We start from the raw sequence: 115,343 nt of genomic DNA, 5'->3' as shown, positions 1-115,343 counted from the left end.
TTTTTAAAATATACTACCACTATATTATAAGTTTGCAAACAGTTTATTTTCGTTATATTATAATTTCATTCGCTTTAAAATGCTTGCATAAAGCTTCTTTCAAGTAAAAGAAAGTGCTTTTTAAACAAAAAGAAAGCAAACAAAAGCAAAAGAAACGGATTGAAACAAAATGAAACTGAAAGCAACGCTATTGCGAGTGAATGAAACTTTGAAAATGGGCGGGAAGTTTTTTTAGAAAAAAACAAAAAGCAAAACCAAAAATTTCTTTCGCCAAAAAATAATTTGATACGGAGAACATTGTGATGACCAAAACCTTATCAGAACGTATCGCGCTATTTACAGACAAGCACAAAAACACTGGCAAACAGTTTTTGCCGGTGTTTATCGCATTGAAGCCAGATATCGAACTGGCATTACAGGATGGTTGGACGGTGTACCAAGTATGGGACACGTTATTTGCCGAGGGAAAGATCACATGCTCGTATCAGTGGTTCAGGACACTGGTTAACCGGCATATTGCTGATGACAAAAAACAGCGAATAAATACCGGGATTAAAAAAACGGCAACAACTGATCAGGAAGGATTTCGTTTTAATTCTGCAACTGAAAAAGAGGAGCTTATCTAATGGCCAAGATACATATGATATTGCAAGGAAAGGGGGGTGTTGGCAAATCCTTCATCTCATCAACATTGGCGCAGCACAGGATCGCCAAAGGTAAAAATCCGTTGTGCATCGATACCGACCCGGTTAATGCCACGTTTCATGGTTTCAAAAAACTCAATGTTAAGCAGATTAATGTGATGAACAACGATGAAATCGATCCCAGGAAGTTTGACGATCTGATTGAACTCATCGCCAATACTGAAACCGATGTCATTATCGATAATGGTGCGAGCACATTCGTACCGATGTCGCATTACCTGATCAGCAATCAAATCCCGGCATTGTTGCTGGATATGGGACATGAACTGGTTGTTCATACCGTGATTACCGGCAGTCAGGCTTTACTTGATACGCTCAATGGTTTTGTGCATCTCGTGAAACAGTTTCCAAAGGAAGCATTGTTTGTGGTCTGGCTTAATCCTTATTGGGGTGAGATCACCATGAACGGCAAACAATTTGAGGAAATGAAAGCGTACATTGATAACAAGGCGCGGGTATCGGCAATCATTAGAATTCCACACTACAAACCGGAAACTTTCGGCAAGGATTTGAGCGAAATCCTGCAATCGAAATTTACGTTTGACGAAGCGCTTAGAAATAGCACGCTGCCGGTGATGGTTCGCCAGCGGCTAACCATTATTCGCAGACAGTTGTTTACCAATCTTGAGAACGTGTCAGCGGTATTGTCATGAACAACGACAAGCTGGATGCATTGATCAAACGGATTGCGTCAGAGCACGGTATTGCTCTGACCAGAGATGACCCGGTATTGATGATGCATACACTCAATGAAGTATTGCTGGAACAGAATGAAAAAGCTCATGCTGAATTGCTAAGCAAATATGAAGCTATCCTACAGGAAAGTTTCAATCAATGGCATTCATACGCCAGCAAAAAATCCAATGCGCTGATCAGCTCACATCAAAACAATTTCAGCAAAACACATGATCAATTAGCAGACCAAAGCATACAGTTAATCAGCGAGAAAATCAGCATCACGATCAATCACGAAATCCGTGAACTGACCAGAATTTCCAGGCAGGCGGCTATTATGAATTTACTGGCTGCCGTTCTGGTGTTGGTTTCGGTTGTATTGGTTTTTGTAGTTTTGAGCTAACAACACGGTCAGCATTTAGCTGGCAATTGAGAAGATAAAAATTTACGTGTATTCGAGAAGTATAGGAGTTAAAGAGATGAGTGAAACAAACTTGACCCTAAGCAAAATAATTAAGTCCGGCGAAAACACGGAAGAGGTTGATCCAACGATGGCCGCGCAAATTATCGGCGTAAAAGTGAATACGCTCGCTTCATGGCGTTGCACAAAGAAGGAGATCATCCCTTTCTACAAAATAGGCAGCAAGGTCAGGTACAAAATATCTGATTTGATCGCCTGGAAAGAAAGCAAAAGAGTGTCCCAGTAAAGGCTATCAAATTGTCGCAATGTAAACCCGGAAATAAAAACGGCTTATAATTCAACATTCATGCCATTGATTTTGAATCGCTTATAGTCTGCATCTAACCAACGACAAGGAGATTATGAAACTCACTTACCATTTCATGAACAGCATTCCGGGTTAGTAGATTTTCGAGAGGATAGAAAAACAGCTGTTTGTGCTAGCCAAAGTGGGATATAGCCATTCATTGATCAATTATCACTGTGTTTGACAACCGAGCTAGCTTTCAGTACATTCGAGACTCGTGAAAAAGGTCTTTTGTTTTTCTTATACTCAAAATGACATTGAAAGAGAAATTATTTTTATTCTTTGGAAACGAGAATCTCGAGTTTCCACGTCTCTTCGGTTTGATTGCATGCGTGGCAGCGGTCAATCTGGCGGGAATAAATATCTCAGTAGCGTCAGAACCCAATCAGCAGACTAGCACCATCCGAAAGATGCTCGCAGATGGATGGACACCGGGGCTAGGAACAGGCAGTTTAGACTCGACTGCGGTGCTTCGGGTTTGTGATGTTCTTAAAGTCGACGAAGATCATCTGGATGAAGCAATCTTACAAGGACTGCGTGAGTATTACATTAACATTAAAGAAGAAAAACACTTTCCTGATAACAAAGAACGGCACTATAAAACCAAACGCTTTCTACTAAAACGTGAGCTTGTCGATTCGCATAATACGACAGATGAGCAAGTTTTTCTGGATCCTGGAATTTTCCATTCAATGGATCTTCAGATCAAAGCAAGAGTAAAAAAAGTGGGTGTGTTTTTAACACTAACAACGACAGTATATAACGGCTCATCAAACAACCTACAAAAACATTCTAAATTTGCCGGTTCTTATAATGGTCATTTCTTCCATGAGTATTTTGGCAATTTTGTACTTGAAAAGCTGGTGAAGAATAATTGCGAGGCCTAATGCATCTATTAATTGCTATACTGTGGCTGTGTTTCTGGGTTTTCGGTGTAGCATTGGCACTGATTTACTCAAACTGCGAGGTATGTGTTGCAAGCCACCGAGTTTTGGCAAGCCCGGATGAGATGAAGCTCTGTATCATGCTTCACACAGTATTATGCATGCCCAATATTGCAACATCGCTGGAGAAAGCTTTAATCCCACGAACGCATCATCACATCCGCCTACGACCACAGATATACGTCATTGCAATCTGCTTGCATTTGGTTGTGTTGGTGCTTACAGCATCATTTCTTGCCGCCCCCTTATACAACACTATAAATCTCGATAAAAATGCACTCGATGTATTTGTGGAAGCAACTGCGTATGGTGGATTTCTTACTGCTACAGTTCTGCTCCTGATTGGAACTCTGATCAATGTGGCGGAGAACTCTACTCTTAAAGTCAAACATGGAGATGAGGCTGCTCATGGCTCTGCAACGGAATAACATTGCAATTATTTTGTCGTTTGTATTCTTACTGGCCGGGCCTTTGATAGCTGCGCAAGAAACTGACCCTAATGCGCTCACCAGAGAGATACTTATTCTGCTAGAGCAGGAAAATATTGATCGAGAGGCTGTTCTCAAGAAGTACAATCAGTTGATGGATCAAGCCAAGTCGACAACCACAAACAATGAAACAGATGCATTGTTTAGAGAATACAAGCCTTTGATCGAAGAGAGGATCGCGATTATAAATGAAGAGTTCATCAGCGGAGAATCAAGGAAATGTGCCAACTTGTTCTTAGAGTACGCTCAAAGGCAGCGTGGTGTAAACGCTCTACAGGATGGTTTAATCGATGAACGAATCAAAGACCGGAAGAATGGCGGAACACGGGATGAATCGGTCTTCTCATGTTTTTTTATTCTTGAACTCCAGAACAGACTGAGCAACTTGTTTAGTAGTTTCGTTAGCAATGATTTGGCGCAATTGACAAAACGTTTTAATTGGCTTCAAAAAAGCCTTGAAGAAGCCCCCCACGACGAATGGATTATCTTCGATGCTGAAAGCTCTGCAGTGGGATTGAACGCAGCAGGCGACCGAATTGTTATCACCCAGCCAATGGCCGAAGCTTTTCTTGATGTTGCCGTTATAGAAACGTTCGGAAGTTACGAAGCTCTGGAGCAGGCACGAACCCGTTTGGGCAAAGAAAATGAAAAAGTGATCTTGGGTGAACAGCTTCTCGAACTATCAATTGATATGCGGCAGCAATCTGAAGATGAGAAATCTGCGTTAAGACAGCAATTCCAAAAAGCCATAATGGGAAACCGCTCCCCGGAGGAATTTGTGGCTGGTTTATTGCGTGGCGAGAAGCAAATGGTCAATGATGACGTAGTTCAAATCTTTGGGGACAAAGAACTTGCCAAGGTAATGCGGCTTGAGCGTGTCTTAGGTGGACTGATTTCGTTCGCACTACTTCACGAAATTGGGCATATTCTTAGCGGTCACACACAAGTAACAAACCCGATATGTGAACAGATCTATGACATGGAGATTGAGGCCGACGCATTTGCCGCTTCAATCCTTGGAAAACGTAATGCTGGCATTGCTGAACTTGAGTCTGCCATTGAACTGGATAAGGCTGGGCTGACAGCTTTTTATAAGCGTTTTTTTGATTTCGGCTTTGCAATAGACTCTACTTGTCCACACCCGCCGATAGAGGAGCGCTTCAAGGCAATGCAAGAGGCCTATGGTGCGTCAAGAAAAGCGAACAGCAGATCAATCCGAAACGATTTTCAGGAGCAATTTTCAGTAGGGATAGAGAAAAGGTGCGCTGAGATTCCAGAAGCACTACGCACAGAATGCAAACAGACGCTTAAGAAAAAGCTAAATAAAGAACTAAAGGGTATTGGCTTAAACGATTAACGTAAGTTAATTCCAGACTCGAGTATATTTTTTTTCATTTTTTCCGTAGAAAGATCTCAAGGAAGCCTTCTTTTCTAAACCTTTAACAAAGCTGCGTGTACTAGTAGTCGCCAGTTGATGTGACTAAGATAATCAGAAAGACGGCTCATCTGATTTGATCACCTGGAAAGAAAGCAAAAAAGTGCCCAGCAAAGGCTATAAAATTGTCGCAATGTAACCCCTGCGTAACCCCACAAACAAAAGCGGCTTGCAGATAAATTGCAAGCCATTGATTTTATGGTGCCGACACCAAGAATCGAACTCGGGACCTTCTGATTACAAATCAGCTGCTCTACCATCTGAGCTATGCCGGCTTTTGATGACATTCACTACAATGCTGTGAATTTATATTTGGTCGTTATTTTACCAAGTGTAAATTAGCTCTGCCTTTTTTATCAGGCTTCGTTTGGTCTGATGATTTAACCAGCTTATTTTTTTTATTGGCATTTAACTTGTCCGTTACTTCCTTTTCTCCCGTCAAATCATTCTCAGGAAATGAAACACCCTGATTAACTTCTCGAGCGAAGATACCATTGACCGCTTCCGTGGGAAATGCAATTTGCTTTGCCACACCCCCAAACCGGGCTGAGAAGCTGATTATATCATTTCCAATAATCAGATTGTGCACCGCACTATCATGAATGTTGAAAATGATCTCACCATTCTGGATTTTATCCGCCGGAAAATCTGCTTGAGGAATTGCTTTGACAGATAACAATGGCGTGTATCCGCATTCATTGCACCACTCATAGATTGCGCGGATTAAATATGGTTTCGTCGATGGCAACTTCATTATTTCCGCATGACCTTTTCGGATGCCGATAATGCATCGATAAAAAGCGGTCTGCTAAATAAGCGCTCAGAGTATTTTAATAATGGAGCCGCCTGCTTGGGTAACTTAATACCGTAATGCTCAAGCCGCCATAGTAAAGGTGCTATCGCCACATCCAGCATGGAAAACTCATCACCTAGCATATATTTTTGTTTCTCAAAAATCGGCGCTATAACCGTCAGGTTTTCTGCAACTGCTGTGCGGGCCTTTTCCGCCGATTTTCCATCGGTATCTTCAATGGCATCTATATAGCAAAACAGCTCCTGTTCAAAACGATACAGCAATAGCCTGGCACGTGCACGCATGACCGGATCTGCAGGCATGAGCTGCGGGTGTGGAAAACGATCATCTATATATTCATTGATGATATTAGATTCATAGAGTACCAGATCGCGTTCAACCAGAATCGGCGCTTTCCCATACGGACTCATGACCGCGAGATCTTCAGGTTTGTTGTTGGGATCAACATCAATTACTTCAAAGTCCATGTCCTTCTCGTGCAGTACAATACGGCAGCGATGGCTATACGGGCATGTAATTGTTGAATACAAAGTCATCATGGCTAAAATTTCACAACATTATCACTAAGAATGAAAATTACTTCATGCTCAATGTATGTCTTTCCAGTACTCCCGATATAATACATAGGTCAATCCCAGCATACCAAACAGAAATATCATTACCAATATACCTAATTGTTTGCGATCATTTGCTGCCGGTTCACTAAGATAAACCATATAGTTTACCAGGTCTGCAACGTATTGATCATACTCGGATACCGTCATCGAGCCTGGCTTGGCTAATTCAAGGCTTTTTACTTCTTTACCCGCCACTGTTTCTACAACCAGTTCTTGTTCCCCCTGCAACTCGTATAAAACATGAGGCATGGCAACACGATCAAAAACAAGATTGTTCCATCCGGATACTGTAGATTCATCTCGGTAAAAAGCGCGTAGATAGGTATACAACCAGTCCGCACCTTTTGCGCGCGCAATGACGGACAAATCCGGAGGAGCAACTCCGAACCAGTCTTCTCCCTCATTTTTACGCATGGCTGACAACATCAAGTCGCCCGCTTTTTGTCCCGTTAATATCAGTTTCTCGGTAACTTCAGCTTCATTATCCAAACCAATATCGCGATGGCGGTTATAACGCATAAAACTTGCGCCATGGCATGTCAGACAATAGTTTACAAAAGTCTCAGCGCCCCGCTGTAACGATTCGTTGTCAGTTTGATAAATTGGAACACTATCCAAGGGCATTCCGGGCTCTGCGGCGAACAAACTCAATGGAGCCAAACACAAGACAGTCAGAAATATTTTTATTTTATTCATTTGGTCACTCTTTTAGGCTCAGGTTTTGTTTTATCTATTTTGCTATACCAAGGCATCAAAATGAAGAATGCAAAATAAATAACCGAAAAAATTTGGGCTAATAGCGTGTATAACGGAGTGGGTTGCTGTGTACCCAACCATCCAAGAACGAAAAAACTGATAACAAAGAGCGTTAATGCGAATTTGAAAATTGGGCCTTTATAGCGAATAGATTTTACGGGGCTTCTGTCCAGCCACGGCAGAAAACAGAAAATGGCGACACCCGCGACCATTAAAAATACACCCCACAATTTCGCGTCGACCCACAGAAAATTCACAGTTACAGCGCGTAACATTGAATAATACGGTGTGAAATACCAGACCGGTGCAATATGATCCGGCGTTTTTAACGTATCTGCTGGTATAAAATTGTTGTGCTCGAGGAAATACCCCCCCATCTCCGGCGCAAAGAAAATGATGCCGCAAAAAACAATCAGAAAAACAACAACACCAAAAATATCTTTTACAGTGTAGTAAGGATGAAATGGTATTCCATCAACCGGGATTTTTGTTTCAGGGTTTTTGTTCTCTTTGATTTCAATACCATCCGGGTTATTTGAACCTACCTCATGTAAAGCAATGATATGGACAAACACCAGAACGACAATCAATACCGGCAGTGTCACAACATGATATGCAAAGAAACGGTTCAAGGCCGCATCTGACAGCATGAAATCGCCCAGAATCCAGTTATGCAGCGTCTCGCCAATAAATGGAATCGCTTCGAACATACTGACAATTACCTGTGCACCCCAGTAAGACATTTGGCCCCATGGCAATATGTATCCGGTAAAGGCAAGGCTCATTAATACAAAAAATATTGCCATACCAATCAGCCATAGAAGCTCGCGGGGCTTACGATATGAGCCATACATCATTCCACGGAACATATGCAGGTACACAACAACGAAGAACATGGAAGCTCCCGTTGAATGCATGTAGCGAATCAGCCAACCAAACTCGACATCACGCATGATGTATTCAACCGAAGCGAATGCCAGACTTGAGTCAGGCTTATAGCTCATTGTAAGAAAAATGCCCGTGACCAGCTGATTTACCAATACCAGTAACGCTAACGATCCAAAAAAATACCAGAAGTTAAAATTCTTGGGCGCATAATACTCTGTAAAATGCTCTTTCCAAGTAGAAACCAATGGAAAACGCTTGTCTATCCATTCAAGAAACGAATTATTTTGCTTGCTCATTTATGCTGATTCCTTGCTTTCTGCCCCAATTAAAAGGACGTTATCACTTAAATAAGTATGCGGCGGCACTACCAAATTCGTTGGTGCAGGAACACTCTTGTATACTCGGCCCGCCAGATCAAACTTCGAGCCATGACAAGGACAGAAAAAACCACCCAACCAATCGGGACCAAGATCCTCTGGTGCTATATCTTTCCTGAAGACCGGAGAGCAACCCAGATGAGTACAAATACCCTCCACTACTAAAATCTCGGGTTTAATAGAACGCGTTCTGTTTGTTGCGTAATCAGGCTGTTGATTTTTTTCTGAATTTGGATCAGCCAGCTTAGGTTCGAGCTTTTCCAGGGTCGCCAACATCGAAGGTGTTCGGTCGAGAATCCAGACTACTCGTCCACGCCACTCCACCATCAGTAACATGCCTGCTTCAAGCTTCGATATGTCGACTTCTACTGGTGCGCCTGCGGCCTTGGCTCGCTCACTTGGCATCATGCTCAAAACAAAAGGCGTTGCAATGCCTACGCCCGCAACGCCTCCCGCCACAGAAGTCGCAGCAACCAGAAACTTCCTTCTCCCACTCATTTTACTATCAATGCTGAAACTATCTGCCATATCTTAAATTCCACCAATTATTTTTTTCATTAAATATCAATTACTTGATAGATTACTATCATAAACAAAATCGTTAAAAAATCTTTCTCTCTCCTGCCCGTATTTTCTTTAATCCATGCAGAATTTCGAGATAAGAAGCATTTCTCTATACAGCATTTACATAGAGCCGCCTCAAGGAATGAATGCAGTCGGAATGAATACAGTCTTATGAATAAAACAGAAATATTAGCAATTTGCTACGCTAAATGCTAATAATCCAATTCATAAGCCAGTGGAATTTAAGCGCGCCAACACGTTCCAGCTCGTTCCAACACGTTCTTTCCAAACCTCATAGGAATACGTGTTTTTTTATTATAAAGACAGCCCCTTGAATAAATGGGTTATTATACCATAATCATGACAGGGAAATACTAAAAAACTTTCCGGCACGTAAAATCTGGTTATTAACGAACGTGAAACAGCACAATGATTAAGATTTCAAAACAATCATCTATTACTAGAAAATAGAGGAAGCGGCAGAATCAATATTCTATCGAATCAAGTTTTTGATACGCTTTACAACGTGACAGCGTATCGAGTGCCTACAAAAAGCACGACCACAGCAACACCCATCTCAAGTAATATGCGCTTTCAGAGCCTGGACAGCGTTGCTTATTCTAGAAATAACCAACACCCCAAGAAGAACGATTAATAATTGACGCGGCTCCACTAAACGACAGTTTGCGACTGCTTGCCACACCCTGCCCACCAGAATCGAATCTGGCTATCAGGATTCACCATTTGTAGTCGAAAATTTTTCCTGCCCCACAGGAGAATAATCCTATTCCAATTCGTGCACAGGAAAATTGCGCAAAAGCTTATTTGTCAGCACTCATCTGATCGAGCACTGCACTACTTTATCTTGCCATGACACTGCTTGTATTTCTTACCCGACCCGCAAGGGCACGGTTGATTACGCCCGATTTTACTTCCCTGACGCACAAAGGGTTGCGCTTTTTCATCTGCACCCTCGCCACCTTCCATTCCACCCGACGCGCTATCGTGGTGAAATTCCATATTCTCGGGCGTTTTGAGTGTTTCTGTTACTGCCTCTACCTGCTGCTCGTTTTTGATCTGAACGGTAAGCAATATTCTGGTCACCTCAGCTTTAATCTCCTCGAGCATGTTGGTAAACAGTTCAAACGCTTCTCGCTTATACTCCTGCTTCGGATTCTTTTGTGCGTAACCGCGCAGATGTATACCATGACGCAAATGATCCAGCGCCGCCAGATGCTCGCGCCAGTGTGTATCAATTACCTGCAACATAAGTGCACGCTCATACTGGTGCATGATATCAGCACCAATCTGATCAACTTTGCTTTGGTAATGCTCTGCAGCAATGTCGATAATTCGTTCACACAGCGATTCTTCATGTAAATCGGGCTCTTCCTCCAACCATTGCTGAATTGGCAAATGCAATTGATACTCAGCGGCCAACGCTTTTTCCAAACCCGGCGCATCCCATTGTTCTTCAACACTTTGAGGAGGAATATATTGGCCAAACAGACCGGTTAATACACTTTCACGTATAGCAGTTATGGTTTCCGCTATATCATGCTCTGTTTCCAGCAGATCATTACGCTGCTGATATATAACACTACGCTGGTCGTTTGCAACATCATCGTAATCCAACAACTGCTTTCGTATATCAAAATTACGTGCTTCTACTTTTCGCTGCGCATTTTCAATAGCCCGTGTAACCCATGGATGTTCGATTGCCTCACCTTCTGGCATCTTAAGGCGCGTCATGATATTAGCGACCCGGTCAGATGCAAAAATGCGTAACAAAGGATCTTCCAGTGACAGATAAAACCGGCTTGAACCGGGATCGCCTTGTCGGCCAGAACGCCCTCGCAACTGATTATCCACCCGACGCGACTCATGCCTCTCTGTACCGATAATATGCAGTCCGCCATTCTGCAATACTTCATCATGCACAACCTGCCATTTTTCGTAGAGTTCCTTGATGCGCTTTTCTTTCTCCGCATCACTTAATTTGTCGTCATGACGAATACTCTCAACTTCCGGTTCAGGATTCCCGCCTAATACAATATCCGTTCCACGACCGGCCATATTGGTTGCAATCGTGATCATTTTTGGGCGACCCGCCTGAACGATGATGTTAGCCTCTTTGTCGTGCTGTTTTGCATTCAGTACCTGATGCGGCAGCTTTGCACGATCCAGCAATTTAGAAAGCAGTAGATTATTTTCGATGGATGTTGTGCCGACAAGGACTGGCTGACCTTTGTCATAACACTCTTTGATTCCTTCGATAACAGCATTGTTTTTTTCATCCATGGTACGAAAGACCAGATCCATGCGGTCATCACGAATCATAGGACGATGCGTTGGTATGATTACGGTCTCGAGACCATAGATTTGCTGGAATTCTGCCGCTTCGGTATCAGCCGTACCGGTCATGCCTGCCAGCTTCTGGTACATGCGAAAATAATTCTGAAAGGTTATAGAGGCCAGAGTCTGGTTTTCTTTCTGAATTGCAACGCCCTCTTTTGCCTCCACTGCCTGATGCAGGCCATCCGACCAGCGCCTTCCAGGCATCAATCGTCCGGTAAACTCATCGACAATGACAACTTCGCCATTCTGAATGACATAATGCTGATCGAGGAAGTAAAGGGCATGCGCGCGCAGACCCGCTGTTAAATGATGTATCAGATTGACATTAGCCGGATCATAAAGACTAGAACCGGACTTGAGCAGACCGGCCTCGGCCAGCAGTTTTTCAGCATGCTCGAAACCCTCCTCACTCAAGATTACCTGATGTGCTTTTTCATCAACACTATAATCACCCGGCGCATCCTCTTTTTCCTGACGCTTTAATTTTGGAATTAATTTGTTGATACGAACATAAATTTCAGTATCACCTTCGGCTTGCCCTGAAATAATTAACGGCGTCCGCGCCTCATCAATCAAAATCGAGTCAACCTCATCCACAATAGCGAAGTTAAGATGACGCTGAACACGCTCCGCTTGATGAGTCACCATATTGTCACGCAGGTAATCGAAGCCATATTCATTATTGGTGCCATAAATAATATCCGCCGCATACGCAGATTTTTTGTCCGCATGCGGCATATGACCGTAAATGACGCCGACACTGACGCCCAGGTATTCATAGATTTTTCCCATCCAGCCCGCATCACGTTTGGCCAGATAATCATTGACAGTCACCACATGCACCCCATGACCGGCCAATGCATTTAAATAAGCCGGCAGCGTTGCCATCAGTGTTTTACCCTCGCCCGTGCGCATTTCTGAGATCTTGCCGTCATGCAACACCATGCCGCCGATCAACTGCACGTCAAAATGACGCATATTCAGTACACGTTTACTCGCTTCGCGAACTACGGCAAATGCTTCGGGCAAAATCGCATCCAAAGTTTCTCCGTTTTCAACGCGCTGCTTAAATTCTGCAGTTTTGGCACGTAAATCAGCATCCGTTAATTGCTCGATATCTGCTTCAAGCGAATTAATTTTATTTACTGTTTTCTCATACTGCTTGATGATACGATCATTACGGCTTCCAAAAACCTTTTTGAGTAGATTACCTAACATAAATAACGAGCTGTTTAAAATTAATATCCGGAAAAACAAAGAGTGAGACAAGGTGTCTCACTCAATTTCACTCTTGTATAAAAGAAAAAAGTAGCGCAAAGACAGCGTTTAGCATGAAGCAGCCAAAATGCAATCAAACGCTTAGCACGTTCTGAAGAATAACACTATTACACAAATGGTGTAATAGCGGCACTAAGCATACTGATTCAGTTGATGCTATTGATCAGTCCGGTTTTTTCAGAAACCGTGATGGATTCTGCGGCACATCCTTATGCCTGATTTCGAAATGCAGATGCGGGCCAGTCGAACGACCGGTACTGCCTACCTCGGCGATCTTCTGCCCTTGCGTAACAACTTGACCCACTTCGACATGCAGCTTTGAGGCATGCGCGTAACGGCTGATCATTTCATCACCATGATCAATTTCGACCATATTACCATACTCGGAATGTCTATCGGAATAAACGACCACACCTCCGGCTGTTGCACGTATAGGTGTACCTGTTCTCGCAGGAAAATCGACGCCCTCATGAAAAGCACGCCTGCCTGTAAATGGATCTCTTCGAAAACCAAACCCCGACGAATACCAGTCAGTTTCAATCGGCATAACCGAAGGCATCACGCGTTTTGACAGCCGTTCGCTGCGTAACAGCGTTTCAAGCGCACTCAGCTTGTCCGACCGGTCGTCCAGCATACCGGATAATGTTTGCAGTTCCCGCTCAAATCTGGCAAAAGAAAGAGCCTCTGTGTGCATACCGGTATACGCGCCGCCCCGACCCGGTAACTGATCAAGCATAAAATCGTCCGACTCCAGGTCGGAAAGCTCCAGTAGTTGTGCGCTCACGGCATCCAATCGCAACAATTGCGCCTGCATTTCACCGAGCTTTGCGGCCATAACACTTAAGTTATCATGCAATTGCGATTGTATTTTCTGGTGTCTTTTTTCTTGCGGGCTGACAAGCAGCGCCTTCAGAACCGGTGCTTCGATGCGGTCTGCATAGCGTAATGAGAAAAAATTCAGACTCAACGCCAGCAACAGCACGGTTGTTAATATTGCACCTGTAAAAATTGCAAGGTGCAGTTTAGTCAATACTATTTTCTTTGCTTGCGCTGATTGACTGGAAATTAAGATAATATTCATAATATTAATTCCGAAGAATGAATCAAAGCAGCCATGGCTTCCAAGAAATTAAACTTATACCTTCACGCCATTGGTAGAAATTCTGAATATACGGCGTTATTAAACCATGCTCTTCAGTTAAACAAAATAAAACATATGTTAGCCGAGTCTGCAGCTATTCCGGAACACCTGATCAAACACTGCGAACTCGGTCCGTTATCCGGAAACCAGCTTACCTTATTGGCCGCAAACGCTTCAGTTGCTGCCAGGCTGAAGCATATGGTGCCTTCTATTCTGCAAAAAATTCAAAAAAAAGGATGGCAAATTTCTTCTATTAAAGTACGGATACAAAAACCCGCGCTCGACAAGTGCGCCGAGTCGATTTCAAAACAAAAAATGCGATCTTTAAAGCCCAAGATCAGTGGTACGGGTCTTAAAAGTCTGAATCGTCTTGCGCTCTCGTTACCCGATTCCGAGCTTAAAACCAGCATCCAGCGACTGTTAAAAAAAACCGGCTTCAATTGACTATTCTAGGACAACTCAAAATCAATGTCATACGTTTCTTTTAAGTTTTCCGGCATTGCTTGCAACGGGTTTGGGAACAAACGCCAAGGTTCACTTTGCTTGCTTGCCTGATCTGCATCGCCGAAGTGTAAATCGCTTCGAAAAACTTTTTCTGTTTTTTTCCAGACATTTTCACGCACCTGCAACTTCTATTCGGCCATGGACAACCTCTTTTCCCACCGCCAGCCTACCCTCTTCGTATATAATCACCATAACAAGCATCAGACAGTTCACAGGTCAAATACATCGAGTGCAAACTTAAACTACAGCAAACAGTTTTGGGCTGAAGTTTAATGTTAGGCAACTTCTAGATCAATTTTCTATCCAATCAATCGAGTTTGTAAAAGCCACCGCATGGTATGAATGTTTTTTATGAAGAATCCGGCAGCTTTAAGGTAGGCACCGTGCTCGCCGACAACACCACTTCCTTACAGGTCGAAGCAATACATGGCAAGCGTTCAAAAATTAAAGCGGCTTCCGTTCTGCTACGCTTTGAAACACCGGCATTAAACGATTTCATGGATCTGGCCCAGAAAATTGCCGACGAACTGGATCCCGATTTTCTGTGGGAATGCTGCGCACAGGACACAGAATTTGAAAGCGAATCTCTCGCGACAGATTATTTCGGTCACAAACCCGATCCGGTAGAAGCTGCGGCAACGCTTATTCTGCTGCACAGCGCTCCGATGTATTTTTACAAAAAGGGAAAAGGCCGCTACAAAGCAGCGCCACCTGATGCGCTCAAAGCTGCAATAGCCAGTCAGGAAAAAAAACGGCTGCTGGCGGAGCTTAAAACACGTTATACAGAACAGCTATGCACTGGCAAATTACCGGAAGAATTCAAAGCCAACATTGCTCAATTATTGTATAAACCGGACAAAAATTCCATCGAATGGAAAGCGCTCGAAGCCGCGAGCACTCAAGCAAAGCAGTCCGTACTCAGCATTCTGGAAAATTGCGGCGCAATACCATCAACACATGACTATCATTATCATCGATTTCTTTGGGAACACTTTCCGAACGGTATCGATTTTAGCGAAACCGACAGGCAATTGATACCGGATAACCTGGATGACCTGCCAACGGCCGATGTTGCCGCTTTCAGTATCGATGATGCTTCGACTACAGAAATAGACGATGCCTTTTCAATCACACCACTGAAACTGGGCAGTTTCAGAATTGGCATCCATATCGCAGCACCCGCCCTCGGCATCCAACCGAACACCCCTTTGGATAAAACCGCTGCCGGACGCCTGTCAACCGTCTACATTCCAGGCAAGAAAATCACCATGCTGCCAGACACTGCCATTGATTACTACACACTTGGCGAGAATCGGTCATGCCCGGCAGTTTCGTTGTACCTGGATGTTGCGGATGACTATACGGTTACACACATCGAGAATCGAATCGAAAAAATAAATATTGTGAAAAACCTGCGGCATGACACACTGGAAACGTACTTCAATGAAAGGACCCTTAACAAAGAACTTACCGACCAGCCTTTCCTCAAGGAACTGCGTATCCTGTGGCACTTTGCCTGTAAAATGGAATCACTGCGTGGCAAATCCAACGATGCCAACAATGATAAAATTGACTACAGCTTTGATGTAGAAAACGACCATGTTACGATCAAGGCGCGGCGTCGTGGTTCACCAATCGACAAGGTTGTCTCCGAGCTTATGATTTTCGCCAATACTGAATGGGGTAGACAGCTTGCTGAAACCAATATTGCCGGCATATACCGCGCGCAAGGTAACAGCAAGGTAAAAATGACCACTTCGCCGGCACCACACCAGGGACTTGGCGTTGCTCAATACGCATGGATCAGTTCGCCCATGCGCCGGTATGTCGACTTAATCAACCAGCGGCAGCTGGTTGCAATGATTCGCGGAGAAACACCGCCATACGCACGCGACAGTGACGATTTACTGATTGCAATGCAGGATTTTGAAACTGCACACAGTATTTACAGCGACTTTCAGCGATCCATGGAATACTACTGGTGCCTGCGCTGGTTATTACAGGAAAACATACAAACCATTAATGCGCAGGTAATCAAAGAAAACCTGGTCAAATTCGAGCCGATACCGCTAGTAATGCGAATCCCGTCATTACCCAACGTCGCGCCGGACACATATGTAAAACTGGAAATCCAGAGTATTGATTTGCTCGAGTGCAACATTCAGGCGAAATTTGTTGAAAAGCTGGATTCGTAAGCGAGGTAAAAGGGACGCAAACATACCGTTATTGTTATGACAAGTTTTCAGATGTTGCCTAAAATGATGTACGTCACTATTATTGTTTAATTTTATTTAAGGTCTAATCGTTGTCGGCAGCAATTAATTATTTCAACGAACAATCGTCGCTTTCCTACGAGAACAGGCAAACACGCCGCTTGTCGGGTATGATGGTGTTTTCCCTGGTTTTGCATCTGATCGTACTGTTCGGTGTGACATTTGAATTTCCGACACCCGATTTTGAAAGAATCGCTTCATCGCTTGAAGTCGTACTGGTGAACAGCAAATCCCGGTTAACTCCCGTCGATACCGAACTGCTTGCACAGTCAAATCTTGACGGCGGCGGCAATGTCGACGCAGATCAACGTGCAAAAACACCTTTTCCGGTATTGCCTCAGAGCAAACCATCACGACCTTCTCTTGCTGCAGAAGAAAAGGTCAAACAACTGGAACAGGAAACACAGAAACTGATGACTGCCCTGCAAAGCGAGAAAAGCATCGAATCTGTCGAAACCAATCCCGCGCAAATCGAGAAGCCACTCCCCACCGAGGACCCCGTTTCTTCGGATTTGCTACAGCGCAGTCTCGATATAGCACGCCTGAAAGCACAGATCGCGGAAGATCATAACGCCTATCAAAAACGTCCTAAAAGAAAATTCGTCGGCGCCCGGGCTACAGAATACCGGTTTGCACGCTATGTCGAGGACTGGCGCCTGAAAGTTGAGCGCATTGGCAACCTGAATTATCCAGAAGACGCCAAACGGGAAAAGATATATGGTAATTTGCAATTGACCGTTGGCATCCGCGCCGATGGCAGTCTTGAATCCATCGGGATTAACCGGTCTTCTGGCTTTAAAATCCTTGACGATGCCGCTATCCGGATTGTCAGGCTGGCTGGAAAAAACGGTTTTGCACCGTTTCCACCCGATATCAGCCGTGACACAGACATTCTTCATATAACCCGCACATGGGTTTTTGCACGATCTGACACCTTAACCAGCCGCTAAACGTTACCGCATTGACGCCACTATGACAGACCGTTACGCCGTTGTCGGCAACCCTATCAGTCACAGCAAATCGCCGCAAATTCATATGGCTTTCGCGAGACAGACCCAGCAGGATATCCACTATGAGGCCATACTCGCGCCGCAAAATGAGTTCCAATCAACCGTGAATACTTTTCGTCAACAAGGCGGCAAAGGCATGAATATCACCGTACCATTCAAACAGGAAGCCTGCCAAATTGCTGCCAGTCTAACAGAGCGCGCCCGTATTGCAGGTGCCGTCAATACGTTCAAGTTCGCTGATGGCCATATTCAGGGCGACAATACAGACGGCGCAGGACTGATCCGCGACATTACGATCAATTTGAAAATTCCGGTTACTGGCAAACGCATCCTGCTCATGGGAGCAGGTGGCGCTGCACGCGGAGTCATACTGCCGTTGTTACAGCAGCACCCGACCAGGCTTGTAATCGCCAACCGCACACCTCAAAAAGCCCAGTTATTGCAACAACAATTTTCAGAATTTGGTCCTGTAATAGCCAGCGGTTATATGGACCTCCCGGGTGAATGCTTTGATATTATTATCAACGCCACCTCCGCGAGCCTTAATAACGCATTACCGGAACTGCCATCCAAAATTTTTACTACCGATACACTGGCCTATGACATGATGTACAGTACTGAACCGACACGATTCCTCAACTATGCGGCGCAACAGGGCGTACGGCATCTCGCCGACGGTATTGGCATGCTGGTCGAACAGGCAGCCGAATCGTTTTACCTGTGGCGCGGCATCAGACCCGATACTCGGAACATTATCACCAATCTTAAAAAAATCTGACTACTGTCCCCACCATCATTCATAAATCTGCAACCTGTTCATTTTATTGACTTCCCGAAAAAGTAAAAAAAGATTGACCCCTTATTTTTATCGGCGTAGAGTGCTCAAAAAGACATTTATAATGTTTTTATAATATTTGATGTTCATACACATCCGTATACCGATTGAGGAGGGTTTTGTAATGACTGAATATCATGCACTTCCAGCACAACGACTGTCTGGTGTTGTCTGTGTTTTTCAGCCTGCGCCTGCCAAACGCGTCACGCTTCAGTCGCCAGCACTCGATATCATGACTGATCTGCGCCATAGTCATGTAGCAACAATTGGACCGAATGAAAGTATCGATCTGGCAAACCTGTACATGAAACAGCGCGGCGTTCGCTCGCTGTTTGTCATCAATGGCAATCACACGCTTCAGGGCGTTATTACAGCGACTGATATTCTCGGAGAAAAACCGATGCGTTTTAACCAGGAACGTCACCTTAAGCACAGTGAAATTCTGGTTTCAGACATTATGACCCCGCTAAACAACCTGGAGGCGATCTCCATGGAGGATGTCCGGCACGCCAAAGTTGGTCATATTATCGCCAGCCTGAGTGATGCCGGACGTCAACACACGCTGGTGATGGATTATGAAAGCAACGGCAGCGTGATCATTTGCGGCATCTTTTCGCTGACACAAATCGAAAAACAACTGGGCAAAACCATTCCACTTGCCGAAGTCGCCAAAACTTTCGCAGAAATTGAAGCAACAGTCATTTCAAATTAACCTGCTCTGCATAATGCGATTAAATCAGCAGTTTATCGCAACCTGCCAAATAAAAAAGCCTTCTTCCAGTGAAGAAGGCTGAAATTACAGAAGCTGTTTACAATTCTACAATACGAGCAAGTATAGCCATTCCAGATACATCATCGCCAGAAAAATCACTGGCGCCAAAAAATACGGCAGCGCATCACTGTTGAACAAGCTGCGCAAATAAGTCTGCAACCCCCGTTTCATTCTTTGTAACAGCCCGGGCATATCTGGTTGTGTTTGTTTATCGTTTTTTTTTGCTATAACAATTTTAAAACGTAAGCTCGGCATCTTCAGATAATTGTTTTCAATGAAAAAAAGGAAATAATGCTTATAAGATACTTATATTATCGACGAAACAAAATTCAAGCTAAGCAGGATAAAAACAACTAAAACATGTCAATTCAATCGATCAATCAATTACTGTCTGGTCATCACAGCAGCTTTTTCCGAGCCAGCAATCCTCGAATATTGACTCAACGACCAGTTCACAGTCGTGACACAGAGTATCTGAACGCCCGATACTAACAGAATGCAAAGCTTTTCTTGGCAAGCTTCCACAAGCATATAATGTATACCGGAAAATAATAATTGCAGGCATTCTGCAGCGCAAAATCAATCTAGATAATTGTTGCTTTGAAAATAGGGTTGAAAAAAGGTAATAATCCGTGATGACAGATTATAGTGGAGTTACGATGAACAGTTTAAGCACACAAAAATATGGGCCAAGGTACTAATCTTGCACATGTTTGCCAAGACTCAGATGGGAAATGGCTCGAACATCCACTAGACGAGCACCTATACGAAGTTGCAAAGCGTGCAAAAGCAAATGCTCAAAAGTTTTGCAGTGCAGAATGGGCTTACCTTGCAGGTTTGTGGCATGACTTGGGCAAATATCGACCCAAATTTCAACAATATATCAAATCAGCAAGCGGCTACGACACCGAAGCCCATATCGAGGGTATGCCTGGCCGGGTAGATCACTCAACAGCAGGCGCTATACATGCCATAGAAAAACTGGGTTTGCAAGGACGCATTCTGGCTTATCTGATTGCCGGGCACCATTCCGGATTACCGGATTGGAACAGTACAGAAAGCGGTCAATCTTCACTTTTTAATCGAATTGAGAACGGAAAAGAGAAAGGCTACCTAGAAGAAGTATTGCGAGCTGTTCCACCAATGGCGATTCTTAACAACATTACACCCTCATCATTGCCGCCCAATGGTTCGCTGGCCTTATGGCTAAGATTATTATTTTCATGTTTGGTTGATGCAGACTTTCTTGATACCGAGGCTTTTATGGATCACGAAAAATATACGCTTCGTTCGGCTTATCCTTCGTTGGCAACACTGAAATATGTATTCGATCTGTACATGAATGAGAAATCCGCGAAAGCTAAAACCAGCAAGGTAAATCTAATACGCGCGAAAGTACTGAATCAGTGCTACGCGAAAGCCGTATTGCCTTCCGGCTTATTTTCACTTACCGTCCCGACTGGTGGTGGAAAAACACTTTCGAGCATGGCTTTCGCGCTCACACACGCAATACACCACGGTAAGCACCGTGTGATATACGTAATACCTTACACCAGCATTCTCGAGCAGACAGTGGAAATCTTTCGAAATATTTTTGGGGCGGAAAGTGTCATTGAACACCACAGCAACCTTAATCCGGATCGTGAAAACCTCCGTTCCCGGTTGGCTTCAGAAAATTGGGATGCGCCGGTTATTGTGACCACAAACGTGCAGTTTTTTGAATCACTGTTCGCTGCAAAAACAAGTCGATGCCGCAAGCTACACAATATCGTCAACAGTGTAGTGGTATTGGATGAAGCGCAATTAATGCCACCTGAATTTCTTACGCCGATTTTGCATGTCATGCAAGATTTGGCAAACGGCTATAAAGTCAGTTTCGTACTATCCACTGCGACGCAACCAGCCTTTTCTCCACGTCCGAAATTTCCGGGTTTAAAAGAAGTGCGTGAATTGATGGATGATCCTGAACAGCTTTACACCGGTCTCAAGCGAGTAGAAGCAGAATTGCCGGATGATTTTACAAGCCAACGCACCTGGGAATCTGTCGCAGAAGAACTTATTCAGTTTGAATCAGTACTCTGTATTGTTAATTCACGTAATGATTGTCGTGAGCTGCACGGTTTGATGCCCAGTGAGACGATTCATTTGTCCGCACTGATGTGCGGACAGCATCGTAGTCAGGCCATTGCCGAGATCAAGCGACGTTTGAAAACTGGCTTACCTACGCGTGTAGTAAGCACACAATTGGTTGAAGCGGGTGTGGATATGGATTTCCCGGTGGTTTATCGTGCACTGGCTGGTTTGGATGCCGTAGCGCAAGCAGCCGGGCGCTGCAATCGTGAGGGCATGAAATCCAGCTTGGGGAAAGTGGTTGTTTTTGTGCCACCCACGCCCGCGCCGCCCGGATTATTACGCAAGGCGCAGCAAAGCGGGGCGGAGGTCATGCGGTTAAGCAAAGGCAATCCATTGTCACGGGAGTGTTTTGAAGCATATTTTCAGCATTATTATGCTAGCTTGAACAGTCTGGATGTGGCAGGCATTATTAGTTTGCTAGATCTGAATAATTCAGCCGAAGCGAGAAAGGCTGAGTTGAATTTTAGAACTGCTGCCAAAAATTTTCAGTTGATCAATGAAGAAGGACAAACGGCTGTCATCGTACGATTTGGCGAGAGTCCTGGATTAATCAATACATTGGAGAACAGCAAAAACATGCATCCCCGTGAACTCCGGGGTATTTTTCAGCGATTGCAGCGGTATACAGTTAATATACGTGAACATGAGTGCCGTAAATTGCTAAAAAATCAAGAAATTGAAGAAATGTTTCCCGGTATTTTTATTCAGAAATCCGATATGCTTTATGACTCACGGCTGGGGCTAATAATGAATCAGGGTATAGTTTTTGATCCGACGCAAAGCGTCGTGTAGGCATAGGAGTGCAAATGAAAACATACTGTCTTGAAGTCAGCAGTGATCTGGCCTGTTTTACACGCCCGGAAATGAAGGTCGAACGCGTCAGTTACGATGTGATGACACCGTCATCTGCGCGTGCGGTGTTTGAATCCATCTTGTGGAAACCGGCGATTCGATGGCATATCGAGAAAATCGAAGTACTCAGGCCGATTCACTGGATTACCGTCCGGCGCAACGAAGTGGGCGCGGTCATTTCGATGCGCAATACACAAGAAGTCATGAACAAAAATGCGGGCTGTCTCGGATTAAATATCGAAGATGAACGCCAGCAGCGAGCGGGATTATTTTTGCGCGATGTCACGTACCGCATTCATGCGCATTTCGAGTTACTGCCGGATGCCGGTGAGAACAATACCGCGGCCAAATTTCTGGATATGTTCGAACGCCGCGCCGGGAAGGGCCAATGCGTTAATCAGCCTTATCTGGGTTGCCGGGAATTTGCCTGTGATTTCCGCCTAGTGGATACAGAGACAACACATCCCGCTTGGGAAACGTTGAGTGCTGCTGAGAAAACAGATTTGGGATTTGAAAGTAAGCGTGATCTAGGCTGGATGCTGTACGACATGGATTTTAGTAATGTTACCAATCCTCAGCCGAAGTTTTTCCGTGCAAAGTTGGAAAATGGCGTGTTGCATGTGCCTTCATGGAATAGCGAGGAGGTACGAGGATGATTTTACAAGCACTCAATGAGTATTATCAACGCAAATCCCAAATGCCTGACAGTAATCTGGCGCCATCAGGATTAGAATACAAAGAAATTCCCTTTCTGATCGTGTTGACAGCGAATGGTAAATTTGTCGGGTTCGATGATACCCGTGAAGGCGAAGGTAAGAAAAAGACCGCAAAATCGTTTCTAGTGCCTCAAACTGTCAAGCGTTCTTCGGGAGTGGCAGCAAATTTGCTGTGGGACAACCCCGGTTATGTTCTAGGCGTGGACAACAAAGGAAAACCTGAGCGTGCCCTTGAACAGCATAAGGCGTTTGTTGAAGCCATTCATTTCCGTTTCCCAGCTTGTGACGATGCAGGTATTCAGGCTGTTATCGCTTTTCTCGATGATCATAATTTCGAGCAAGTTTTTAGCCAATCGTTATGGCCAGAAATTCTGGGTACGGGCGCCAATCTGACATTCAGATTGGAAGGTGATGCTATACCTGTATGTGAACGGCCTGCTGTTGTAGAGATACTTGCAACGTTTGAAGATGTTGATCTTGAGAAAACCGCATGCTGTCTGGTATCCGGTGAAGCGGATGTGATTGAGCGACTTCATCCTTCTATCAAGGGCGTATGGGGTACGCAAAGTTCGGGGGCCAGTATCGTTTCATTTAATCTGGATGCTTTCAGTTCGTATGGTAAAACGCAAGGTGGCAATGCACCAGTAGGAAAGCAGGCGGTATTTTCTTATACAACGGCACTTAATCACCTGCTGGCCAAAAACTCAAAGCAACGTTTGCAGGTTGGCGATGCATCCACGGTTTTCTGGGCTGCGACTCCGAGTCATCCGATGGAAGAACTCTTCCCCGGCCTTTTTGGCGAACCAACGAAGGACAACCCTGATTTAGGAGTGAGTGCAGTTTCTGCTTTGCTGAACGCACCGAAAACGGGTAGCAATAGCTTTGAAGATGACAATACTCGCTTTTATGTATTGGGACTGGCACCCAATGCCGCCCGCATCGCTATACGTTTCTGGCATGTCAAAACGGTGGAGGAATTGGCTGGTAATATTCGCAGATATTTTGAGGATTTGCGTATTGTCCATGCACCACATGAACCGGAGACATTCTCTTTGTTTCGCCTATTGGTGGCAATAGCTTCATTAGGTAAGTCTGAAAATATTCCACCCAATCTTGGGGGCGATGTTATGCGTAATATCATTGAGGGAGCACCGTATCCACAGACTTTATTATCCGGAGCAATTCGCCGGATACGGGCTGAACAGGAAATCACATATCCGCGTGCAGCAATCATCAAGGCGTGCATAAACCGTCAATCCGGAAAGGAGGAACTTAAAGTGTCACTCGACGAAAAAAATATCAATTCTGCTTATCGGCTGGGTCGGTTGTTTGCGGTCCTGGAACGCATTCAGGAGAGGGCCAACCCTGGTCTCAATGCAACGATTCGTGATCGTTATTACGGCGCTGCTTCAGGCGCACCGGTAACCGTTTTTGCAACACTGCTCAAATTGAAGAATCATCATGTCGCCAAGCTAAACAATATGGGCGAGACTATCAATTATGAAAAGTTACTCGGAAAAATTATGGATGGCATTTCCGATTTTCCTGCTCAACTTAATTTACAGGATCAAGGCCGTTTTGCTATCGGTTACTACCATCAGCGCCATGCCTTTTTCACTAAATCAGAGCCTACTAACAAAGGAGAATAATAATCATGGCACTCAAAAATCGCTACGATTTTGTTTTGTTGTTTGATGTGAAAGACGGTAATCCCAATGGCGATCCGGATGCAGGAAACTTACCGCGAGTGGATGCAGAAACAGGACGTGGATTGGTGACGGACGTTAGCTTGAAACGGAAAGTGCGCAACTTCATAGGTTTGGTAAAAGGTGAGCAACCACCCTATGAAATTTATATTAAAGAAAAAGCTGTACTCAATAATCAGAACAAACGTGCTTATATTGGGATCAATAAAGCGGAGCTGCTTGAAGGTGACGATAAAAAACGCAAAGGTGGTAATGCCGTTGAAGAAGCTCGGCTGTGGATGTGCCGGAATTTTTACGATGTACGCACGTTTGGTGCGGTCATGTCTACCGGGATCAACTGCGGTCAGGTGCGTGGGCCGGTACAGATGACATTTGCACGTTCAGTAGATCCCGTTGTTCCACAAGAACATGCCATAACCCGTATGGCGGTGGCCACAGAAGCCGAGGCTGAAAAACAATCGGGGGATAATCGCACGATGGGCCGTAAATTTACTGTACCGTATGGTCTTTATATTGCGCATGGCTTTGTCTCTTCTTTTCTGGCCAAGCAAACCGGGTTTGATGAAAGTGATCTGGAATTGTTATGGCAAGCGCTGATACAAATGTTCGATCATGATCGTTCTGCAGCACGGGGCGAAATGGCAACGCGCGGCCTGTATGTTTTTAAGCATGACAATGAACTTGGCAATGCGCCAGCCTTCAGTCTCTTTGAGCGTATACAGCCAAAACGCAAAGATGGTGTTGTCGTACCGCGTTCGGTTGAAGATTATCAGGTTTCTGTTATTGAAGATGAGTTGCCATCCGGTGTGACGCTTGAGAAGAAGGTGTGACAATGAAAAGCGCTAATGAAATTTATTTTTGGTTGAAGAAGCACTGGAAGGGGGCTATACGCCGTGTGTATCAAGCGAATCGATTCTTTCCGAAACGGGTGATCTTTCCAGTCTGTATCAGCGAATGCGGGATGCCGTTCATCGGCACTTCGATGACGATGCAGCACATCAAATAATCCAGGTGGATTTCGTATGAGGAGAAGTGATTCGCGCATGAAACTGCCAAGAAATATTTCTGGCAATCAAATGATCAAAGCGTTTGAACGGCTCGATTATCGAATAACCCGGCAAACTGGCAGTCACGTCAGGCTTGAATGAACGATTCCAGAAAAACATCATTTGACCATCCCGATGCATAATCCTTTACACATTGGTACGCTTCCTGCCATTTTGAATGATGTGAGCAGGCACCATGTACTATCGAAAGAAGTGTTAGTCGGCCGACTGTTTGGTAACAACCAATGAATACCGAAGAAACGGATGAGCCTATCATGCTTTCAGCCCTGCAGCATTACAGCTATTGTCCGCGACAGTGTGCATTGATTCATATCGAACAGATGTTCGACGAAAATGTTCACACCATGCGCGGCAATGCCGTGCATCAACACGTCGATGAACCGGGATTGGAAACTTTTGAAGGTGTGCGTATAGAGCATGCATTGCCGGTTTGGTCAGAGCAATTGGGATTGATAGGAAAATGCGATGTGGTGGAATTTCATCCTGATGGACGCATTTATCCTGTGGAATACAAACACGGGAAGAAACGTGCAAAAACCCATGACGATATTCAGCTTGCAGCACAGGCACTTTGCCTGGAGGAAATGACTGGCAAACCGGTGACACATGGCGCAATTTATCATCACTCGTCCCGTCGCCGCCGCGAGGTTACGATCAACGATGTTTTGCGTCAACAGGTGAAAGAAACTGCACAAGCTGTGCGAACATTGCTGGTCTCCGAAAAATTACCTGCGCCGCTGAATGATGAGCGCTGCAAGGAGTGCTCGCTGAAAGAAATCTGCCAGCCCCGAATTATGGCTGATAAAGACAGCCAGCAAAAATTGCATATAAATTTATTTGAACCGGACCAATAAATCATTCATGTATCAAATATTCAATACACTGTATGTCATGACACCAAAATCCTATGTGCATCTTGAAAATAATACTTTGCGCATTGATGTGGAACGGGTAAAAAAACTTCAGGTTCCATTGCATCATTTGGGCACGGTTGTCTGCTTTGGTAACATCATGATCTCCCCGGCATTGATGCATCGTTGCGCCGATGATGGTATAGGCTTGGTATTGCTTGATGGCAATGGGCGTTTTAAAGCACGGCTGGAAGGTGGCGTCAGCGGAAATATTCTGCTTAGACAAGCACAACACCGCATGGCTGCAAATGAGGCATTTACCCTAACAATTGCAAGAGCCGCAATTGCTGGAAAATTGCGTAACTGCCGTCAGGTGTTATTGCGCGGTGCACGCGAGGCAACAAATGAAGATGACAAGAAAATGCTCGGTAATGCAGCGCAATCGCTGGCTACTTCAGTCCGTAACCTTCCCCTAGCCGCTAATCTTGATATCATACGCGGCATTGAGGGAGACGCTGCGAAGGTTTATTTTTCAACCCTGATCTATTTGGTACGTAGCGATAAGCGGAAATTTTTCAGTATGGATGGACGAACACGCAGACCGCCGCGCGATCGCTTTAATGCGCTGCTGTCGTTTCTGTATTCGATAGTCATGAACGATTGCCGTTCGGCGATAGAGAGTGTAGGTCTTGACCCACAATTAGGTTTTCTCCACAGTGTACGACCCGGAAGAGCAGCGCTGGCTCTGGATTTGATGGAAGAATTTCGCAGCATTCTGGCCGACAGACTGGCACTCACTTTAATCAATCGCGGACAAATTACGGAAAATGATATTCAGGAACGGGAAGGCGGTGCTGTTCTCCTGCAGGATAAAGCCAGAAAAACAGCTGTCACGGCGTATCAGGAACGCAAACAGGAAGAAATCACACATCCGTTACTAGATACAAAAATTCCGTACGGGCTCTTGCCTTTGTTACAGGCACGCTTCTTATCTCGCACAATAAGCGGCGAAATGGACGGTTACATTCCATTTCTGGTGAAATAATATGCTGATTATTATTACTTATGATGTTTCAACAGAAACCCGCGCAGGACGCCGCAGATTGCGGCGTGTAGCAAAAATCTGCGAAGGCCACGGTCAACGTGTTCAGAAATCCGTTTTTGAATGCAAGGTCAATTTAATGCAATTCGAAGAACTCGAACGACAACTACTGGCTGAGATTGATGAAAAAGAAGACAGTCTGCGTCTATATCGATTGACAGAACCTGTTGATTTGCATGTTAAGGAATACGGCAATGTTAAATCTATTGATTTCGATGGACCACTCATTGCCTGAATTACGCGGACATAAAGCGACACCCAAATACCGGCACGTTCGCGCAGATACTAATATATTGAAATACAACAGCATTTCAAAAACCACTTATTATCCGGTTCCTCCTCCACGAATAAAATGCAGCAGTTCGCGTAATTTGATAAAAATTAACTTTAGTATGATAGAGTTATAGTTGTACCGTAGCGCCCGGCTGAAAAGCCGGGCGAGGATTGAAACTAGGCGGTGGACTGCAATCTGCAGGCAATGCGCTCGTAGCGCCCGGCTGAAAAGCCGGGCGAGGATTGAAACCGCTGTCAACGATACTATTCAGCACGAGAACCGGGTAGCGCCCGGCTGAAAAGCCGGGCGAGGATTGAAACAGCATGAGACAACTCAGCAGTAAGTTCTGCTATTTGTAGCGCCCGGCTGAAAAGCCGGGCGAGGATTGAAACTAATTTCGGGGTTTTTTTCTCATGCCAAAAATGGGTAGCGCCCGGCTGAAAAGCCGGGCGAGGATTGAAACCCTAACATCTTCTCTTGTTTCAATATCGTGAATACGTAGCGCCCGGCTGAAAAGCCGGGCGAGGATTGAAACATTAAATCGGTGAACTCCGCAGTAATAGGATACTGTAGCGCCCGGCTGAAAAGCCGGGCGAGGATTGAAACACGTCGGTGGACAACCGCCTCGGTGGATTGGCGGGGTAGCGCCCGGCTGAAAAGCCGGGCGAGGATTGAAACTCTACCAAGCCAATGACTTTGTTCACTCATAATAGTAGCGCCCGGCTGAAAAGCCGGGCGAGGATTGAAACACCTTTAAAAGTTTCTGAAATAACATCTGGATTTTGTAGCGCCCGGCTGAAAAGCCGGGCGAGGATTGAAACTTATAATCACAAGAATGGGACTCGATTTGCATTGGTAGCGCCCGGCTGAAAAGCCGGGCGAGGATTGAAACAAGCAGAGCAACAACCAGCCCCGCAAGTGACACCAAGTAGCGCCCGGCTGAAAAGCCGGGCGAGGATTGAAACCATGAGTGCCCGCCCAGAATGTCGGCGTGCTGTCGTAGCGCCCGGCTGAAAAGCCGGGCGAGGATTGAAACTTAGAATAGAAGAAAACAGAAATCCAATGATAAAAGTAGCGCCCGGCTGAAAAGCCGGGCGAGGATTGAAACATTAATATTTTGTTTATGATGAAATTCCACCATCGTAGCGCCCGGCTGAAAAGCCGGGCGAGGATTGAAACTTCGCGCCGGAATCGTGGCACCCCACGCCCAAACGTAGCGCCCGGCTGAAAAGCCGGGCGAGGATTGAAACATACAGTGGCTTACCTGCCGCGATTGCTACAAGGGTAGCGCCCGGCTGAAAAGCCGGGCGAGGATTGAAACTGTGCGCCGGTAACACCCATTTGACCGGCCGCTTGTAGCGCCCGGCTGAAAAGCCGGGCGAGGATTGAAACAGCGTAACTCGTGCCGATTGTTGGCTCATACGGCGTAGCGCCCGGCTGAAAAGCCGGGCGAGGATTGAAACAAGTATCAACCGAGAGAATCGACGTACGCCCTTGGTAGCGCCCGGCTGAAAAGCCGGGCGAGGATTGAAACTGTACTACCATCACGAAAGCCTTGATACAGTTGGGTAGCGCCCGGCTGAAAAGCCGGGCGAGGATTGAAACCTTCCAGCTCGTACCGTTCCCGGATCAGGTCTTTGTAGCGCCCGGCTGAAAAGCCGGGCGAGGATTGAAACCCCTCTTTGTCCCGATAAACACACATCACAAAATTAGTAGCGCCCGGCTGAAAAGCCGGGCAAAAGCAAGATCCAAACAATTTACGCATTTTTACGTAAAAAATGTTACTCCACTACTGCGATATAACCAGTTCTATATATTCTTTTAATGCAACGGCGTGATTATGCTCAGGATCTTTTGCTGCATATAAAAGCACCACATCGGATTGATTGATATAGCCCAGCAATTCACCAACGGCTTCTGTCCCGGCATCCAGTTCGGCAAAATATTTATCCTTGAATACCTTCCATTTCCGGGCGTCATGCTGAAACCAGCGGCGAAGCCCGGTTGACGGCGCTACAGATTTCAGCCAGACGTCAAGGGCTGCATTTTCCTTTGAAAGCCCTCTTGGCCAAAGCCGGTCGACCAGTATTCTCATGCCGTCCTTCGGGTCAGGTTCGTCGTAAACTCGCTTGACTGTCAGTGTCATCAAATCGATCGTAGCTTACCGTACAGCATTGAACGACGGCAGGCCTCAATTCAAATACGCTCATCACAGTTAATCCTGATTGACGGTTTTTTTTGCTTTTTTCTTTTTGACATTACCGCCGGAATGTTTGCCGATGCTCTGCGGCTTGCCTTGTTTTCCGCCGTTCAGTTTCTGCAGAAACGCCTGTTTATCAGCGGGCGATACAAGAATCGCTTTATTCGTACCGTATTTTATTTCCAGACGATCCAGCGACAATGCCGGACTTGCACCGGCGTGGCGGGTTTCCTGAACAGAGGTAATCGAATCAATCGGTATAGTCCATGAAAACGGCCCGCTGGTTATTTTAAGATTATCGTCATTAACGATATATCGTGTAGATACCAGTATCCACATTGGAAAACCTGCACCAATTAACAGCGTGACAACGGCCAGAATGGTATTGAACATACCGCCGACTTCCAGCATTACAGATGCGCCCATCAGGCATGCGATCACTGAAAATACCAGCAGGAATACCAGCGATTTGTCGATTTTAGATTTAAATGCATACATAAATTTAAAGCCGTTATTTTTTGTAGTTTACATTCCGCACAACAATTGATAACACATTGCTGCCCAGCTGTCTGACACATTATGTCATACCGGAAATTACAAAAAAATATTAATAAGCAGTATAGGCTGTATCGCAAATTTATTTGCAGTTTGCAACGAATACTGGTTAGATAGCAATTGCGTGCTTCGCACTCCTCCAATTAGAGAGGAAAAAACGTTTCATGTAGATGCATTTATGTTCACTGCCAGCCGTTGAGGAATGATATCAGACGGCCGGATACGTTGACTGGAGGTGGAACTATGCAACCTATAGGCGCTAATGCACAGCTTCTTTCTAATGATGCACTGGCAAAATGGCTGATCGAGGATTTTCCGTTTCGTATACAGCTTTCATCCATTTTTCCGTTCATTCCCGTTTCAGGTCATTCACTCCGTTATGCCGCGACAGGTGCTTTGACCCCGGGCAACGCTATTGGCCAGAACAGTCCAATCCCCGAAGACACCAAACAGCCGAACGATCCGAATCGCGTTTACCGGTTTGCCGAAATTGCCACTCACTTCCGCGTTAGCTATAAAGCGCAGGATATTTTCTCATCCAATGCAAATGACCAGGTTGCCGTCCAGATGGCGCTTGCTGTCAGGGAACTGTTATACAAGTTCTGGATACTGTTTGAAAGGGGCGATGCTTCCGCTAATCCGGAAGAATTTGACGGATTGCTTAGTCTGGTTAATCCGGGCAACACAATAGACCTTCAGGGACGCCCGCTTACACTGGAAGACTTGGACAGAGCCAAAGAACTGGTTCGCGCCAATGACGGACGCTGCGTTGTCATATTTACCAGCAGCATTGGCAAACGCGCCATCAATGCATCCCATTATGTCAGAGGACTCAGGCCGGACAGTGAAGAAATGGAGTTTACCTGTCCTGACGGCACAATAAAATTTGAGCATGTACTCAAATTTGACGGCGCACCGGTGTATATCAATGATTTGAATCAGGTATACGAGTGCGGCCACAATCATGTCGGCGCAGCCATATCACCGGAGAACGTTCTTGAGCTCAATGGCATGGAGCCGCCTTTGGCAACAAATATCTGGTTTTTATCGCTGGGACCGGGCAACCTGCACGGTATTAAGCCGGAAAAAGCGCAAAACATTATTACGCGTTCAACGATTCTTGCCGATGCGTCCACGCTGGTCTACCACTTGTCGATGCCAGCTGGTATTGCATTGGGCAGTTCGGCCGCATTGTCGGTAATCAGGAACGCCACCATTCCGGTTTGCGGCAAATAGTCCTGTCGGTGCCTGATCACAGCGCATCACGGTAAACACGAAGAGTGAATCGTTATGGTTAAAGAAAGAGAAGAATGTCAGTGTTCTGAAGCGGACGTCGACACGCCTCATTCTTTGGAGAACCCCCTGGGCATTTCTCCCGGAGCACGAAAACTGTTACGGTCGGCAAATAATCCGCTCGAATTCAGAAACAGTGTCCAGATAACTGACTGGCCAGCTACAATGCATCCCATTGAAGACGAAGATCTGGCAATTTTTTCCGGCGCAGAAAACGCTTTCAGCGAGCCGACAACAGCTGAAACATTCGCGGAATCGGAGTGGCGGGAGCCTGACGAAATTCTTCATGAAACCTGGCCGCCACCGGAGACTGACACTGACCGCGTGGACGAAACAGAATGGGAACCGCGACCCGAGGATGTCGATGTTGCATCATCGGAAATCAGTTTTCTGTCAGACATAACGCTGAACATGAGCGGTGTTACGCACATGACGCCAGGTTTGCAGAGTCTTGCCGGCACCCCGATCGGCGGCCTGGTCAGCGCCAGCTACTCGGCATTCTGGCTGCCGCCCGCTAATGGCATGCTATATACCGATATCGATGATTACGGAAGAACGGTTGTACGCAACAAATGTGAAATGACCGTTTTCTTTCAGATCGAAATTCTAAAGGAAGGCAAAGTCCACGTACTAAGAACCCGGTTCAGTGATTTCAGGCCGGAACTGAGGCTCTATAAAGGCGCCAGTCTTCGTATGCATATATCGGCAAGAGACATTAAAGGGTTGCCTGGAAAACTGATCATCGAATGGCAACGAAATGGCACACCCGTCAAGTTCGTTAATATCAAGAAGCCCGGTCAGCAGGCTCAAGAACAGGATCAATTGGAAATCAGCGCGAAAGGTAAAGAAGACCTGGAACAAAAGATCAAAAAAATAGAGAAAGAAGGCTGGATATTTCTGGTGCCGCCACCGCAACCGTTACCCAAACATCCCGCAACAGCTCAGGAAATGCTTGTCGGTACTATCAAGCTTATTCCCGACAACGACCCACAGAACCCCTGCGAAGACAGCGACAAGCTAAGCGTAATCTGGAGCGCAGCCGAAAAATCCGGCAGTTCTTCCCACAAAGGCCCTCTTTCCTTTTATGCCGGAAGCAATTTGATACAGATAGCACAGACGCCCAGAGATTACACACGCGAAGGAACGCAGTATAAGATTTTTGATCTGGAGCTTTACTGGGCTGTCAAAAATCCACGCAACTGCTGCAAGACCGCGCATCCCTATGCGGTGATCCAATTTGCCTGGGCCCGGGCGCTGATTAAGCAACAAGGCAAATTCAGAAAACAGGTGCTCGGTCATGACTGGACGCTGGACATTCTGGATTCGGAAAAAAGTCTGGCCCGCAACGGCAATGCATACGACCCCAGGTTCACCAACAATCCCCGGAATACACGGCCACAGACCAAACCCGACATCAGGCCCGGCAAAACACCCAACCGATCCGGCAATAAAAAAAATTCCAAACCAGCCATTGTGCAGCAGGACTCTCCGGGTATTTCCTTCAGTCATTTCTTTGGCGAAAGGGGCGACGACAGTAAATTCATTCCAGGGCTTTCAGGCAGGGGCGGATGCGTGATTATAGATTTCGACGCGTTTCTCGTTTGCGACAATCCGGCATTCCAGCAAGGCAATCCTGCCGAAAACTATAAACGCGCCACGGTCGAGAAAAGGATACAGTACAGAATTATTTTCAAATTCAATGGAAACGCTCAGGCACCGAATGTTATTCCTAAAATCATCAGTGTATATGATAAGAAAGGGTGCAAAAAGCCATTGGAATATTATTTAAAAAAATTTAAATTATTGCAACAAGCTTACAGCAGACCACCGGAAAGCCTGCTGGAAGAAGATGAAAAATATAAAAAAGAAAACGAAAAGATTACGTTCGAAGACTGTTGAATCACAACACCTCTGTTTTGGTTGATGAGGTGCAGTAGCACCTGTTTTTTTGGCGATCCGATATTGACGATCTGATATTGCCCGCTCTATACGGTACGCTAAGGCTTAACCCCGGTAACAATACTATGGTAGCCAAACGCTTTATGAATATGAATATCCTGGAAACCAATTTTATCGAGCATTTCTGTCAATTCTTGGCCAGTATACTGTTTGCCTTCCGTCCATCCCATCATCACCATACTATAGGCGGCAGCAGTAAACGGGCCGGTTTTATCATCATCATAGAGCATTTCATGAATCACAATCCTTCCGCCGGACTCAAGGCCTGTGAAGCTTTTAGCTGTTAAAAAATGGCATTTATCGGGCATCCAGTCATGATACATGTTTGAGAAAAAGTGAAGATCAGCAGCGGGCCAATGATCCTGCCATATGTTGGCTGCATGTGTTTTAACACGATCCTGCACGCCAAACTGGACAATATATTCTTCCGCCACTTCGCAGACCTGTGAGAAATCCAGTATCAACGCCTGTTTCAGATTCGGCAGCTTCAATACCGCGCCGATCGAATGTGCTCCGGAGCCCCCGCCGATATCGAGCATAATACGGTGTTTGGAAAAATCCAGCAGCGTTGGCCAAACCAGCGCTGATGTGATGCTGATGCTGTGCATACCCGCTGTAAACCGGCGCAGCAATTCAATCTGTTCCTCATGTGTTTTAAAAATATCGCCGCCGCCATACGCCTGCGGCGCATCAGTGAGTACAGCTTTTTCAAGACCTGCAATTGAGGCGATCTGATAATTATCTATCATCATGTCCCAGAAAAAACCGAAGTAATTCGGGCTGTCCTCAAGCAAATACGTTTCGGTAACCGCTGTCAGACTGTAACGTCCATTCTCAAGCGTCAAAAAACCCAGTGCGGTTGCTGTTGTCAGCATAGCTTCTGCAGGACGCTGTTTCAGGTTAAGTGCATCACAGATTTCAGGCAACGTACGTGCTTTTTCAGCAAGAATGGAAAAAATCTTGAGACGATGCGCCAGAAGCAGCGCCGGATAACCATATATTCCAAAAATAACATCCCACAGCGGGCGATCATCCACCTGGGGTATTTGAAGATCGGAAATTTTATCTTGTGCCATCACACTTTTCCTTTTGACTGGTTCATCTGATAATTTAGCGGGCTGCCACCGATGAAATGTATTATCTCATTCAAGCGCGATAGCTAATTTACTAATCGTTTTATCCCGCTGATAGAATTATTTAAAATTAGTTTGTTAGTTAGCCGGATTTTAGTTTCTCAGCCTCAGCCAACCGTTTGATATTCTGAACCGTTCTTCCAACGCCATCCTTAATGGTTGCTCGCACCAGTCCTTCCAATGGACGCATAATTGCCAGCAATTCAAGCAACTCAAATGTAAACGTCAACTTCGTTGCAGTTTCAGCATCGATTGTCTGCAGCTCATACGAACAACGATAAGGATCGGACACACCGATAAACGTTAACCGTTCTCCTGCAGAAAAATCGGATATTTTAAAGCGCGATTCTGAACGCCGTCCCTGATCGACACGAACCTGGCGCCCGATCGTTCCCAGTTGTACCGGGCCGGGTGTGATTTGTTCAAGCTCCTTGACCTCGGGGGACCATTTGGGATAATTCTGGAACAGGTCTTCTCCGATGTATCGAAACAGTTCGTTGGACGAGCACCTGACAACGATAGAAGCGCTGCCTATGACAGGTTCCGTAGAACCCAGATTCAACATGGAACCTAAATTGAACATTATATTTATCCTTATTCCGGAATATTAACCGGCTTTGCAAAGAAGCTGTAATGTATATTTTTTCGCTCTGTCGCTGCAAAAAGCATACATCATTCACCTCCTGTTATGTTTGTTCGCCACCAGCATTGGTGCATAAACCATAGCCGAGTCGTCAACACAGTGCAAGCAAGGCGGCATTCAATCTTCATAAAGTTCCATTATAAACAATCCCAAACCGTGACAGACAATCATATAAACTGTAATATCAACCGGTTTCAAATTGATTAAGTTAAATTTTTGGCAAACAGCCGCAGGAAAGCAGACACGCTTCATTCATCATCCCAATATCGTATACATTGAAACAACCCATGCCTAACGAAAATCTTCAGGACCGGGTCAAAGGCGCCATTATGGGCGCTTTTATCGGCGATGCATTGGCCCTTGGTCCACACTGGTACTATAACCTTGATGAACTTCGTCGTGATTACGGAGACTGGATCGACGGTTATACCGACCCCAGACCTGACCGGTATCATGCCGGAATGAAAGCCGGACAGCTGTCACAGGCCGGTTTTATACTGAATCTGATGATCCGTTCACTTATTAAGTGCAATGGCTACGACAAGACCGATTTCTGCCAGCGTATGGATGAAACGCTGTTTCCGATGCTGGACGGAACACCCGTCTGCGGCCCTGGAAAATATACCAGCCAATCCATTCGAGAAGTCTGGCGGCAACGCATACAACAGAAACTGACCTGGGAACAGACCGGCAGCCATGCGGACACCACTGAAGCCATAGAGCGCACGCTTGCCATTGCCGTGCGCTATGCACTGCAGCCGGATCAACTCGCTTCGGCCATCACCGAGAACACCCTGCTCACGCAATCCGATGAAACCGTCGTAGCAATGACCGTTGCATACGGCGCTGTGCTGAGTTTACTGATCCAGGGACATACACTGGATACAGAGCTTTCGAACAAACTGCTGAAACTGGTCAAAAACGGCAAGCTGCCCTTTCATATTGTAACGCGGGATAATCTGCAGAATCCACGACCCGGCGACCCCGATCCGCCCCGCGCAGGCCGCTTTGCCTCACCCGATGCTTTGCTCACTCCGTCCTATATGGCGGCTGCGGCTGCGGACCCTGAAATTCATATTGAACCGGCATGGAAGGTATCGATTGTTTACGGCATGCCCTGCGCTATTTATCATCAACTGCCAGCAGCCTACTACCTTGCTGCCCGCTTCCATAATGACTTCGAATCGGCCGTGCTGCATGCCATCAACGGAGGTGGACAAAACCAGGCGCGTGCGATTCTGACTGGCGCACTGACAGGTGCCCAGACTGGTCTGTCAAATATTCCCTGGCGTTTCATTCATGAACTGGAACAATCAACTATACTGGTGAAACTTGCTACCGATCTGGCCACCGCCATAGAGTAATTGTATAACCGTATGCTGTTTACAATTTGCCGACCGAATATCGTTATTTTGTCTGATACAATGACCCTCAGCTGCTTTCATGCAGATAACCGAAATAAAGGGCAATGCACCTGTAGATGCGGTGCGCTGGACCAGTGATCGATGCAAAAGACATGAAGGAAGTTACAGAAATAAAACAATACCGCCGTATCAGTGAAACGATCATCAACATCGCCCGACGACTGCATCAAAAAAACATGCTTGCAGCCGCCGACGGCAATATATCCTGCCGCGTAAGTGAAAATGAAATACTCATCACACCTTCCGGTATTTCCAAAGCGTTTATGGTCCCTGAAGAAATGGCGTTAATCAGTCTGGATAATCAGACCATACAGGGAGAACCATCTTCAGAAAAGAAAATGCACCTGACGGTATACAGACAAAACCCACTGGCAAAAGCGGTGGTTCATGCACACCCGCCTACTGCAATTGCCTGGTCTGTTGCTCGACCCGATTTAACATGCTTGCCGTCACATGCTGTCAGCGAGGCCATTCTGGCCTGTGGCGACATTCCCTTTGTTCCTTACGCGCGCCCCGGAACTCAGGCCATGGGCGATAACTTAAAACAATTTCTGCCCCATTACAGAGCTCTGATTTTATCGCGACACGGTGCGCTGAGCTGGGGTGAAACACTCGAGGAAGCATGGATGGGAATGGAACGTATCGAACACTCCTCGGAAATATTATGGAAAGCGCATGCACTCGGCGGGCTCACCTTTCTGCCCGACGAAGAGATCGCAGAACTCAGAGCCTTGCGGCAACGTATTGGCAATCGATTACTGTAACATTATTATCCTGTGAAACAGCCAGAACAGCAATGAAAGCAAACGGAAAAATCGCTATACCACACAATAAATACCAAAATTCCCTTTCGCGACCTTTTAACATTACAGCCAGGAGAACTTAAGGCATGACACACCTGGAATCGCTGGCGCTTCGTTTTACGCACACACCGCACCAAACAGAACTCTGGATTCTGGACCAGACCCTGTTGCCCTTGAAAGAAAAATGGGTTCAGCTCACTACTGTCGGTGAGGTCATTGAAGCCATCAAAACGCTTAAAGTCCGTGGGGCGCCTTTGATCGGTGTCGTGGCAGCGCTGGGTCTGGGACAATCGGCAATTAAAGGGACGTGCCTGAAACAACTCGAAAACGAGGCGCAAGCGCTGTATGCAGCCCGTCCGACGGCAGTCAACCTGATGACATGTATGAACCGGATGATTGCCGGCATTCGATCAAATAAATCGCCCGAGGCATTACTGAGTATTGCAATAGAATTGTTTACCGAGGATCTCGCACTTTGCGAAGCTATTGCTCAAAATGGCGCTGAATTGATAGCAAGCGGCGATCATATTCTCACGCATTGCAATACCGGCGGTCTGGCAACGGCAGGTATTGGCACCGCACTCGGCGTTATCAGAAAATGCCATCAGCAGGGAAAGCAAGTTCATGTGTATGTCGACGAAACGCGGCCATTACTGCAGGGTGCACGATTAACGACATGGGAATTGAAAAAACTGGATATCCCCTACACTTTGATCACCGACAACATGGCCGGGCACCTGATGCAGCAGAACAAGGTTCAGAAAATTATTGTCGGTTGCGATCGAATAGCCGCAAATGGCGACTTCGCGAATAAAATAGGCACCTATTCGCTGGCTGTTCTCGCACAATATCATACAATTCCTTTTTATGTGGCCGGTCCTTACACCACCATGGACTGGCATTGCGCAGACGGCAGCCGCATACCGATCGAGCAACGCAAAGCAAGCGAGGTATCCGGAATTTCTGGCGCTTTTGGCCACATTTGCTGGGCCACTCAGGATACACAAATATACAATCCGGCGTTTGACGTTACACCCGCGGAACTGGTTTCCGGCTGGATACTCGACTGTGGCGTCTTTACCAAAACGGATTTTAAACAGAGAAAAGTCATACAATACATGCCACTATTAGCGGAACAGGTTTCATGAACCAGCCGTTTTATTTCCAATGCATTGCATACGCTATCAGTCTGAAGGAGATTGAAGGATTCTGAGACAGCATCGTAACTTTTAATAACGTATAAACAGGAAGATCTCCGTAAAGCGCACTTTATTATTTCTCAAAAACCATCATAATACATGCTAAGCAGCCTCATATGATGAGCCTATGCAATGTTTCCAAAGGCGCAAAATGAAAAACTTACCGCCAGAAAAAATTTCCGCGTTTCTGATTCAATCCGACCCGGATTCAGATGGAAAACTATCAATTCCATCAATGGACCTGATTTCTGGCATGGAAACAATTCTGGATCAGAACAGCACCTATATTTTTATCAAAGATATCGCTGGACGGTATATCTTTGTAAACCGGGCTGTGAAAGAACTGTTCAACAAACCGCTTGAGGAAATTATCGGCTTTGATGACAGTCATTTTTTCGATTTGGGAGTGTCAAACGAATTGATGCTCAACGATCGGCATGTCATCGAGCAGGGCGAAACAATAGAGAGGGAAGAAAAAACTTTCGTCAAATCTACCGGTAAAGAAAAAATTTACTGGACCGTCAAAAAGCCCGTTCGCAATGATCAGAACGAGATTATTGGCATGTGCGGCATCTCCACCGACATCACCGACCGCAAACGGACAGAAATTGCACTTTGCACACTTAACAAAAGACTGGAATTTCTTCTCTCTTCATCACCCGCCGTCATCTACACCTGCAGGGCTGAGCCGCCATACGCTGCCACATTTGTCAGCAACAACCTGACCCAAATGCTGGGTTATACCGTTGAGGAATTTCTCAGCACGCAAGACTTCTGGGCTGAGCACATTCATCCCCAGGACCGGTATCAAGTGATGTCCAGTTTATGTGATTTCTCCACGCAAAACAAACATATCCTCGAATACCGTTTTAAGCATTGTAAAGGCCACTGGTTATGGATGAGAGATGTGGTCTATGCAGTCACAAACCCCGAAGGCAATCATACCGAATTAATTGGTTACTTTATTGAAATTACAGATCGCAAAGAGAAGGAACAGGCACTGGTTGAATCCCGCAATTTACTCAAAACTGTAATCGATACAGCACCAGTACGTATTTTCTGGAAAGATCTGGAGTCCCGGTTTCTGGGTTGCAATCGCGCCTTTGCACAAGATGCCGGAGAAAATTGCCCTGAAAAAATGATCGGCAAAAAAGATTCCCAGTTAAATTGGAGAGAGCAGGCAACGCGCTACTGTAACGATGATCAGCAGGTGATCAGAACAGGCGTTCCCAAGCTTGACTATGAAGAACCGCAAACGACGCCCAATGGCGATACAATCTGGGTGCGGACATCAAAAGTACCATTGCGTAACGCTGATGATGAAATAATCGGTGTACTCGGCGTTTACCAGGATATCACCAAGCAAAAAGAAAACGAAGACTACATGGCGATGGCGGCTACAATTTATAAATTTTGCAATGAAGCCATCATGGTAACGGATGAAAATAATTTTATTAAGGCAATCAATCCGGCATTCACACGCATTACCGGTTATGAACCTGGAGATGTAATAGGGAAAAATCCCAGAATTTTTCAATCCGGACGTCACAATAATTCTTTTTACAAAAAAATGTGGCAAAAACTGCAAACAGAGGGTCACTGGCAGGGTGAAATATGGGACCGCCACAAGAACGGTCACGTACATGCGAAATGGCTGAACATAAGCGTCATCCTCAACACTGATAACAGCGTGTATTGTTATGTCGGTCAGTTTTCAGACATTACCGAAAAGAAAAAACAGGACGAACTGCTATTTAAACAGGCAAATTATGACCTGCTTACCGGACTGCCTAATCGTAATTTTTTTAAAGACCGCCTAACCCGGGAAATCAAAAAATCGCAACGAAATGACCAACAGATGTCATTGCTGTTTCTTGACTTGGACCGCTTTAAGGATATCAATGACACGCTTGGTCATGACAAAGGTGACAAGCTACTCAGGGAAGTCGCCCTGCGTCTCACATCGTGCGTACGTAAAACCGATACCATAGCGCGTCTTGGTGGTGATGAATTCGCCATTATTCTGCCGGAAATTGATGACAAATCACGTATCGAGGCAATCGCCAGAAATATCATTAACAAACTGAGTATTCCATTCAAGCTCGACAAAAAACAAGCCAATTATTATATTTCCACCAGCATTGGCATTGCCATCTATCCGGACGATGGGATTGATATGAAGGCTTTGATGAAGCACGCAGATCAGGCAATGTACGCAGCAAAACTGGCCGGACGCAACCGTTTCAATTACTTTACCCGTTCAATGCAGCAGGAAGCATATGAAAAAATGGTGCTGACTCATGATCTGCGGCAGGCATTATCGCGCAATGAATTACAAGTCTACTACCAGCCTATTCTGGACCTCAAGCATGGGCTGATCTGTAAAGCTGAAGCACTGTTGCGCTGGAAACATCCTGAACGCGGCATGATCAGCCCTCATACCTTCATTCCCCTGGCTGAAGAAAGCGGGTTAATTAAACAAATCGGTGAAATGGTGTTTACTACAACAGTTGCCAACATCAAACAATGGCAAAACCAGTTCGGCTATCTCCTGCAAGTCAGCATCAATATGTCCGCCACACAACTCACCTCTTTAAAGAAGAATCAGTTGACGGATTATCTGATTCAACAGGGAATGCCAGGCAACTGCATTAACGTGGAAATTACCGAAAGCCTGCTGCTGAAAGACACGCCTGTCGTTAAAAAACGATTACTGGAATTTCTGAATGATGGAATAGAAGTATCCATTGATGATTTTGGCACCGGTTTCTCTTCGCTGTCCTATCTAAAAAAATTTGATATCGATTACCTTAAAATAGATAAGTCCTTCATTCAGCAACTAGCCGACAATACCACCGATCGCGCGCTGGTAGACGCCATTGTCGTCATGGCGCACAAACTGGATATAAAGACCATTGCCGAAGGCGTGGAAACCGAATTACAACGGCGTCTGCTGGTAGATATTGGCTGCGATTTCGAACAGGGTTTCCGTTACTCACCTGCCGTCACTGCTGAGGAATTTACTCTATTGCTAAAAAAACAACGGAACCAGGCAGTAAAAATACAGGATTTATTTGGCTAGTATTCTTTTAGTAATAGAACGACTATTTCCTGCAAAACACGCCTTGCCATGAGCGCTGACAAGCGCACTGAACCCGGCAATATCAAGTTGAAAGAGCACTAGCGCCGAACAGTTGAAAACAATTGAGAAATTACGCATTGCATAGTATTTGTTCACTTCTCAATACATCTCTGTACAGCATTAACCGTGTTGCGGTGGCTTCAGTCCAAGCGATATGCCGGCAGCGGCAAAGCAGGCAACGCCCGCCGGAATAAAGGCCCACAGGTAGCTGCCTGTCATGTCGAAAACACTGCCTGCAAGTATCGGTCCGGCGATGCCGGCAACACCATACGCCGTAAACATGAGTCCGTAGTTGATGCCAACATGTCTGGTTCCAAAAAAATCTGCGGTCGTCGCGGGAAACAGCGCGAGATTTCCGCCAAAATTGAAACCCACCCAAGCGGCAGCAATAGACAGCGTCATTTCGTTTGATCCCATTTTTATCAGGGCGAGCATCATGACACCTTGCAGCAGAAACATAAGCATCATTGCATTTTTCCTGCCTATCCTGTCTGAAATCGCGCCCCAGAGGATCCGTCCTGCTCCATTAAACAAGGCCAGAACACCGACAGCATGCGCAGCCGCCGCAGTGCTCAATCCACTGTGGATCCCAAAAGGTTTCAATATCCCGATCACCAGCAACCCGGCGGCCGCACCAAATACAAACATCAGCCAGAGTCTCCAGAACTGCCTGTGTCTGACCATGTCCCGCCACTCAAAATCCATCGCCACTGCAGTTGCGGATTTCGACGCAGGCGGCTGCCAGCCAGCGGGCCTCCAGCCAGCAGGCGGATTGCGGAGCAGCTGCGCACCTGTTACAACCGCCACCATGAATATCATGCCCAGATACATAAAAGCCGACGACAGACCATAGGCGTTGATAAAGCCGGATGCAATTTTTGCAAACAGCCACGCGCCGGCACCGAAACCTGCCACGGCAAAACCGGTTACCATACCACGTTTGTCAGGAAACCACTTGACACAAGCGGCAATGGGACATACGTATGCAAAACCAATACCAGCACCGCCGATGATACCCACTGATAAGGCTAGCAGCAGAAAACTATCGCCACTGAACGCAGCCAGCAGATATCCGGCCCCTAGTACGATACCACCCAGCGTTGCTACTGTACGCGGACCTTTTTTATCCTGCAATTTGCCTGCAAAAATCATTACCAGCGCAAATGCAGCCAGCGCCAGAGAAAAGATCGCCTGAGTCTGCGTGGTCGTAAAAGAAAAAACGTCTTTGAGCGGATTCACAAATACACTCCAGCTGTAAATAGCGCCCAGACAGACCTGAATGATCAGCGCGCCTGCCACTACCAGCCAGCGGTTTTCGTGAAATGCCATTTTAAGAACGGGTGTGGGTGTTTGAGGTAATTGTCACTGCACAAAATTCAATTGAACGGATAGAACAATCCTGTACGCCAAGTTTGAGCGAACTATACGTCAAGCCCGACAACCAGTCAAACGCGTTACCGAACGAACCCGGTGATTATTAATCTTCATCCAGTAACGCTGACAAACGGCGTCACATTGTCTGTTTGAGCAGCTGGCGTAATGCTTTCAGTGAACGTGTATTAAGTACATCGTCTTTTTCCAGCCAGCCGCGTCGCGCCTGCCCGATGCCAAACCGCAGGTTGGCAAAATCGTGGTTACTGTGGGCATCGGAATTGATGCTGACCAGCACACCCTCTTCTCTGGCCATCTGGCAATAAGTATCCAGCAAATCCAGCCGTTCAGGATGCGCATTGAGTTCCAGAAAACAGCCACGGTTTCTGGCTTCACGTATAATACGCGCCATATCCACGTCATACGGTGCGCGTCGCTGAATCAGCCGTCCGGTCGGATGCGCCAGCATGGTAAAATGCGGATGTTCCAATGCACGCAGTATACGCTTTGTCTGCCTGGCGCGGGACAAATCGAATTTACTGTGCACCGCCCCGACGACAAGATCGAGCTTTGCAAGCACGTTATCCGGCAAATCGAGGCTTCCATCCTCAAGAATATCCACCTCGATTCCCTTGAGAAGCGTTATTTCATCCATTTCCGCATTTAGTTTGTCTATTTCTGCACACTGGCGTGAAAGCTGCAGCGGATCGAGACCGTGGGCAACTGTCAGCCGCCGCGAATGTTCTGTGATCGCCAGATATTCGAAACCAAACGATTTTGCAGCAAGCGCCATTTCTCGCAACGAATTATGTCCATCAGTGGCGTTAGTGTGCGCATGCAGGTCGCCGCGCAGATCGCTCTGCTCAACCAGTTGCGGCAAACGTCCGACCTGCGCCAGCGTGACCTCTCCGCGGTTTTCACGCAATTCAGGCGGAATATATGCCAGACCGACCGCGGCATAGACTGACTCTTCGTCTTGCCCCGCAATCTGTTTATCGCTTCGGTAGACGCCATATTCGTTGATCTTGAGCCCTTTTTGCTGAGCAATGCGCCTGACAGCGATATTATGCGATTTGGAACCGGTGAAATAGTGCAGCGCTGCACCAAAACTTTCTGCTTTAACAACACGTAAATCAACCTGCATGCCGCATTCAAGAACAACACTGGCACGAGTAGCGCCAGCCGACAGGATTCTGTTGACTTCGCCGTATTCGATGAAATGCTGTATCACCGGACGCGAAGTCTCGGCCGCTACCAGTATATCCAGATCACCGACCGTTTCACGCATGCGCCGGTAGCTACCGGCTATCGTCACCCGACTGACACCAGACACTGTTGCAAGCGACTGTTCTAACGCCTCGGCGTACTGAACTGCCGTTATCAGCTTGAAACGCTGCGTCTGATTTGCATGCGCTTCCAAGGACTGCAGAATATTCAGTTCAGTCTTTTCACCAAAACCGGGCAATTCGCGAATACGTCCATCGCGCGCGGCGCGGTACAACTGTTCGACGGTCTGCACAGCGAGATCGTGATACAACGCTTTCACACGTTTAGGGCCGATTCCAGGTATTTTCAACAGATCACCAATCGTAGCGGGCATTTTTTTGTGCAGCCGATCAAGCAGGCTGCAATGGCCGCTGGACACGATTTCCTCAATCTTAGCGGCCAGATCTTTCCCTATCCCCGATAAACAGGTTAAATCTTCGCCTTTCCTCAGCATCGTACCGACATCCCGGGAATGATCGTTTAATATACGGGCGGCATTGCGGTAGGCACGTATGCGAAACGGATTGGCGTCCTGAATTTCAAGCAGGTTGGCAATTTCTTCAAAGATGGCGGCGATATCGGCATTATGTCGGGGCATAGATACCTCCTGATTGGTTCGTTATTACGCTATCATTTGCGTTTCTCATTATGCTACAAAATTACGCATGACACGCTATCGTCCACCACAACCCAAAAGCTCGGCCTATATCACCAAATCAGGTCACGAAGCATTATGCCAGGAACTCAAGGGTTTATGGATAACACGCCGCGAAGTCACTGCAGCATTAGCCGCAGCCGCAGCCGAAGGCGACCGTTCAGAGAATGCTGAATATATTTACCGCAAAAAGCAATTGCGTGAAATTGACCGGCGTATTCGCTATCTGCAAAAACGTCTGGATGAATTAATCGTGGTTAACCAGCTGCCCTCGAATCAGGATCAGGTATTTTTCGGCGCGTGGGTCGAGCTCGAGGATGAAACAGGTGAATGCGTCACCTACCGTATCGTCGGCCCGGATGAATTTAATGTCGAGAAAGGCTGGATCAGCATGGATTCGCCCGTGGGCCGTGCCCTGATGAGAAAACATCTCGATGACGAAGTAACCGTGCAGCGCCCTGCCGGCCGGGTACGTTATGCGATTACCGCTATCCGGTATACCGAGAATGATGGCTAAATTGTGGTGCCAAAGAAATGTCACTTGCCATCCCGTTCTCGCAGGCGACTGTAGGCGACACAAACAGTCCGCGACAGAGCACTGCATGCTGGCAACTTCGATCAAGCAGCATTCATTGTTATTTCTCAAGACATCAGTAATTTGCCGTCAAACCAGGCCTTGAATTTAAAGGATTGTCGACAGCAGACAAAGCTGGTTACAGACTAGCCAAAGCAGCCGTAGATTCAAACGCCGGTTTATTCTTAAACGGACAACTGGAAACAGTTGGGATTATAATGCGCCGTTTTTGCTTAGGTTATAGCAAGATACCGGCGCTGTTATAGCGCTTTAATACTGCCCCCCCGAAACAACAATCTAGCAACATGCAGAGGGCATAACCAGCGGGAGGTAATCGGGCCGCTGGTATTGGTGCTGGCGCCGATGGGTGCAAAGAAAACTTATTTGAATATAACTCCAGCTTCCTGAATACCATCAAGGCGATTCATCACTGATCGCAACAGCGTCCCCGTAACCAGACTAATCAGGGTAATCTATAAAATGGTTGTACCCTTCTAGTGCTCTTTCAATATGATATTGTCAGGTACAGCGTTATCGTGGTGTTATGCAGCAAGGCACAGTACACGGGAAAGGGTTATTCCCTTTTCAAGTACTGTAACGCGGCTGCAGGACACCACGGTAACGCCCGGTGGGTGCGCTTGTCAGCGCCCATGGACTGTGTTGTGTCTTTTGGTAATAGAATGACTACTCCTGCAAGACACGCCTTGCCATGAGCGCTGACAAGCGCACTGAACCCGGCAATATCATATTGAAAGAGCGCTAGTCAGGAATTTTTTCAAATTCAAAAGTAATCGCACACACAGCCAAGCAAAGCAATAACTGCGTTTTTTCATGACTATACGCACTTGCCTTATGTTGTCATGCAGAACATGTCATTTATTCCGAAGCGTTTGAATTTAACCAAATCGATCCTTAAATTTACGCGATACTTAACTACCATTTATTTTCCAAAACCGTCAAATTGACTACAATGTGTCGAAGCAGTTTACAACTCGATACTTTTTCTATTGCCCGCACTTATTAATGAACTGATACATATAAACAAATTCTAACTGGAATAAAAATTGCTTGATTAACTGTAACAGACAGTTTCCGATGATCAGTGATGTGATCCACTGATACAAAAAATGGTTTAACTGTAATAAAGACCGGAAAATCAGCACGAAACCTGTGCCAATACGGATTTCCGAATCGGAATTGTATTTTCTGCGAGATAGATATCAGGCGCGCACATGCTCGATTCCTGAATCACGCACAACGCATCGGATACATTGTTTGTGGCGCTTGCTGTAGTAACCGCATTTTTGCAGTTGCGTTACTGGGATTTATATTTTCTGGCCAGCAGTTTAGTCTTTTGATGATTTTACAAGATTTGATTCAACAATCACTGCGTCAGGTAATCATTGCGGAGGATTTTTGTGATGAACAAGGAATATAGTGTTGAAAACAATAATGACGACATAGCTGATGGTTTGGTACCGGATAGCAGAATTGTCGAAATTATTAATAAAATTGAATTGGCAAAGAACGAGCACGACAATTATGAATCGTGTTCTTTAAGCAGGAATTGTAACCTGAGAACAATACGGGCAGAGACTGATCATTTCAAACAGAGACATAAAGGTACATACACACAGGGGTCAAGTCTGTCTATTAATTTATTCTCTACCTTTGTAGTAATTCTTCTAAGTGACACATTGGTATGTTGGGTAAGATTTTGATTAAAAATAGGAGCAAGAACAAGCGAGAATATATCAATCCTTATAATTAATAAACAGATTTGACCCTTTATTATCATAATTCTGAGCAAGTCAAGCCACAAGCGATACGTCAATAGTCACGAATAAAACAAATACAACTTTTAACCACCCGATTTTCTCTTATACGGTCAATTTTCGACATTTACTCAAATTAATATTCATTATCAGCAACTTACACCATTGCTTCTAAAGTTACAACCCCAACTCCCCCCACATTGCATCAACTTTCAGCTTAACCGCCTCGTCCATCACAATCGGCGTACCCCATTCTCGGTTGGTTTCTCCCGGCCATTTGTTGGTCGCATCGAGTCCCATTTTGCCGCCGAGACCGGAGATCGGGCTGGCGAAGTCGAGGTAATCGATAGGGGTGTTTTCGACGATAAGCGTATCTCTGGCCGGATCGACCCGGGTGGTGACAGCCCAGATGACTTCTTTCCAGTCGCGGATGTTAACGTCGTCATCGGTAACGATAATGAATTTGGTGTACATGAACTGGCGCAGGAAACTCCAAATACCGAACATTACGCGCTTGCTGTGTCCGGCATATTGTTTCTTCATGCTGACCACTGCCATACGGTACGAACAGCCTTCGGGCGGCAGATAGAAATCAGTGATTTCAGGAAATTGTTTCTGCAACAGCGGCACGAACACTTCATTCAGCGCCACCCCGAGAATCGCTGGTTCGTCGGGCGGTTTCCCGGTATAGGTGGAATGATAGATTGGGTCTCGGCGCATGGTGATGCGCTCGATGGTGAAAACAGGAAAGGTTTCCTGCTCGTTGTAATAGCCGGTATGGTCGCCATAAGGGCCTTCGAGCGCGGTTTCATCGGGATAAATTACACCCTCGAGTACAATTTCGGCGCTTGCCGGCACCTGCAGGTCGCTACCAATGCATTTGATCACCTCGGTTTTGGAGCCCCGCAGCAATCCGGCAAACTGGTATTCGCTGAGGGTATCAGGTACGGGTGTTACCGCACCAAGTATTGTTGCCGGATCAGCCCCCAGCGCAACGGCAACAGGATAAGGCTGACCGGGGTTTTTCAGGCAGAATTCGCGAAAATCGAGCGCGCCGCCGCGATGTGCGAGCCAGCGCATGATCACTTTATTGGGAGCAATCACTTGCTGGCGATAAATACCAAGATTCTGGCGGGTTTTGCTGGGTCCACGTGTCACGGTCAATCCCCAGGTAATCAGCGGCGCAATATCACCCGGCCAGCAGGTTTGAATCGGTATTTTGCCAAGATCAACCTGATCGCCTTCCCGGACAATTTCCTGACACGGTGCGCTGCTTAACACTCTTGGGGCCATGTTCAATACTTGCTTAAGCACCGGCAACTTGTCCCAGGCGTCTTTCAGTCCTTTCGGAGGATCGGGTTCTTTCAGATAAGCCAGCAGCTTGCCGACTTCACGCAACGCTTCGACCGACGTCTGTCCCATGCCCATCGCAACCCGTTTGGGTGTGCCGAACAGGTTGCCTAGAACCGGCATGTCATGGCCCTTGGGTCTCTCGAACAATACCGCAGGTCCTTCGGTTTTCAGGATACGGTCGCAGATTTCGGTCATTTCGAGCCGCGGATCGACTTCTACCGGAATGCGTTTGAGTTCGCCGAAGGTTTCGAGTTGTGCGATAAAATCACGCAGGTCTTTATATTTCATAGAATCTGTTTACCGAATCAGGAAATCCAGTGCAATACCGATAAACACCACCATGCCGACATAATTGTTATGCAGGAATGCTTTAAAGCACAGTGCCCGGTCGCGATTGCGAATCAGCGTGTATTGATAACCCATCAAAACCACCGCTACCAGCAAACCAGCGTAATACGCCATGCCCATTGCTTGCAGTTGTCCAATATAAATCATGAGAACAATAAACAAGGCATGGCAAATCATCACACCAGCCACATCAAAACGACCGAAGGTAATCGCCGATGTCTGGATGCCGATTTTCAGATCGTCGGGCTTGTCGACAATCGCATACGCGGTGTCATACGCAACCACCCAGAACAGATTGGCCAGCATCAGCATCCAGATAATAGCAGGCAGTGAATTGGTTTGCGCGGCAAACGCCATCGGAATGGCGAAGCTGAACGTAATGCCGAGATACGCCTGTGGCATGGCGAAAAACCGTTTGGTAAACGGATACGATGCTGCCAGAAACAGTGCAGGTACGGATAGCGCTATCGTCAGCAGATTAAGCGGCAGAATCATTATAAAAGCGACCAGGCTTAAGCCTGCTGCCAGCAGCAATGCTTCCTTCGAACTGACTTGTCCGGCCGCCATTGGACGGTTTTTAGTGCGCTCAACATGCGGGTCTATCTTGCGATCGGCGAAATCATTCATCACGCAACCGGCTGAGCGCATGAGAATGGTTCCCATGATAAAAATGAACAGAATATGCCAATCAGGAAAACCCTGCGCCGCAAACCATAACCCCCACAGCATCGGCCACAACAACAACAGAATTCCGATCGGCTTGTCCAGTCGCATCAGTCGTGCATAGAGGGCAAATCGGTTAGGTTGATTCATTAAGTCTGAAACCATCTCTACATCCCTACGTCAAATTCAGAATGTCGGGCAAAAACACTTCTGTCACCAAAATGGACCTGCACTGTAATGTGAACCGCGAGCGCCTGGCCCACAAGTGGGACGGATAGTCTGTCAGGCGTAAAACTGCGCGGTCATACAAGAAATGCCCGGCGCTGATTTTTTTAAATTCGAGCGGTGTACGCTTTACCCTGGGGTTGGTAAACAGCATGCTGGCCAACGGCCGATTGCCCAAATTATTCAGCGTACGCCATGCACCGCGCAAATCCTTGTGAGGCACAATCGAATGCGCAAAAACGACCGGCTTGTCGCAACAATACAGATACACTTCCCGTACCAGCGCCAGTTCGTGCGGACGCAGCTTCATTTTTATCCATTCGTCGCCATACACGCGTGCGAGCTCCTGGAATACCGGCTCCACATAAAACTGAGCGCAGCGCTCCTGTATGCGGCGCGTGAGTGAACCGCGAAACTGCAGCCAGTCACGTATTTCGGGAGAAACAGTACTTAATGCCGGAAGCCATGCCTGAGGATGCGCAGTGCTAATATTTGCCACGATAATCGATCATGTTGCCGCAAGCGGCATAAGAGTTCAAATGAAACAAAACGGGTTAGTTGGTAAATGAATTTTATCAGTCCGGCCAGTCAATCGGATAGCTGTCGACAAGCCACGCATTATACAACAGTCTGTACAGGTGCTGATAAAAGCTGCGCTCACACCGAAGCCACGCCACAATCTGTTAGCCAGTTCAGACACGCAAATATTCCGTTTTATCTCCCAGCCAGCGACGAATATGCCGTTGCGCCAGGTCGGGGTAATCGTTCAGCATTTCATCGGCCACGGATTGCGCGGCCGTCAATAATGCACCGTCCTGTTCAAGGTCGGCAAAACGCAGCATTGGCACCCCGCTCTGACGCGCCCCCAGAAACTCGCCCGGTCCGCGCAGACGCAAATCCTGACGCGCAATTTCAAAGCCATCAGTATGCTCAAAAATAATTTTCAACCGTTTGCGCGCTATTGACGACAGGGGTTGCTGATACAGCAAAATACACACGCTGGCATTCGCCCCGCGGCCCACACGTCCGCGTAGCTGGTGCAGTTGAGACAATCCCATACGCTCGGCATTTTCAATTACCATAAGCGACGCATTTGGCACATCAACACCCACCTCGATCACGGTCGTCGCTACCAGCAATTGAATATTACCCTGCTTAAACAGCGCCATCATGTCCGCCTTTTCCTGCGCCGTCAATCGCCCGTGCACCAGGCCAACATTCAGATCCGTAAATATTCTGCACAAGGTCTCGCAGGTCTCCATCGCTGTTTGCAATTGCAGTGTTTCGGATTCTTCAATTAACGGACATACCCAGTAAACCTGCCTTCCCTGCTGGCAGGCCTGTTGAATTCGCGCAACAACCTCATTGCGCCGGCTGTCGGCCACCAGTTTGGTAATCACGGGAGATCTGCCCGGCGGCAATTCATCAATAATCGACACATCAAGATCGGCGAAATAGCTCATAGACAGCGTACGCGGAATCGGCGTGGCACTCATCATCAACTGATGCGGAACGATACCGGACTGCTGCATGCCTTTCATGCGCAGAGCCAGTCGCTGATGCACTCCAAATCGATGCTGTTCGTCTATTATGGCCAGTCCCAGCTGATAAAAATTGACCTGTTCCTGAAACAGCGCATGCGTACCCACCGCGAGCATCGCCGTACCGGATTCGATGGCGGCCAGAACCGATAGCCTGTCTTTTTTCTTCTGCCCGCCTGACAGCCACCCCACCTGTATTCCCAAAGGCCCAAACCAGGCGGATAATTTCTGGAAATGCTGCTCGGCAAGAATCTCGGTCGGCGCCATGATCGCGGCCTGATAACCGTTTTCAATGGCCTGTAGCGCAGCAATTGCCGCCACAATCGTTTTACCGCTGCCGACATCGCCCTGCAACAGCCGCTGCATTGGGTGTTCAGACGTTAAATCGCGGCTGATCTCAGCTATCACTTTTTCCTGGGCCATTGTCAGACTGAAATCCAGCTGTGCCAGAAAACGGATACGCAGTCCGTGGTCATGCTTCTGGTTCAACTGAGGTGCTATGCGGCTGCGCCGCTGGCGGTAATGCAACCGCATCGAAAGCTGTTGCGCCAGCAATTCGTCGAATTTGATTCGTTGCCATGCCGGATGCATGCGCGACTGGAGCAAATTGACCTGCGTATCAGGCGGCGGGTGATGCAAGGTGAAAACACTGTCTTTAAATCCCGGTAGCCGGTATCGGTGAATGATTACATCGGGAAGTGTCTCATCAAACAATCCCGGCTGCTTCGAATGGCGCAATACCTGATGAATTAGTTTTGCCAGCGTTTTCTGCGGTAACCCCGCAGTCATCGCGTAAACAGGCGTCATGGCTGTTGCCAACGGTTCGTTTTCTTTAACGATGCGGCATTTTGGATGAACCATTTCCGCACCAAAAAAACCGTGACGGATTTCGCCGAGTAAACGCACTCTTTTACCGACGGCATACGCCTTGACCTGGCTGCCGTAAAAATTCAGCAAACGCATGCACAGAGAGCCACTACTATCCTCTATTCGGCAGATCAGCTGACGCCTTGGTTTCACAACGACTTCGTTATGCACGATTATACCCTCTATCTGCACAATCATTCCCTGTGGTGCATGAGCGATAGGAAATACATGCGTTTCGTCTTCGTAACGAATCGGCAAATGCAACGCCAGATCCATTTCGTTGTTAATGCCCAGCCTCGCCAGCTTTTCCTGCACCTTCGGACTGACCACCAGCGCAGCCGCATTCGACACGGAAGCATCGCTATCCATATTCGGGTTTCAGCCAGAAAGCGGCAGCCTGAGCATGATGCGCCTTCATTATGCGCCGATCACCATGACAGCATCCATTTCAACCAGCGCACCTCGCGGCAACGCCTTGACACCAATGGCTGCACGTGCCGGATAAGGCTGATCGAAATAGGTAGCCATGATTTCATTCACCATAGAAAAGTGTTCCAGGTCAGTCAGAAAAATATTCAATTTGACAATATCGTTCAGGCTGCCGCCGCTGGCTGAAGCGACCGCCTTCAGATTGAGAAAGACCTGCTGTATCTGCGCCTCGATACCGTTGACCATTTGCATAGTCGCCGCATCCAGCCCGATCTGTCCCGACAGATAAACCGTCGTGCCGCCACTGATTTTAACCGCCTGAGAATAGGTTCCTATCGCCTCTGGCGCCTGCGGCGTTTGAATCACTTCTTTGCTCATTGCCATCTCCTGTTGCTTAAAAATATGCGAGTATAATTGATTGACGCCAGCTTTCCATCATCAAAACGCACGCGCCTGCACATGCCTCTGTCTCTATCCGGTTGCTGAACGTGATTTCATGCAAAACCACTCTGCATATACGAATCCGGCAGAAAGACATGCATTGACAGGAGCCTGCTCGGCTATAATGACATTTTTTGGTCGACGCGCACTAAACCGTTTTCATGCATGAATCAAAACCCAAACTAATCATTCAGGGCGGCAATCCGCTTCGTGGAGAAATCCGTATTTCAGGCGCCAAGAATGCCGCTTTACCATTGCTGTGCGCTGCGTTGCTGACGGAAGATACCGTTCGAATCAGCAACGTGCCCCGGTTGATGGACATCACAACCATGCTATCGCTACTCAAACAGATCGGAGTTAACGTAGAAGACACCGGATCATCGGAATTTGTTTTGTGCGCAGCAAACCTGACACAGCTGACAGCGCCATATGACATGGTAAAAACAATGCGCGCGGCCATACTGGTATTAGGACCGCTGCTCGCCCGCGCAGGTGAAGCGTATATATCATTGCCCGGTGGTTGCGCTATTGGTCTGAGGCCGGTCGATCAGCATATCAAAGGACTGGAAGCCATGGGAGCCGAAATCTCTATAGAACATGGCTACATTCACGCCGTAGCCAGACAGCTGCACGGTGCCCGGATTGTGATGGACATTGTAACAGTGACAGGTACGGAGAACCTGATGATGGCTGCAACGCTTGCGCATGGCACAACAGTAATTGAAAACGCCGCGCGCGAACCGGAGATAGTTGATCTGGCCAATTGCCTGACTGCCATGGGCGCCAGGATTCACGGTGCGGGCAGCGATATTATTACTGTTGAAGGCGTACCAGCGTTGCGGGGCGCCGAGCATGCTGTCATGCCCGACCGCATCGAAACAGGCACATTTCTGGTGGCGGCCTGCGCAACCGGCGGCAATATCCATTTAACAGAAACAGACCCGCAACTGCTGGATGCCGTACTGGACAAGCTGACCGAATGCGGCGCCAGAATCGATACCGGAAACCGGTGGATTCATTTGGAAATACAGCAAAGACCCCAATCGATCACACTAAGAACTGCTCCGTATCCAGCTTTTCCAACCGACATGCAGGCCCAGTTCATGTCATTGAACTGCATCGCTGACGGCACTGCCATCATCACCGAAACCATCTTTGAAAACCGTCTGATGCATGTACAGGAGTTAAAGCGTATGAATGCAGATATACGGGTTGAGGGCAATACGGCTATCGTTCACGGCATACCCAGACTCGACGGAGCCCATGTAATGGCGACCGATTTACGCGCATCGGCCAGCCTGGTTATCGCAGGGCTTGTCGCACATGGCGAAACAGTTATTGACCGTATTTATCATCTTGACCGGGGCTATGAATCAATCGAGGAAAAACTCTCGCTACTGGGTGCCAGCATTCGGCGTACAAGGGCTCCGTGACGCAACTCATGTGCTCAATATCGGAATTCAGACACAAAAAAACCCCTGCTTTTATGACAGGGGCGAGACATTCTCAGAATTCATCGAGGCAATTTCGCAAAACTGCGTGTATTCACTGACTACACAACCCGCCGTTTGCCCAAGTTGCCTTTATCCAGATTCTTCTGCCAATCAGCTGACTTTACCCTGATTGTAGCTGATTACGAGAACGGCAACACGTTTGTTAAAATCAGAAATCGGTGCTATTAACAGTTTCTTGCCATCGACGTCAGATTTAATAGTTATACTGTGCACGTTAATTACATCTTTGGAATACAGATCGCTGCCTTTTACGTCTTCAAGCCGCTTGTCGGTAGATACCAGCAATTCACCATCTTCACTGATCAGAACGATACGGTCCGCATCAATCTGTTTGACAATATCGTTAAGATAAAGGCCAATCTGATCAATATTGTTACGGATCAGCTCGCTGCGCACCGCCCACGCCAGAACCTGCCCAAACCGCTCTTCTTCTTTTTTATACTGCTTGTCAGCATGTTCACGCGCCTGCTGGGTAATCAGTGTACGCTCCTTTTCAAGCATTTTGTTCATATCCGATTCGATTTTGCTGACAGCAATCAGCTTCCAGGCAAAAACGAAGATAATGATACCTACCAATACAAAAGCATATTTCATGGGCAATTGCTTCTGTGGAAGTTTTTCCAGCACTTCAAACCGTTGACCCAGCATAGAGAAAAATGTCGTTGCTTTAGATTGAAATGATTCATTATTCTGATCCGTCATCAATAGCTCCTTGTTTAGGTGACAGGTAAAAAAACTCTAATTATCCACTAATCCAATCTGAAGTGAAAGCGGATGATTTCAAAATTCAAATTCAGGACAACTTCAATATGAACAAGTGTTACACCGATGTTTTACAAAGGTTCGGTCGCCGTTCAGCGACAAAAATCCTGCAACCGGAGTATAGCAAATAACACCCGGTGCATTTTGATTTATAATCTAAAACTGACGCCAATCATCAAGAATACAACACTTGACATATAACGATTTACACAAAAGGAAACATACGTCTTGGCTGATAACAACGACAGCGACACAAAAAAATGGTCCGGCAGATTCGAAGAGCCCGTCTCGGCGCTGGTAGAGCGCTATACGGCCTCGATAGGCTTTGATTACCGGCTGGCAGCATACGATATACAGGGCTCTCTGGCGCATGCCCGAATGCTGTCCGCCCAGGGTATCATTACGCAAGATGATTTATCGGCCATAGAGCAGGGACTGAGACAAATCGGCGACGAAATTCGTGATGGCCGTCTCGAATGGTCGTTGCAACTGGAAGATGTGCATCTGAATATCGAGAAGCGGCTGACCGAATTAATCGGCGATGCCGGAAAACGTCTTCATACTGGCCGTTCCAGAAACGACCAGGTGGCCACGGATATCAGGCTTTACTTGCGCGCATCCATTGATGAAATCAGTCAACTAACACGTTCTTTGCAATGGTCCATCGTCAATCTCGCCGAGAACCATACAGCTACGGCGATGCCTGGATTTACGCATTTACAGGTTGCCCAACCGGTCACATTCGGCCACCACCTGATGGCCTATTTCGAAATGTTCAAGCGTGATGTCACACGATTATCCGACTGCAGAAAGCGCGCCAATCAGTTGCCGCTGGGTGCTGCCGCGCTGGCAGGAACAAGCTATCCGATTGATCGCAGACACGTAGCGCAGTCGCTTTCGTTTGACGGCATCTGCGAAAACTCGCTGGACGCGGTATCAGACAGAGATTTTGCCATTGAGTTCTGCGCCTGTGCCGCATTGATGATGACGCATCTGTCGCGCTTTTCGGAAGAACTGATTTTGTGGATGAGTCCCGCAATCGGCTTTGTCTCGTTGGCGGACCGGTTTTGTACCGGTTCATCCATCATGCCACAAAAAAAGAATCCTGACGTGCCAGAACTGGTGCGCGGCAAAACCGGCCGTATCAACGGACACCTGATTGCATTGCTGACTCTGATGAAAGCACAGCCACTGGCTTACAACAAGGACAACCAGGAAGACAAAGAACCGCTGTTTGATACTGTCGACACTTTAATCGATACACTACGCATATACGCCGATATGCTTTCAGGTATCCGGGTAAACCCGGAGGCTATGCGCAAAGCCGCAATGCAGGGTTTTTCAACAGCGACCGATCTGGCGGACTATCTGGTAAAAAAAGGCATACCATTTCGCGATGCGCATGAAATTGTCGCCCGCTCCGTTCGTTATGCCGAACACAAAATGTGTGATCTGAGTGATCTGACAATCTCCGAACTGCAGCAGTTTTCTGCAATCATTGAAGACGATGTATTTGCCGTGCTGACCCTGCAGGGATCGCTGAACAGCCGCAACCACCCAGGCGGCACTGCGCCCGAACAGGTACGTGCGGCCATTGTTCGCGCAAAAAACTGGTTATCGGAGGAAAAGCGCGATTAAATTTCGGACCAACATCTTCCAACTGCTTTCCTGATCAAACCATGAATGACTGGCCTGATATTGCAAAACACATCGCCGACACAATACAGCATGCTTTTGCACCACAAAAAATCGCCACAATCGGGGGCGGTTGTATTAATCAGAGTTTTTGCGTTGCCGACGACGAACGGTGCTTTTTTGTCAAAACCAATCATGCTGATGGACTATTCATGTTCGAAGCCGAGGCTGCAGGGCTCGCTGAAATCAGCCAGTCCGACACCCTGCGCGTTCCTCAACCGGTTTGCTGGGGTAAAAACGCGCATACCGCCTGGCTGGTACTTGAATATCTCGAGTTACAGCAGCGCGGCAACGGTGACAATCAAGCATTGGGCGTTAAGCTCGCCGCCATGCACCGTGTTCAACGACGCCAGTATGGCTGGGTTCGTAATAACACCATTGGCAGCACTCCCCAGATCAACACTCAGGATTCGGATTGGCTATCGTTTTGGCGTACTCACCGGCTTGGTTATCAGCTCAATCTCGCCAAAAAAAACGGATATCACGGCAAACTGCAAAAGCTCGGCGAGCGTTTGCTGGCAGATTGCGAGCGTCTTTTCAGCAATTATACACCTGCGCCTTCTCTGCTTCATGGCGACTTGTGGAGTGGCAATTTTTCATATGACGCCACCGGTTGCCCCGTTGTGTTTGATCCCGCCGTATACTACGGTGACCGTGAAACCGATATCGCCATGACTGAATTATTTGGTGGCTTTTCCGATCATTTTTATTCTGCTTATCGGCATGAATATCCGCTGGAAATTGGGTATAATACCCGTAGGGTTTTTTATAACCTTTATCATATCCTGAATCACTTGAACTTGTTTGGCAGTGGCTATCGCCATCAGGCTGAACAAATGATGGATTATTTACTTGCTGAGATTCGCTGACAAATCATGATACCCCAGACTATTGGTCGTGCACATGCCCAATCGAAACAAACACATTTTTTGTATTCACATTCAGATTTCAAATAATATCCGCGCCCGATGACCAAATACGTTTTTGTAACGGGCGGCGTCGTATCATCACTGGGCAAAGGTATTGCCGCAGCATCGCTTGCCGCCCTGCTGGAAACACGGGGAATCAGGGTAACCATGCTCAAACTGGATCCGTATATCAACGTTGATCCCGGTACCATGAGCCCATTTCAACATGGCGAGGTATTTGTTACCGAAGATGGTGCGGAAACCGATCTTGATCTCGGTCATTATGAGCGCTTCATCAGCACCAAAATGACCCGTCACAACAACTTCACAACGGGTCAAATCTACGAAAGCGTTATCCGCAAGGAAAGGCGTGGCGATTATCTGGGGGGGACCGTCCAGGTGATTCCGCACATCACCGACGAAATCAAGCGGTATATTCAGGCAGGTGTTGGCGATGCCGACGTCGCCATCATCGAAATCGGCGGAACAGTCGGCGATATCGAATCACTGCCGTTTCTTGAAGCTATCCGTCAGATGGCCACGCAATTGCGCACTGATGACACCTGTTTTATTCATCTGACTCTGCTGCCCTACATCGGTTCGGCAGGCGAGTTGAAAACCAAACCCACACAACACTCTGTCAAGGAATTACGCGAGATCGGTATACAACCAGATGTATTGCTCTGCCGCTCGGACCGTGAAGTACCCAAGGAAGAACGTCGCAAGATCGCCTTATTCACAAATGTAAAAGAACAGGCGGTCATCTCTGCCGTTGATGTCGACAGTATTTATAAAATTCCGGCTTTATTGCACGAGCAAATGCTCGATGAAATCATTTGCCATAAACTCGACATACTCGCCAGACCTGCCGATCTTAGCGTCTGGAAAAAACTGGTTCATGCGCTCGAACATCCGACTTATACCGTAACAATCGCACTGGTCGGCAAGTATGTTGATCTCACCGAATCGTACAAATCGTTATCAGAAGCGCTGGTTCATGCCGGCATCCATACATGCTGCAGAATCAACATCAGCTATGTTGACTCGGAGCAAATTGAAAAGGAAGGTATCGACTGTCTGAGAAATATGCATGCCATTCTGGTACCGGGAGGATTTGGCAAGCGCGGCGTGGAGGGTAAAATCCAGGCTATCAACTACGCACGTATCAACCGTATACCATATCTGGGTATTTGCCTTGGCATGCAACTGGCGGTCGTGGAATATGCGCGCAACAAAACCGGCATGAAAGGTGCTCACAGCACCGAATTTAATCCGGATACACCTTATCCCGTGATCGCACTGATTACCGAGTGGCGTAATCGCGACGGACGCCTGGAGACACGCGACGAAAATTCGGATATCGGTGGCAGTATGCGCCTGGGCGGACAGGAGTGCATGCTGAAAAAGAGTTCACTTGCCCGGGAAACCTACGAAGCGGATCAAATTATTGAGCGGCACCGACACCGTTATGAAGTCAACAGCGACTATTTAACCGAGCTGGAACAAACCGGATTATGTGTCAGCGGTGTTTCACGCGAAGAGAATTTATGTGAAATTATCGAGTTGTCCAGAACCGAACATCCCTGGTTTCTCGGCTGCCAGTTTCACCCGGAATTTACGTCCACCCCCAAAACGGGGCACCCGCTGTTCAAGTCCTTTATCAAAGCGGCAATTGACTATTCCAGCAATCAACAATCATCCGGAGGAACGCATATCAAACAGGTTGCGTCTACAAAAACATGATACCGGCACCGTCTGTTTGACAACATACAACACAGACCATGGAAACCGCATGAAAAAATGATCGTTTCATCAAACAGTCACTAGAAATTCTTAGCATCACATTAACAATAAAGCCAATCAGATAACACAGGGAAAACGTAAGCATGAGTGCAATAGTAGAAGTCATCGCCCGCGAAATTCTGGATTCTCGCGGTAATCCAACCATTGAAGCAGACGTCCTGCTTGAATCAGGCGTTCTGGGACGCGCCTCGGTTCCGTCCGGAGCATCGGTTGGCACCCGGGAAGCCGTTGAGCTCAGGGACGGCGATGAGCAGCGTTATCTTGGCAAGGGTGTTCTCAAAGCAGTTGAGAATGTCAACACCGAGGTGTCGGAAACACTGATCGGTCTGGATGCGGTAGATCAGACCTTTATTGATCAGGCGCTGATCGACCTGGACGGGTCTGACAATAAGTCACGTATCGGTGCCAACGCTTTGCTGGCTGTTTCGCTGGCGGTAGCCAAAGCCGCTGCAGACGAATCCGGACTTCCCTTGTACCGCTATTTGGGTGGCGCAGGACTGATGTCGATGCCGGTACCGCTGATGAATCTCGTCAACGGCGGAGCGCACGCTAACAACAATATCGATATGCAGGAATTCATGATCGTCCCGTTTGGGATTGATAACTTTCGCGATGCCATGCGCTGCGGCGCTGAAGTTTTTCATGCGCTGAAAAAACTGCTGAATGAAAAACAGATGCCGACCACAGTAGGCGACGAGGGCGGTTTCGCCCCGAATCTGAACACCAACGAAGAGGCACTGCAGCTGATTGTCAACGCTATTGATCTGGCCGGATACCAGCCTGGTACCGATGTCGCAATCGGCGTTGACTGTGCGAGCTCTGAATTTTTTTCCGATGGAAAATACCATCTTGCATCCGATGGACTGAGCCTCACTTCGGTACAGTTCGCAGACTATCTTGCTGCCTGGGTAGATAAATATCCCATCATCAGCATCGAAGACGGCATGAGCGAACATGACTGGGACGGCTGGGAGTTGCTCACCAGCAGACTTGGCAAAGCCGTTCAACTGGTTGGGGATGATATATTTGTAACCAATGCTAAAATCCTACAGGAAGGTATTCTGCGCAATATTGCCAATTCCATTCTGATTAAAGTTAATCAGATCGGCACACTTACTGAAACCCTCGCAGCCATTGAAATGGCCAAATGTGCAGGCTATACTGCTGTAATATCGCACCGCTCCGGTGAAACCGAAGATACAACAATTGCTGATATTGCCGTTGCAACCAATGCACTGCAAATTAAAACCGGCTCGCTGTCGCGTTCAGACCGGCTGGCGAAATACAATCAGTTACTGCGTATAGAGGAAGATTTGGGTGATACCGTTAGATATGCCGGCCGCAGAGCCTTTTACCAACTAAAGTAATTATCAAAAACCATGAAATATCTGGCCGCCGCCATTTTGACTTTGATTCTCATACTGCAATATCCACTGTGGTTTGGCAAGGCCGGCTGGCTCAATGTGCAACAGCTCAAACAAAATGTGGCTGCTGCACATGAAAGAAATATTGAACTGCAAGATCGCAATGCAATACTGTATGCTGAAATCAATGACCTCAAACAGGGAACCGATGCAATTGAAGAACGTGCACGCAGCGATCTCGGCATGGTCAAAAAAAATGAAGTTTTTTTTCAAATCATCGAGAGCAGCCCGTCAACCACAGTACCCCCCACCAATTTTGCACACATTAATCGCGCACAATAAAACACTCCCTTCGGCCAACAGCACTATCAAGCAGCCAGTTCACATAGCCGTTACTTGAAAACTCTCAATAAATCCGCATATTGTTTAGCGCAATATACGTTATGATTTGATTTTAATTCGGAGTAATTGAATGAAAAGAATTTTTCTTTTTCTCGCTACAAACCTGGCAATTATTGTTGTACTGAGCATTACATTACGTCTGCTTGGGTTTGAAAGAATACTGGATGAGCAGGGAGTTGGCCTGGATATGAACTCCTTGTTATTGTTCGCTGCTGTATTTGGTTTTGGCGGCTCATTTATATCACTGGCCATGTCCAAATGGACAGCCAAACGACTTACAGGCGCACAAGTCATTGAAATGCCGCGTAATGCGCAAGAACACTGGCTAATCACTACTGTGCAGCAACAGGCAAAAGCGGCGGGTATAGGCATGCCGGAAGTAGCCATTTATCACGCACCGGACATCAACGCTTTTGCTACCGGGATGTCAAAAAACGATGCGCTGGTTGCTGTCAGTACCGGTCTGCTAAACAGCATGAGTCAGGATGAGGCCGAGGCGGTGCTTGCCCATGAAGTCAGTCATGTCGCCAATGGCGATATGGTAACGCTTGCGCTTATTCAAGGTGTTGTCAACACATTTGTTATTTTCATTTCACGCGTTATCGGACATACAGTTGACCGGGTAATCTTTAAAACCGAGCATGGGCATGGACCGGCATTCTGGATCACTGCCATTATTGCTGAAATAATTCTCGGCATTCTGGCAACCATTATTGTCATGTGGTTCAGCCGTCAGCGTGAATACCGTGCAGATGCAGGTGGCGCCAGTCTTGCCGGCCGGGAAAAAATGATTGCTGCCTTGCAACGTCTGCAGATGACTGCAAAACAGCCGCACCTGCCGGATCAGCTTGCTGCATTTGGAATTGCAGGTGGACTCGGCTCAGGACTCAAGAGTCTGTTCATGTCACATCCACCCCTTGAAGACAGAATTGCTGCATTGCGCGAATCGCGCTATTGAATACACTCTCGACCACAGTCGATAAAAACCCGACAGCCACAGGAAACGCCGTATTGTCTGAATGGTAATACGGCGTTTCCTGCTGTTTGAGATTCGTCACACCACCGAAATCCTGCAGGCGTGAAACTTGTTAGTAAGAAGACTCTACTGAGAAATCCTGCCAAACAAAAGTCGGTTGTATGGAAGGAGGGGTTGGAATAAGAAATGTTGCCACATCAAACACACCGATCACGGTACGAGCAACCGTGTGCATGATCCCGGACACCAGGCCTATAGTCATCCCATGCACAACTGAATCTCTTTGCGTTCTCAAAATAATATTTTTCGGCAGTTCAACGAAACCCGTTGCCGTATTGGCTATACCGGTCACAAATTTTTCACTTGCCGTACCGACATAACCCTGCCCGTAGCCCAGACCATAGCCATAGCTGCTGGATGCAACCGCTTGAGATGACACCAGATAAAGCAACAGCATCCAAAACAGTTTGGTCATTTTTTTCATCAGGAACTCCTTATTTCAAAGTAAATATAAAAAAATTTCAATGAGATGATTATTTCCCGGCAGTGTAACCGTAACAGACACTGAGAGACAATTTTCTTATAACGGCAAATTCTTTTAAATATTCAACTTGCTGATTCCTCTATTGTACCAGTCAAATATGACCCAATTTAAAAGCTCCAATCGTTGAAAAATTCAAACCACGGTTACAATGACTCGCAATATAAAATCCGCAACCGCCCAAAATCCTGAATACCAGAATATCTTCGATTGTCGTTATCGCCAGAAACAAAAGATATTAAAAGATATTTTCTGCGCTTACAGCGTTAATTTTGTTTTTGAATTCATCCCAGTGTCAGGTGAAAACACGGTTTTAGCTGATCGCGAAAATATGACAATTAAATTCAAGTGTGCGCATGCCGTTCTTGCAAGACAGTATCCTAATAATCGAGAGGAAATAATTATGTACCGGCTTGCATTAATCACCATACTTTTTATGCTTACACTGCCCGTCCAGGCCTCACTAAACAAATGTAAGGACGATGAAGGTCGATTTCATTATTACACGCACATTAAACCACCGGAATGTCAGGACAAAGCAACTGTCGAAATGAACAAGCGTGGCGTTGTAATTCGAACGCATACTGTCGAGCGCAAAACAGAGCCAGAAACCGATCCGGTACAGCAGGCGGCTATCGAACAGAAGCGCCTCGAGAAAGAAAGGCGCGATGCGATTTTACTCAATACCTATACCCGCGAAGAAGAAATAGACTGGGCGCTGGACAGGAATATACATCCGATTGAGCTGGCAATTGCAGGTATTGAGAAACGTCTGGAAATCGCCAGTGCACAACTGAAAAATCTTCTGAAACAAGCGAATGAAGCCAAACAATCCGGAAACACGGTACTGTCATCAATCCAGAAGGATATAATCCCTGCCAGACGTTATGTCGTGCAACTACAGGATGAGTTGAAAAAAAACCATAAACGTATCGACGAGCTTAGAGAAAAATTTGACACCGACAGAAAACGGTTCCGTGCACTGAAACAGCAGCAACTCTGAATTAAACCATCTGAACACAGGAACCAGGAACAACGGGCTTTGGGAATTCAAAGCGGCCGGCTTGAAACTATTCGCTGGCTGCGGCTATCCGTTCAGGTAGTGTCAAACGTTCCATCAGATAGCACAGGCAATCCTGATGGATTATCTGAATATTGCGTGTCAACATGGATGGCATGACCGGCCTGCTGATTCTGAGCATATCACCATCCAGATGGAAATATCGATCGGATACCTCCCGGTCCCGTTCGTCCGCGGTTCTTAACACAAGTTCACTCTGATTCTTTTGCCAGCCAATCAGTGTATTAAGTGGTAATTCCCTGAAGTTCAAATGATCAATGTTGTCAATCAAACGCAAATCCGGCTCGTCTTCTTGAAACCCTACAGTTTTGCCTGGCGCGATACGTACCACTGCAACTGTATGGAACAATTCAATATCATTCCTGGAAACTTCGTGTGCGGGTATTTCAGCCAGATTCATACAGGCTGTCAGATACTCTATGGCGTGCGCCTCTCCAAGCGGATTGTCTGGTTGCCCGCATTCCAGCGTGACTGAAGGCGCATGCTTGGAAAATGCCAGGGACAAAACCCCCTGCGGGCGCGTAAAGTATATTACCGTTCGGCTAAACAGAACGGCCAGATGCAAAAAAGGTGTTTCCAACCTGTTTACACAGGCATAGTGCGGATTCAGACCTGTATTATTGTGCACATCGACGCTGGCAAACAAACCTTTCTCAGCCGTCGTTTCATAGACCTGCTGGGCCATGCGATATTCGGGCATACTGTTGATAGTATCCGACAAGTGGTCGGTATCAAACAGCCAGATACGATTGAAATCAGGTTGATGTTCCAGGTGTCTTTGACGAAAACGGGCCGCCTCGATATTTCCTATAAACAGTGACAACGCTCGCGGCAATTCCCTGTTCTGAAAACGGTACAGGATATCGCGAATTGCATTCCAGCCGACAGGTTCGTTGCCGTGCAATAATACCGAAATGAAAATTGGCGGCGTACGCCGCCCCGGCAACCGGAATAAGGTCGGTCCGTCCAGCTGCTTATACAGCTCATGAGCCTGCAGACTCAATAAGCCTTCGGGTATGTCCTGCCGTATCGTTAACATTGTTATTTTTCTGCTGATACGCCATGTGTACCAGCAACTTTTAAATGATAGTTATTATTGACTGTATAGCATTACTGGCATGCCAGGTTCGATTAAAAAGCGTTCTATTCTTCAATCGAGGATCTTGACAGGCCGGCAACATCGTAAAACCGAAAAGTTGTTTAAACAGGCCACTCGTGCACCGGCATACCGCTTTGCTGCAGTTTTGCATATACAGCCGTCATTGCCTGCATATCGTAATGATGGCTGGCGGCATAGCGATGTTGCCAGTTAGTGCCTGTTTGTCTGCTTTTAACGCGCTGTTCAATAATGTCCAGATAATATTGAATATCCTGATTGTTGATATCCAGTCGCTCCAGACCGGAGCGCGCCAATGGTAACAGCTGCTCCAATATGAGCGTTTGCGCGTCGATCTGCTTATCGTCGAACCAGTGCAAATCTGCCAATAATCCGAGACGCGCTGCCCGATAAAAGTTCTGCCGCGCATGATTAAACAACAATTCAAGCTCGGGAGGCTGCTGTTGGTCAATCAGGCTTTTTACAGCGCCAGCGAAAAGCGCCGCATTGGCCACAATGTCGACAACGCTGGGCCCTGCCGAGATGACGCGGTGTTCGATTCGCAAATGCGGCTCTCCCTGCTCATCAAAACCGACCAGCGGTCGATTCCAGCGCCAGATGGTTCCGTTATGCAATCTTAAATGCGACATTTTTTCCGGAGGATCTTCAAACAGAACCGGCAGAATCGCCGGAAAATGTTCAAAATTCTCCTGAAAACACTCCATCAAAGAATTTCTGGCATAACCGGTACCAAAAAAAACACGTTTTAAATCGCCTTCGACATCGACACGCTGCCCATGCCCTCCAACAGACACAGCCTGTTCAAATAAAGGAATCCGTGTCTCTTCCCAAAGGCGTTTTCCAAACAGAAACGGTGCGTTTCCAGTTGCTGCAACCATGGGCCCGGATAAAATAATGGCTGCATTGTAATAGCGCGTCGCATGACTCAATGGCACCTGCAAATGCAACTGAAAGGAAGTTGCGGCAGCCTCCAGCATGACGTCATCATGTTGCAGACGAAGAAGTTCGTCGCCTTTAATATTAATATGCAACGGTCGACCCTGTCGCAACCGTAATACCTGTTCATTCAAGGCACGATAACGCGGTGAATTGGACATATTTTTCAATGACAGATCCGTCTCCCTGACTGTTGGCAGAATACCAATAGCCAGCATGTCCGAACCGAGTATTTGGGCTTGCTTGCGGCACAAATCAAAAATCTGACCCAGGTTGTGCTGCATGTCACTGAACACGTTCCCACTCAAATGCTGCGGCAGACTATTTAATTCAATATTAAAACTGGCCAGTTCCGGTACGACAAGTGGATGATTCAGCATCTTCAGAAACTGTTCGTTGACCGGTGCAGGCATAGTGTTTTCATCGATCAGCCAGGCCTCGAGTTCATACCCGAACATTCTCTGCTCATGAACGAATTTCTGTTGCGAAAACCATTCGCCCATGATGTTCGTCTCACGTTCCAACTGTGCGTCAAACAATTTCAGGTCTTCAAAGTTGAAATGATCTGAAGGTATTTCGTTACCCATAATTACTTGCCACTCACTTCCCAGGAACCAGGAATCAATGCATCATTACAAAGCAGTATTCGTTGCATATCTGCGCCATTCAGAACGTTATACCTACCTTGCTGTAAAGTTGATCAAAACACACAATCGTTTTGACATACTTCATTCATTTTCGACGAATGTCAGGATTAACAAAAGGAAGCTGTCTGTCCGTCATCATACAACTTTCGATACAGCTTTGTCGAAATCAGAAATAAATTTTTTCTGATTGGTTGAAACAACCCGTCACGTGCGTCACGTGCAGTCAGTGTACTGATCACACAAGCTGCTGTGTTCCTGAAACCGGTGTTCGGGAATTATGCGCCTGCCTTTTCTGAAAGATGCCGGGCAATATCAATAAACCTTCTATATCTGAAGCTGTTCTCTGTTTCAACAGGAAAATCCAGAATATACCTAGCATGTCGATAAGCTTCCTGTTTGTTCCCCAGCTCAAACAACAGTTCCGCATAAAAGGCACGGGCGATTATATCGTTTGGAAACAGCCTGAGTGCCCGCTTAAGATGGAACAGCGACTTTTCTTTATTGCCAATACTGATCGGAAATCGTGGCAGTTTATGATACATGCGTCCCAGCGCCTTGTGTGCGCCCGCTTGATCGTACTGTTCGTCCAGTTCTATGACGCGTAAAAACAATTTTTCCATCGGACGCATAAACCTCAGCGCATTCAATATGCCGCTTTCCTCGCTCAGTTTACCCATTGCAACGGCTTTCCAGTATAACGCTACAACCGCATTCGAATGGATAGCGAGAGCGCGATCAGCAATATCCATACAACTTTTGTAAAGCTCAATTCGTTTATTGCGCTCATTTTCGACCTCCGCATTGGCGCATTGCAACCGCGCAAGTTCAGCGATAACCTCAGGAGCCTGTGTCGTCTGGGCCAGTTGTTTTATCCACGCGATCGTTGCCAATAGTGCAGACCGGTCAATAGCGTTTCGCTGAACCGCGCGATCGATTTTCTGTTGATAGGTATCCGGCAAATATTCACTTGCAGCACGCGCAAAACCGGCATGGGTAATGCCGCCCATAACCAACAGCAATGAATAATTAAGAAAAAGAGTTTGCCAGCGACACATATTCATCACCACTAAAAAATTGCAGCATCAACCACGCGATTCAAATCACGGAAAAGGTATTCCGCACACATTTGAATCTTCTAAATTTCAGCGGATTATTCGGCTAAACTCACGGCCCGTCAAGCAGAAAATTAAGGCTATTTAACGTGCAATTCCGGTTTTCGATAATAATTTAACTGAAACAAAAAAATAGCCTATATTTCACATAATTGGATAACATTCACAAATTGGCTTCAGACAGCTTGTTGTAACCAGATAACCACAATATTGTCGCTGAAATTAATTGCGTCTGATAAAATTCATTGCAGAGTTAAAACCGAAGACAGCAAAGCTTACTGATACTATGCTGATACTTTACGTGCTGTTGTCGATATTTTTTACACTTATAACTTCTTTCCAACAGCAGCCAGCAACAATTAACTGACAAATAACAGTTTTTTTATATGGCATAATTCTTGCTTCTTAACTTTATTAAAAGAATAAAACAAAAGCGCTAAGAACATATTAATTTATCTGTGCTTGGTCAGTGCGACGGCGTAATTGTCAGCAGACAATAATCAGAATCAGCGCCCGCATATCGTGCAGTATGCAAATTGCCAGCACTATCTTGAAACGACGACGGCACAGCCGGTTCCTGTCTGATACAGTCAGGAAGATGCGCCAATATGCCGCACAATTTAACTCTGTAAAAGGCAAACAATTAAAAATTATGCATTTACACAAACTGATACTACTTATAATAATTACTGGCGGGCTCGCGTTATGGGGCACTGCAAACGCTAATAATGTTCCACTGATTCTAAAAAAACATTTATCAAAAGAACCGATTAACAAAGCCAAAGTTCTGGTTGCGATGGCAAAACAGCATGAACATGCGGAAGGCGTACCTCGTGATTATAACCGTGCAATGGAACTGTACTGCAAAGCGGCCGAGCAGGGTTATGACGAAGCCTTGTATTCATTGGGATGGATGTATGCCAATGGACGCGGTGTTAGTCGGAATGACGGCATCGCGGTACAGCTGTTCACCCTGGCCGCCGAAAAGGGACATTCGCAAGCCAATACGATGATCCGCTATCTGGAAACAGCGCAGGAACCGGAACTGCCTGACTGTCTGCAATCAATAGCGAATACCAGCACGGTTGATTATTCAGATAAACCTTTTTTTGATCTTGTCCTGAAACTGGCCCCCGAATACAACCTGGATCCCAACCTGGTTATGGCCATCATAGCTGTTGAGTCCGCATTTAACGAACAAGCGGTCTCGCACAAAAATGCACAGGGCCTGATGCAACTTATTCCGGCAACAGCCGAGCGCTTTGCAGTTAAAAACATATTTGACGCCGAAGAAAACATCAGGGGAGGCATGGCCTATCTGCGCTGGTTGCTTGCTTTCTTCAAAGGTGATGTCACCTTAGCCGTTGCCGCCTATAATGCCGGCGAAGGTGCAGTTGAAAAATATCAGGGCATCCCACCTTTTACAGAAACACAAAATTATGTCAAAAAAATACAGGCGCAATATGCACAATTAACACATCCCTATGAACCTGACATTGTTCACAGGCACGCTGTCATCGCTTTGTCCGAATACAAATAAGACCCTGAAAACGTCCGGCCTGTCTTAAGAATCATACAGTTTCGATCAGGTATCGACACACTGACAGAACGGACGTTATTCTGCAAATTATGTTATCAACCCAAACCAGTGGAACTTCTCTCCGCCAAGCGTGATCAACTATGGCATGAGTTGGATACTACATACCTACAAAGCATTCTCGCTTCTTATTTACCCTGACAATAATGAGCCGCTTCCAGTCTGACAATCGCTGGCTCATTGCCGGGGCAATTTCCGTTCTAATGTGTGTATTGGTCGTTTCATACGATGCCTGGGGTAACTGGCGCACAGCTAGTCGCGCTTCTATCGGCATCGCACCTGATCCGGTCTCAATACGCGAAGCAGTGGTACAGGTTTATGGTGCACGCGCTTATAGCTGGCGCGGGTATTTTGGCATTCATACCTGGATTGCCGTCAAGCCTACCAATGCCGAATCGTTTACAATCTACGAAGTACTGGGTTGGCGTCAACGCAGACAATTACCGGTCCTGGCCATTTATGATCAGCAGCCGGACCGACGCTGGTTTGGCAACGCCCCCGAAATTCTTGCCGACAAGCGCGGCGATGGCGTGGATGCGCTGATCGAACGTATTGAGCAGGCAGTCGACAACTATCCTTATGCACGGCAATATACCTTATGGCCGGGGCCGAATTCCAACACATTTACCGCCTGGATTGCGCGCACCGTACCCGAACTGGAATTGAGTTTACCAGCGACAGCTATCGGAAAAGATTATCTGGGCTACCGTCTGTTTGCCACCCCACCGAGCGGCAGTGGCTTTCAATTTTCACTTTTTGGGTTACTGGGCTTTATAATCAGCAATATAGAAGGGGTCGAACTTAATTTTCTGGGATTGACTTTCGGTATCAATATCGATCCGCCTGCCGTCAAGCTGCCTATTGTTGGAAACATCCAGCTGCCATCCCGGCACACCATCGACATGACGGAAATAAGCTGAAGATATCCATGTGCCGTATAAAAACGGCTGCCAGCTCACAGTTCCCAGTACGAAAATAATGCCTTTCATTTTAAGACTGGCACGATCACAACGGTTTTTTCATAATCTGTTGACAGCCACCATCACTTATTATTTGCAGAGCCAATCCGGTACCCGGTTACATTCAGTCTGCTACACTGCAGGTTTACGCTATCATTTTCCGAATACATTTTAAATAATTGACACTATCAGGTTTTTGATTTGAAGAACTTCCAGACAGTACGGGTCACAGACATTCAGGACATTTTCGGCAAGAAAAACTACATTCGCGGCCAGCACTATTTTCTCCAGAACAGAGTCATTGACCTGAATATATCCACAGAAACCACAAATACGCTGATTCTCAATTCATGCGTCATCGGCAGCGGTAACCAGCGCTACAATCAGGTCATTGCCCTCAACAAGGAAGGACTTTTTTTACAGATTAATGGGCAATGCAGCTGCCCCGTTGGCTATAACTGCAAGCATGTCGCTGCTGCATGCCTGGCCTTCAAGCAAACGAAGCTACAACAAAAAAACGAAACGGACAAGGCGTATATCAACTGGTTAAACAGTTTTGATGAAAACATAGATAAAACCGATACATCACAGGAGTTTGTAGTCTGCGTGCTGCGTAAACATGACGCCGACACGGAGTTTTCATTGTCGCTGCAGGCGACGCGCGAAAAAAAACAAGGCGGCCTGACGGTTGGCAGGCACATTCCGCACACCAATATACGCTACGGGTATTTCTCCAGTCGGCAATATACACCGGAAGAACGTGAACTTCTCCGGCTCGTGGCGGGTCTGGACAGCAATTACCAGGACAATGCTCTGATTACCGGCGCCATAGGTCATCTTGTATTAAAAAAAGCCCTGCAAAACGGCCGCCTGTTCTGGAATTCGCATCAGCATGCATCATTGCATGAAGGTGAACCAAGAACGTTGCAAGTAGCATGGCATGCACGCAAGGATGGCACTTATAGACTCGATATCGCTGTAGCCAACCGGGCAATGCTGTTACCGACAGAACCGCCGTTATATCTTGATGCGCAAGATCTGACCATGGGAACAGTGGATTGCGCAAACCTGACGCACCGGCAGTATCAAAGGCTCCTGGCCGCTCCGCCGGTTCCGGCTGAACATATAGATGACTTCAGTCTGCGTTTGCTGACAGAGCACCCGGAACTGCCAGTACCACCTCCAAAACCGGTTGAATTGACCGAGTTGAGTGGATTGTCGCCGCACCCCCGACTGAACCTGTTGGGTCAGCAACTCGATAACGAGCGGTATATCCATCTGCTCAGGCTGCGTTTTGATTATGGTGACCATACAATCTCTGCATTTCACGACAAAACGGTGAGCGTCGTTAAGTCAAACCAGGGTTTCTTCAGAATTAGCCGGGATCAAGCCCAGGAAAATGCTGCCGTCCAGACATTACTTGAATTTGGCTTTCGCCGCTTTGAGCTTCATACAGAGCAGGACTTGTTTTTTTACAGTCCTGCAGAAAATACCGTCATGGACAGCGCCGTTCGCTGGTCGCACTTTATCGATCATCAACTGCCGTTATTGACGGAACAGGGATGGCTAATCGAAACCGATGACAGCTTTCAACTACAGTTTCAGCAACCGCAAAACTGGGATGCTGAAATTGAACAAAGCGGCAATGACTGGTTCAGAATGCATTTCAACATCACTCTAAACAATCAGTCACTGCCACTGCTGCCGCTGATCACGCCGGTACTGGAAAGCTACGATCGCGATCACTTACCAGAATTGCTAAGTATTCCATTAGGAGAGCATCAATATGTCAATATTGCTGCAGAGCAGTTAAAACCCTTCCTGGACATCCTGTACGAATTGTATGACAGCGCACATTTCGATGGCGATGGTGCCCGTATTTCCCGCTACAATGCGGCCATACTGGCGGACCTGGAGCGCCAGAGTTATGGCTTGTTCAGTTTAACAGGCGGCAGGGAGCTGATTGAAACAGGCAAGAAGCTAAGAAATTTTAAAGGAATAGCCGATGTATCACCACCTGCTGCCTTGCACACCCGGTTACGGGAATATCAGCAAAAAGGATTAAACTGGCTGCAGTTTCTGCGCGAATACCGCTTTGGCGGCATTCTGGCTGACGACATGGGCCTCGGAAAAACCGTGCAAGCCCTGGCACACCTGCTGCTGGAAAAAGAGTCCGGTCGCATGGACAAGCCCTGCCTGATCGTAGCACCCACCAGTTTGATGAGCAACTGGCGCCGCGAAGCAGAACGTTTTACGCCCGACCTGACCGTACTGATATTGCAGGGCAGCGACCGCAAGCAGCATTTTGACAAAATCACACAATTCGACCTGATACTGACCACCTACCCACTGTTGTACAGAGACGAGCAGCATCTGCTGGCCAACGCATACTACTATCTGATTCTGGACGAAGCGCAGACCATCAAAAACCCGAAAGCCCGGGCGGCGCACGTAGCCCGCCGTATCGATGCGCAACATCGTTTGTGCCTGACCGGAACACCAATGGAGAATCACCTGGGCGAACTCTGGGCGCAGTACGATTTTTTGATGCCGGATTTTCTGGGCGATCAGGCCTGGTTTAAAAAAACCTATCGCACACCGATTGAAATTCACGGCGACATCGAAATGAAAGAACGGCTTTCCAGACGCCTGGAGCCCTTCATGTTACGCCGCGCCAAACGCGATGTTGCAGATGAACTGCCGGAGAAAACGGAAATTATCCGCTCCGTTGCGCTACAGGAAAAACAGGCTGCTTTATATGAAAGCATTCGGGTCAGCATGGAAAAGCGAGTGCGGGACGCTATTGCCGAGAAAGGTCTGGCGCGCAGTCATATAACTATTCTTGATGCATTGCTGAAACTGCGGCAAACCTGTTGCGATCCCAGAACGCTGCGGCTGAAAGAAGCGCAGAAATTCAAGCACTCCGCCAAGCTCGACCTGTTGATGGAAATATTGCCGGAATTACTGGAGGAAGAACGGCGCATTCTGATCTTTTCGCAATTTACCCGCATGCTGGGACTGATCGAAGCCGAATTAAATCGTCGAGAAATAGGTTACAGCAAACTGACCGGGCAAACACGCCGTCGCGACGAAGCAATTGAACAATTCAAAAGCGGCCAGGTGAATGTATTTCTGATCAGTCTGAAAGCGGGTGGCGTCGGACTCAATCTTACCGAAGCCGACACAGTCATCATTTACGATCCATGGTGGAACCCGGCAGTTGAAAACCAGGCCGCAGATCGTGCCCACCGCATTGGTCAGGACAAAGCGGTATTTGTATACAAACTGATTACGGAAAATACCGTCGAGGAAAAAATTCTGGAAATGCAAAAAAGAAAGCAACTGCTTGCCGAAAGTGTCTACCAAAGCGGCAAAAAAGAGAAAGCCCTACAGCTGTCAGCCGAGGATCTGACAGAATTGTTCAAGCCACTGGCAGATTAATGGAATAACAAGGAAATTCCAGAAACAACACTGTTGTTGCTTAAAAAAATCAAACATGGCAATTTAAACGGATGCAATGTTGCTCAATCAACAAACGACCGTTTGTCCTTGCTTGCCGCCACTCCCATAAAAACCCAAAATTTGTCGAAAAATTTTACACCGCTAAAAATGCTAAATGGGTAGTAAATTACGCCCTCCGGTAGAAGTATTTCATAAATGGACCACTATTACAGCTTTGCGGTGCAAGGTAAATCATTATCAAAAAATCCGTAATTACTCCCTCTCCTCCTTATAGCCGTGTATCTCAGGTTTGCGCCAGATATCACTGAATTATCAGTATTTTTCCTGACTTAATTGCACTAACCAAACTCAGAACCATACACGCAACTACGCTGTATTTCGTTCCTTATTAAGACAATATACGTCTACAAAATTTAAACACATTGCGTACGGCCAACTACAGGAATCATAAAAAAACTCGTTGAATTATTTTACATATTGCAATTATGCAAAACTTTCTAATAATTATTTATTTTCAATGTGTTGAAGTAAATAATAATATCAAAGCACCACGAAAACCGCATATAAATTGCGCGATTCATTCATTCCAAGTGTCGATATTTTTTACAAACGCACAGAATAACCATATTAAAAATAATGATTTATAAATTGATTTACTCTTTCTGTTGTTTTCAAAGCTACTGTTTATGGGCGATGCCGGAATATGTTAAATGTTTTCTGGACGACTGGCATGAAAATTGCACGACAATTGTACATTGGTACAGATTGACTTTGGGGCAGGTTTTCTTGTGGTTTTATTTGATGTGGTTGTTACTAACCGCGTAATCTTATGAAGAGTCATATAATTTACACTGACTCAATAAATGTTATTATTTTCTTACAATAACTTATGAAAAAATATTTGAAGATAATACTATTAGTTATATTTGGGTTAAGTGTTGTATTCATGATAAATCAAAGACTTCAAGGTAGTAACATTATTACTTCTGACTCCCTCAAACAATCTAAAGGAACAGAAGATCACACTGCCGATAGTTTTACTATATCTAAATACCGATTCAATCATTTTGCATTAGCTTATTAATGCTGTTTGAGCAGGTATTCCCATCAAAGCTCCAAAACAATAATCAACATAGATCCAATCGTGCAATTCCGGCTTTAGCAAAAATTGCATTCAGCGCATTTGTCATAGCGAAAGCTTGGCAAATTTTTTTAGTAAAACGCTATTATTAAAGGGGGATGTATTCATGAGCACAATCAACGGTACGGAAAACGCTGACGTTTTAATTGGCACAGCGTCTGGTGATACGATTTATGGTGGCGCCGGAAATGATGAAATCCACGGTGGTGGTGGTTACACCAATAACTTGTACGGTGAAGCAGGTAACGACACTTACGTATTTACGCCTAATGGAGCGCTTCAAAGAGACCATATTTACGAAGACCCTAGTTCTGGTGAAAATACGCTTAAAATTGAAGCCAATGAGGCTGATATAAGGCTGGTCAGGGAGAGGATGTTTTACCAGACAATCTGACTTTTGTGACTGAAAATATTCTACTTGGATAAAAGTTAACTTTCTATGTGGCAGACGAAACTACGCTTTTTACTCGAAAAAGTATAACAGCGCAATTTTGTCTGGATAATACCAAGTAAATCATAGCCCCGTTTATGGGCAAACCTTAAAATCAAACTAAGAAAAAGGAATCGACATGAAAATAATAGTATGTTTTTTAATTGCACTGTTTGCCGGATCGGCCAATGCTGCATTGATTAATGGTTTTACCGGACCCTATGATCTATCAAACTGGACCGTTACCACTGCGGGTGATGTAACCGTAAACAGTACATCTCCGTCTTCTTTGGAGTTTGGCATACACAGTCCGAATGTAGACTATGCCGCAGGTCAACTTGGGGGAGGATCAGCAAGGTATGAAATTATGGCGGCAGCAACAGGATTGGTGTCGTTTGACGCAGCTGTTACTTCTGATCACTTTGCCGGCACAGATCCGTCTATACTGTTTTTTTCTTCGTTTCCGGATGGCTCCCCGTTTTCTCTAGAATCAGATTTATTTCAAATTGGACCCATACACATTGAAATGATGGTTAATAGCGGCGAAACCTTTGGATTCCAGTTTAACGCAGGTCTTAATAATGCACTTGCCGGATATCAGGTTTATGTGTTCAATTTCAGCGCACCGGTACCGGAACCGCATGTTTTGCTGTTATTCGGTCTGGGTTTGATATTACTGGCTAGATTTTCACCCATCCATATCTCCCGATTAAGAAAGCACTGAAGCCAAATCGGCAGTCTGCGCTTTGACCGTAATGGTTAAGCGCGTTTCTTGTATAATGACCCTACAATAAAAACAAGAAAATATCGGAACATGCTGTACGCATGGTTGCGTTTTAACTTCAGGCAAATCACTTCCAGTCCGATTTTCCTGATCAGGTGTCAGGACTGGTGTTTTATTAGCCGGTTGAAACGTAATGCTTTTAATGTAAAACTGCCATTTTTTTATTTCAACGGGCATGTGCCCAAAGGGAGGTAATATGAAGCTTTTTTTTATTCTGGCGCTGATTTTCAGTGCGCAAGCGTATGCAGAGAATGGCTCTCGACAGATCGATGCAGACGATTTAAAACGATTCTTTGAACCGCTGCCGGAATCGATCATTGATGAAGAAAAAAATGCCGCATTGATTAAGCTCGGCAAGACGCTTTACCTGGACCCAAGACTTTCAGTCAACGACAAAATTTCCTGTAATTCGTGTCACAAACTGGACAGCTATGGCGTTGATAACGAACCGACATCACCGGGTCATGATAATAAACGCGGTGACAGAAACTCACCCACCACCATGAATGCCGCACTGCATATTGCGCAGTTCTGGGACGGACGTGCCAGTGACGTGGAAGAACAGGCTTTGGGACCTATACTCAACCCGATTGAAATGGGTATGCCAAACAAAGGCGCCGTGGTGGCCAAGATAAAAGCCATCGACGAATATCAGAAATTATTTTCGGAAGCATTTCCGAATACTGAATTTCCATTTAATTATAATAATATAGGGGTTGCAATCGGCGCTTTTGAACGAACGCTGCTGACGCCCTCCCGCTTTGATGACTATCTAAAAGGCGATGAAGACGCCCTCAGCCAGCAGGAGTTGGACGGTTTGAACAAATTTATCAACGCTGGCTGTACAACCTGCCACAACGGCGTTGTCGTCGGCGGCAACTCCTATAGAAAAATAGGCCTCGTGGAACCTTACGAAACGGATGACCTGGGACGGTACGAAGTGACAGGCATGGAAAGCGATAAAAAAGTGTTTAAAGTGCCAAGTTTGAGGAATATCACCCAAACAGCACCGTATTTTCATGATGGCTCAGTTGAAACCCTTGATGAAGCTATCCGCCTGATGGCCAAACATCAGCTTGGACAAGATGTCGATTCAGAATTTGTTGAAGACGTCAAAGCATTTCTGGGATCATTGACAGGCAAAGACTGACCATCCAACCATTTTGGATGTAACTATTTCCTGGGCTGGACGCACCAGCCCAGGTTTTTCACGATACAACAATGCCGGTTATTGTATGTATGCTTAGCCGGGCCAGATGCTGGCAATTTATCTTTCCATACTCTCATCAAAAAAAATTTCTCATCGAGATGCCAGCGCGATAGACTGATACAACCGTGACGATCAGGTAACTACTTCGCCAGCCGTAGAGGATGGCAGCAAAGGGAATGACAAATGAATTTTAAACGCCTTATCCTGCCTGCAACGATCATGCTGGTCGCCCTGGCCGGCTGTGCAACCGGAAAACAGGACAACGACACATCGCTGCCTGAATCGCACACTACCGACGCTTCGAATCAGCCATTTTTCAAAGCCGTGCGTAAAGTCGGGTTCGAAGATGCCGGCAGATTTATCATGGTGGAAGGCAGTCAATGCACCGAGCAGGCGAATGGGCCCGAACCGGCAACCATGTTGATCACACATGATATGCCCGCTTATGTCAACAACGGCACTGTTATACTCAATGGCTGGGATTTACGTTATCTGCACAGTGACCATGAGGTGCGTACACTGCGCGCCGACATTACACACAGCAAACTGGTGACGGGTGGTGGCGGCCCGCCTGTGCTTGTTTTTGAGGTAGCTGGTGAATTGAGTGATCAGAACTGGGATGATCCCTACGAATTTTGTGTTTATTACACAGGTCTGGGCTTCAACTCGGCATGGATCAATGCGCGTATCGAAGGCGATTACAACGGCATCAGCACCCAGGCTTTACAAATACACTCCGAAGGACCGATTGCCACACTCGAAAGTCTATGGGACAGCGGCACGCTGAAAGGCCATGACTCGATGGTCGTCATTCCCCGCGGGTTCGATTTTCAATACGACAATCAGTTTGAATGCGAATTCCGTTTTCCGCCCTGCCGCTGGAATGATCCCGCCGATCATCATCTGCGTCAGGTTGCTTACAGCCTTTTCCAGACGGACGCTTCTCCCAATCCGGACGGAAATCCGCACTGGGTTACGCAAACCATTTTCAAGGACAGTGGTACCCGCACGCACTGGGTTAGAACGCGTGCTGCGCTCATCGGCGGGGAAAGCGTAAAACTGCGTGCCAGCTTCCTGCCGCTTAATCCGCGTTCGGGAAGAACCAGTATCTGCCGTAACGGCACAGATGGCATCGTGCACACTGAAACGTTTCGCATTTATGACCTGCCCTATGACTATGCTGTTCCCATGCTGACAGGATGGAATCTCGACTATGAATGTGATCACCAGCATGTGCAGCGCGCGGGCATCTGGATACACGATATTCGTTTCGATCCTGATTCCAACGGACTTGAATATAAATTATCGTCCATTCTCAGGGACAAAAACGGCGCACCGGGTTTTAATGCGTCACACAGGATCAGTGTGCTGGGTTTTAACCGGTCGTCAATACCACCGGTAGTCGTCGATGATCGCCCGGCTCCCGATATTCAGATCAGACTGCGGAAGCAACACCTCAATCCCTGATTTTCGATATACACCCTTACTGATACCGTCATTATCGCCGCCGGCATACAGTGGCAAGTATCACGTCCTTCCTGCAACAACAGACCGGCGGTCATTCAAATGTCATACGTCGCGCATAAAATGATGGCAGACTAGAAGATAACTTAGCACTTACATGATAATTGATAATTTGATATTATTAATCAATATCATTTAATTCAATTTTAAAGTAATACATAAAATTGTGCTCACAATCCTGCCAGCAAAATATCTATTGAATCAAAACCCGAAATTGAGCTTGATAAGTCGTCCAGTTACAGGCCACGTTCATAGAAAATATCGAATACACTCCCGTTCCAAACACAGCGCATACTGATGCAGTCACCAACTGATTTTGAAGCATTTTTCTCTGTAACCACACACACGACTGCTTTAATTTATTTTTGCAACCAGACACAATGGAGGTCATGTTATGTCTCAGGCTAACGCCTATGAGCAGTATATCCTGGAAACAATCAATGCCGAGCGCGCCAAAGCTGGCGCCCAACCACTTGCTTTCAATGGCAGCCTGAATATTGCAGCCGAAAACCACAGCGCGTGGATGGATGCAACCGATACTCTATCCCATACAGGCGCAGGCGGCTCCAGCCCTTATGACCGCATGGCGGATGCTGGTTACGTGTTCTCCAGTTCATACTGGGCATATGGCGAGAATATTGCGGGCCTGAGTCTGCGCTCTCCGACCGGTTACACGGACGAAATCGATCTTGTGCATTCTTTTTTCATGGGTTCATCCGCGCACCGTTCCAACATACTGAACGACATATTCAGAGAAATTGGAATTGGCTTCACAGTCGGTCATTACTCGAATTACGACAGTATTTTCGTTACCCAGGATTTTGCCGCCACCGCCACCAATCCTTTCCTGACTGGTGTTGCATTTGAGGATCACGATGGCGATAAACGCTATGATATCAATGAAGGACTGGGCAGCTTCACGGTCAGCGCACAAAACAACGCAACCGGCACGATCTTTACCACTCAGACAGGGCTTGCCGGCGGTTACTCGCTGGAACTTGCTTCGGGAAATTACACAGTCAGCTTCTCAGGCAGCGGTTATAGCACACAGACACAGCAAATCAGCATTGGCAGCAAAAATGTCAAAATTGACCTGATTGATCCGGACACCGAGGCAAACGAACCGGAACCGAAACCTGTTCCTGTGCCACCACAAGAACCTGAGCCGTCACCAGAACCCGAGCCGTCACAAAATATCATCACGGGAAGCGCAAGTTCGGATCATTTATACGGAACACCTGAAAACGATATAATGCTTGGACTTGACGGTCATGACAAACTATTTGGCAATGCCGGCAGCGATCAACTCAACGGTGGGGATGGTCACGACACGCTATCGGGTGGTCCCGGCGCGGATATTTTGACCGGAGACTCGGGCAGAAATACGTTCATATTCGATGCGCCTTTTGTCAATGGCGACATCGATATAATCACGGATTTTTTTCCTAAAAAAGATACGATCTACCTGGACGATGCCATTTTTGCAGGCCTCAATACAGGCCGTGTCAAATCTTCCGCCTTTCACACCGGAACAGCAGCGCATGACGCCACCGACAGGATAATCTATAACGCAGACACAGGCGATCTCTACTATGACGCCGACGGCAGCGGCGGCGCGAACGCTCAGCAGTTTGCCGAGCTGACGGCCGGCCTTGATCTGTCCTACGCGGATTTTTATATCTTCTGACACGGTTCAAAGCAATCTGGATTCAAACCACATCCGTTTGTTCAGGCCAAATACCCGGCCTGAACAATTATGTGTCGAAATATTTTACACTCTTCCCGGGAGCACCCAATAAATTGGCCATTAACTGATGGCCAATTTATTGCATTTGTGTCTGTACTTGCAATTGATACCTCGGACACCCTCAAAAACAACAGAATTCTGGCGCAAATTGTCGATTTTTTTTACACGACAGAACAAGAGGTGCGGGAGGTGGGGGGGGGGAGCAATTCTTATTTTAATAATAAAAATCAAATAATTACATTATTTTAGAAAAACTGGCACAGATTATGCTTATATATGGATAGAAGAATGAGCAAATAACCTGTGTGAGGGACCTTAAAATGAAAAACAATTCAGTTACAAACAAAGCAAAACGTATCAAGGCCGCTTTAGTGGCGGGAGTTTTCGGCCTGTCCGCAACAGCGGGGGGAGTACATGCATACTTCGAACAACAGGATTTCTGGGGTGCCGGAACACAGTCGGGCGGTATTCTGACATTTGAAGATACCGCGGCCAATCAGCTGACGATTACTATCGACAACACATCGAATTTCAGCGGCATTATCACCGGCGCGGTTTTCAATATCTCGCAGGATATTCTTGCAGCATCGCTTGTTTCATTGACCGATGGCAACGGAAATGACATTTCATCATCATGGCAAGTGCTGCTTGATGTCAATAACAACATAACGCCCGGCAATACCCAGTTTGACGTTGGGTTTAACACGACAACCGGTATCAACGGCGGAATCTATAACGACGGCACCGCATCGAACACAAATAATGCATTTCCGGATATCGCGACGATGGTGTTGAGCATTACGTCACCGAATCCCTGGACATTTACGGACGTTTTAAACGACTCGATCCTGCGCACACAGCGTACTGGCGCAAATGGCAACGGCAGTGACAAAATTGTCACAAGCAGCAGCAGCGGCGGCAGCACAACCAGCGGCGGGTCAAGCACCAGCACCAGCGGTGGTCAGGTTTCAGAACCGGGCATTCTGATTTTGCTGGCTATTGGTTTGCTCGGTCAGGCGTTTGTTTTAATGAGAAGACGTCGCCTTGGTCTATAAGCATGAAATGAAAAGCGCCAGCAACGACAACCGGTTATTGTACCTGGAAATCAAAGCTGGCTCTCTAGAATAATAGCGTCAAGCAATCAATAATAATAAAGCCGCTGACGGCTGAACCTGGCGATCCTGGCTAAAAGGTCAGAGACTGGAAAATGCGCGAAAGCGCATTTTCTTTTTTTATGCGATACAATACCGTCGATTAAAGAACCATAGTCGTTCACCGGTATGCCTATTATCAGCACCTATAGCTACAACTTTTCCCAGCGCGTCAAAAACCTGTCTGCAACATTGCTGATAATCGCAGCGACTAGCGGATTTTATGCAATCATCCCGTATTATCAAAGTTATTTTTCAGTACATACACATTACTTTGGTAAAGACTATATGCACTGGCAGGTATTAGTCGTTACCACTCTCTTTTATACGTTTACCTTATTTGTATTTTATTTGACAGAGCCCGCTCCGCGGGTTTCAAAATCCATTTACTGCTTGCGCGCACTGCATAAAATAGCCATTTCTCCGGCGACCGTATGGAAAACGGGACTGCCTTTTGATGAAAGACTCGGTTTGCTCAGTATCCTGTTAAAAGCATTTTTTGCGCCGTTAATGATTGTCTGGCTGTTTTCACATACAGGGCACATGCTGGAACATGGCAGTCAGCTGTTTCAGACAATCGGAGATCCCAATACTGGCTGGCTGGCTTTATTCAACACCAGTGGTTTCTGGTTTATATTCAAGCTGATTCTTTTTCTTGACGTTCTTTTTTTTACTATCGGCTATCTTGTCGAATTGCCGTCACTTAACAATGAAATCCGTTCCGTCGACCCTACCCTGCTTGGCTGGGCTGTCGCATTGGCCAGCTATCCTCCTTTTAATGGCATGACAAGTATGGTATTTGGCGGATATTTCACTGACTTCCCACAATTTTCTGACCCGGTGGTACACGTCATTTTGAATGTAACGCTATTGATGCTGATGGCCGTTTATACCTCTGCCTCGGTTGCGTTGAATTTTAAAGCAAGCAACTTAACACACCGCGGAATTATTATGCATGGCCCCTATCGTTACATCCGCCACCCGGCATATGTCTGTAAAAATCTGGCATGGTGGATCGGCCTGATGCCGGCCGTAGCCGTCGCATGGCAGACGTCATTAACCGCCACGCTGATTACAATCGGTTCCATGGTTGGTTGGTCGGTGATTTACATCATGCGCGCGCTCACTGAAGAAAGACACTTGCGCAGCATTGACGACGAATACGACCAATATTGCGCCAGAGTCAAATACAGATTTATCCCGGGACTTGTATAGCGCAGCGAACAGAAACAGCATGCAATGTTTCAAGATGATGATAACAGCCACATTTACCACTCATACCGCCGGATCTGGTGTGTATCAATTGTATCGACAAGAAGACGCCCCGTTAGTCGCCTGAAGTGATCACCACCTGGTTACGGCCTTTCTTCTTGGCCTGATAAAGCGCTTTGTCTGCTGCTTCGCTGACACTTTTTACATCCGGAAAATGCTTGATGTCAGCTATTCCGCAGCTAAACGTGACTTTGAATTCCTTGTTGTCGCTCATATGCAGCAGGCGCGAAAACACTTTACGGATTTCATCGATCACCTTGGCCGCCTCTGGCGCGTTGGTATCGGTCATAATGACTGCAAACTCCTCACCGCCATAACGCCCGACAATATCGGTACCGCGCAAGCGCTGTTTGAGAAGCCGCGCAAGACTTTTTAGCACACGATCACCCGCCGCATTACCATAGTTGTCGTTAACTTTCTTGAAAAAATCAACATCCACCATCGCAAGCGACAGCGGCGTTTTTAACCGGTTTGAACGCACGATCTCGCGTCCAAGCTGTTCTCTGATTGCGGTGTAATTGAATAAACCGGTCAGACCGTCGCGCACCATTAATCCACGCAGTTGACGCGCGCGCTGAACGCGTCTGGTGACCGCAGAAACCAGCCGTTTTGGATCAATCGGTTTGGCCAGAAAATCGTCACCTGCCAGAAGCATGGCTTCCTGCTGGGTATTGAAATCATTTTCAGAAGATAAATACACAACCGTAACATTGAACAGACCGTCAAGCTGACGAATAACCTTTGCCAGTTCAATACCGCTACACTCGGGCAAATAAACATCAATCAAAATAACATCCGGATTAAATTCCAGCAATGTTCGCATCACCGTATTCATTTTCTCGACCGTTCTCACAATCATGCCGGACTGCTCGAGAACAGCAGCATGAAATGCCAGATCAGTGGCGCAATCGTCAACAATCAACACTCGAAAAGGTTCCTGCGTTTGCGGCACCGAAAACGAATCAAGTTGTTCGATCAACTCTGATGAATTGATCGGTTTTGTCAGATACGCAATCCCGCCTGCACGCACAGCTTCAAGCCGCGCAGCAAAATCATCATTTGAAGAAAGAAATACCACCAGCACAGGCTCTTCCATTTCCTGCTGGATTTCTTTCATGGTACGAATACCGGCCATTGCATCATCGGAAAATTCGACATTCATCAACACAATGGCCCCCGGGGTTCTTTTTATTGCCTCGCGAAAATCCTCCAGACGCCCAAAAACTTCAACTTCATAGCCATAATAGCTCACCTGTAACGCCAGTTCCTGCGCTGCCTCCTGATCATCGTCTACGACAAAAACATGACTCACTTCGTCCATATCCACCAGATAGTCATTGAACTGTTTGGCAAACGTTCTTGGAAAATCCGATGCCTGATTAACCACCAGCCGCCCTACTTCCCGTAACAGCGCGAATATCTCCGCACGCTGCTGCTCATCCAGCTGCGCTTCATTCTGCAGCGCCGCCTTCAATGTCTGTTCCAGAGAATCTGCCAGTCCGCTCAACTCACTCAAACCAAACGTTTTGCTCGTACCGGCCAGCTCATGCGCCTTGCGATGCACAATTTGCAATTTGTCTGCATGCCATTCATTCTGAAGCTGTTGCCACAATGTTTCTAAATCTTCAATTTTTCCCGGCAGTCCCTTGATAAACGTATCCGCCAAATGCTGCATCGTTTCTTGAAAATCTGCTACAGAATTATTCATAGTAGGTTACCTTATCAGTAATTAAAGATTTATTCGCTGTCCCGGCATTAAAGATTAACAACGCTGGTCGAATGTGTACTCATTATTTTCATCAGCTAAACAATGAAAACTCACTCAACCGCCTGCTTCCCTTAATAACTGGACAGGGTTTCTACAGTCTGCGCATCAACTGCAAATCGAAACAGACAGTTTTATATTCTCTGCTTGACTTTTAGATTGTAACATTAAGGCCTTACTAATCAGAACGATTAAAACGAACATGATTAAACGTATTTGGATTTATCTGATCGGAGTAATTGCGATTATTGTCGCACTCAGTTTTTTGGTCGGCGAAGTGGTTACCGGGTCTGCAGCCACTGCCACTGAAACCTTGCTGACAGATCTTCCTGTTGAATCTGTAAACATTCCGTCCACGGACGGAGCAAGTGTTCGCGGCTGGCTCGTCAATGGTAAAAGTGGCAATGGTGCAATTCTGCTGGTGCATTCCATTCGAAGCAACCGCGTTGAAATGCTGAGTCGCGCCCGTTTTCTGACTGCCCGGGGTTATCATGTGCTGATGATTGATTTGCAGGCGCATGGCGAAACACCGGGTTCCCGTATCACATTTGGTGCTCGGGAATCAAAGAATGTTGAATCGGCCATCACGTTCTTACGCCACAGGTTCCCAAATGAACGGATCGGTGCTATCGGCGTATCTCTGGGTGCGGCAGCCATCGTACTTGCCCGGCAAGACATGCGACTGAACGCTGTAATTCTCGAGTCGCTGCACCCGACGTTGGAAGAAGCTGTAGAAAACCGGCTGAGACTTTTTTTCGGAGAACCTGGCACTTTGTTTCTGCCGATACTGCTCGCTCAAATTGCTTTTTTTACCGACACGAAGACTGACCAGCTAAGCCCGATTCAACACATCAACAATCTGAATTCACCTATACTATTTATTTCCGGCACAAACGACAGACATACCACCCCATTTGAAACTGAACGCTTGTTCGCGGCTGCACGTGAGCCCAAGGAACTCTGGATAGTTCCTGGCGCAGGACATTTTAATATGCACGAATATGCAGGCAGAACATACGAGCAGGAGGTGCTGGAGTTTCTGGCCCATTATCTCAAACAGCCGGTATACGATGAATGACATACACCTTTGATCGGTCACGGTATATAATAAAACAATAAAGAAAAACAATCGGGCGCCGGGCAGTCAGTTGAAAAGCCTGACCGCACTATTCGCACCAATATGCTATGCACCATTATAAAAAGATTCTAGTAGCGGTTGATTTTTCCGACTACGGCAACCTGGTTGCCAAACAGGCTAGATATATAGCCGATACCTTCCATGCCGATCTGCATGTCATTCATGTTCTGGATAATATTCCGATGCCGGACACACCCTATGGCACCATTATTTCTCTGGACAATTCCTCTGAGGACTTACTGTTGCAGGCTGAAAAAAACAAGTTTATGCAGATCTGCGATGCATTGCAGGTCGCACCTGCTTGTCGCTGCCTGATATGGGGAACGCCTCAAGAAGAAATCACACGGATCGCACTGCAGGAAAAATTCGACTTGATAGTTGTCGGCTCACACGGCCGTCACGGGCTCGCTACCCTCATAGGATCAACCGCCAAGAATGTTATTTTCCATGCAGAATGTGATGTAATGACCGTACACTTACGCGACGATCAATAAATCGCTAGCACTCTATCAATATGATATTGATAGAGTGCTAGGGCAGTCACCAGATTTTCCACCAGGGCGGATTCTCGGTTTCATGGATATCCTCGAGAAATTCACTGTCGGGAAAGTTTTGTTTTAAAACACGTTCGGCATCGTCGCTCAGATCGTGCATACCCAGTGCGTTATATGCTTGCGCCATAATATAAAGCGCCTCTTCAGTCGCCGGTGTACGCGGATATTCCCGCACCGCAAACTGCGCCCGGTTTGCTGCAGCTACATAAGCCTTGCGTTTCATGTAGTAACGCGCTACGTGAACCTCGTTCATGGCAATCACATTTAATAAATGCGCCATACGTTGCCGCGAATCCGCAGCATACTTGCTGTCCGGAAAACGCTTGACCAGTTCCCTGAAATTGTCGAAGGATTCGCGGGATGCCTTGGAGTCGCGCTCGCTCATATCCTGCTTGAGAAAACCACGCATCATAAAACTCATTATTCCCCAGTTATCATGATAATTCGCCAGTCCCTTGATATAATAGGCATAGTCAACGTTGGGATGGTTTGGATGCAGTTTAATAAAGCGATCAGCTGCGGCGATAGCAGAGGCCGGTTCCTGATCCTTGTAATGCGCATATGCGGTTTCAAGCTGCGCCTGCTGGGCGTAGCGGCCATAGGGATATCGCGCTTCCAGTCCTTCAAACAGCTTGATTGCCGCTTCATAATTACCATTGTTCAGCTTTTCTTTCGCCTCGGTATAAAATTTGTTGGCAGACCAGTTTTGCGTGTCTTCACCCTGTTCGGGCAGCAAGCCACATGCGGACAGCACCGAAATTACTATCAACACTAAAGTTACGTGATGCAACATGATATCCTTTGTCGAAAACATGAAACCTGATGATCATTATAGCGCAAAACCTTTGCCCACCTCATGGGACAAGAACTGCGAATCCGTCATCGATTTGCTGATACCGACAGATTGCGCCGGCCTGCGCCTGGACCAGGCCCTGGCCAGACTGCTGCCGGAATGGTCGCGCAGCCGAATCCAGACCTGGATTGCGCAAGAACGCGTCAAGCTGGACAATCAATTGTGCACGGCCAAACAAAAAGTATGGGGCAATGAACATGTCCTGATTTGCCCGAACCTAACCGAAGCGTCTACAGTTCACAATGCCGAAGCAATTGCTTTGAATATCATTCATGAAGACGGTACGATTTTAGTCGTCGACAAACCCGCTGGGATGGTTGTGCATCCCGGCAATGGCAACCGGCAGGGCACCCTGCTGAATGCTTTGCTGCACCACGCACCACAACTGGAAAATGTACCGCGGGCGGGCATTGTTCACCGGCTGGACAAGGACACCAGCGGATTGCTGATCATTGCCAAAACGGTGGAAGCGCAATTCCGGCTGGTGCGCCAGTTACAACAGCGTACAGTCAAACGTGATTACCTCGCTCTGGTACTGGGTCAGGTGGATCAAAATGGCACTGTCGATGCCCCCATAGGCCGTCATCCGGTTCATCGCACCAAAATGGCGGTAACATCACGTGGAAAAACCGCACGGACGCACTACCAACTGGTTGAATCACTGGCGGGCTGCTCATTGCTGCAGTGTAGCCTGGAAACCGGCCGTACACACCAGATTCGCGTTCATATGCATTCCATTCACCACCCATTGGTGGGTGATCCCGTTTATAGCGGCAAACCTCGTAAAATATCAACAGAAATCGGACAATTGCTGACAGCATTTCCCAGACAGGCATTACATGCCTGGCAACTGGCGCTGATCCACCCTGGGAACGCACAGGAGATGTGCTGGCAGTCGGAACTGCCAAACGATCTGGCAGCTCTGCTCAATCAACTGAGACATTACCATCCCTGACATGTTCCTGTGTAACAGAGGCCGGTTTGCGCATGTTCGTTCAGGCATCTTTATCCCAATAGGGAACCGTGCCGATACGCATCAGCAGAAAATCGATAAAAGAACGCACTTTGGCCGGAACGTGACGGCTGGGAAGATAACACGCATAAACATAGCGTTCCACCGCGATATACTCCGACAGCACTGCCTGTAATTTACCGCTTTGCAGATCCTTTCCAACTGTAAAAGTAGGTAATAACGCGATACCAAGGCCGCCCAGCACCGCCTGGGACAGTGCGTCGTCATCGTTGATGCGCAAGGTTCCCGAAACGGGCACTGCAATCCCCCCCTCCGGCCCGGTAAAATTCCAGTACCCCTGCTCACCGGAAAGCGTATAGTCCAGGCAATTATGTTCAATTAAATCCTCTGGTGTTTGTGGCACACCATTTTTCTCGAAATACTCAGGCGTCGCACATAATTTTCGACGAACAGGCGCCAGCTTGCGCGCTACCAGATTAAGATCCGGTTCATTGGTAACCCGGATAATCACGTCATAACCTTCGCCTATCAGATCAACGGGACGATCAGTAATCGTCAGATCAATCCGTATTTCGGGATACCTGGACAAAAAATCCGCCAGCGCAGGCGCAACGTGAAGCGTACCAAATGCCACAGATGCGCTGACTTTCAGCATACCGCGCGGCTCAGCCTGCAGGCTGTTGACTACACGTTCCGCCTGCTCTGCCTCATCAAGGATATGTGCTGAATGCTCGGCCAGTACAGCGCCTGCCTCGGTCAAGCTGAGATCACGGGTACTTCTATTCAGCAACTGGGCGCCAAGATTTTTTTCCAGTTTTGATATTGCTTTGCTGACTGCTGAGCGCGAAATACGCATTCTGCGCGCTGCTTCAGCAAAACTGCCTGATTCTACAACGCGTGCAAAAATAACAAAAAGATTTAGATCCTGCATCACAAACTATAGCCGGTTTATTGTCAACCTAAAGGAAACAATATAATTCAATTTTTGGTACTTATCGTGTTGAATTTATGTCTGTATGATTCGCTCTAAATAAAAGATATGAGAAAGCTGAAAATAATCATTTGAGCTGATATATAAAATGTTTTTATTACAAATGGATATTGGCATTTATAAATCTGCTGTAATTATATAAACGACAGCTTATCTTATCGAGTAGTTCATTCATTTCGTTCATATTGTCAACCTAATAGAACGAGAGAATGATAAGGTTATTATCAACTCTATACAGAGTTACGTTGTTATGAGGAATAATCAGATGAGAGTAAACAAAGAATCAGATATGGCTTTAATTAAAATTATCGGTGTAGTTGCACTCATTACAGTGCTTTCTTACACATTCTTTCTGCCGACGGGTTCTGTTCTATAAGGTTGCGAACGGACTGATAAAGTATCCGGACACTCAGGATCGTGAGTATCCGGATAAATGAATTACGATTTAGAAATAAACAGCTCTAGATATCGTAATCAAAGGCCGAATGGCCAGAAAGCAGCAAAACAGGAAGAAAGTAATTATATTGCCATAATTTCTTTTCTTCCTGGTCTTTCAGAAAAAACGATTGAACTTAGAAGCGGAAGATTCCACTGACTGATAGCATGATTTGATCGTTATCCCTGAAATTATCAAAAGCATTGTTTTCCGTCGTACGGTCATACCTGACTTCCGGACGGATAGTAAAGCCCGCTATAGGCGTGTAGTTCAATCCTCCGGTCACACCAATATAATTTTCAGCAAAACTGTTTACACGGGTGCCGTCGTCATCGCGAAACCATTCCATACGCAGACCTGCAGCCAGATTATGCATGATATCGTAGAACAGATATTGATTTACGCCGTACCATTCCGCAGAACTGTTCGTTGACGTACCACTCTCCACACCCAGATCATGCTGCAATACGTAGTGCAGTCGGTCGGTGATGTCGTGCTCCAGAACGATGCTGTACATGGTGCGGTTATGGTCGTCGTGCGGGCTTCCGGTTTCTACGCTACCTGTGATCAACGATGCAGTCAACGAAGTTCGTTCATCGTCAGTCGCGTAAGCAACACTACCCAGGAAATTTACCGGCTGATTGAAATGCGCATCCCATCCAGTTACAGCACCACCTCTCAGTGTAATGTTATCGGTCAGTTGATAAGTCAAATAACCACCCGAATGCGTGAAGGGTTCACCATATTGCATGGTATAAGCATGCGAGAAAAAGAAGTTCCCAGCTGCAGGCACCACTTCATATCCAATCAGTGTATAAAAATGACCCATCGTTGCAGTCAGTCCATTACCCACTGGCAGAAACACGTTCACATAAGCCTGGGGAAACGCAAGTTTGCGCTGGTTCGTATCATTCAGAATGTTGGTATCAAAATTTGATGCTGTTGTAAAACGCGCATCGGTACCGTACAAAAGATCCGCACGGAAACCAAAACTGATTGATTTCGATGTGGTATCAACCTCCCGCTCGATATAGCCATAGACCTGATGTAATTTGAATTCATTCGGCCCATCATTAAATGTAACCGGACCATTGCCGTTAGAACTCTTTGAAGTGCCGGTATTACCTGCAAAACCGATTTCCGTCCAGCCACCGAACTTTACGCCCAAGGCCTGCATGAATGATGATTCGTTATATTTATAGCCTGTCAGGCTCTCTACCAATCCCACATCCTCATCCCCGGCGATTTCGTCTACCAAATCGGCATAACTCTGATGCCCATAGGGCTTAGTTGTGCTGGTCGTGCCTGTATCAGCATGAGCCAGCGATGAAACTAGAAACACGCCGCAGACAGCGAGCGTCAGTTCCTTCATTCTCATTTTAGTTTGCGTAACCAAAGCGTAATCCTCCCTAATTTTGAAATTCTGATTCATTATTATTTAAGGACAAAATTCGCATTCCATCCTTGAAAGATTGCGGCACGAAGAGAAAATCCATACCCTGCGCAAGGTTTAGCTTACTTAACGGCAAGTTAACACGCAAACATTTTCAACATTTCTTTCACATAATTACAACAACCTGTTGTCAAAAGTTCCCACTTTATGATTCTATTGATCAAAAAATGCCGCATCCCCAAGCATTTTCCCTTACAGCAACACATTTATGACGCTACTATTTTCCCAGAATATCTTTAATTTGCATTTTGCATTTGATGTCAGTAAAAAAACATATTTTATTAATAAATAGATTTGACCCTATTTTTACACAGTCATTTTATCCTATTCAGATGAATCGGAACCTGATTCGTTGTCCAGATCGTGCATGTCCGACTGCAATTGCCGGTAATTTGCCCGCACGCCACTTGTATTCGGGTGGTTTTCTCCCAGAACTTTCTCAAAAATCTTCAGCGCCTGTTCCAGATGATCATGGGAGTTTTTATAGTCGCCCAGCGCATGCCAGGCACCGGCCAGATTATTATGGTATGTGGCAATCTGGAGATGATCTTTTCCGTAGGTCCTGATGTCGCTGGCCAGCGCCTGCTCGAGATAGACAATGGCCTTTTTATATTCACCCAGCGCATACCAGGCCATTCCCAGATTATTGCGGTCTATCGCCACATCGGGGTGATGCTCGCCGTGGGCCTTGATATCACTGGCCAGTGCCTGTTCATAGTAGCCGATGGCTTTTTTATACTCACCCAGCGCATCCCAGATCGTGCCCAGATTATTGCGGCTCACCGACACAACGGGATGGTCTTCCCCATGCGTTTTGAGATAGCTGGCCAGTGCCTGCTCATAATACTCGACTGCCTGTTCGTAGTCGCCCAGCGTTTGCGCCAGACCGGCCAGCTCTGAAAGGAAGTCCGCTCTGTCAGGCGCCAGATGAGCAGCACGCTGGCACAAGGTGAGCGCCTGGGGATAGCGCATGGTATCCTTGGCGATCTGGCAGCGCTGGTAGTTTGTTTCTGCGGTAACGCGATTGACACCAGCCGACTGGACCTCGATCTGGTACAGCATTTGTGCGGCTTGCCGGCGATCGCCGTCAGCCAGTGCCTGTTGGGCCTGATTCAGCAGCCGACCGGATACATGGTTGCGGATGGACTCCAGTTGTTCGATGCGATTTCGCAAATCTTCGATATGCGATCGGTAATTTTGCTCGATATTCTGCAAACGGGTCTGGATAACATGCAGCTGCGCTTCTGCTTCCGAATGTTGTTGATTGTTGGCAAGTGCATTGACATAGCGCGTTTCAGCCTCATTTTCAAGACGTTTTAACCCTGCCTCGTATTGTTGCAGAGTCAATCCGATACGCACATGACTGGAATCAATGTGTAATTCACCATTGCTATTATTGCCTGCAGTCTGTTCAGGGCCGTCACCCGCTGCCTCACTGTGACCTGACGAGGTAATCAGGCTCAGCACGATCAGCACGCAGTAACTGAACAGATTTCGCAATTGTGTCATTATATTTTTCTGCCGGACTCAACCGAATTCGGGCGGCAATATCCGCCATTTTAACCCAGCTGTTCAATCCGAGAAAAATTCGCGAGCTTTGTCCATCCATGATTTGGCACGCGGGCTGTGACGGGAGTTGTCCTTCTGGCTGATAGACTCGAGTTCCTCCAGCAGCTCTTTTTGCCGCGCAGTCAGTTTCACAGGAGTTTCGACAATCACATGACACAGCAGATCTCCCTTGTCGTGGCTTCGCACACCCTTGATACCTTTGCTCCGCAAGCGGAAAATTTTACCGGTTTGGGTTTCGGCAGGCACCTTGATTCGCGCATGCCCCTCAAGCGTCGGTACTTCGATTTCTCCACCCAAAGCGGCCGTTGTAAAACTGATGGGAATCTCGCAATGCAGATGATCGCCATCGCGTTGAAAAACCGGGTGTGACGCTAGATGAATCACAACATAAAGATCACCTGGCGGCCCACCATTAACACCTGCTTCGCCTTCGCCTGATACACGTATGCGGTCGCCCTCATCAACACCTGCCGGTATTTTCACGTTCAAGGTCTTATGCCGTTTCACCCGCCCGGTACCATGACAGGTACTGCACGGGTCTGTGATAATTTTACCGTTGCCATGACACTTCGGGCAGGTCTGCTGAATCGAAAAAAATCCCTGCTGCATTCTGACCTGGCCGTGACCGTGGCAGGTCGGACAGGTCTGGGGCTTGCTGCCCGGCTTGCTGCCTTCTCCATGACAAGTGTCACAGGTGTCCATGGTCGGGATGCGAATTTTTGTCTCAGTGCCGCGAGCTGCCTGTTCCAGAGAAATCTCCAAACTGTAACGTAAATCGGATCCTCTGTGTACACTGGAACGTCCGCCACGCCCGCCAAAAATATCGCCGAATATGTCGCCGAATGCCTCTGCAAAACCCTGAGCACTACCTGCCCCGGCACCGGCTGCATTGGTATCCACGCCGGCATGGCCAAACTGATCATAGGCGGCACGCTTATTCGGATCAGAGAGAATTTCGTAGGCATCCTTGGCTTCCTTGAATAATTCTTCAGATTTCACATTACCCGCATTACGGTCAGGGTGATGCTTCATCGCCAGCCTGCGATAGGCCTTTTTTATCGTACTGTCGTCAGCATCACGGTTGACACCAAGTATTTCGTAATAATCGCGCTTAGCCATGTCTAGTTTCTATTATCATATTGGTTCTGATATGTTGTTTCGAATTCATATCACTTTCTGAACAAATACCAAAACGCAGAGCGTGACAAGGAATTTTTCCTTTTCTCGCGCTCTGCGCCTGAAATACGGGATCAGTAGTTATTTTTTGTCTTTCACTTCCTCAAACTCAGCGTCGACAACATCTCCTTCTACAGATTTCTCGTCGTTTCCAGAAGACGATGTTCCTGCACCGGACTGCTGTGATTGCGGCTCCTGGCTCTGGTACATTTTTTCAGCCAGCTTGTGCGAAGCTTCTGTCAATGCCTGTGTTTTTGCATCGATCTCATCCTTGTCGTCAGACTTCAACGCCTCCTCTGCATCCTTAAGCGCATCTTCGATTTTGGATTTCTCCGTTTCATCCAGCTGGTCGCCATGTTCTTTCAGCGATTTCTTTACAGAGTGAATAATAGCGTCACACTGGTTGCGGCTGGAAACCAGTTCCAGGATTTTGTGATCTTCTTCTGCATGCGCCTCGGCGTCCTTAACCATACGTTCGATTTCTTCCTCCGACAAACCTGAACTGGCCTGAATCTTGATTTTGTTCTCCTTGCCAGTGGCCTTGTCTTTCGCCGATACATGCAATATCCCGTTGGCATCGATGTCAAATGCAACCTCAATCTGCGGCATTCCGCGCGGTGAAGGTGGAATATCCGTCAGATTGAACTGGCCCAGACTCTTGTTACCGGAAGCCATCTCGCGCTCACCCTGCAACACATGTATGGTAACTGCAGTCTGATTGTCCTCAGCAGTCGAGAAAACCTGTTGCGCTTTGGTCGGAATCGTCGTATTTTTCGGGATCAGCTTGGTCATCACACCGCCGAGCGTTTCAATACCGAGCGACAACGGAGTAACATCAAGCAACAGTACATCCTTGACATCACCCTGCAGCACACCGCCCTGAATTGCGGCGCCTACTGCAACTGCCTCATCCGGATTAACGTCCTTGCGGGGATCTTTGCCAAAAATCTCTTTGACTTTATCCTGGACTTTCGGCATCCGGGTCTGGCCACCAACCAGGATAACATCGTCAATTTCAGACGCCGTCACGCCTGCGTCTTTCATGGCAACACGGCAGGGTTCTACTGTGCGTTCAATCAATTCTTCAACCAGGCTTTCGAGTTTGGCGCGCGTAATTTTGATCGCCATATGCTTGGGTCCGCTTGAATCCGCAGTAATATATGGCAGATTTACTTCGGTCTGCTGGCTTGAGGACAGTTCGATTTTGGTCTTCTCCGCCGCATCCTTCAGACGCTGCAGTGCCAGCATGTCCTGCTTCAGATCAATGCCGGTTTCTTTTTTAAATTCTTCAACCAGATATTCGATAACGCGTGAGTCAAAATCCTCACCACCCAGAAAAGTATCGCCATTGGTCGCCAGCACTTCAAACTGATGCTCGCCTTCAACTTCAGCAATTTCGATTATCGAAATATCAAACGTGCCGCCGCCGAGATCGTAAACTGCGATCTTGCGGTCGCCTTCTTTTTTATCCAGGCCAAATGCCAATGCAGCAGCTGTCGGCTCATTAATGATCCGTTTAACTTCCAGACCGGCAATTTTACCAGCGTCCTTGGTGGCCTGACGCTGTGAATCATTAAAATACGCAGGGACAGTAATCACCGCTTCCGTAACCGGTTCGCCCAGATAATCTTCTGCGGTTTTTTTCATTTTCTTCAGCACCTGCGCAGATACCTCAGGCGGGGCTATTTTTTTGTCGCGCACTTCAACCCACGCATCGTTATTGCTGGCCTTGATAATTTTATAGGGCACCATTTTGATGTCTTTTTGTACCATTTTCTCATCAAAACGACGACCGATAAGCCGCTTTACTGCGAACAAGGTATTTTTGGGATTGGTAACGGCCTGACGCTTTGCCGAGGCGCCGACCAGAATCTCGTTGTCTTCAGTATAGGCAACGATTGACGGCGTCGTCCGCGTACCTTCGGAATTTTCTATCACCTTGGGTTTGCCGCTTTCCATTATCGCCACACAGGAATTGGTCGTACCCAGATCGATACCAATAATTTTTGCCATGTTTAAATCCTTATTATAAAACTGTCTATGAATTAATCAGATAAATGGAGATGCAATATTAAATTTCAAGGCTGATCAGGCTTCCTTTGCCTTGGAAACCGTCACAAGCGCAGGACGGATAACCCTGTCATGCAGCTTGTAGCCCTTTTGCATCACTTGTACCACTGTATTTGGCTCCTGCTCGGAATCGACGGTGCACATCGCCTGATGCTGATGTGGATCGAATTTCTCACCTGCCGGATCAATCACTGTAATATTGAACTTATTAAACACGGCCGTTAATTGTTTCTGTGTCAATTCCATACCGTTTTTGTAGTTTTCAACGCTGGCATTCTCAACTGCCAGTGCAGCTTCCAGACTATCCATGACCGTCAGCAATTCAGTAGAAAAATTCTCAACAGCATATTTGTGGGCATTTGCGACATCGCTCTGTGCACGCTTGCGAATATTTTCCGCTTCTGCTTTCGCGCGCATCCAGGCATCATGATGTTCTGCAGCCTTAATTTCAGCTGCTTTCAATAACTGCTCCAGATCAGGCTGCGTGCCTGCCTTCGCCTCTGCCTGCGTCTCACTCTCTCCGGCAACATGTGCTACCTGTATCGTTTCATCAACAGCTTCAGACCCATCAACATTATGATTATCTGTCGTATTTTCAGGTTCATTTGGTTGTGTATCCTGCGGATTCTGTGAATTTTGCATCGTTCCTCCTAATGATTATCAGGAGGTTATTGGGACTATTTCGTGGATTTCAAGGTTTTTTGAAAAAATTTTTTCCTCTCCGGTCAAAACAGGCTCTGACCGGATTGTCGTGCTGTTTTTTCCAGTCGTCTAGTCGGCCACTATTTTCTGTGCCAGTTCATAAGCCTTGCCCGTATAACTTTGCGGTGTCATGGCAAGCAAATGATTTTTTTCTGCTTCGGGAATTGGCAAATCACGTATAAACTGATGCAGCATTTCCCGGGTAATATCACGCCTGCCGCGTGTCAACGCCTTTAACTGTTCGTAGGGGTTCGCTATCGCATAGCGCCGCATGACCGTCTGGATCGGCTCGGCCAGCACCTCCCAGGCATTGTTCAGATCGTGCGATAACTGGTCCGGATTGGCTTCCAGCTTGTGCAACCCTTTAACACAGGAATCATAAGCAAGCAATGTATGACCCAGCGCGACACCCATGTTGCGCAACACAGTCGAATCCGTCAGGTCGCGTTGCCAGCGGGATACCGGCAGTTTTTCACTCAAATGTCTCAACAGAGCATTGGCAATACCCAGGTTTCCTTCGGCATTCTCAAAATCAATGGGGTTTACTTTGTGCGGCATGGTCGAGGAGCCGACTTCATCTGCTTTTGTTTTCTGTTTGAAGTAACCGAGTGAAATATATCCCCAGATATCGCGATTCATATCCAGCAAGATTGTGTTTATGCGCGCATATCCGTCAAACAGTTCCGCAATCGTGTCATGCGGCTCGATCTGGGTCGTATAGGGATTGAATGTCAGACCAAGCGATTCTACAAACGTACGCGCAAAATGTTCCCAGTCCAGTTCCGGGTACGCAGACAAATGCGCATTGTAATTTCCGACCGCTCCATTGATCTTGCCCAGTATGGCCACCGCTGAAAGCTGTTTTTTTGTACGTTGCAGGCGATAGACAAAATTGGCGATTTCCTTACCCAGCGTTGTCGGCGTTGCAGGTTGCCCATGTGTGCGCGCCAGCATCGGCATATCCGCCAGTTGATGCGCTAGCGCGGCCAGCTTGGCAATCATTGCATCCAAGGCAGGCAGCATGACTCTCTCAAGACTGTTCTTAAGCATCAAACCGTGCGACAGATTATTGATGTCCTCGGATGTACAGGCAAAATGGATAAAACCTGCCGCGTCCGATACTTCGTTATTATCAGCCAGCGCCTGCTTCAACCAGTACTCCACCGCCTTGACATCATGATTGGTTGTCGCCTCGATCGCTTTAATCGCCTCCGCATCTGACACCGAAAATTCCGCCACAAGCTGATCGAGCCGGTTGCAGGTTTCATTTGAAAACGGCGGCACCTCCGCGACCTTCGGTTCGTTGCTCAAAGCCATGATCCAGGCCACCTCCACCTGGACGCGAAAACGTATTAATGCGAACTCGCTGAAATACGATTGCAAAGAAGCAACTTTTTGCCGGTATCTGCCATCCAGTGGCGACAAAGCGGTAATCGGGGAACAGTGCATAACATCCTCATATCAGTCATTAGCTATGAAGAGGCGGATTTTAACATGGCACACGCTTCAACATGCCGCAAACCGACGCTGACGCTCACAGACGCTCAATATTTATCGGCAGCGTATATCCACGGCTCATAGTATGTATAAAGCATGCAGAGCATGCCGGATTTTAAGCAAACCTGTGTTAAAGCTGGCGCTTAGCGGCACGTGACCATCAGAAGCCGGAACCCAAATCCGTGCTCGGTACAAAACTGCCGTTGACATTGATCCAGGTTTCACCCGTGTACGCATCCGTAATAAAGGAAGCCGCGGTCGCAAAACAATCAGGCACACGCTGGCTGGTACTCGAAGAAACTGTTGAAACCGTAATCGGCGGATTGATACTGATACCCGGCACACTGGGTAAAGAAGAAAACTGGTTGGTCACATCAAAGCAGATGTTGCTGTTCACTACCAGATTGTCCGCATCCTCCTGGGCATTGATGATACAACTGGATGTATCCTGCGCGAATGTATCCAGCGGGTTCGGAAAACCGGGCAAATCGATTGTAATACCGGTCGTTTGAAATGAGGTTGTATTTACGGTACTCAGAACAGAAATCCCTGTCGGCTGCGGAGGCGCAAGCGGTTCACAGAAATTGGTATTTTCAGGAGAGTTCGGCAGGACTATACACTGTCCATTCGTCGTGATATTGACGACATTGCCATTCTGGGTAATCACCATACCCTGAGGAAGCTCAGCGGTGCTGTCACATGCAGGCACACTGCCATTACCACCGGTTCCCTGTATCTGGGACAACAGGCTGGGAAGAGTGGCTATAAACGTCGGACTGTCCGCACCCCATGGTCCACCCAGTACGTATACCTCATCATTTTTGATTCCAGTGTAAATTCCCGTTGACGGATAAAACCTGAATGCCCAGGGATCAATCATCTGTGTCGTTCGATGCTCTGGAAAAAGCTCGGGGTAATTATTTTCAGCCCAATTGAAAACTGTTTCAATTTCGTTTGTCGTCGCAGCGGCAACCGGATTGACGCTAAATAGCAGCCCCAGCAAACACGCTGCTGAGACCCAAGCCCTTGTGTATTGTTTCATCATAATCTCCTTGTAAAAACTCCATAAAAACAAACGGTATAGTATCAATTCCAGGACATCGGTACTGAATGGTTTTATTTAATCGCGTAGTCGGCAACCCGCCAGATAGCATCTTTTTCTTTTGCGAGGGTGACCGTTTCCAATGCCAGCGTCCGTTCCTTGAATGTCGTATAGAACTGGAGCACAACATACTCACCTTCCGGCAGACCGGACAGTTTTTTTGCCTGACCTGCGGTCGCAATATATCTGGCTTCCATTGCACCAAGCGGTTTTCTGATCTCACCGGCATTCTTGATCCAGGCGGATTCGGTCATTTTATTCCGAAAATGCTCAGATGAATTTTTCCAGCTTTCAACGTAACGCCCCTCATCATTCAAACCCAGCCATGCACGTGCACTGCTTTCAATTTCTTCGAGAAAATTCTGCTCCGATGCCGTGACTGTGCTTACAATCAGCATCAACATCCACAGCATCACCATTTGCTTCAGCATTCGATACCTCAACGAGTCGTTCAATAATAAAAGGATACAAAATAATTCCGATTTGAAACACAACGAATATCGGAAGAACTATTCGACTATGATGCCGCCCCCCAGACATACATTGCTTTCATAGACCACCACAGACTGTCCGGGTGTTACTGCCCATTGAGCCTGCGCAAAGTCAATCCGGCATTCTGCACCATTGAATTCAGCAATGGTACAGGGCGCATCTTTCTGGCGGTAACGGGTTTTGGCAGCATAAACCCAGTCACAATGTGGTTTTTCGCCACTAACCCAGGTCAAATCCGTTGCCGCAAGAGATGATTGCAATAAACTGGGGTGCTCGTGGCCCTGGACCACAATCAATGCATTCTTTTCCATGTTCTTGCCGCAAACGAACCAGGGCTCGTCGGTACCGTTGCGCGTCCCGCCGATGCCCAGGCCCTGTCTTTGCCCAATTGTATAGTACATGAGACCAAGATGTTTGCCGACGATATCACCGTCGGGTGTCTGAATACTGCCCGGCTCGTGCGGCAAATAACGGCTCAAAAATTCCCGGAATGGCCGCTCCCCAATAAAACAGATACCTGTGCTGTCTTTTTTGGCACTATTTGGCAGTTTCAGGCTGCTGGCGATCTTGCGCACTTCACGTTTATATAAATGGCCAATCGGGAACAATGTCCTGGCCAGCTGTTTTTGGTTCAGACGGTGCAGGAAATAACTCTGGTCTTTGGTGCCATCCTCTCCTTTAAGGAGTTGAAACGCACAGCCAAATGTTCTTATCTGTGCATAATGGCCTGTCGCTATATAATCAGCGCCCAATTGATGCGCATGGTCAAGAAAAGCCTTGAATTTGATCTCGGCATTACACAGCACATCAGGATTGGGGGTGCGCCCGGCTTTGTACTCGGCCAGAAAATTTGAAAACACCCTGTCCTTATACTCATCTGAAAAATTGACCGTTTCAATGGGAATATCCAGTATATCCGCTACGGAGACCGCATCCAGCAAATCCTGCCGCGAAGAGCAGTATGTGTCCGTATCATCCTCTTCCCAGTTTTTCATAAACAAACCGGTAACTGCATATCCCTGCTGCTTGAGCAGGTAGGCTGCAACCGAGGAATCAACACCACCCGACAAACCCACAATTACTTGCTTCTTTTTCATCACATCAAATCAGTTGTAATGCATCAATATCTCGAGTGGATAGCGCTTTCCTGCAGAAAAATCCTGAATACACTGTTTTACCAGCGGACTTCGATGGCGCATGATCAGTTCATCAATCTGCGGCATTGCATACCAGCTCGCCTTCACTATACATGCTTCCCGCACATAATCCGGGTCGAAATCCGAGACAAATCCTGAAAATGCGAAGCGCAGGTAAGTGGTATCATTGTCGCTGGAATGCCAGTGATATATACCCACCAGCCATTCGGGTGTAAACGTATAACCAGTCTCCTCAAGTGTTTCCCTAGCAACAGCCTGAACCAGCGACTCACCTGCTTCCAGATGACCGGCCGGCTGGTTTAATAATGGTACTGTCTCTGGTGACACGGTTTCTTCTACCAGCAGGAATTTGCCTTCTTGCTCAACGACAGCGGCAACGGTTACATTCGGTTTCCAAATCATTTTAGAGTAATGTGTAGTTAATAATCTGTGTACGTGTAAATACTAAATTCTATCTGTAATTTTTCAATTATCCGTCAAGTGTATCGTTTTTTGACACTCGGGACGGAATTTCTCCCTGACGCACAATCAACATTCCACCCGCAAATTCAACAAAGAACAACAGCCTAGACTGCAATTATATGGAGTGTTAATATTGCAAAAGCAAAATAAAAAAGTAAAATAGTTAGGTGATATTTTATATCTGTCATATTGTCGTGGCCTTTATGTTACGGTCATGATTAAGGTATTCAAGCTTTAGTTATGGCATATCGCATTACCTGGGCGCAACCAGACAGGGTAAAGTGATTTTAAAAATTAATTAAGGAGAGGAACTAAAATGAAAAAAATGGTAGTTGCTGCGTTTGCCGCATTGTTTATTTTTGGCTCAACAACCACAATGGCCAGTGGAAACCTGGAATCTGACCTGACCCCGGTTTCAGCTGAAGACATTTTGAACTGGATGAACTGCAAAGGCAAAAAGCCCACCGAAACGGTTAAAAGCATGACCAAAACCAAGGATGGGAAAATCGTCCGTGTAAAATGTGGAGATGCACAGAAAATTGTTGCTGATGCCAATATACCGGTTAGTGAATATTGATTTTCATACGGGTCTATATTTCCGGATATAGACCCGATTCAGAATCTATCTGAATACTCGTATTTTTTTTTCACACTGCTTTTGCCTTAAAAAACCACCCAAAAAATTCATTTTTTCTTTTCAGCATGGCAGTTGACCGGGTATGAGAACCATCGGATATATCACAGGTGTTTTTTTACTTGGATTGACTGGTCTGGTCATAGCATGCGCAGTCTCATCGGCAGTGTTCCTGAAAACTGCATATTCGCTGGTAGCAATCCAATTCGGCGATATTCCCACCATTTCCAATAAGTCGCTGCGCCCGTTATTAAACAAAGCAAATTCTGAACTTGTACTCGTTGATGTACGCACACCGGAAGAGCGCCGCATTTCTGTAATACCGGGCGCTATCACCAAGGATGATTTCGAGGAAAATCCCGCCAAATACCAAAACCGGACGGTTGTTGTTTATTGTACGATTGGTTACCGCAGTGGGCAGTATACCCGTCAACTGCGACAGCAGGGCCTTGATGCTTACAACCTGAGCGAAGGAATTCTGGGTTGGGCACATATCGATGGCCGGTTAGTCAACGATCAACAACAAACCACCAGACAGGTTCACGTGTATAGCCGGCCATGGAATCTGGCTGTAAAAAACCATACCGTAATTTATTAGTGCATCAGGCATTGAATATTTAGTTACTTGGCATTCACTATCATACAAGGACTCTTTCAGTTGTTTTAAAGTATCAGCGTAAAGCCGATTCTATTCACCTGTTTTAAACTAAAAATATCAGTTATTATTCGGCCTGTAACGATCTACTTCGAAAGAACAGGCAAAATAACACATGGTTAGAATCTTTTTACTGTTTTTCACCTTTGTTATCCATTGCGCGAATACGACCGCGCACGCTGAAACATGGGTCCTGCCTCCTGAGGATATCGATATTTTTGGCCAGATACGCACAACTCAGGCTGGCCGCACAGATACGCTGCTGGATATTGCGCGCATGTATGACATTGGCCAAACTGAGATTGTACTGGCCAACCCCGCTGTCGACCGCTGGATGCCTGAAGATGGTTCGACAGTGATTTTACCCAGCAGGCATATATTCCCCATGGCTGAACGCAGGGGGCTCGTCCTGAATCTACCGGAAATGCGTTTATATTATTTCCCGACACCGGTAAAAGGTGAAAAGCCTGTGGTCATGACATTTCCGATCGGTATTGGCAGAATGGATTGGGAAACGCCGCTTGGCATATCACGAATTACCGAGAAAAAAAAGGACCCAACCTGGACACCTCCGGAATCCATCAAGAAAGACCGAATTGCCAATGGCGAACCGCCACTTCCCAATGTCGTGCCACCTGGGCCTGACAATCCACTGGGTCGCTACGCCATGCGGCTGAGCATTGGTTCGGGCAGTTACCTTATTCACGGTACGGTAAAACCATACGGCGTTGGCATGCGTGTATCGTCAGGCTGCATCCGCCTGTATCCGGAAGATATCGAACACCTGTTTGACAAGGTTCCGGTCGGAACCCAGGTGAATATTGTCAATCAGCCAATCAAATTGGGCTGGCTTCTCAACCAGCTATATATCGAGCTGCATCCGCCATTGGAAGAAGACGAAGCAAAGTATTCCGACTATCAGCAAAGTGTCTTTGATGCCATCAACGAATTTCTGGCAGACAAAAGAAGTCAAAAGAACCTCTCGAGCAATTTTGAAATCGATCATGAAACATTGAAACAGGCAATCCGGGAAAAAAAGGGTATTCCTGTTCTCATTTCGCGCACTCAGGCTTAATCTGATAGCTATAGCCACACCAAAATACAGTTACAAAACAAGTACAATCAGCGCCAACCCGATACCTGCAGCTGTGGCGAGCATGCCGGTTGCGCAACGCCAGACAATGAATGAGTTGCCGATAAAAGCAATCAGGCCAATCTTAAAAGCAATATTGGATATGATACCCAGAGAAATAGCGGTTACCGTTTCTGCTGCTTCAAGCTTGCCCAGTTCAAACAAACGCAGGCTGGTCAGTGTAATGGCATCGACATCCGTCAAACCGGAAACGAGTGCAACAGCATACAAGCCGTGAACGCCGGCCACATCGGATAACCATGCCGCCAGAAACAACACAATGGCATACAATACGCCGAACCCTGCAGCTGTGCGCAACTCTGTCGGGTTATTGATTTCCGGGACGGGCATATCGCTATGTTCACGAAGCCGATACCACCAGTATAGAGTGACACCAATACCTAACAATAAACCGGCCCCCAGTACCGGCAGCAGCTGCGGCAATATATTGACCGAGACGACTGAACTGACGAGCGCCAGACGGATCAGCACGGTCAGGTTGGCAATTAAAATAACTACAATTGCCAACTGCACGAAACATTGACTGTTGCTGCTCAGTCTTGTGTATACAAGGGTGGTTGCCGTACTGGAGACCAGACCACCGAGCAAACCCAGCAATACCGCACCATGACGTTCCCCTAACAATCGCAACGCCACATAACCTGACAGACTGACACCAGAAATCAATACCACCATCAGCCATATCTGATACGGATTTAAAGCCTGATAAGGGCCGTATTCCTCATCGGGCAATATAGGAAGAATAATAAACGTCAGTACTGCAAACTGCAAAATTGAAACCAGATCACGCCGCCCCAGATTCTGGGTAATACCATGCAGTTCTGCTTTGAAATACAACAATATCGTAGCAATAATGGCCAGCATGACTGCCAGGGTTGTATCGCCATACCAGACAATGGCCCCCAAACCGTAACATATTGCAATTGCAACAACAGTCGTTGTGCCCGGATCAGTGGTGCTGTCGGCGTTCGTGCGAACATAGGCTGTAATAGTCATTATTCCCACAATCAGCAACCCGCCCACTAGGAACCAGGGCGCACCTGTTTTTTCCGACAACATGGCGGCGAGTGTGCCAAACATCGCAGCCAGCGCAAATGTCCTCACTCCCGCTTTTGCAGCTGAACTGCGCTCTCGTTCAATACCAATCAGCAAACCTATTGCCAGACTTGTCACAAAGTGTGGCAGATGAAATAATTCACTGCCCTGAAATAATTCTTCTAAATTCATGCCATGTCATATTAACCGATTGACTTTGCTTCCGCTTGTGACCAGTGTTCAAGCAATAATTGAAGCATCGTTCTGCCATTAAACTCGTTGATCTGTAACCGGTACACTGCGTTGATTACATCGGGCAGTAAATCATTATGAAAAAACAATATTGCATCATAACTGATACCGCTGGTTAAATCCTGTGCAGGCATGCTGCCTGAGGGCATTTTTCTAAGCTTTAATTTCAAATGCTTTTCTCCTACTACCCGTTGACTTTCAACATAAAAACCAGCATTAAAAGTCGGCTGAGGAAACCCCTGCCCCCAGACCTGACGAGTCAGGTGCTGCGCCAGCTCCATATTCATGTCCGACTCATCCAGTTCGCCATCCGTTTCAATGACACGCGTCAGGTCCGCTTCGGTCAGCAGGGACTGGGCGATTGTTTCAAAAGCTTCACAGAACTGCACAAAACGTTCTGCAACAATCGTCAGGCCGGCGGCTGCAGCATGACCGCCAAATTTCACAATGATCTCAGGATAACGTTTAGCAACCAGATCCAGTGCGTCGCGTAAATGAAATCCTGGTATCGAACGTCCGGAACCTTTCATCTCGCCGTCATTTCCCGGCGCAAAAATAATAACCGGTCGGTGGTATCTGTCTTTGATACGAGACGCCAGAATACCGATTACACCCTGATGCCAGCTTTGATCAAACAGGCATACGCTGTAAGCAGACTGAATCCGCGCACTCTCGGCGTGCAGCGAACTTTCAAGCTTGGACAATGCGCTATCCTGCATATTCGACTCGATTTCACGTCGGCGCACATTGAGCGCATCCAGTTGCCGCGCCATTTGCTCAGCAGCGCCGGCATCGTCTGTAATCAGGCACTCGATTCCCAGTGACATATCATCGAGTCGCCCGGCAGCATTCAGTCTGGGCCCGAGAATGAATCCCAGATCATACGTAGATGTCTGCTGTACTTTGCGTCCCGCAATTTTTAGCAGCGCATTAATTCCTGAGCAGGCAAGGCCGGCCTGAATCCGCCTCAAACCCTGCTGAACGAGGATGCGATTATTATCATCGAGCTTGACAACGTCAGCTACCGTACCAAGCGCAACCAAATCCAGAAAACCGGCAAGTTTGGGTTCCTTGTCTGTGTCGAAGGCGCCCCTTTGACGAAATTCGGCGCGCAGTGCCAGCATTAGATAAAAAATCACGCCAACACCGGCGATATGTTTACTTGGAAATGGACATCCGGGTTGATTGGGATTGATAATGGCGGTCGCTTCGGGTAGCTCATCGCCGGGTAAATGGTGGTCGGTAATAAGTACCTGCATTCCCAGCGCTTTTGCCGCCTGTACGCCATCGATACTGGCTATCCCGTTATCCACGGTGATCAGTATGTCAGGCCGCGACGTGGTATATGCAAGATCAACAATCTCGGGCGTCAGGCCATAACCATATTCAAACCGGTTCGGCACCAGATAACCGACATCGGCACCCATCATGCGCAATATCCGGATTCCAACGGCGCAGGCAGTTGCGCCATCAGAATCATAATCGGCAATGATAAGCAGGCGCTTTCTGGCCTTGATCGCGTCAGCCAGCAAGCCTGCCATCAAGTGAATGTTTCTGATTTGATCGAATGGCAGCAGACGCGCCAGCGCCATCTCTAGCTGCGCCGAATGACCGATGCCACGTGCTGCGTAAATACGCGCCAGAACCGGTGGCAATCCATCACGGTGCAGTGACTCAAACGCCTGGGAATCATAGGTACGTGTAGTAATTTTTGGCATCTACCAGTCTTCATCATTCACGCTTCAGGAAAGCGTTGATCGCGTTTCAAAAAAACGGGGAGTATTAACTGCCTAAGCAACCGACTCAGATTCTGGCGGCAATTTCTCGACTTTCAGGATATGCAGCCTGCGGCTGTCTGCACGCAGCACCGTAAATTTAATATTATCGATGACAACGGATTCGCTCCGGTTTGGCAACCGACCGAATTTACTGAGAACGAGACCGCCGACTGTATCAAAATCATCATCGCTGAAATTGGCCCCCACGATCTCGTTGAAATTGTCTATCTCCGTGATCGCCTTGATCCGGTAACTGCCAGTCTGCTCCTGTACGATATTATCTTCGTCTTCATCAAAATCATATTCATCTTCGATTTCACCGACGATCTGCTCGAGCACGTCTTCGATAGTAATCAATCCCGCAACACCTCCGTACTCATTGACGACAATTGCAATATGATTCCGGTTTTTACGAAAATCTTTGAGCAATATATTGAGCCGCTTTGATTCGGGAATGAACACAGCCGGACGCAGCATATCGCGCAGATTGAATGCTTCTTCACCCGCATAGTAGCGCAGCAAATCCTTGGCCAGCATGATACCGATAACGTTGTCCTCGCTTCCCTCGGTGACAGGAAACCGCGAGTGCGCGGTTTCTATCACAAACGGAATAATTTCTTCGGGTGTCTGACCGATATCGATAACATCCATTTGAGAGCGTGGAATCATGATATCGCGTGCCTGCATTTCTGACACCTGCATGACACCCTCAATCATGCTGAGCGCATCCGAGTCAAGCAAGTTTCGTTCAAAAGCTGAATGCAATAATGCGATCAACTGCTTCCGGTCTTCCGGTTCACGCATGAGCATTGCGCCAACACGCTCAAGCCAACCCGTTTTAGGCCAGGGATCATCCATATTTGATTGCTATCTGATTGTTAAAGTATATATTACAGGTTGCCCGATAATTAGTCGTGTTTATCGCTACCACCATAAAGCAGATTCAGAATGTTTATTTATCCGGCACGAAAATCATTCTTTGCGTATCACTCGTACGATTCGATCCTTGCAACGGTATTCGAAAATCAATTTGAAACAGCCACCTCGCTTGATACTACATAGGGATTCTGGACACCCAGCGATGCGAGAATCTGGATTTCTCTGCCTTCCATGTGCTGCGCATCATTCTCATCAATATGATCATAACCTTGCAGATGTAATACGCCATGAACGGTCATATGCGCATAATGCGCCATCAACGGTTTATGCTGTTGCAGCGCCTCCCGTTCAATCACCGGCGCGCACAACACAATGTCGCCGGACAGCGGATCGGTATCGTCATAAACAAAGGTTAATACGTTAGTCGCGTAATCTTTGCCGCGATAACGGCAATTCAAATCACGACCTTCAGCGATATTCACCACACGGATTGTAATCTCTGCCTCCCGTTCAAGTGCAAGCTTCGTCCAGCGTCTGAACTGTGTACGTGTTGGTAATGTTTTCTCAATCGCTCGACCGACCGCAAATTGCACGTCAAGTTGGAAAGATTGCTGCATCGTCAATTGAATAATACGTAATTATTCGCCATCTTTGTGTTTTAAATCATGCTTCTCATATGCATTAACGATACGTTGAACGAGTGGATGCCTGACAACATCTTCTGAATCAAACTGGGTAAATGCAATGCCCCGTATATCCTTCAATACCTGCCTGACTTCCGCCAGACCACTTTTCTGATGCTTGGGCAGATCAATCTGGGTAACATCGCCGGTAATCACAGCCTTGGAGCCGAAACCTATACGCGTCAGAAACATTTTCATTTGTTCCGGCGTGGTATTCTGCGCTTCATCCAGAATGATAAATGACTGATTCAATGTGCGGCCACGCATAAAAGCCAACGGTGCTATTTCAATTACCTGACGATCAAATTGCTTGCTGGTCTTGTCAAACCCCATCAGATCATACAGTGCATCATACAGCGGACGGAGATAGGGATCCACTTTCTGCGTCATATCACCTGGCAGAAAGCCCAGTCGTTCACCGGCTTCGACTGCGGGCCTGACCAGAACCAGACGCGACACCTGTTCCCGTTCCAGCGCATCGACCGCACTGGCAACAGCCAGATAAGTTTTTCCGGTACCCGCCGGTCCGATGGCAAAAGTTATATCATGATTCTGAATTTGCTGAAGATATTGCGTCTGCCGCTGCGTGCGCCCATACAAGCCAGTCCGCCGGGTCTTAAGCGCCGGTGACGCCTTTTCCATATCGGAAGTATCGTCTTCGCTGATTCGAGTATGATTCCTCCAGGGATTCTTGGCCTCAATCAGACCGAGCTGAATCTGTTCACGACTCAGATGCTGGCGGGATTGATTGTAAAAACGACGTAGTACCTGTGCTGCCAGTTGTGTCTGGTCAGAGGCACCTTGTAAGCTGAAATGCTCGCCACGGCGGGAAATGGTTACATCAAGCGCGGTTTCAAGCTGTTTCAGGTTCTCGTCAAGCGCTCCGCACAAGTTTGCCAGCCGTTGATTGTCTGCGGGGGTAAATGAAATTTCTATGGGCTTTTGTTTCAAGGTCAGGTACTGCTGTTAAGACAATCCAATTCTCTCAGCAGAATGCAAACTTTGCAAGTAAAATGCACGCGATTTATCCATCCAATACTTCACCACGCAGAGAATGTGACAATGCATCGGTAATACGAACGTCAATAAACCGGCCGATCAACGCTTTATTTCCGGCAAAATTAACGACGCGGTTATTATCCGTTCTGCCAAAAATTTCGCTGTTATCTTTCTTGGAAAAGCCTTCAACCAGAATGCGTTGCTTACTGCCGACCATACGCTGACTGATTTTCCGGGATTGCTGATGGATTTGCGACTGCAAGCGCTGAAGCCGTTCCAGTTTGACTGAATGCGGGGTGTCATCAGGCAAATCTGCAGCAGGCGTACCCGGGCGGGCGCTGTAAATAAAACTGAATGAATCGTCAAAATTGACTTCCTCAACGAGATTCATCGTCGCTTCGAAGTCACTTTCTGTTTCGCCGGGGAAGCCGACGATAAAATCGGATGACAGTGAAATTTCCGGCCGCATCGTCCTCAGCCGACGAATAATTGATTTATATTCAAGCACGCTGTACCCACGCTTCATTACAGCCAGCATGCGATCAGAGCCGGACTGCACCGGCAGATGCAAATGGCTGACCAGTTTGGGCAACGCGCTGTATGCTTCGATCAAGCGCGCAGTAAACTCCTTTGGATGTGAAGTGGTATACCGAATACGTTCAATACCGGGAATATCGTGGATACATTCAAGCAGCAAGGTAAAATCTGCGATATCGCCGTCATCCATCACGCCCAGATAAGCATTGACATTCTGTCCGAGCAGTGTAATTTCCTTGACGCCCTGGTCTGCAAGCACGGCAATGTCGGTTAATACGTCAATCAGCGGTCTGGACACTTCTTCACCGCGTGTATACGGCACTACACAGAAACTGCAGTATTTGCTGCAACCTTCCATAATAGATACAAAAGCTGTCGCACCCTCGGTACGTGCTGGCGGCAGATGATCGAATTTCTCAATTTCTGGAAACGTAATATCCACCTGGGACAGTCCGGTTGTTTTGCGCTGTTCTATCATCTCCGGCAGCCTGTGCAATGTCTGCGGGCCGAAAACAATATCAACAAACGGTGCCCGGCTGATAATTGCTTTTCCTTCCTGGCTGGCAACGCAACCGCCGACGCCGATGAGAAGATCCGGATTCTTCGCTTTCAAATGCTTGACACGTCCAAGATCGTGAAAAACCTTTTCCTGCGCTTTTTCTCTTACCGAGCAGGTATTAAACAGGATCAGATCCGCCTGCGCCGGATCGTCGGTTGGCTCCATACCATGTGCAGCATGCAGCACATCGGCCATCTTATCCGAGTCGTACTCGTTCATCTGGCAGCCAAAAGTTTTGATATAAAGTTTGTTGCTCACTGAAAGAATGGAATAGAAAATTTTTTTTGTGGATTTTGTTTTTTAAGCAGCTTTTCCTCTTCCTGCGCCAGTTGAGTCTCTTCCGGCGTCAAGAACCAGACGCGATGCAATAACCCCATATTGTCCATCTGATACCGAATATAGCCTTTATGATCTTTTTTCGTCAGCATCGGCGGCATGACCAGCAGGTTGTGTCTGTCCCGGATTTGCCCGCCAGCGCCCATTATCAAAGTTACCTTGTCGATTTTAAATTCGGGATACGAATGGGACTTCAACTTGCCAAATCTACTGTCTACGGGAAAGCTTCTGGCAACTTGCGCATAGCCATTACTGATTACAAATACCAGCCCGATCATGAGAATGCACTTCAGCGCGCGCTTTTTGTTCATGCTGTTCAGAACACTCAATCCAAGACGTTCAAGCGTTTAAATTCAAAAGATACTACCGGATGGTGGCGAATCAGGGATTTGAACCCCGGACCAACGGATTATGATTCCGCTGCTCTAACCACTGAGCTAATTCGCCACACCTAAAGACAAGAGGCAGCATTTTGCCTATGAGCAGTTAGCTTGTCAAGACCAAACACGTGAAATGACAAGGGCTTATCTGCCATGTACTTCCAGCTTAACAAGTTTTCCGTACACAATTCGGACTCGTGTGATTCCAATTGGTTCCTCAGGCAGCCGCACGTGATGCACGTTTGCGCTCATGCTCAAGCAGTAATTTCTTGCGGATACGTATGGTTTTTGGTGTTATTTCAACAAGTTCATCATCAGCAATAAACTCAATAGCCGATTCCAGCGTCAACTGTATTGGTGGCGTCAAAACAACGGCCTCGTCACTACCCGATGCACGAAAATTAGTCAGCTGCTTGCCCTTGATGGGGTTTACAACCAGATCATTGTCCCGGCTGTGAATGCCAATCACCATACCCTCATACAAACGATCACCCGGATTGACAAACATTCGGCCGCGATCCTGAAGCTTCCATAGCGCATAAGCTACCGCCTCTCCATGCTCGCCTGAAATCAGCACGCCGTTACGGCGTGGCGGAATCTCTGAACGCATCGGCGCGAATTCATCGAAAACATGACTGATCAAACCAGTGCCACGCGTCATTGTCATGAACTCCGACTGAAAACCGATCATGCCGCGCGCGGGAATGCGGTAATCAAGGCGCACACGCCCTTTACCATCCGAAACCATATCTTGTAACTCACCGCGCCGTTCGCCGAGTGCTTCCATCACAGTACCCTGGTGTCCCTCCTCGACATCGACCGTCAACATCTCAAACGGCTCACACTTTTCACCGTCGATTTCGCGCACCACCACCCGCGGGCGTGATACCGCCAGCTCATAACCTTCACGCCGCATATTCTCGAGCAAAATCGTCAAATGCAGCTCGCCCCGGCCCGAGATCAGAAAAGCATCGGTATCGCCCGTTTCTTCCATGCGCATGGCAACGTTGGTCAGCAATTCTTTCTCCAGCCTTTCGCGTAGTTGCCGACTGGTCACAAATTTTCCTTCCTGTCCGGCAAATGGCGATGTGTTGACCTGAAACGTCATTGATATTGTGGGCTCATCCACCATACTGATCGGTAGCGCCTCCGGTTGATCAATATCGGCAATGGTTGTCCCGATACTGAGTTCTTCAATGCCGTTGATCAGCACAATATCGCCCGCCAGCGCCTCACTTACCTGTTCACGTTCAAGTCCCCGGAAACAAAGCACCTGGTTGATTTTCTTTTTCGCTTTGTTATCACCCGTCATCACCATGACCTCCTGACCGGGTTTCAATCTTCCACGCCGAATGCGTCCGACACCGATACGCCCGACAAAACTGGAATAATCCAACGTGCTGATCTGTAACTGCAGCGGTCCGTCCGGATCGCCCTCGGGGGCGCTGACATGTTTAATGATGGTGTCAAACAATGGGCGCATATTATCACCCGGTTCGGCACCATCCAACGAGGCATAGCCGTTCAATGCCGAGGCATATACCACCGGGAAATCAAGCTGAACATCATTGGCACCCAGTTTATCGAACAGATCAAATGTCTGATCAATGACCCAGTCCGGACGAGCGCCCGGTCGATCCACCTTGTTAACGACTACAATAGGATTCAATCCAAGCGCGAGCGCTTTTTTGGTCACAAAACGCGTCTGGGGCATTGGTCCTTCCACGGCATCCACCAGCAACAATACACCATCGACCATCGACAATACGCGCTCGACTTCACCGCCGAAGTCCGCGTGCCCTGGTGTATCAACAATATTGATATGGCATCCCTCGTAATCAATCGCGCAGTTCTTGGACAGGATTGTTATTCCGCGTTCACGCTCCAGGTCGTTCGAATCCATCACCCGCTCGGAAACCTGTTGATGCGCAGCAAATGTCCCCGCCTGATGCAATAGCTTGTCAACCAGTGTTGTTTTGCCATGATCCACGTGGGCAATGATCGCGATATTACGGATAGAGCGAGACATACAATAATTCCTCAAAAATAAAGCTGTTACAGATGATTTACTGGGGTGGAATTATACCAGTCGAAGACAGGTGAGGCCAATGCGTATTAAATACTTATGGCAAGACACAACGAAGTTACAAAAAACATATCTGGGAAAGTGTACAGGCAAAACCGAGCTAGCAGTTCAAACAGTTCAAACCTTGTCCTTTACTCTCTCACTGGTTGTCACAGAGCTTCACATGGAATACCTGGCGTGATTTGTCATCAGACTTCTTCTGCGTCAGTATCCAGTTACCACCTCCTGTCATTTTTTCACTCAATTCATAATTAATTGAGTTAGAACCGAGCTTCTTTGCAAGATACGCTTTTACTTGATGCTTGGTGTGGACCAAACAGAACTATTAAATCTGTCCAGTGCAGTGAACCTTTGTATTTTCTACCAAACTTTTTACCCATTCTGCTGGAGGCAAAATTTACTAGCGCGACCCATTACCTGGCTTGAAAATTAATGCGTAAAAACTCAGCCCTATTCCAACAAAGCCAATTATGAAACCTATATATATAAGTAGTTTGCCAAATATATAAAAATCAAGAATGAATAAAATAAAACCTACTATAACTATTAAAAGGCCAACTACGCCAATCTTTAGTAACTGTAATTTCCAAGGAGCTACATTTTTTAGTAGATAATTCATTTCGAATCTCACCGCTGATTAGTTGAAACAGAAAGTTCTTGAAAAACAACTAATGACCCCACCAGCGCCACCAATACCAATACCAATACCAATGATACCTTTCAGGAGTGAATTTCCTCCCTCACCATCAGTAGTAATAGAACCACTACCAGCAATACCTGCTCCACCTTCTACAAAAACACCACCCGCCTGAGTGATACCTTCACATAATGATCCAGTACCGATACTTCCGCTAATACCCAGGTTACCAAATAAACCCACGCCAAATGTTGAGCAAATCTGTGTAACCAAGCAGATTTGCTCACTAGATAGTGTCGTCATGAGATACTAGCCCAAATAGCGATGCACCGTATATGGACAGCCGCCAGAAACGATGCAGCATTCTTTGCGTATCGTGTTGCAATGCCTCTCCAACGCTTCAGATGTAAGAATGCATTTTCCACTAAATGTCGATATTGGTATAAGTTTTTATC

At 46.9% G+C, this 115,343-nt stretch carries 98 protein-coding genes, 2 tRNA genes, 1 pseudogene and 1 CRISPR repeat array; of the genes and pseudogenes, 52 read left to right on the top strand and 49 right to left on the bottom strand.

Features of this window, described 5'->3' with window-relative positions:
• Positions 1 to 302 precede the first annotated feature (302 nt).
• The 7 genes from BMY62_RS04445 (at position 303) to BMY62_RS04415 (ending at position 4,935) form a co-directional block, all read left to right on the top strand.
• Complete coding sequence (locus BMY62_RS04445) at positions 303 to 626, top strand: TraK family protein (protein ID WP_090657068.1); 324 nt, start codon at positions 303 to 305, stop codon at positions 624 to 626.
• On the top strand, positions 626 to 1,357 hold the full coding sequence (locus BMY62_RS04440; protein WP_090657066.1) for a nucleotide-binding protein: 732 nt from the start codon (positions 626 to 628) through the stop codon (positions 1,355 to 1,357). Before BMY62_RS04445 ends, BMY62_RS04440 begins: the two co-directional genes overlap by 1 nt.
• Positions 1,354 to 1,782 (top strand): conjugal transfer protein TraM, encoded by a 429-nt coding sequence (locus BMY62_RS04435; protein WP_090657064.1) that lies wholly within the window; start codon positions 1,354 to 1,356, stop codon positions 1,780 to 1,782. The genes BMY62_RS04440 and BMY62_RS04435 overlap by 4 nt, the downstream gene beginning before the upstream one ends.
• Before the next feature lie 76 nt (positions 1,783 to 1,858).
• Positions 1,859 to 2,086: a helix-turn-helix domain-containing protein gene (locus tag BMY62_RS04430; RefSeq protein ID WP_218142933.1), complete on the top strand. Its 228-nt coding sequence runs from the start codon at positions 1,859 to 1,861 to the stop codon at positions 2,084 to 2,086.
• A 317-nt stretch (positions 2,087 to 2,403) separates the two neighbouring features.
• Entirely contained in the window at positions 2,404 to 3,033 is a 630-nt protein-coding gene (locus tag BMY62_RS04425) for a hypothetical protein (protein WP_143058751.1), read from the top strand.
• The gene (locus tag BMY62_RS04420; RefSeq protein WP_090657060.1) at positions 3,033 to 3,518 is read left to right on the top strand and encodes a hypothetical protein; all 486 of its coding nucleotides are present in this window, start codon (positions 3,033 to 3,035) and stop codon (positions 3,516 to 3,518) included. The genes BMY62_RS04425 and BMY62_RS04420 overlap by 1 nt, the downstream gene beginning before the upstream one ends.
• Positions 3,499 to 4,935 carry a M48 family metalloprotease gene (locus BMY62_RS04415; protein WP_090657058.1) on the top strand — a complete coding sequence of 479 codons (1,437 nt, stop codon included), beginning with the start codon at positions 3,499 to 3,501 and terminating at the stop codon, positions 4,933 to 4,935. The genes BMY62_RS04420 and BMY62_RS04415 overlap by 20 nt, the downstream gene beginning before the upstream one ends.
• A 277-nt stretch (positions 4,936 to 5,212) precedes the next feature.
• On the opposite strand, the gene BMY62_RS04410 is transcribed toward BMY62_RS04415, so the two are convergent.
• The 8 genes from BMY62_RS04410 to BMY62_RS04375 all read right to left on the bottom strand — a co-directional run bounded on the left by BMY62_RS04410 (position 5,213) and on the right by BMY62_RS04375 (position 13,746).
• Positions 5,213 to 5,288: transfer RNA gene (locus tag BMY62_RS04410), tRNA-Thr, on the bottom strand.
• Positions 5,289 to 5,332: 44 nt separating this feature from the next.
• Entirely contained in the window at positions 5,333 to 5,767 is a 435-nt protein-coding gene (locus BMY62_RS04405; RefSeq protein WP_090657055.1) for a ClpXP protease specificity-enhancing factor, read from the bottom strand.
• Positions 5,767 to 6,366: a glutathione S-transferase N-terminal domain-containing protein gene (locus BMY62_RS04400; RefSeq protein WP_090657053.1), complete on the bottom strand. Its 600-nt coding sequence runs from the start codon at positions 6,364 to 6,366 to the stop codon at positions 5,767 to 5,769. Before BMY62_RS04400 ends, BMY62_RS04405 begins: the two co-directional genes overlap by 1 nt.
• A gap of 48 nt (positions 6,367 to 6,414) precedes the next feature.
• A complete protein-coding gene (locus BMY62_RS04395) occupies positions 6,415 to 7,140 on the bottom strand; it encodes a cytochrome c1 (RefSeq protein WP_090657051.1) in 726 nt (241 codons plus the stop codon).
• Positions 7,137 to 8,384 carry a cytochrome b gene (locus BMY62_RS04390; RefSeq protein ID WP_090657048.1) on the bottom strand — a complete coding sequence of 416 codons (1,248 nt, stop codon included), beginning with the start codon at positions 8,382 to 8,384 and terminating at the stop codon, positions 7,137 to 7,139. Before BMY62_RS04390 ends, BMY62_RS04395 begins: the two co-directional genes overlap by 4 nt.
• Positions 8,385 to 8,963, bottom strand: a complete 579-nt coding sequence (gene petA, locus BMY62_RS04385) for a ubiquinol-cytochrome c reductase iron-sulfur subunit (RefSeq protein WP_442753237.1) — start codon at positions 8,961 to 8,963, stop codon at positions 8,385 to 8,387.
• A gap of 921 nt (positions 8,964 to 9,884) precedes the next feature.
• A complete protein-coding gene (gene secA / locus BMY62_RS04380; protein ID WP_090657044.1) occupies positions 9,885 to 12,605 on the bottom strand; it encodes a preprotein translocase subunit SecA in 2,721 nt (906 codons plus the stop codon).
• A gap of 223 nt (positions 12,606 to 12,828) precedes the next feature.
• On the bottom strand, positions 12,829 to 13,746 hold the full coding sequence (locus BMY62_RS04375) for a M23 family metallopeptidase (RefSeq protein WP_090657042.1): 918 nt from the start codon (positions 13,744 to 13,746) through the stop codon (positions 12,829 to 12,831).
• Between the two features lie 33 nt (positions 13,747 to 13,779).
• Here BMY62_RS04375 and BMY62_RS04370 point away from each other — a divergent pair, with 33 nt between their 5' ends.
• A complete protein-coding gene (locus BMY62_RS04370) occupies positions 13,780 to 14,250 on the top strand; it encodes a DciA family protein (RefSeq protein WP_090657040.1) in 471 nt (156 codons plus the stop codon).
• A 5-nt stretch (positions 14,251 to 14,255) separates the two neighbouring features.
• Here BMY62_RS04370 and BMY62_RS16070 read toward each other — a convergent pair whose 3' ends face one another.
• Positions 14,256 to 14,429 (bottom strand): hypothetical protein, encoded by a 174-nt coding sequence (locus tag BMY62_RS16070; RefSeq protein ID WP_177170285.1) that lies wholly within the window; start codon positions 14,427 to 14,429, stop codon positions 14,256 to 14,258.
• 219 nt (positions 14,430 to 14,648) lie between these two features.
• Between BMY62_RS16070 and BMY62_RS04360 the strand changes: the two genes are divergently transcribed.
• The 13 genes from BMY62_RS04360 to cas2 all read left to right on the top strand — a co-directional run bounded on the left by BMY62_RS04360 (position 14,649) and on the right by cas2 (position 27,862).
• Complete coding sequence (locus BMY62_RS04360) at positions 14,649 to 16,505, top strand: ribonuclease catalytic domain-containing protein (RefSeq protein ID WP_090657035.1); 1,857 nt, start codon at positions 14,649 to 14,651, stop codon at positions 16,503 to 16,505.
• Positions 16,506 to 16,615: 110 nt separating this feature from the next.
• Positions 16,616 to 17,533, top strand: coding sequence for an energy transducer TonB (locus BMY62_RS04355; protein WP_371264067.1), 918 nt, complete (start codon positions 16,616 to 16,618; stop codon positions 17,531 to 17,533).
• 22 nt (positions 17,534 to 17,555) lie between these two features.
• Positions 17,556 to 18,371 carry a shikimate dehydrogenase gene (gene aroE, locus BMY62_RS04350; RefSeq protein ID WP_090657031.1) on the top strand — a complete coding sequence of 272 codons (816 nt, stop codon included), beginning with the start codon at positions 17,556 to 17,558 and terminating at the stop codon, positions 18,369 to 18,371.
• Positions 18,372 to 18,552: 181 nt separating this feature from the next.
• Positions 18,553 to 19,140, top strand: a complete 588-nt coding sequence (locus tag BMY62_RS04345; RefSeq protein WP_090657029.1) for a CBS domain-containing protein — start codon at positions 18,553 to 18,555, stop codon at positions 19,138 to 19,140.
• 744 nt (positions 19,141 to 19,884) lie between these two features.
• Complete coding sequence (locus BMY62_RS04335) at positions 19,885 to 22,125, top strand: CRISPR-associated endonuclease Cas3'' (RefSeq protein ID WP_090657025.1); 2,241 nt, start codon at positions 19,885 to 19,887, stop codon at positions 22,123 to 22,125.
• Positions 22,126 to 22,139: 14 nt separating this feature from the next.
• Entirely contained in the window at positions 22,140 to 22,841 is a 702-nt protein-coding gene (cas5c, locus tag BMY62_RS04330; protein WP_090657023.1) for a type I-C CRISPR-associated protein Cas5c, read from the top strand.
• A complete protein-coding gene (gene cas8c, locus BMY62_RS04325; protein WP_090657021.1) occupies positions 22,838 to 24,550 on the top strand; it encodes a type I-C CRISPR-associated protein Cas8c/Csd1 in 1,713 nt (570 codons plus the stop codon). Before cas5c ends, cas8c begins: the two co-directional genes overlap by 4 nt.
• A gap of 5 nt (positions 24,551 to 24,555) precedes the next feature.
• Positions 24,556 to 25,437, top strand: a complete 882-nt coding sequence (cas7c, locus tag BMY62_RS04320) for a type I-C CRISPR-associated protein Cas7/Csd2 (RefSeq protein WP_090657019.1) — start codon at positions 24,556 to 24,558, stop codon at positions 25,435 to 25,437.
• Between the two features lie 28 nt (positions 25,438 to 25,465).
• Complete coding sequence (locus tag BMY62_RS15910) at positions 25,466 to 25,633, top strand: 2-oxoisovalerate dehydrogenase (RefSeq protein ID WP_143058749.1); 168 nt, start codon at positions 25,466 to 25,468, stop codon at positions 25,631 to 25,633.
• A gap of 17 nt (positions 25,634 to 25,650) precedes the next feature.
• Positions 25,651 to 25,755, top strand: a complete 105-nt coding sequence (locus BMY62_RS16330) for a type II toxin-antitoxin system HicA family toxin (RefSeq protein WP_218142932.1) — start codon at positions 25,651 to 25,653, stop codon at positions 25,753 to 25,755.
• A gap of 143 nt (positions 25,756 to 25,898) precedes the next feature.
• Entirely contained in the window at positions 25,899 to 26,528 is a 630-nt protein-coding gene (cas4, locus tag BMY62_RS04310; protein WP_090657017.1) for a CRISPR-associated protein Cas4, read from the top strand.
• 7 nt (positions 26,529 to 26,535) lie between these two features.
• Positions 26,536 to 27,570: a type I-C CRISPR-associated endonuclease Cas1c gene (gene cas1c / locus BMY62_RS04305; protein ID WP_090657015.1), complete on the top strand. Its 1,035-nt coding sequence runs from the start codon at positions 26,536 to 26,538 to the stop codon at positions 27,568 to 27,570.
• Position 27,571: 1 nt separating this feature from the next.
• Positions 27,572 to 27,862 carry a CRISPR-associated endonuclease Cas2 gene (gene cas2, locus BMY62_RS04300; protein ID WP_090657013.1) on the top strand — a complete coding sequence of 97 codons (291 nt, stop codon included), beginning with the start codon at positions 27,572 to 27,574 and terminating at the stop codon, positions 27,860 to 27,862.
• A gap of 179 nt (positions 27,863 to 28,041) precedes the next feature.
• Positions 28,042 to 29,577: a CRISPR direct-repeat array (repeat unit 37 nt; unit sequence GTAGCGCCCGGCTGAAAAGCCGGGCGAGGATTGAAAC).
• A gap of 113 nt (positions 29,578 to 29,690) precedes the next feature.
• Here cas2 and BMY62_RS04295 read toward each other — a convergent pair.
• On the bottom strand, positions 29,691 to 30,047 hold the full coding sequence (locus BMY62_RS04295; protein WP_090657011.1) for a DUF488 domain-containing protein: 357 nt from the start codon (positions 30,045 to 30,047) through the stop codon (positions 29,691 to 29,693).
• 69 nt (positions 30,048 to 30,116) lie between these two features.
• Positions 30,117 to 30,599, bottom strand: a complete 483-nt coding sequence (locus BMY62_RS04290) for a PH domain-containing protein (RefSeq protein ID WP_090657009.1) — start codon at positions 30,597 to 30,599, stop codon at positions 30,117 to 30,119.
• Positions 30,600 to 30,899: 300 nt separating this feature from the next.
• Here BMY62_RS04290 and BMY62_RS04285 point away from each other — a divergent pair, with 300 nt between their 5' ends.
• On the top strand, positions 30,900 to 31,892 hold the full coding sequence (locus tag BMY62_RS04285; protein WP_090657007.1) for a hypothetical protein: 993 nt from the start codon (positions 30,900 to 30,902) through the stop codon (positions 31,890 to 31,892).
• Positions 31,893 to 31,946: 54 nt separating this feature from the next.
• Positions 31,947 to 33,848 carry a hypothetical protein gene (locus BMY62_RS04280; RefSeq protein ID WP_090657005.1) on the top strand — a complete coding sequence of 634 codons (1,902 nt, stop codon included), beginning with the start codon at positions 31,947 to 31,949 and terminating at the stop codon, positions 33,846 to 33,848.
• Positions 33,849 to 33,946: 98 nt separating this feature from the next.
• Here the strand turns inward: BMY62_RS04280 and BMY62_RS04275 are convergent, their stop codons facing one another.
• Both BMY62_RS04275 and BMY62_RS04270 read right to left on the bottom strand, forming a co-directional pair.
• A complete protein-coding gene (locus BMY62_RS04275; RefSeq protein WP_090657004.1) occupies positions 33,947 to 34,984 on the bottom strand; it encodes a methyltransferase in 1,038 nt (345 codons plus the stop codon).
• Between the two features lie 139 nt (positions 34,985 to 35,123).
• Entirely contained in the window at positions 35,124 to 35,624 is a 501-nt protein-coding gene (locus BMY62_RS04270) for an SRPBCC family protein (RefSeq protein WP_090657002.1), read from the bottom strand.
• 347 nt (positions 35,625 to 35,971) lie between these two features.
• Here BMY62_RS04270 and BMY62_RS04265 point away from each other — a divergent pair, with 347 nt between their 5' ends.
• The 4 genes from BMY62_RS04265 (at position 35,972) to BMY62_RS04250 (ending at position 42,192) form a co-directional block, all read left to right on the top strand.
• Complete coding sequence (locus tag BMY62_RS04265; protein WP_090657000.1) at positions 35,972 to 37,048, top strand: ADP-ribosylglycohydrolase family protein; 1,077 nt, start codon at positions 35,972 to 35,974, stop codon at positions 37,046 to 37,048.
• A gap of 152 nt (positions 37,049 to 37,200) precedes the next feature.
• Positions 37,201 to 37,872, top strand: coding sequence for a class II aldolase/adducin family protein (locus BMY62_RS04260; protein ID WP_090657081.1), 672 nt, complete (start codon positions 37,201 to 37,203; stop codon positions 37,870 to 37,872).
• 125 nt (positions 37,873 to 37,997) lie between these two features.
• Entirely contained in the window at positions 37,998 to 39,059 is a 1,062-nt protein-coding gene (gene mtnA, locus BMY62_RS04255) for an S-methyl-5-thioribose-1-phosphate isomerase (protein ID WP_090656998.1), read from the top strand.
• A gap of 202 nt (positions 39,060 to 39,261) precedes the next feature.
• Positions 39,262 to 42,192: a sensor domain-containing protein gene (locus BMY62_RS04250; protein WP_177170284.1), complete on the top strand. Its 2,931-nt coding sequence runs from the start codon at positions 39,262 to 39,264 to the stop codon at positions 42,190 to 42,192.
• A gap of 180 nt (positions 42,193 to 42,372) precedes the next feature.
• Here the strand turns inward: BMY62_RS04250 and BMY62_RS04245 are convergent, their stop codons facing one another.
• The gene (locus tag BMY62_RS04245; protein WP_090656994.1) at positions 42,373 to 43,581 is read right to left on the bottom strand and encodes an L-lactate MFS transporter; all 1,209 of its coding nucleotides are present in this window, start codon (positions 43,579 to 43,581) and stop codon (positions 42,373 to 42,375) included.
• Positions 43,582 to 43,762: 181 nt separating this feature from the next.
• The gene (gene polX / locus BMY62_RS04240) at positions 43,763 to 45,487 is read right to left on the bottom strand and encodes a DNA polymerase/3'-5' exonuclease PolX (protein WP_090656992.1); all 1,725 of its coding nucleotides are present in this window, start codon (positions 45,485 to 45,487) and stop codon (positions 43,763 to 43,765) included.
• 67 nt (positions 45,488 to 45,554) lie between these two features.
• Between polX and greB the strand changes: the two genes are divergently transcribed.
• Positions 45,555 to 46,061, top strand: coding sequence for a transcription elongation factor GreB (greB, locus tag BMY62_RS04235; RefSeq protein WP_090656990.1), 507 nt, complete (start codon positions 45,555 to 45,557; stop codon positions 46,059 to 46,061).
• Positions 46,062 to 48,070: 2,009 nt separating this feature from the next.
• Here the strand turns inward: greB and ubiD are convergent.
• From ubiD to BMY62_RS04205, 5 genes are all read right to left on the bottom strand, one after another.
• Positions 48,071 to 49,534, bottom strand: coding sequence for a 4-hydroxy-3-polyprenylbenzoate decarboxylase (gene ubiD / locus BMY62_RS04225; protein WP_090656986.1), 1,464 nt, complete (start codon positions 49,532 to 49,534; stop codon positions 48,071 to 48,073).
• A 9-nt stretch (positions 49,535 to 49,543) separates the two neighbouring features.
• The gene (gene ubiA, locus BMY62_RS04220; RefSeq protein WP_090657079.1) at positions 49,544 to 50,407 is read right to left on the bottom strand and encodes a 4-hydroxybenzoate octaprenyltransferase; all 864 of its coding nucleotides are present in this window, start codon (positions 50,405 to 50,407) and stop codon (positions 49,544 to 49,546) included.
• Between the two features lie 25 nt (positions 50,408 to 50,432).
• Positions 50,433 to 50,981: a chorismate--pyruvate lyase family protein gene (locus tag BMY62_RS04215; RefSeq protein ID WP_371264066.1), complete on the bottom strand. Its 549-nt coding sequence runs from the start codon at positions 50,979 to 50,981 to the stop codon at positions 50,433 to 50,435.
• A 193-nt stretch (positions 50,982 to 51,174) separates the two neighbouring features.
• Positions 51,175 to 53,259, bottom strand: a complete 2,085-nt coding sequence (gene recG, locus BMY62_RS04210) for an ATP-dependent DNA helicase RecG (protein ID WP_090656984.1) — start codon at positions 53,257 to 53,259, stop codon at positions 51,175 to 51,177.
• Positions 53,260 to 53,307: 48 nt separating this feature from the next.
• Positions 53,308 to 53,697 carry a Rid family detoxifying hydrolase gene (locus BMY62_RS04205; protein WP_090656982.1) on the bottom strand — a complete coding sequence of 130 codons (390 nt, stop codon included), beginning with the start codon at positions 53,695 to 53,697 and terminating at the stop codon, positions 53,308 to 53,310.
• A gap of 224 nt (positions 53,698 to 53,921) precedes the next feature.
• Here BMY62_RS04205 and murA point away from each other — a divergent pair, with 224 nt between their 5' ends.
• The gene (gene murA / locus BMY62_RS04200) at positions 53,922 to 55,193 is read left to right on the top strand and encodes a UDP-N-acetylglucosamine 1-carboxyvinyltransferase (RefSeq protein ID WP_090656980.1); all 1,272 of its coding nucleotides are present in this window, start codon (positions 53,922 to 53,924) and stop codon (positions 55,191 to 55,193) included.
• 171 nt (positions 55,194 to 55,364) lie between these two features.
• On the opposite strand, the gene BMY62_RS04195 is transcribed toward murA, so the two are convergent.
• Positions 55,365 to 55,976: a hypothetical protein gene (locus BMY62_RS04195; protein WP_090656978.1), complete on the bottom strand. Its 612-nt coding sequence runs from the start codon at positions 55,974 to 55,976 to the stop codon at positions 55,365 to 55,367.
• A 288-nt stretch (positions 55,977 to 56,264) separates the two neighbouring features.
• Between BMY62_RS04195 and argH the strand changes: the two genes are divergently transcribed.
• From argH to htpX, 6 genes are all read left to right on the top strand, one after another.
• Positions 56,265 to 57,674 carry an argininosuccinate lyase gene (gene argH, locus BMY62_RS04190; RefSeq protein ID WP_090656975.1) on the top strand — a complete coding sequence of 470 codons (1,410 nt, stop codon included), beginning with the start codon at positions 56,265 to 56,267 and terminating at the stop codon, positions 57,672 to 57,674.
• Between the two features lie 41 nt (positions 57,675 to 57,715).
• Positions 57,716 to 58,600 carry a fructosamine kinase family protein gene (locus BMY62_RS04185; RefSeq protein ID WP_090656973.1) on the top strand — a complete coding sequence of 295 codons (885 nt, stop codon included), beginning with the start codon at positions 57,716 to 57,718 and terminating at the stop codon, positions 58,598 to 58,600.
• A gap of 99 nt (positions 58,601 to 58,699) precedes the next feature.
• Positions 58,700 to 60,382: a CTP synthase gene (locus BMY62_RS04180; RefSeq protein ID WP_090656971.1), complete on the top strand. Its 1,683-nt coding sequence runs from the start codon at positions 58,700 to 58,702 to the stop codon at positions 60,380 to 60,382.
• A gap of 143 nt (positions 60,383 to 60,525) precedes the next feature.
• Positions 60,526 to 61,809, top strand: coding sequence for a phosphopyruvate hydratase (gene eno, locus BMY62_RS04175; RefSeq protein WP_090656969.1), 1,284 nt, complete (start codon positions 60,526 to 60,528; stop codon positions 61,807 to 61,809).
• 12 nt (positions 61,810 to 61,821) lie between these two features.
• On the top strand, positions 61,822 to 62,148 hold the full coding sequence (gene ftsB / locus BMY62_RS04170; protein WP_090656967.1) for a cell division protein FtsB: 327 nt from the start codon (positions 61,822 to 61,824) through the stop codon (positions 62,146 to 62,148).
• 130 nt (positions 62,149 to 62,278) lie between these two features.
• Positions 62,279 to 63,166, top strand: a complete 888-nt coding sequence (htpX, locus tag BMY62_RS04165; RefSeq protein WP_090656966.1) for a protease HtpX — start codon at positions 62,279 to 62,281, stop codon at positions 63,164 to 63,166.
• A gap of 130 nt (positions 63,167 to 63,296) precedes the next feature.
• Here htpX and BMY62_RS04160 read toward each other — a convergent pair whose 3' ends face one another.
• Positions 63,297 to 63,668, bottom strand: a complete 372-nt coding sequence (locus BMY62_RS04160) for an exosortase system-associated protein, TIGR04073 family (RefSeq protein WP_090656964.1) — start codon at positions 63,666 to 63,668, stop codon at positions 63,297 to 63,299.
• A 208-nt stretch (positions 63,669 to 63,876) separates the two neighbouring features.
• On the opposite strand from BMY62_RS04160, the gene BMY62_RS04155 reads away from it, so the two are divergent.
• Positions 63,877 to 64,728 carry a coiled-coil domain-containing protein gene (locus BMY62_RS04155; protein WP_090656962.1) on the top strand — a complete coding sequence of 284 codons (852 nt, stop codon included), beginning with the start codon at positions 63,877 to 63,879 and terminating at the stop codon, positions 64,726 to 64,728.
• 67 nt (positions 64,729 to 64,795) lie between these two features.
• On the opposite strand, the gene BMY62_RS04150 is transcribed toward BMY62_RS04155, so the two are convergent.
• From BMY62_RS04150 to BMY62_RS04135, 3 genes are all read right to left on the bottom strand, one after another.
• Entirely contained in the window at positions 64,796 to 65,845 is a 1,050-nt protein-coding gene (locus BMY62_RS04150; protein WP_090656960.1) for a M14 family metallopeptidase, read from the bottom strand.
• Positions 65,846 to 66,006: 161 nt separating this feature from the next.
• Entirely contained in the window at positions 66,007 to 67,446 is a 1,440-nt protein-coding gene (locus BMY62_RS04145) for a glutamate-cysteine ligase family protein (RefSeq protein WP_218142931.1), read from the bottom strand.
• Between the two features lie 335 nt (positions 67,447 to 67,781).
• Positions 67,782 to 68,561: a TRAP transporter TatT component family protein gene (locus tag BMY62_RS04135; RefSeq protein ID WP_177170283.1), complete on the bottom strand. Its 780-nt coding sequence runs from the start codon at positions 68,559 to 68,561 to the stop codon at positions 67,782 to 67,784.
• A gap of 709 nt (positions 68,562 to 69,270) precedes the next feature.
• Between BMY62_RS04135 and BMY62_RS04130 the strand changes: the two genes are divergently transcribed.
• The 10 genes from BMY62_RS04130 to BMY62_RS04070 all read left to right on the top strand — a co-directional run bounded on the left by BMY62_RS04130 (position 69,271) and on the right by BMY62_RS04070 (position 83,838).
• Positions 69,271 to 70,158 carry a transglycosylase SLT domain-containing protein gene (locus tag BMY62_RS04130; RefSeq protein ID WP_090657074.1) on the top strand — a complete coding sequence of 296 codons (888 nt, stop codon included), beginning with the start codon at positions 69,271 to 69,273 and terminating at the stop codon, positions 70,156 to 70,158.
• Between the two features lie 203 nt (positions 70,159 to 70,361).
• Positions 70,362 to 71,135, top strand: a complete 774-nt coding sequence (locus BMY62_RS04125; RefSeq protein ID WP_256207417.1) for a DUF3750 domain-containing protein — start codon at positions 70,362 to 70,364, stop codon at positions 71,133 to 71,135.
• A gap of 240 nt (positions 71,136 to 71,375) precedes the next feature.
• Positions 71,376 to 74,615, top strand: coding sequence for a DEAD/DEAH box helicase (locus BMY62_RS04115; protein ID WP_090656951.1), 3,240 nt, complete (start codon positions 71,376 to 71,378; stop codon positions 74,613 to 74,615).
• A 1,268-nt stretch (positions 74,616 to 75,883) separates the two neighbouring features.
• Positions 75,884 to 76,171 (top strand): calcium-binding protein, encoded by a 288-nt coding sequence (locus BMY62_RS04110; protein ID WP_090656950.1) that lies wholly within the window; start codon positions 75,884 to 75,886, stop codon positions 76,169 to 76,171.
• Positions 76,172 to 76,346: 175 nt separating this feature from the next.
• Positions 76,347 to 76,931, top strand: coding sequence for a PEP-CTERM sorting domain-containing protein (locus BMY62_RS04105; protein ID WP_090656947.1), 585 nt, complete (start codon positions 76,347 to 76,349; stop codon positions 76,929 to 76,931).
• A 256-nt stretch (positions 76,932 to 77,187) separates the two neighbouring features.
• Positions 77,188 to 78,141 carry a cytochrome-c peroxidase gene (locus BMY62_RS04095; RefSeq protein ID WP_090656943.1) on the top strand — a complete coding sequence of 318 codons (954 nt, stop codon included), beginning with the start codon at positions 77,188 to 77,190 and terminating at the stop codon, positions 78,139 to 78,141.
• Positions 78,142 to 78,384: 243 nt separating this feature from the next.
• Positions 78,385 to 79,668 (top strand): hypothetical protein, encoded by a 1,284-nt coding sequence (locus BMY62_RS04090; RefSeq protein ID WP_177170282.1) that lies wholly within the window; start codon positions 78,385 to 78,387, stop codon positions 79,666 to 79,668.
• Between the two features lie 451 nt (positions 79,669 to 80,119).
• Positions 80,120 to 81,412, top strand: coding sequence for a CAP domain-containing protein (locus BMY62_RS04085; protein ID WP_090656941.1), 1,293 nt, complete (start codon positions 80,120 to 80,122; stop codon positions 81,410 to 81,412).
• Positions 81,413 to 81,792: 380 nt separating this feature from the next.
• Positions 81,793 to 82,527 carry a PEP-CTERM sorting domain-containing protein gene (locus BMY62_RS16325; protein WP_090656937.1) on the top strand — a complete coding sequence of 245 codons (735 nt, stop codon included), beginning with the start codon at positions 81,793 to 81,795 and terminating at the stop codon, positions 82,525 to 82,527.
• A 225-nt stretch (positions 82,528 to 82,752) separates the two neighbouring features.
• The gene (locus BMY62_RS04070; protein ID WP_090656935.1) at positions 82,753 to 83,838 is read left to right on the top strand and encodes a methyltransferase family protein; all 1,086 of its coding nucleotides are present in this window, start codon (positions 82,753 to 82,755) and stop codon (positions 83,836 to 83,838) included.
• A gap of 112 nt (positions 83,839 to 83,950) precedes the next feature.
• Here BMY62_RS04070 and BMY62_RS04065 read toward each other — a convergent pair whose 3' ends face one another.
• On the bottom strand, positions 83,951 to 85,603 hold the full coding sequence (locus BMY62_RS04065; protein ID WP_090656933.1) for a diguanylate cyclase: 1,653 nt from the start codon (positions 85,601 to 85,603) through the stop codon (positions 83,951 to 83,953).
• Positions 85,604 to 85,862: 259 nt separating this feature from the next.
• Between BMY62_RS04065 and BMY62_RS04060 the strand changes: the two genes are divergently transcribed.
• Together BMY62_RS04060 and BMY62_RS04055 are read left to right on the top strand one after the other, a co-directional pair.
• The gene (locus BMY62_RS04060) at positions 85,863 to 86,738 is read left to right on the top strand and encodes an alpha/beta hydrolase (RefSeq protein ID WP_090656931.1); all 876 of its coding nucleotides are present in this window, start codon (positions 85,863 to 85,865) and stop codon (positions 86,736 to 86,738) included.
• Between the two features lie 107 nt (positions 86,739 to 86,845).
• Positions 86,846 to 87,292, top strand: a complete 447-nt coding sequence (locus BMY62_RS04055) for a universal stress protein (protein WP_090656927.1) — start codon at positions 86,846 to 86,848, stop codon at positions 87,290 to 87,292.
• Between the two features lie 46 nt (positions 87,293 to 87,338).
• Here BMY62_RS04055 and BMY62_RS04050 read toward each other — a convergent pair whose 3' ends face one another.
• Positions 87,339 to 88,166 carry an outer membrane protein assembly factor BamD gene (locus BMY62_RS04050; protein ID WP_371264065.1) on the bottom strand — a complete coding sequence of 276 codons (828 nt, stop codon included), beginning with the start codon at positions 88,164 to 88,166 and terminating at the stop codon, positions 87,339 to 87,341.
• On the opposite strand from BMY62_RS04050, the gene rluD reads away from it, so the two are divergent.
• Positions 88,144 to 89,160: a 23S rRNA pseudouridine(1911/1915/1917) synthase RluD gene (gene rluD, locus BMY62_RS04045; protein WP_090656923.1), complete on the top strand. Its 1,017-nt coding sequence runs from the start codon at positions 88,144 to 88,146 to the stop codon at positions 89,158 to 89,160. The genes BMY62_RS04050 and rluD overlap by 23 nt on opposite strands.
• Before the next feature lie 40 nt (positions 89,161 to 89,200).
• Here the strand turns inward: rluD and BMY62_RS04040 are convergent, their stop codons facing one another.
• From BMY62_RS04040 to BMY62_RS03990, 11 genes are all read right to left on the bottom strand, one after another.
• Positions 89,201 to 90,109 carry a LysR family transcriptional regulator gene (locus BMY62_RS04040; RefSeq protein WP_090656921.1) on the bottom strand — a complete coding sequence of 303 codons (909 nt, stop codon included), beginning with the start codon at positions 90,107 to 90,109 and terminating at the stop codon, positions 89,201 to 89,203.
• A 632-nt stretch (positions 90,110 to 90,741) separates the two neighbouring features.
• On the bottom strand, positions 90,742 to 91,983 hold the full coding sequence (locus BMY62_RS04035; protein WP_177170281.1) for a porin: 1,242 nt from the start codon (positions 91,981 to 91,983) through the stop codon (positions 90,742 to 90,744).
• Positions 91,984 to 92,382: 399 nt separating this feature from the next.
• Positions 92,383 to 93,567, bottom strand: a complete 1,185-nt coding sequence (locus BMY62_RS04030) for a tetratricopeptide repeat protein (RefSeq protein WP_090656917.1) — start codon at positions 93,565 to 93,567, stop codon at positions 92,383 to 92,385.
• 63 nt (positions 93,568 to 93,630) lie between these two features.
• Positions 93,631 to 94,746: a molecular chaperone DnaJ gene (gene dnaJ, locus BMY62_RS04025; RefSeq protein ID WP_090656915.1), complete on the bottom strand. Its 1,116-nt coding sequence runs from the start codon at positions 94,744 to 94,746 to the stop codon at positions 93,631 to 93,633.
• A gap of 138 nt (positions 94,747 to 94,884) precedes the next feature.
• Positions 94,885 to 96,816, bottom strand: coding sequence for a molecular chaperone DnaK (gene dnaK / locus BMY62_RS04020; RefSeq protein ID WP_090656913.1), 1,932 nt, complete (start codon positions 96,814 to 96,816; stop codon positions 94,885 to 94,887).
• 75 nt (positions 96,817 to 96,891) lie between these two features.
• On the bottom strand, positions 96,892 to 97,515 hold the full coding sequence (gene grpE / locus BMY62_RS04015; protein ID WP_090656912.1) for a nucleotide exchange factor GrpE: 624 nt from the start codon (positions 97,513 to 97,515) through the stop codon (positions 96,892 to 96,894).
• 129 nt (positions 97,516 to 97,644) lie between these two features.
• A complete protein-coding gene (purB, locus tag BMY62_RS04010) occupies positions 97,645 to 99,024 on the bottom strand; it encodes an adenylosuccinate lyase (RefSeq protein WP_090656911.1) in 1,380 nt (459 codons plus the stop codon).
• A 208-nt stretch (positions 99,025 to 99,232) separates the two neighbouring features.
• Positions 99,233 to 100,114: a hypothetical protein gene (locus BMY62_RS04005; protein WP_090656910.1), complete on the bottom strand. Its 882-nt coding sequence runs from the start codon at positions 100,112 to 100,114 to the stop codon at positions 99,233 to 99,235.
• A gap of 74 nt (positions 100,115 to 100,188) precedes the next feature.
• Positions 100,189 to 100,605 (bottom strand): DUF4019 domain-containing protein, encoded by a 417-nt coding sequence (locus BMY62_RS04000; RefSeq protein ID WP_090656908.1) that lies wholly within the window; start codon positions 100,603 to 100,605, stop codon positions 100,189 to 100,191.
• Positions 100,606 to 100,683: 78 nt separating this feature from the next.
• Positions 100,684 to 101,763, bottom strand: a complete 1,080-nt coding sequence (gene mnmA, locus BMY62_RS03995; RefSeq protein WP_090656906.1) for a tRNA 2-thiouridine(34) synthase MnmA — start codon at positions 101,761 to 101,763, stop codon at positions 100,684 to 100,686.
• Positions 101,764 to 101,772: 9 nt separating this feature from the next.
• Positions 101,773 to 102,225, bottom strand: a complete 453-nt coding sequence (locus BMY62_RS03990) for an NUDIX hydrolase (RefSeq protein WP_090656904.1) — start codon at positions 102,223 to 102,225, stop codon at positions 101,773 to 101,775.
• A 376-nt stretch (positions 102,226 to 102,601) separates the two neighbouring features.
• On the opposite strand from BMY62_RS03990, the gene BMY62_RS03985 reads away from it, so the two are divergent.
• The 3 genes from BMY62_RS03985 (at position 102,602) to BMY62_RS03975 (ending at position 104,649) form a co-directional block, all read left to right on the top strand.
• Positions 102,602 to 102,862, top strand: coding sequence for a hypothetical protein (locus BMY62_RS03985; protein ID WP_090656903.1), 261 nt, complete (start codon positions 102,602 to 102,604; stop codon positions 102,860 to 102,862).
• Positions 102,863 to 103,004: 142 nt separating this feature from the next.
• On the top strand, positions 103,005 to 103,517 hold the full coding sequence (locus BMY62_RS03980; RefSeq protein ID WP_090656902.1) for a rhodanese-like domain-containing protein: 513 nt from the start codon (positions 103,005 to 103,007) through the stop codon (positions 103,515 to 103,517).
• A gap of 172 nt (positions 103,518 to 103,689) precedes the next feature.
• The gene (locus BMY62_RS03975; protein WP_090656901.1) at positions 103,690 to 104,649 is read left to right on the top strand and encodes a L,D-transpeptidase family protein; all 960 of its coding nucleotides are present in this window, start codon (positions 103,690 to 103,692) and stop codon (positions 104,647 to 104,649) included.
• Between the two features lie 30 nt (positions 104,650 to 104,679).
• On the opposite strand, the gene BMY62_RS03970 is transcribed toward BMY62_RS03975, so the two are convergent.
• The 11 genes and pseudogenes from BMY62_RS03970 to BMY62_RS03915 form a co-directional block, all read right to left on the bottom strand.
• Positions 104,680 to 105,954, bottom strand: coding sequence for an MgtC/SapB family protein (locus BMY62_RS03970; protein ID WP_090656900.1), 1,275 nt, complete (start codon positions 105,952 to 105,954; stop codon positions 104,680 to 104,682).
• Between the two features lie 11 nt (positions 105,955 to 105,965).
• Positions 105,966 to 107,732: a single-stranded-DNA-specific exonuclease RecJ gene (recJ, locus tag BMY62_RS03965; RefSeq protein WP_090656898.1), complete on the bottom strand. Its 1,767-nt coding sequence runs from the start codon at positions 107,730 to 107,732 to the stop codon at positions 105,966 to 105,968.
• A 72-nt stretch (positions 107,733 to 107,804) separates the two neighbouring features.
• Entirely contained in the window at positions 107,805 to 108,650 is an 846-nt protein-coding gene (locus tag BMY62_RS03960; RefSeq protein WP_090656896.1) for an HlyC/CorC family transporter, read from the bottom strand.
• A 167-nt stretch (positions 108,651 to 108,817) separates the two neighbouring features.
• Positions 108,818 to 109,288: an rRNA maturation RNase YbeY gene (ybeY, locus tag BMY62_RS03955; RefSeq protein ID WP_090656895.1), complete on the bottom strand. Its 471-nt coding sequence runs from the start codon at positions 109,286 to 109,288 to the stop codon at positions 108,818 to 108,820.
• Between the two features lie 21 nt (positions 109,289 to 109,309).
• Positions 109,310 to 110,305 (bottom strand): PhoH family protein, encoded by a 996-nt coding sequence (locus BMY62_RS03950; RefSeq protein ID WP_090656894.1) that lies wholly within the window; start codon positions 110,303 to 110,305, stop codon positions 109,310 to 109,312.
• Positions 110,306 to 110,378: 73 nt separating this feature from the next.
• Entirely contained in the window at positions 110,379 to 111,707 is a 1,329-nt protein-coding gene (miaB, locus tag BMY62_RS03945) for a tRNA (N6-isopentenyl adenosine(37)-C2)-methylthiotransferase MiaB (protein WP_090656893.1), read from the bottom strand.
• A complete protein-coding gene (locus tag BMY62_RS03940; RefSeq protein ID WP_090656891.1) occupies positions 111,704 to 112,096 on the bottom strand; it encodes a hypothetical protein in 393 nt (130 codons plus the stop codon). Before BMY62_RS03940 ends, miaB begins: the two co-directional genes overlap by 4 nt.
• Before the next feature lie 60 nt (positions 112,097 to 112,156).
• Positions 112,157 to 112,232, bottom strand: a tRNA-Met gene (locus BMY62_RS03935).
• A 150-nt stretch (positions 112,233 to 112,382) separates the two neighbouring features.
• A complete protein-coding gene (typA, locus tag BMY62_RS03930; protein WP_090656887.1) occupies positions 112,383 to 114,194 on the bottom strand; it encodes a translational GTPase TypA in 1,812 nt (603 codons plus the stop codon).
• Positions 114,195 to 114,888: 694 nt separating this feature from the next.
• Positions 114,889 to 115,191: a hypothetical protein gene (locus BMY62_RS03920; protein ID WP_143058747.1), complete on the bottom strand. Its 303-nt coding sequence runs from the start codon at positions 115,189 to 115,191 to the stop codon at positions 114,889 to 114,891.
• Positions 115,188 to 115,343: pseudogene (locus tag BMY62_RS03915) on the bottom strand (IS5/IS1182 family transposase); the annotation flags it as partial. The pseudogene BMY62_RS03915 and the gene BMY62_RS03920, both read right to left, overlap by 4 nt.

Source organism: Nitrosomonas marina, from assembly GCF_900111605.1.
Classification (GTDB): Bacteria; Pseudomonadota; Gammaproteobacteria; order Burkholderiales; family Nitrosomonadaceae; genus Nitrosomonas; species Nitrosomonas marina_A.
The sequence above is the reverse complement of the archived record's forward strand: the minus strand, read 5'-3'. Positions and strand labels throughout refer to the sequence as shown.

What these genes read in the sequence shown, in the direction of transcription:
- BMY62_RS04445 (WP_090657068.1), top strand. Translation starts at nt 303, where the DNA reads ATGACCAAAACCTTATCAGAACGTATCGCGCTATTTACAGACAAGCAC.
- BMY62_RS04440 (WP_090657066.1), top strand. Translation starts at nt 626, where the DNA reads ATGGCCAAGATACATATGATATTGCAAGGAAAGGGGGGTGTTGGCAAA.
- BMY62_RS04435 (WP_090657064.1), top strand. Translation starts at nt 1,354, where the DNA reads ATGAACAACGACAAGCTGGATGCATTGATCAAACGGATTGCGTCAGAG.
- BMY62_RS04430 (WP_218142933.1), top strand. Translation starts at nt 1,859, where the DNA reads ATGAGTGAAACAAACTTGACCCTAAGCAAAATAATTAAGTCCGGCGAA.
- BMY62_RS04420 (WP_090657060.1), top strand. Translation starts at nt 3,033, where the DNA reads ATGCATCTATTAATTGCTATACTGTGGCTGTGTTTCTGGGTTTTCGGT.
- BMY62_RS04415 (WP_090657058.1), top strand. Translation starts at nt 3,499, where the DNA reads ATGGCTCTGCAACGGAATAACATTGCAATTATTTTGTCGTTTGTATTC.
- BMY62_RS04405 (WP_090657055.1), bottom strand. Translation starts at nt 5,767, where the DNA reads ATGAAGTTGCCATCGACGAAACCATATTTAATCCGCGCAATCTATGAG.
- BMY62_RS04400 (WP_090657053.1), bottom strand. Translation starts at nt 6,366, where the DNA reads ATGATGACTTTGTATTCAACAATTACATGCCCGTATAGCCATCGCTGC.
- BMY62_RS04395 (WP_090657051.1), bottom strand. Translation starts at nt 7,140, where the DNA reads ATGAATAAAATAAAAATATTTCTGACTGTCTTGTGTTTGGCTCCATTG.
- BMY62_RS04390 (WP_090657048.1), bottom strand. Translation starts at nt 8,384, where the DNA reads ATGAGCAAGCAAAATAATTCGTTTCTTGAATGGATAGACAAGCGTTTT.
- petA (WP_442753237.1), bottom strand. Translation starts at nt 8,963, where the DNA reads ATGAGTGGGAGAAGGAAGTTTCTGGTTGCTGCGACTTCTGTGGCGGGA.
- secA (WP_090657044.1), bottom strand. Translation starts at nt 12,605, where the DNA reads ATGTTAGGTAATCTACTCAAAAAGGTTTTTGGAAGCCGTAATGATCGT.
- BMY62_RS04375 (WP_090657042.1), bottom strand. Translation starts at nt 13,746, where the DNA reads ATGAATATTATCTTAATTTCCAGTCAATCAGCGCAAGCAAAGAAAATA.
- BMY62_RS04370 (WP_090657040.1), top strand. Translation starts at nt 13,780, where the DNA reads ATGGCTTCCAAGAAATTAAACTTATACCTTCACGCCATTGGTAGAAAT.
- BMY62_RS04360 (WP_090657035.1), top strand. Translation starts at nt 14,649, where the DNA reads ATGAATGTTTTTTATGAAGAATCCGGCAGCTTTAAGGTAGGCACCGTG.
- aroE (WP_090657031.1), top strand. Translation starts at nt 17,556, where the DNA reads ATGACAGACCGTTACGCCGTTGTCGGCAACCCTATCAGTCACAGCAAA.
- BMY62_RS04345 (WP_090657029.1), top strand. Translation starts at nt 18,553, where the DNA reads ATGACTGAATATCATGCACTTCCAGCACAACGACTGTCTGGTGTTGTC.
- BMY62_RS04335 (WP_090657025.1), top strand. Translation starts at nt 19,885, where the DNA reads ATGGGCCAAGGTACTAATCTTGCACATGTTTGCCAAGACTCAGATGGG.
- cas5c (WP_090657023.1), top strand. Translation starts at nt 22,140, where the DNA reads ATGAAAACATACTGTCTTGAAGTCAGCAGTGATCTGGCCTGTTTTACA.
- cas8c (WP_090657021.1), top strand. Translation starts at nt 22,838, where the DNA reads ATGATTTTACAAGCACTCAATGAGTATTATCAACGCAAATCCCAAATG.
- cas7c (WP_090657019.1), top strand. Translation starts at nt 24,556, where the DNA reads ATGGCACTCAAAAATCGCTACGATTTTGTTTTGTTGTTTGATGTGAAA.
- BMY62_RS16330 (WP_218142932.1), top strand. Translation starts at nt 25,651, where the DNA reads ATGAAACTGCCAAGAAATATTTCTGGCAATCAAATGATCAAAGCGTTT.
- cas4 (WP_090657017.1), top strand. Translation starts at nt 25,899, where the DNA reads ATGAATACCGAAGAAACGGATGAGCCTATCATGCTTTCAGCCCTGCAG.
- cas1c (WP_090657015.1), top strand. Translation starts at nt 26,536, where the DNA reads ATGTATCAAATATTCAATACACTGTATGTCATGACACCAAAATCCTAT.
- cas2 (WP_090657013.1), top strand. Translation starts at nt 27,572, where the DNA reads ATGCTGATTATTATTACTTATGATGTTTCAACAGAAACCCGCGCAGGA.
- BMY62_RS04295 (WP_090657011.1), bottom strand. Translation starts at nt 30,047, where the DNA reads ATGACACTGACAGTCAAGCGAGTTTACGACGAACCTGACCCGAAGGAC.
- BMY62_RS04290 (WP_090657009.1), bottom strand. Translation starts at nt 30,599, where the DNA reads ATGTATGCATTTAAATCTAAAATCGACAAATCGCTGGTATTCCTGCTG.
- BMY62_RS04285 (WP_090657007.1), top strand. Translation starts at nt 30,900, where the DNA reads ATGCAACCTATAGGCGCTAATGCACAGCTTCTTTCTAATGATGCACTG.
- BMY62_RS04280 (WP_090657005.1), top strand. Translation starts at nt 31,947, where the DNA reads ATGGTTAAAGAAAGAGAAGAATGTCAGTGTTCTGAAGCGGACGTCGAC.
- BMY62_RS04275 (WP_090657004.1), bottom strand. Translation starts at nt 34,984, where the DNA reads ATGGCACAAGATAAAATTTCCGATCTTCAAATACCCCAGGTGGATGAT.
- BMY62_RS04270 (WP_090657002.1), bottom strand. Translation starts at nt 35,624, where the DNA reads ATGTTCAATTTAGGTTCCATGTTGAATCTGGGTTCTACGGAACCTGTC.
- BMY62_RS04265 (WP_090657000.1), top strand. Translation starts at nt 35,972, where the DNA reads ATGCCTAACGAAAATCTTCAGGACCGGGTCAAAGGCGCCATTATGGGC.
- BMY62_RS04260 (WP_090657081.1), top strand. Translation starts at nt 37,201, where the DNA reads ATGAAGGAAGTTACAGAAATAAAACAATACCGCCGTATCAGTGAAACG.
- mtnA (WP_090656998.1), top strand. Translation starts at nt 37,998, where the DNA reads ATGACACACCTGGAATCGCTGGCGCTTCGTTTTACGCACACACCGCAC.
- BMY62_RS04250 (WP_177170284.1), top strand. Translation starts at nt 39,262, where the DNA reads ATGAAAAACTTACCGCCAGAAAAAATTTCCGCGTTTCTGATTCAATCC.
- BMY62_RS04245 (WP_090656994.1), bottom strand. Translation starts at nt 43,581, where the DNA reads ATGGCATTTCACGAAAACCGCTGGCTGGTAGTGGCAGGCGCGCTGATC.
- polX (WP_090656992.1), bottom strand. Translation starts at nt 45,487, where the DNA reads ATGCCCCGACATAATGCCGATATCGCCGCCATCTTTGAAGAAATTGCC.
- greB (WP_090656990.1), top strand. Translation starts at nt 45,555, where the DNA reads ATGACACGCTATCGTCCACCACAACCCAAAAGCTCGGCCTATATCACC.
- ubiD (WP_090656986.1), bottom strand. Translation starts at nt 49,534, where the DNA reads ATGAAATATAAAGACCTGCGTGATTTTATCGCACAACTCGAAACCTTC.
- ubiA (WP_090657079.1), bottom strand. Translation starts at nt 50,407, where the DNA reads ATGAATCAACCTAACCGATTTGCCCTCTATGCACGACTGATGCGACTG.
- recG (WP_090656984.1), bottom strand. Translation starts at nt 53,259, where the DNA reads ATGGATAGCGATGCTTCCGTGTCGAATGCGGCTGCGCTGGTGGTCAGT.
- BMY62_RS04205 (WP_090656982.1), bottom strand. Translation starts at nt 53,697, where the DNA reads ATGAGCAAAGAAGTGATTCAAACGCCGCAGGCGCCAGAGGCGATAGGA.
- murA (WP_090656980.1), top strand. Translation starts at nt 53,922, where the DNA reads ATGCATGAATCAAAACCCAAACTAATCATTCAGGGCGGCAATCCGCTT.
- BMY62_RS04195 (WP_090656978.1), bottom strand. Translation starts at nt 55,976, where the DNA reads ATGACGGATCAGAATAATGAATCATTTCAATCTAAAGCAACGACATTT.
- BMY62_RS04185 (WP_090656973.1), top strand. Translation starts at nt 57,716, where the DNA reads ATGAATGACTGGCCTGATATTGCAAAACACATCGCCGACACAATACAG.
- BMY62_RS04180 (WP_090656971.1), top strand. Translation starts at nt 58,700, where the DNA reads ATGACCAAATACGTTTTTGTAACGGGCGGCGTCGTATCATCACTGGGC.
- eno (WP_090656969.1), top strand. Translation starts at nt 60,526, where the DNA reads ATGAGTGCAATAGTAGAAGTCATCGCCCGCGAAATTCTGGATTCTCGC.
- ftsB (WP_090656967.1), top strand. Translation starts at nt 61,822, where the DNA reads ATGAAATATCTGGCCGCCGCCATTTTGACTTTGATTCTCATACTGCAA.
- htpX (WP_090656966.1), top strand. Translation starts at nt 62,279, where the DNA reads ATGAAAAGAATTTTTCTTTTTCTCGCTACAAACCTGGCAATTATTGTT.
- BMY62_RS04160 (WP_090656964.1), bottom strand. Translation starts at nt 63,668, where the DNA reads ATGAAAAAAATGACCAAACTGTTTTGGATGCTGTTGCTTTATCTGGTG.
- BMY62_RS04155 (WP_090656962.1), top strand. Translation starts at nt 63,877, where the DNA reads ATGACTCGCAATATAAAATCCGCAACCGCCCAAAATCCTGAATACCAG.
- BMY62_RS04150 (WP_090656960.1), bottom strand. Translation starts at nt 65,845, where the DNA reads ATGTTAACGATACGGCAGGACATACCCGAAGGCTTATTGAGTCTGCAG.
- BMY62_RS04145 (WP_218142931.1), bottom strand. Translation starts at nt 67,446, where the DNA reads ATGGGTAACGAAATACCTTCAGATCATTTCAACTTTGAAGACCTGAAA.
- BMY62_RS04135 (WP_177170283.1), bottom strand. Translation starts at nt 68,561, where the DNA reads ATGTGTCGCTGGCAAACTCTTTTTCTTAATTATTCATTGCTGTTGGTT.
- BMY62_RS04130 (WP_090657074.1), top strand. Translation starts at nt 69,271, where the DNA reads ATGCATTTACACAAACTGATACTACTTATAATAATTACTGGCGGGCTC.
- BMY62_RS04125 (WP_256207417.1), top strand. Translation starts at nt 70,362, where the DNA reads ATGAGCCGCTTCCAGTCTGACAATCGCTGGCTCATTGCCGGGGCAATT.
- BMY62_RS04110 (WP_090656950.1), top strand. Translation starts at nt 75,884, where the DNA reads ATGAGCACAATCAACGGTACGGAAAACGCTGACGTTTTAATTGGCACA.
- BMY62_RS04105 (WP_090656947.1), top strand. Translation starts at nt 76,347, where the DNA reads ATGAAAATAATAGTATGTTTTTTAATTGCACTGTTTGCCGGATCGGCC.
- BMY62_RS04095 (WP_090656943.1), top strand. Translation starts at nt 77,188, where the DNA reads ATGAAGCTTTTTTTTATTCTGGCGCTGATTTTCAGTGCGCAAGCGTAT.
- BMY62_RS04090 (WP_177170282.1), top strand. Translation starts at nt 78,385, where the DNA reads ATGAATTTTAAACGCCTTATCCTGCCTGCAACGATCATGCTGGTCGCC.
- BMY62_RS04085 (WP_090656941.1), top strand. Translation starts at nt 80,120, where the DNA reads ATGTCTCAGGCTAACGCCTATGAGCAGTATATCCTGGAAACAATCAAT.
- BMY62_RS16325 (WP_090656937.1), top strand. Translation starts at nt 81,793, where the DNA reads ATGAAAAACAATTCAGTTACAAACAAAGCAAAACGTATCAAGGCCGCT.
- BMY62_RS04070 (WP_090656935.1), top strand. Translation starts at nt 82,753, where the DNA reads ATGCCTATTATCAGCACCTATAGCTACAACTTTTCCCAGCGCGTCAAA.
- BMY62_RS04065 (WP_090656933.1), bottom strand. Translation starts at nt 85,603, where the DNA reads ATGAATAATTCTGTAGCAGATTTTCAAGAAACGATGCAGCATTTGGCG.
- BMY62_RS04060 (WP_090656931.1), top strand. Translation starts at nt 85,863, where the DNA reads ATGATTAAACGTATTTGGATTTATCTGATCGGAGTAATTGCGATTATT.
- BMY62_RS04055 (WP_090656927.1), top strand. Translation starts at nt 86,846, where the DNA reads ATGCACCATTATAAAAAGATTCTAGTAGCGGTTGATTTTTCCGACTAC.
- rluD (WP_090656923.1), top strand. Translation starts at nt 88,144, where the DNA reads ATGATATCCTTTGTCGAAAACATGAAACCTGATGATCATTATAGCGCA.
- BMY62_RS04050 (WP_371264065.1), bottom strand. Translation starts at nt 88,166, where the DNA reads ATGTTTTCGACAAAGGATATCATGTTGCATCACGTAACTTTAGTGTTG.
- BMY62_RS04040 (WP_090656921.1), bottom strand. Translation starts at nt 90,109, where the DNA reads ATGCAGGATCTAAATCTTTTTGTTATTTTTGCACGCGTTGTAGAATCA.
- BMY62_RS04035 (WP_177170281.1), bottom strand. Translation starts at nt 91,983, where the DNA reads ATGAGAATGAAGGAACTGACGCTCGCTGTCTGCGGCGTGTTTCTAGTT.
- BMY62_RS04030 (WP_090656917.1), bottom strand. Translation starts at nt 93,567, where the DNA reads ATGACACAATTGCGAAATCTGTTCAGTTACTGCGTGCTGATCGTGCTG.
- dnaJ (WP_090656915.1), bottom strand. Translation starts at nt 94,746, where the DNA reads ATGGCTAAGCGCGATTATTACGAAATACTTGGTGTCAACCGTGATGCT.
- dnaK (WP_090656913.1), bottom strand. Translation starts at nt 96,816, where the DNA reads ATGGCAAAAATTATTGGTATCGATCTGGGTACGACCAATTCCTGTGTG.
- grpE (WP_090656912.1), bottom strand. Translation starts at nt 97,515, where the DNA reads ATGCAAAATTCACAGAATCCGCAGGATACACAACCAAATGAACCTGAA.
- purB (WP_090656911.1), bottom strand. Translation starts at nt 99,024, where the DNA reads ATGCACTGTTCCCCGATTACCGCTTTGTCGCCACTGGATGGCAGATAC.
- BMY62_RS04005 (WP_090656910.1), bottom strand. Translation starts at nt 100,114, where the DNA reads ATGAAACAATACACAAGGGCTTGGGTCTCAGCAGCGTGTTTGCTGGGG.
- BMY62_RS04000 (WP_090656908.1), bottom strand. Translation starts at nt 100,605, where the DNA reads ATGCTGAAGCAAATGGTGATGCTGTGGATGTTGATGCTGATTGTAAGC.
- mnmA (WP_090656906.1), bottom strand. Translation starts at nt 101,763, where the DNA reads ATGAAAAAGAAGCAAGTAATTGTGGGTTTGTCGGGTGGTGTTGATTCC.
- BMY62_RS03990 (WP_090656904.1), bottom strand. Translation starts at nt 102,225, where the DNA reads ATGATTTGGAAACCGAATGTAACCGTTGCCGCTGTCGTTGAGCAAGAA.
- BMY62_RS03985 (WP_090656903.1), top strand. Translation starts at nt 102,602, where the DNA reads ATGAAAAAAATGGTAGTTGCTGCGTTTGCCGCATTGTTTATTTTTGGC.
- BMY62_RS03980 (WP_090656902.1), top strand. Translation starts at nt 103,005, where the DNA reads ATGAGAACCATCGGATATATCACAGGTGTTTTTTTACTTGGATTGACT.
- BMY62_RS03975 (WP_090656901.1), top strand. Translation starts at nt 103,690, where the DNA reads ATGGTTAGAATCTTTTTACTGTTTTTCACCTTTGTTATCCATTGCGCG.
- BMY62_RS03970 (WP_090656900.1), bottom strand. Translation starts at nt 105,954, where the DNA reads ATGAATTTAGAAGAATTATTTCAGGGCAGTGAATTATTTCATCTGCCA.
- recJ (WP_090656898.1), bottom strand. Translation starts at nt 107,732, where the DNA reads ATGCCAAAAATTACTACACGTACCTATGATTCCCAGGCGTTTGAGTCA.
- BMY62_RS03960 (WP_090656896.1), bottom strand. Translation starts at nt 108,650, where the DNA reads ATGGATGATCCCTGGCCTAAAACGGGTTGGCTTGAGCGTGTTGGCGCA.
- ybeY (WP_090656895.1), bottom strand. Translation starts at nt 109,288, where the DNA reads ATGCAGCAATCTTTCCAACTTGACGTGCAATTTGCGGTCGGTCGAGCG.
- BMY62_RS03940 (WP_090656891.1), bottom strand. Translation starts at nt 112,096, where the DNA reads ATGAACAAAAAGCGCGCGCTGAAGTGCATTCTCATGATCGGGCTGGTA.
- typA (WP_090656887.1), bottom strand. Translation starts at nt 114,194, where the DNA reads ATGTCTCGCTCTATCCGTAATATCGCGATCATTGCCCACGTGGATCAT.
- BMY62_RS03920 (WP_143058747.1), bottom strand. Translation starts at nt 115,191, where the DNA reads ATGACGACACTATCTAGTGAGCAAATCTGCTTGGTTACACAGATTTGC.